Source organism: Helicobacter japonicus (genome assembly GCF_000762845.2).
GTDB lineage: Bacteria > Campylobacterota > Campylobacteria > Campylobacterales > Helicobacteraceae > Helicobacter_C > Helicobacter_C japonicus.
Map to the genome: position 1 here is coordinate 1 of NZ_JRMQ02000001.1, position 115,343 is coordinate 115,343.

Consider the following 115,343-nt stretch of genomic DNA (forward strand, 5'->3'; position numbering starts at 1 on the left):
AATATATGTGATTTGTTGCTTTGTTTTTTCTATTGCTAAATCAATCTTTGTAATTTGTGTATCCAAATAAGAAGCAATGGCTTTCTGCTCTTGTAGGGGCGGCAAAGGGATTTTAATATCTCTTAGATTTGAAGCATAAATATGCACGATAATTTCTCCTTTAGATTCTATCAATTTACAGAATCTAACGCCTTGAGTATTTAGGGCGTATGATAAAAATAGCGCGTCATTTTGGTTTTGCCTAAAAATAATTACATCGCCTCCAGCAAATGCCTTTTCGTCTCCTAAATAAACAATATTTTTTCCAATATCCTCTTTAGTTTCTCCAGACCCTGAAAAAAGAATATCGCCTTTATAGATGGGCGTGGCATTTTTAGCAGTTTCTTGCGATACTTTGGAATGTAGAGTGTGCGTTTTAATTTCGTATTTTGTGTAAATATCTCCATAAATAAGCGTTGAAATTCCCTCATCAAGCAAATCGTTACGCCCTATATTACCGCCTTTAGAAAATTTACCAAAACTTGCAAGGCGTCTAACTTCCCAATGTTTTGGGGTTGTGCCTAGATATTTCACGCCACTCTCTTTTAATTCTGTGTTTTTGTTTAACCCTCTGCAAACCACTGCATTAATCAAAGCTTGTTTTTTTTCAGTCAAAAGCGCAATAAGCTTTTGTTTGGATTCTATAAATTGTGAAATCTTGTCGCATTTTTTATCCAAAAATTCTGCGATTGCTTTTTGCTCTTGTAGGGGTGGAAGCGGGATTTTAAATTCTGCAAGTTCTTTTGAGGTAATACCGCCGATAAGTCCTTTTATACTAGAAAAAAATAAATTTCCAAAAAAGTTACTTTGCAAGATATAAAACAGCATTTTTTTATTAATTGATATTTTATCCGCATTAATACAGCACAATTTATTAACAAAGCAAACTTCTTGATTCAAAAAAGCTAGTTTTTTACCTGCACTTCCACCTTCTACACATAATAAAACTGATGATTTTGGAGCTTTTAGAAAGTTTAAATTATTCTTTTTGATATACATTCCATTTTCATAATCCACTACACAAGAGTCAATCTCTATATCTTTTGTTGCAATATATGGAATAGAGTTTTCCTCCCAAACTTCATATTGTGATTTTTCGCTATCTTTAATGCTGTTGCCTGTGTAAAATTGGGCTAAATATTTTAGTTTTCTAACTTCCCAATGCTCTGGAATCTCGCCGAGCCATTCTATCCCGCTATCTTTGAATCTCATTTCGCAATCTCGTTTAAAAGATTCTGCACTTGCGCTTCTAAACTCTGCAAATCCGCGTTAATACTCTCTAAGCTTCTAGGTGGTGTGTAGGTATAGAAAAATTTATTAAAGAGTATTTCATAGCCTATCTCCTTGCTCTCCCACGCTATCCACGAGTTTGGCACAAAGGGCTTGACTTCTGTGTCATAGTAGGCTTGAATGTCTTGCTTTAGCGGGATTTTCTCTGTGTTATTCGTCCTATCTTTTTCTATGATGATATTTTCCTCACTCTTTTTGAGTTTAACGCTTAAAAACTTTAAAAATTCCTCTTTGTCTTTAAAATCTCTTGGATTGCGCTCTAGCTCTTGCAACTTTGCTAGGATTTTATCCTTGTTTTTTAGCTCTAGGAACTTTTCGTCCTCTTTTAAACTTTCTATGCTTTTGGGTTTTTCTATAAGGATTAGGGTGTAGCCAAAGTCATCATTGTCTAAAATCTTGCAATCTGCATTTTGCTCATAGTTTAAAAATAGATTTGTAATAGTGGCTATATGCTCTTTATTCATTGCATTTTGTTTTTTGCCTAGAGATTTTTTCATTTTGGTGTAATAGCTTTCATTTATCGCGTTAATAAGCTGGACTTTGCCCTTTTTGTGCGGGGGCTTTTTGTTTGTCATAATCCAAATAAAAGTAGGAATCCCTGTGTTATAAAACATATTGGTAGGCAAAGCAACAATGGCTTCTAGGAAGTCGTTTTCTATGATGTGTTTGCGGATTTTTACCATACCACTATCGGAGTTAAAAAGTGAGCTGCCATTATGCACAGAGGCTAGTCTTGAGCCTTTTTCTTCTGCGGGCTTCATTTTGCTAAGCATATTGAGCAAAAACATCATTTGTCCATCGCTTTTGCTTGTGATACCTACTTGGAATCTCAAATCTTTGCAATCACTTTTTGCACCCTTTTTCTCTATGCCCAAAATCTTTTGGTCGTTTTCCCACGACTTGCCATAGGGAGGATTTGTGAGCATAAAGTCAAATTTTAAATCTTGGAGTTTATCTTCGCTTAAAGTTGAGCCATATTTGATATTATCAGAGTCTTCGCCTTTTATCAGCATATCGGCTTTACAAATGGCATAGGTTTCTGGATTTATCTCTTGTCCATAGAGATGAATGCTTGCATTTGACTTTATTACGCCTTGCGGGTCGGTGATGAAATTTTTAGATTCTGTAAGCATACCACCACTTCCACAGGCGTTGTCATAGATGAGATAAGTGCCTTTTTGGATTTCATCTTTCACAGGCAAAAATACAAGATGCGTCATTAGCTGTATGATTTCTCGTGGCGTGAAGTGTTCTCCTGCTTCCTCGTTGTTTTCCTCATTAAAGCGGCGGATAAGCTCCTCAAAGATATAGCCCATAGCTAAATTGCTTAAACCCTCTTGGATAATGTTGCCTTTAGAATCTAAAATGGGATTCATAGAAAAATTGATTTTAGGGGAGCAAAATCTCTCTATCACACCAAAGAGAATGTTTGCTTCCTCTAGGGTATCAAGCTGATTTTTAAATTTGAATTTAGAAATAATATCTTTAATGTTTTCACTAAAACTATCAAGATAGTTTTCAAAATTTATTCTTATGTTTTTAGGGTCATTGAGGAGGCTTTGGAGTGTGAATTTGGAATAGTTATAAAATTTCATATTGCTACCATTTACACCACAAAGCAGACTATCTTTATTTTCTAGTTTGTCTTTGTAGGTTTCATAGGTTTGTATCACACGCTCTTTTGTCGGCTCTAACATCACATCAATGCGCCTTAAAATCGTCATAGGCAAGATGACATCACGATATTTGCCTTTAACATAAATATCGCGCAACAAATCATCTGCCACACTCCAAATGAAATTTACCATAGATTGAAAGTCATTTGCGTTCAAGGGCTCTCCTTTGAGTTAGGCTAAACCTGTTATCATATAAAATTAAGGCTAAAAAACTTATTAGAGAGACTTATCATAGATTTTACATTACTCATTATGTGAGAAAGAAGGGAACAGGAACTTATGGAGCTATTTTGAAAAGATATTCTTTGCATATATGCACAGAAAAAACTTTGGTATTTGTTAAAGAAAGATTCACTTATGCTATAATCGCTACATTATTTTAATTCTATAAATTAAAGCATTAAGGAGCATTTATGAGTAGAGGAAGCATAGACAAGCAAGCAGTGGCTGATTTTTTTACATTTTGTGATGAAAATGAAGTTGAATTTATTGACTTCCGCTTTACAGACATCAAAGGTGTATGGCATCATTTGAGCTTTTCTCGCAGTGCAATTAACGAAGAAAGCTTTGAGGGTATACCCTTTGATGGCAGCTCTATCCCTGCGTGGCAGCCAGTAGATAAATCCGATATGATGCTTATCCCTGAACCTGTGCGATATTTCATTGACCCATTTACTGCTGATACCACTGCGGTAGTCTTTTGCGATATTTGGGATATTTATAAAAATGAGCCTTATGAGAAATGTCCGCGCTCCATTGTCAAACGCGCAATGAAATATCTTAAAGAAAGCGGTATTGGCGATGTTGCCTACTATGGACCAGAGAATGAATTTTTCATTTTTGATTCTATTAAGATTAAAGATTCTGTAAATTGTCAATATTATGAAATAGATTCTGAAGAGGGTGAATGGAATCGTGCGCGCGAATTTGAAGGTGGCGTGAATATGGGACATCGTCCTGGCACAAAAGGCGGATATTTTCCTGTGCCACCTGTGGATTCTATGGTGGATTTACGCGCTGAAATCGTCAAAGTGCTAAACCAAGTAGGATTAGAAACTTTTGTGCTTCACCACGAAGTCGCACAGGGACAAAATGAAATTGGCGTGAAATTTGGCAATATGCTTGAAGCAGCAGATAATGTGCAAAAACTCAAATATGTTGTCAAAATGGTCGCGCATCTCAATGGAAAAACTGCAACCTTTATGCCAAAGCCACTTTATGGAGATAATGGCAGTGGTATGCACGTGCATATCAGCATTTGGAAAGATGGACACAATCTCTTTGCAGGAGAAGCATACCAAGGCTTAAGTGAAATGGCATTACATTTCTTAGGTGGTGTGCTTAAACACGCGCGTGCATTAGCCGCCTTTACAAATCCTAGCACTAATTCCTATAAGCGACTGATTCCAGGATTTGAAGCACCGAGTATCCTTACTTACTCCGCACAAAACAGAAGTGCAAGTATTAGAATCCCATACAACAGCGGTGAAAAAGCAAAACGAATGGAATTTAGATTCCCAGATAGCTCTGCAAATCCTTATCTAGCATTTGCAAGCCTCTTACTTGCAGGAATGGACGGCATAAAAAATAAAATTCACCCGGGTGAGCCTATGGAAATTAATCTTTTTGAGCTTACTTTAGATGAGATTCGTGAAAAAGGCATTAAACAACTGCCACACACTTTGCGGCACGCTATTGAGGAAATGCTTGTTGATAAAGCATATCTTAAAGAAGGCGGCGTATTTAGTGAAGAGTTTATCCAAACCTACAAAGCCTATAAATTTGAAACAGAGATTTGGCCTTGGGAAGCACGCCCTCACCCATTTGAATTCCTCACAACTTATAGCTGTTAGATTCTTTATACAATAAATGCCTTTTGTGAGGCATTTAGTTTTAATTTTTTTATAAACTTATAGAGATTTTTTAAAATCTCTAAAAAAATTTGAATTATTCGGGTAAAGATTCTGTATTTTCTAGTAAATCCAAAGAAGGACCAGCTGGTGCTTGTGTGCTTTCAATCTCTGTATCTTCTTGATTCTCTTCATTACCTTGGTCTAATACTTCTTGTGGTAACGAATCTTCCATAATATCTGTAGTATTTTGTAAAGGTTTAGGCGTAATAATCCCTGCAGATGACTTTTGAGGTTTTTGCATTTTTTGTGCAAATTTATTTGACAAGTAGCAATCAACATAGATTCTGTATAAAAATGGTTCTTTTGCCTTGATATTTGGCACAATCACAGCAAAACTTTTTGTTTCTCCTACGCCAATATCAAGCTCAATATTCGTGCTAGATGAGCTTTTAGGTATAATGCTATTTAGAATCTTAAAGAGCATTATACCATTCTCATCGCGCACTTCATTGACCACAATCGAGCATTCATTGACATCAACTTTTCCATTATGTGTAATATCACCCGCAACAAAAAATCCATTTGTATATTGCATAGCGTGTGCGCTTGTAATATTTACTTCACTTGTATAGAGCACCTTTTGCATTACATAACGCAAAGCAAAAGGTGTGGAGCAAACAACAAGAATTGAAAGAAAAAAGAAAAATCGTGCAATAAATTTTCGCCCTCTAAGCAAAAGTCCGAGCGTAAAAAGCATAATAAATATAAAAAAAATTGCTAAAAGAGTGGCAATTTCATATAAAGAGAGGTAGGAAATAGTTTGCACTAAAAGCGTTTTGACATTCTCAATCATTATCTATTGCTCTCTAAGATGATGGGCGTGAAGCCTTTTCCTCTATACCACTTTGTCCTGTGCGCCTTTGTAATTCTTGCAAAATAAGTTCGGGAGAAATATGCACAGAAGCTAAACCTACAAGAGTGTGATAAAGCAAATCCGCACACTCATAGATAATAGCTTGCTCTTCTTTATCTTTTAATGCAAAACAAAATTCTCCCGCTTCTTCAATAATTTTCTTACCTATACCATTTGCCCCTTTGGCAAGTAACGATGCACTATAACTACATTGTGTATTTTCATTTCTACGCGATTGTATCGTATGATAGAGTTCATCAAGTATATGATATACGCCTTGTAGATGAGGATTCTGTGGTGCTGGATTTTCTACAATATAATTTTCATCAAAAGCAATTCCCTTAAAAAAGCAGCTCTTCTCTCCTGTATGACAAGCCACCCCCACCTGCTGGACAATAAAAATCAAACTATCATTATCACAATCTAAAAGAATCTCTTTAATATGTTGTATATGTCCGCTTTGTTCGCCCTTTTGCCATATTCTTTGTTTAGAGCGTGAAAAATAATGAGCAATTTTATTTTGCACACTCAAAGCCAAAGACTGCTTAGATGAGTAGGCGAGCATAAGCACCTGCTTATCTTCTTGATTTTGCACGATGGTAGGAATTAACTCATACCGCTCCCAATCAATTTGCTCAAGCACATTTTGCATCTATTGCCCTACAACTGCACTTTTTTGCTTACTTTTAGAATCTACCCAAATATTTGGCACTGCACCTCCGGGAGTAAGAAAAATCTGTGCATTATTATTTTCTTTCAATGCCTCGTTAAATTTGCCCTGCGTTTCAATTTGGCGCAATTCAAGTAATCGCTGTGAAAGACTCTCATTTACAAGGCGGTTTGCTTCACTTTGCCCTCTTGCTTCAATTTCTAGTGCGTCAGCCTTACCCTTTGCTCTCTCACGCAAAGCATTTGCTTCTTCTTTAGCTTTTTGTGCATCTCTTTTAGCAAGCTCAACTCCCTCAATGCGCGTTTTTACCTGCTCAGGTAAAACAATCTCACGTAATTGAATCGATACAAGCTTGACAGGTTGATTAGGTGTTGCATCAAGTTTGCTTTTAAATCCTGTATAGATAAGACTGGCTACCTCATCACGTTTTGTAGGAAGTTCCTCCGTAGGGTAATTCCCCACTGCACTACGCACCACATCACGAATCACAGGATTAATAATTTTTTGCTCCCACGCTGTGCCATATTCTGCGATTGTAGCAGGAACTTTCTCACGCTCAAGCTGATACTGCACTGTGAGTTCAATAGAAATGGTCATACCGCTTGTATCCATCACATTAATCGCATCATTGCGCAAAATACTTTGCTCTCGCCCAATATTTCCCATATCTTCAATACGTGAGAAATTAATCGTTCGCACTTTTGTATCCACAATGATAACATTTTGGATAATAGGCACAAAAAAGTGTAAGCCCGGGTCAAGTGGTTTAGGGTCATATTTACCAGTAGTTACTTTAATACCAACTTCGCCTGCATTCACAATCACGAAAGGACGCGCCGCAATGAATATAACAATAAGCAGCACAACAATAATAAGCAATCCTAGAGATTTACCACTCGGCATAGAGGGCATAGGAAAAGATTCTAAATTGAATCCGCCATCACCTCTATTATTGTTTCCATTATTATTGTTTGGGCGATTCCTACCGCCATTATCGCCACCACCCCTTGGTGAATCATTTTTTTGTTCCAATACTTTTTCATCATTTTGGGCACGTTTTTTCTTTAAATGCTCGTTTAAGTCAATAGGCATTCACTCTCCTTTTTTAATCAATATAAGTCAAATAATGTGCATATTTAGGATTTTCACCATTTACGAGTGCGAAAAACACTTCTTGTAATTTCTTTGTCATTTCTCCAGCCTTACCATTACCTATAATACGTGTATCAAGCTCACGCACAGGAGTAATTTCAGCAGCAGTTCCGGTAAAAAATGCTTCATCAGCAATATATACTTCATCACGCGTAATACGACGTTGTTCAACAGGAATCCCCATATCTTTAGCAATTTCTATCGTCGTAGCTTGCGTGATAGATTCTAAAGTATTATCATAAAATGGCGTGATAAGCTTACCATTCCTTACAATAAAAAAGCATTCACCACTACCTTCAGCCACAAAGCCATTATCATCAAGAAGTAATGCCTCATCACAGCCACAAGAAACTGCTTCGTGCTTTGCCATTTGTGAATTGAGATAGTTTGCAGCTGCTTTTGCTTTACCCATAAATGCCTTTACAGGATTACGAACAAATGAGCTAGTTTTTACCTTAATACCATTATTGATGCCATCTTCACCTAGATATGCACCCCATTCCCACGCAGCAATTGCTACATTCACAGGTGCATTCATATGATAAAGCCCCATTACGCCATAGCCTAGATAAATTAAAGGACGAATATAGACATTACCTTTATAATCATTGCGATTTGCTTTTAGGAGCTCAATTTGAGCCTTTTCTAATTCTTCTTGTGTATAAGGAGATTTGATACATACAATTTTTGCAGAATCCAAAAGTCTTTTTGTATGCTCTTTAAGGCGAAAAATTGCTAATCCACGCTTTGTCATATATGCTCTTGTGCCTTCAAAGACAGCATTACCATAGTGTAAAGTATGTGTAAGAACGTGCGTAGTCGCCTCTGCCCAAGGTATTAATTTACCATCTTTCCAAATATATTGTGCTTCATTCATTAAAAATGCCTCCACCAAAAATAATACTTTAAGATTGTAGCAAAAGTTTTGTAATATTTTTATGCTTGGTGGCTTAAAGTCATATTTTTCTCTTCAAGCAAAAGATATTGTGTGATTTTAGATTCAATCTCTTCTTCTACCTTACTTAATTCCTCTGCCAAAGCAACAATACCTTGCCTTTCATATTCTTTTGGATTGCTCAATGCCTCCTGCAAAACTTTTTGCTTTTTTTCAAGCTCTTCAATTTCTCGAGGGAGATTTTGCAAGGCAAGAGTTTGTTTATAACTAAGTTTAGTGGGTTTTTTAGAATCTAGCTTATCTTCTTTTGGAATCTTTAGTGTTGCTTTATCTACAGATTCAAATTTTTCCATACTCGATTCAAAACAAGCAATATCACGCAAATCTTGAGTAATCTCTAAATATTCACTATAAGGCATATGGCTTTGTATCACTTCACCCTCACCCTCAAAAATTAAAAGTTTATGAGCAAGTTTATCGACAAAATATCTATCGTGGCTTACAAAAATAACTGCACAAGAAAGACTCAAAAGATATTCCTCAACGATATTAATTGTTTGTATATCTAAATCATTTGTTGGCTCATCAAGGATAAGCACATCAACTTCTTTTGTAAAAAGTAATGCCAAAGCGACACGATTTTTCTCACCTCCACTCAATGCACCAATTTTTTGAAAAAGTTGTTCTTTAGGAAAAAGAAAGTTTTTTAAATATCCATAAACGTGCATATGCTTACCCCGCACATCAATATGCTCACCTCCATTTGGACAAAAAATACTCAATAAATCTTTATCATCTTCAAGCATACTTGTGTGTTGGTCAAAATATCCTATAGAAATTTCACCAACTTTTATCACACCAGAATCTGGCTTTTGCTCGCCGAGTAGCATTTTGAGTAAGCTTGATTTACCTGAACCATTTTTGCCTACAATGGCAATTTTATCACGTGCTAAGATTCTTAAACTCAAATCTTTCACTAAGCATTTATCCCCTATACTTTTATGCAAGTGTTCAATCTCAAAAAGGCATTTTTGATTATTACCACTTTGTGTAGTGTTAAAAGCTTTTTGCTCCCTTTCAAGCTCAAGACGCATTTTGCGTATCAGTGAGGGGTTTTTCTTTGCCTCTTCTCGCATAGCTAAGATTCTACTCTTGCGTCCCTCATTGCGTTTTGTCCGTGCTTTAACACCGCGTCTTAGCCATTCTTCTTCACTTTTTAGAATCTTGAGTAATTTTTGGTGGGCTTTATCCATATTTTGCAAGAGTTCTGCCTTTTTGGCAAGATAATCCATATATCCACCCTCAAAGCTCCGCACATAACCATTATCAAGCTCAACAATTCGTGTTGCTATCCTATCAATAAAATATCTATCGTGGCTAATAAACACCAAAGTCAAGTGAGATTGTGCAATAAAATTTTCCAAAAATTGCACCATTTGCACATCAAGGTGATTTGTCGGCTCATCAAGGAGCAAAATATCACAAGGCTGAAGAAGCAAACTTGCTAATGCTACGCGTTTTTGCTCACCACCACTGAGTGAATTTGCCAATCTCTCTCCAAATGCCTCAAGCTCAAAATGACTAAGAATTTCCTCTACTAGCCCTTGCAAATCCCAACCTCTATATACACTAAGATATGCACTTAATTGCTCATACTCCTCTAATATTTCTTTACTTGGATTTAAGTTCTCACCCATTATATGATGCAATTCCTCTATACGCTCGTGTGCAGCTTTTATCTCACTCATACTTGCTATAAGCACATCTTTTACGCTTGATTGTGGTGGAAAGATAGGTTTTTGTGCAAGGGAGAGAATCTTAAGATTTTTCACACCAATGCGCTCACCGCTATCTATATCTCTTTGCCCTGCAATAATATCTAAAAGGCTTGATTTACCTGAGCCATTTTTGCCTACAATTGCGATGCGTTCATCTTTTGAGATATGGAAAGAGATACGATTTAAAATAACTTTATGCTCATACTGCTTACTTACATCTTGGAGAGAGAGTAGATTCATTGCGCTTGAAAATCTTTAATTTGCGCCATTGAGAGGATAGCAAAATTCGTCTCTTTATTTCGTTTAGATTCCTTGCCTATTTTGATAATCCCAGCGGGCTTACCAAATCGCAATTCAGCATCTACATAGATAAGCTCAAATTTTTGGCGATTAACTGCACTAAAATATTCAATTTCTTTATGAAAAAGCACAACACTATAAAACTTACTTGCAGACATAATCTTTACTTTAAGATCTAAACAAAAATCTGGATTATCTGAAAAAATCAAATAATTTTTCATATTTTTTTGAATATATTTATTATAGTGTTGATACACGACATATTCATTATCACGCAACTTAGATTTATCAAGCATTTTTACGTGATTACCCAAAAAAGTCATCGCACAAAAAGGGCTATTGATATTGTGTTTAAAAAACACATTTTTAATCGCAAGCGAAGACATTCCAAGCTTCCATAGTTTATTATCAATATGCGTAGCACACACATCCATAGCATCTTTTGTCTTACCCACAAGAACTTCATACATTTTTTTAAACACAGCTTCAAACTTTGTAAGATTATCTTTTTTAAAGCCATCAGCTAATGCTTTTAATCTCTCATATACTTCAGTTAGTGTTTTAATATCGGATTCTGCTTTAGCCACAACTGCCATTGTGCGCTTCTTTTTCTCCTCTAACACTGCTGGGTCGCCCTTTTTCGCATCAATTTTAGATTGAATAGAGCGAAGTTCCATAGAACCTACACGAATTTTATTTTGCATAGAAAGCTTTTGCTCATTAAAGTTTTCGATAGCCCTCAAAACGCCTTTATAGTGATATTGCTGGTCAAGAAAACATTCTTGGTAGATTTTATCAGCAGTGAGATTGACATTGGTTTGAAATTGTCGATAAGAATACTCTAACTTTGTAAGAATCTGCAAATCATCGGCAAAAACATCAATTGTGATATGCCTATCATTAAACACAAGATAATCAATTGCCTTTGTAAGATAGGGTTTTAAGATAAGATAATTAATTCTTTTTTGGTGGCCTTCTTCACTTACCCCATCTTCTTCCATTCCTTGAATAGAATTGAGCGCATTAAATTCCTCACAAAAATACTCTTTAATGGTATTTTGGATAGGCATACTGATTTCAATGCTAGTGAGCTTAAAATAATCTGTTTCCTCAAAAATCTTTTTAGCAATGTTTGCTCGTGCATCAGTTTCTTTACTTTTTAGCTCTTCATCAGTATTTGTGCGCCAAAAATCAATCTCGCGTACAAGCCCATTCTCTGGAAAATCTTGATATTTTGACGCTTTACAACTTGTTATCCTACTCCCACCGCCATTACCTTCTTCATCATCGAGTCGAAATTCTACAAGCATACCTGCACTTGGCATTACACGTTTATCGTGCCAATTTTTCGCACGTAATTCAAAAATTTTTTTTGTAGCATTAATGATAACGCCATTTTTTGTTTGATTTGAATATCTTAATATCTTGCCATGCATTTTGCACTCCTTACCTCAATGTAATTTGCATCTTAAAAAAGACAATCCATCTCATCTATTTATAACAAAGTGTTCATTCTAACTAAACAAAAATAAAAAATTCATTATAAAATCTACAAAATGTTTATGATATAATTCTTGTTTTTATTCTAAAACGCACATTGGGCACAAAACCAAACAAACATTTCAGAATCTAAAAGGATTTTCCATTAAAAAATATAAGTTTAAAAATCAAAAATTGTATCTTTATATTGGACTTAATATTATAGTCATTTTTCTATCTGTAGCAACTATTATCGGTGGCTATGGGCTAGTGGGTGATTTTGGTGTAAGATTTGCACAGATAAACATCAATATTTTTGGCTATATTGCCTATGTATATTTACCATTTTTACTCTATCCTCTCTTTAGATTCTATAAAAATTCTACATTAAACTTTAGACGTCTTGAGCTTATCGCATCATTTTCTCTCTCTTTTGTTGCTCTTCTCATTTTGCAATCCCTTATTTTCCAAAAAGGCTATTTTGGCAATAGTCTTACGCTTTTCTTAAAAGACTACATTGGCTATTTTGGTGTATGGGTGCTTGATATTTTCTTTTTCATATTTTCGTGGCTCATTTCTACACAACGCAATATTGACCTCCTTATGAAACAAGCCAAGCATAAAAGTCTCGTCCTCTTTGATTTAATCAAACATATTTGTATTCTTTCTGCACAACGCATTAAAACGCTATATACTACTCTTAAAACACATCTTTTGCCACATATACAAAAACTCTTTGCCAAACATACCCAAGATGTCCTTGATTTGCAGAGAGCAAAAGAAGAACAAATTACTCAAGCACATTATGACTTTAAAGATGTAATTGTAGAAAAAGGCTTTGATGAAATGCACAAAAGCACACAAACTCTCCAAGATTCTGCACCCAAGCTAGATTCGCAAGAAAACGCACAAATACCAGAATCTATACAATCTACATCTCTACCTCAATCTCTAACATCCAATCCGCAGCAACCTCAAAAGTTACGATTAGAGATTATAGAATCTACCGGACAAGAAATCAATTTGCAAGATTTTTTTAAAAATCAAGTTGCTGAGCATAAAGATATGCTTAAAAAACTCAATAAACATATCGCCTTAACTGAACCTGTGCTTAAAGAGAAGCAACCACATTTATTTATGCAAGATGATTTACAAGAAGAGGAAGCTAAAACACAAATAGATATACAAGAAACTAGCCAAACTTCACATACTAAGCCTATCCCTACACCTCCTCCGCGACCTCTCAATCCAAATGTATTTTTACAAACTACCCCAACCCAAAATGCTCCAATACAGCCTACGCTACCTAAAACAGATTCTACCCCTCACTTAGACTCTAAACCAGAATCTAAAACTTTAGAATCGCAAGAAACTAGCCATTTTACACCTCATACATTAGAAGCAAACTTAACATCTCACGCAACACCTCAAACAGATTTAATACAAACTTTAGATACATCACCATTTACACCTATCATACCACTCTCAAGCACACAAACATTACAACCAAAAGAGCAAGATTTTGTTCCACAAACACCTAGCACAACTTTTAATGATACTAGTAATACACCAAAATCACAGAATCTTGCACCTACACATATTGAAGAAAAAAATGACAAACATACCCAAAATCTTTTTTCTACCCCGACTTTGTCGAGCAAAGAGACGCTCTCATCACAACTTGAGCTTGATATACGAGAAATCGCACCAAAACAAAATAATGCCACACAATGGGTAGATTCTATTGTAAAAGAAATCCCTACGCAAACACCTAATATAAAAGAAAGCACACATTACACACATACACGCATTACAGAGCTTACTGAAAATAAAGACCTCCTTGATAATCTCGAGTATGGGAGAATGGATAAGCCTACAAATTTCAAACTCCCGCTTATAAGCTTTTTAAACCAACCTCTTGATGAACAAATGGAGTTTGATGAAAGCGAAATTGACCGCAAGATTGAAAATCTTTTAGCTAAGCTCAAAATGTTTCGTGTAGAGGGCGATGTGGTGCGCACTTATTCTGGTCCTATCGTTACTACCTTTGAATTTCGTCCTGCCCCAAATGTCAAGGTTAGCAAGATTCTAACCCTTGAAGATGATTTAGCAATGGCATTACGTGCGCGTTCTATCCGCATACAAGCTCCAATTCCGGGTAAAGATGTAGTGGGAATTGAGATTCCAAATAATACAACCCAAACCATTTACTTGCGTGAGATTTTAGAATCTGATTTGTTTAAAACCTCTGCTTCACCACTTACTCTTGCACTCGGCAAAGACATTATCGGCAATCCTTTTATCACAGATTTAAAACGAGCTCCACATTTACTGATTGCTGGAACAACAGGAAGTGGTAAAAGCGTAGGACTTAATGCGATGATTCTCTCTTTGCTTTATAAAAATTCACCTGATAATCTTAAACTTCTAATGATTGACCCAAAAAAGGTGGAATTTAGCATCTATACAGATATTCCTCATCTTATTGCGCCTATTATCAATCAGCCAAAAAAGGCAATTTCAGCTCTCAATAGCGCAGTAAATGAAATGGAGAGACGGCTTGATTTAATGAGTAAGGCACTTGTGAGGGACATTGACACTTATAATCGTAAAATGGCAGATGAAAGAGAAGAAAAATTCCCTTATTTAGTCATCATTATCGATGAATTAGCAGATTTAATGATGACAGGAGGGAAAGAAGTAGAATTTGCCCTTGCGCGTATTGCACAAAAAGGACGTGCTTCGGGGATACATATTATCGTGGCTACGCAGCGACCGAGTGTAGATGTTATCACAGGTTTAATCAAAGCCAATCTTCCCTCTCGCATTAGCTATAAAGTAGGAAGCAAGATAGATTCTAAAGTTATTCTTGATAGCTTTGGGGCGGAATCTTTGCTTGGCAAAGGTGATATGCTTTTCAAACTCTCCGATAATCGTGTCATACGACTTCACGCACCTTGGAGCACAGAAGAAGAAATCGAAAAAATCACAGAATTTATTAAATCCCAGCAAGAGGTTATTTATGATAAGGATTTTATGATTGATGAAAAAGATGAATTAGTCTCTCATAATGATAAAGAAAATATAGAGGGTGGAGATTTACTCACAGAGGCAAAAAATATTATTTTACAGGATAAAAAAACTTCAGCGAGTTATTTACAACGGCGGCTCTCTATTGGTTACAACAAAGCAGCAAATATTATAGAACAACTTGAAAGAGAAGGTTTTCTATCTGCACCAAATACTAAAGGAGTGCGAGAAATCATCGGATAATCACAAATTTACAAAATATAATATTAGCCTTATCTTAATGAAATGTTTATTTTAAATTTATAAAATTTTTCATATCAATTTATATAAGGAGTATTAATGAAATATATAATCTTATATTTATGTCTTTTTACTACTTTTGTTAGCCAAGTTTTAGCGATTGATTTCAAAGAAGCACCAAAGATTCAAAAACGCATTACACCACAATTAGACAATGATACACTCTATTCTTTTAATTCTTCTATTGAACAAGCAAAAAAAGCAGTGGTAAATATCTCTACACAAAAAAATGTAAGCAACCAAATTCCTAATCACCCTATGTTTAATGATCCATTTTTTCAACAATTTTTTGGCGATCTTTATGGAAATATCCCAAAAGACCGCGTAGAACGTAGTCTTGGAAGTGGAGTAATTATCTCAAATAATGGCTATATCATCACAAATAATCACGTTATTGATGAAGCAGATAAAGTGCTTGTATCCTTATCAGATAGCACCAAAGAATATACTGCAAAAGTCATTGGGACAGATGCTCGTAGTGATTTAGCAGTGATAAAAATTGAAGCAAATAATCTCTCTCCTATTAGTTTTGCTGATAGCTCAAATGTGCTTATTGGCGATGTTGTCTTTGCGATTGGGAATCCTTTTGGTGTAGGTGAAAGTATCACACAGGGCATTGTTTCCGCATTAAATAAAAGCGGGATTGGTATCAATGATTACGAAAATTTTATTCAAACTGATGCCTCTATAAATCCGGGAAATTCAGGTGGGGCATTGGTAGATTCTCGTGGGGCACTTATTGGTATCAACACTGCGATACTCTCACGCACAGGTGGTAATCACGGCATAGGTTTTGCTATTCCTTCAGATATGGTAAAAAAAATTGCTAAAGAGCTTATTGAAAAAGGGAGTATTAAACGAGGGTTTTTAGGTGTTGGGATTCAAGATATTAATAAAGACCTCAAAGAAAGCTATGGCGATAATCGTGGTGCAGTTGTCATTAGCATTGAGCCACAATCTCCTGCAGCAAAAGCAGGACTTATGGTATGGGATCTTATCACACACATTAATGGCAAGGCAGTATCAAATGCAGCGGAATTAAAAAATCTCATTGGTATGCTTCCACCAAATGAGCGGATTGTTGTGAAATTTATTCGTGATAAACAAGAACGTGTTGCACAAGTTACGCTTACAGAACTACCTGATAATAAGCCAAATCAAGCTTCATCAACACAAAACGCGCCTTATAGCACAGACCTTGAGGGCTTAAGTGTAGAAGAGCTTACACCAGCTTTAAGGCAACGTTATAGAATCCCAAATGACATTAATGGTGTTGTAGTATCACGTGTGAATCCTAACTCAAAAGCTAAAGAGGCGGGATTTGAGGCTGGTGATATTATCGCGCAAGTAGAAAACACCACTATCAGAAAGCCTGCCGATTTACACAATGCTTTTGCACGATTAAAGGGCAAAAATAAACGAATCTTAGTCTATAATAGCAATGGCACAAAAACTATACTCATTAAATGATAAATAAAATGAATCTAAGGACAATAACCTATGCAAGTAATACAAAAATTAAATGCTTCAAAAAGAAAAATGGGGGGGGGGGAGCAGTGATAAATCTTGATGCTAAACAGCTTACACTTATCAAAGATTATCTCTATAAATATTGTGGTATTTTTTTAAGTGATACCAAAACCACAATGATAAAAAATAGAATCTATATGCTTATGAATGAAACAAAAATACAAAGTATAGATGAGCTACTCACTAGCATTGAACATACCAAAAAAATAAGACAACAATTTATCAATAGCTTCACAACAAACAAAACTGACTTTTTTCGAGAATATCTTCATTTTCAAGATATGATTGACCGCTCACTACCTGTGCTTTTTGGGCTCAATAGACCCATAAAGATTTTCTGTTGCGCAAGCTCCACAGGACAAGAGCCATATTCTATCGCAATGAGCGTTGCTTATGCAAAAAAGATTAATAAAACCAATATACCTGTAAGCATTATCGCTACTGATATTGATACAGAAGTTCTACAGAAAGCACAAGAAGGAATCTACACAATTAACTTTAAACTTGAAAAGTTTCCACAATGGTGTGATATTAATGAATATTTTGACGCACTCGATGATGGTAAAAATGCTTCTATACGTTTATTAAAGGTTAAAGATAACCTCAAATCAATGATTACTTTCAAGCAACTCAATCTCTTTGATAAACGTTATCCTTTTGCACGTGAAGAATTTGACATACTCTTTTGTCGCAATGTGCTTATTTATTTCACACAAGAAGACCAGCCCAAGATTCTCTCACAACTCATTGATACTTTGCGTATTGATGGGACATTTTATTTAGGACATTCTGAAAGCCTCTATCATTTAGCAAGTAAGTTTGAAAAACTTGGTAACAAAACTTTTGTAAAAATAAAGGCTTAATCACTATGATAATGGAAACTATAAAATATCATCCTGATGAGATTCTTAAAAGCAATCCTTGCAAAATTAATCGTGGCAAACTCATTGTTATCGGTGCTTCTACAGGTGGGGTAGATGCTCTCTCTTATATTTTTTCGCGTTTGCCAGAACAGCTCCCTCCCATAGCCGTGGTGCAACATATCCCACAAAGCTTTGGTTCTTCATTTATCAAACGTCTTGATGGAATATCACAACTTACAATTTATGAAGTCGCTTCAAGAGTTACGATGAAAAATAATTGTGTCTATATCGCAGGAGGCGACAAACATATGGTGGTGGATTTTGCACTCGGTGCATATTGTGCTTACCCACTTAATGAAGAAAAACGCATTTCCCGCCATAAACCAAGTGTAGATATTCTTTTTCGTAGTGCTAACAATGCTGCAGGTTCTTCTGCTTTAGGCATAATTTTAACAGGTATGGGTGATGATGGCTGTATCGGACTTAAAGATCTTTATGAAAATGGTGCGCATACCATAGCAGAAAAAGAGGAGGATTGTGTTGTCTTTGGTATGCCAAAAAAAGCAATTGAAATGGGTGCAGTGAGTGAGATTCTAAGCCTTGATATGATTATCTCACGCATTATTAGTTATGCAAAAGCACCAATCAAAACCAAAAATTCAACGACAGAGAGCGAATAAAATATGCCTCAATCCACCCAAAAGGTGGATTATTAAGAGATTTTAGAATGTATGACGGATATAGAAAAATGCGTGAGATCGGTCATCTTTACGATTGTTGGTAAGCACTGCTGAGCTATTTTCTGCTTGAACTACATAAGAACCTCCAAGAGGACTATATCCTGCTTTAGTTGTATCACTAAACCATTCTAATTTTCCACCTATAGCAATATCCTCACGGATTTGATAATTAAGGATAAATGCCACGCTTTGTTCTGCACTTCTTGGGCTATTTGTGCCGCGTCCTAAAATTTTCCAATCAAAATTTCCATAATTTGCACCTAAAAAGCCATAACCTGTAACTGCATTTCTCCCTATAATGTCATTAAGAGCCTGCCCTATATCATACGCACTTCCTGTCCAAATATCAAGTGATAGAGGATTCCCCCAACGCCCTATAAGTTCACTTGCATTACCAAAGTTTTGATAATACCCTGCACCAAAGAAAAACATATTTATTTCAAATTTTTGCTCAATATGAAGTGTATAAGAGTGTTTTTCCACCTCACCCCATCTAGCACCTGCATATCCTATCCTACTTGAATCAGCCACAGGGGCAAGAAATCGAATTTTAGTTAAAGATTTGAATCCCTGTGCTTCTTTGCTTGGATTACTATCAAAAGTGATACTTGCCCCAGGTGCGGTATATACACCCGGAGTATAGTAAGAAAATGCAGAGAGTGTAAGCCCACTACTGCTAAAATCAAGTCCTGCTGCATAAATATTACGCGTAGCCCCACCTGCATATGTGCCAAGCACACGATAGAAATCATTAAACCATTGGTCATATGCAAAGGCACGGCGATTTGATAAAAAGCCCCAAAGTTTTACACCACCTGCTTGAAAATAACCTTCTGCCCCTTGAGTGTAGCCGCTAAACCATTCCCCAACCTTTCCAGATTCATAACGACCTGCTTTAAGATACACATTCTCTCCATAGCTATATTCTAAAAAAGCATTTTGCACCATATAGTTTTGCACCCTCTCTTTATCCCACGCAGTTCCAAAATATGCTGTAACAACAGGCGAACCAATATTAGAGACTAATGGGTCATTGCGAGTAGAATCAAAAGCTAATCCACCAATAGCCCCGCCAAGTCCAGCTTTGAATCCTGCTCCTAAATCTGCATTGAGATTAAGCTGTGCGAATAATGTTGTAAAACTCTCTGTTGGTGCTTGATTGTTTGCTGTATCAAGTCTTTGGTTGTTAAAACCCCACTTTGTGAAACTCTCTGCTGAACCACTTACTTTATAATCAAAAGCATTGAGGCTAGAAGTAAGCAACCCCCCCCCTAAAGCTATATACGCTAAAGTTTTTTTCATTTTTTTCCTTTGTGTTATAGAAATTAAAATATTCTTAAAAAATATTGTAAATCTTTACATATTTTTAAGAATACAATATGTATTTTAACATTTTATACTTAATTTTTACTTAATACATTATAATAAAACAAGAAACAAAAAGGCGAAGATAGGCGACTTAAGCACAAATACAAAACTCTAGCACTGCCATACGCACACATACACCATTGGTTACTTGCTCCAAAACCTTGCAACGAGGATCTTTAAGAACCTCATCATCAATATCAATATTACGATGCACAGGTCCGGGGTGCAAAACAATCACATCTCTATCGCCTAAAATTTCTGGTGTAATGCAATATTGTGAAGCATAGTCTTTGAGTGAGCCATAAATTTGCTTATCGTGCCTTTCAGTTTGCGTGCGTAAGCTCATAAATACATCAACTTCCTTGGCAATTTCACGCAAATATGTTGTTGTGTAGAGATTTGTAGGTGGAAGAAAATGTGGTGGAGCAACCAAAATCACCTCCATACCAAAACGTGTAAGCAATTCTATATTACTATTTGCCACGCGTGAATTTTTAATATCACCCACAATGGCAATTTTTTTGCCTTTAAGATTCTCCACATCATTACCAAAATGCTCCTTTAAAGTAAGTAAATCAAGCAAAGCTTGTGTAGGGTGTGCGTGTGCGCCATCACCACCATTAATAATAGAACAACTCACTTGAGATTTGAGATAATACCCAGCTCCAGCGTTTTTATGCCGAATAATGATTGCATTAGGTTTCATAGCGTTAAGATTAGCTGCAGTATCAGACATACTCTCGCCCTTAGCAGTGGAACTTTTGCTTACATCAAGTCGCACTACATCGGCACTCAAACGTTTAGCAGCAATTTCAAAGCTAGAAAGTGTGCGCGTAGAATTTTCAAAAAAAATCGTGATAATTGTTTTGTTTTTTAGACTCTCTCTATGTTGCATATCTTTATATATTTGAGCTTGTGAGAGAATATCTTGAATCTGCTTCATATTAAGATCACTTGTGCGTAGGAGGTGTCTAGGGGTATGCATAAAAAGTCCTTTGGTAAAATCTTTAGATATTGTAGCAAACTTTATGCTAAAATTGCACGCATTCTCATATATCTGTATCAGAACAGAATCTTAGGCAAATAAAGAGAGGCAAATGCGCTTTTTATATACAATGTTTATGCTCATAGGTGCAAATTTATGCGCCGTAATGTTTCTGGGTTGTAGCGATTTTTATCACAAAGATTTTGTGCATATCCCTTCAGCACACAATGCTCCAAAAAAACAAAAAATTCAAAAAGAAAATGAGATTCAAGCTATGCGTAAAGGGCAAATTTTGAAAAATAATCGCACACAAATTTTAATGATTGTGCGCTATATGAATGACATTAGTGATGAGTTTGTTAAAAATGATAAGGGTGAGGTGTTTTTGGTAGAAATATATAGCAGAGAGGGAAAACTGCCTGCGAATCTCCTCACCTTTAGCTTACAAAATGTTTATAAAAATATCCAATCAAATAAGGTGAGTGCATTAAATAAGCAAGAACTCGGGGATTTTGTGCCTGATATTGCTTATAATGATGTATATAAGGTAAGCTTTGATTCTATGGGTTTTAGAGGAAGGGAGAGCTTAAAATTTATCGCACATATTAAAGACATAGGCGATATAAGCTTTGATTTTGGCTACACACAACCTAAAAGCAATCTCTCACGATAATGCAACGACTTGACCAATACTGCACAACTCTGCTTTCCTCACGCACAAAAGCACAGGAAGCAATTGCTTTAGGCTGTGTAAGTGTAAATGGCAAAATTATCTATAAAAATGCCGCACTTTTAGAATCTAACGACCAAGTGCAAATTGACACACAGGGCTTACTTGTAGGAAGAGCCGGCTATAAGCTAAGAGGTTTTCTTGATATATTAGAAGAAGAAAATATATGGCATCACAATTATCTTGCAAATAAAAGGGTATGTGATATTGGTTCAAGCACAGGTGGATTCGCTCAAGTGCTTTTAGAGCATAAAGTGCGTGAAGTGGTATGTATTGATGTAGGTAAAAATCAACTCCACGCAAATATCCGCAATGATGAACGCGTTAAGGTTTTTGAAGAATGCGATGTGAGGGATTTTAATGATACAATAGGTTTTGATATACTTTTGTGTGATGTGAGTTTTATCTCACTCTATAAACTCATTGAGAGTTTTAAGCGTATAGTCGCCACAGACTATATTTGGCTTTTCAAACCACAATTTGAAGTGGGTAAAGATGCCAAAAGAGATAAAAAAGGTGTGCTAAAAGATAAAAATATAGGTGTGAAAGCATTGGAACGATTCTGTCTTGAAGTGCAAAAAGATTTTCATATCATTTGCACAAAACAAAGCATACTTAAAGGAAAGGAAGGCAATGTCGAGTTTTTTATCTATGCCACAAGATGAAACGCTTCAAGGTTTAGCTTTAGGAAAATTTGATGGTATGCACCTAGCCCATAAGGCATTATTTGCATATTTACCGCCCAAAAGTGCGCTTTTATGTATAGAAAGCAAAGGAGAAGCACTCACTCCATATAAAGAATCTTATAGCCCCTATCCTATCATATCTATCAATTTTGAAGATATTATGCAATGGAATGGTGCATATTTTATGGAGATACTCCAAAGTAAATTTCCTTCATTACAATGTATAGTCGTAGGCTATGACTTTGCCTTTGGTAAAAATAGAGCGTATAGTGCGAATGATTTAACGCATTTTTTTAATGGTAAAGTCGTGGTTGTGCCACAATTTTGTATTAATGGCATAGGTGTGCATTCAAGCGTGATTAAAACATCTATTCGTAATGGCAATATGTTTGAAGCAGCCACTATGCTAGGGCGATACTACCAAGTGAGAGGAAGTATCACTACCGGACAGAATCTTGGCGCAAAATCCCTCTATGCAACTATCAATATACACACACAACATTATATCTTGCCTCAAAATGGTGTATATGCGAGTTTTACACATATAAATGGAGAGCTTATGCCAAGTGTGAATTTTGTAGGTCATCGCCTAAGCACAGATAATGCCTTTAGTATTGAAACACATATCATCGATAAAGAGCTATGGGATATTACAGACAAAGAGGTAGAAATTTATTTTGTGCAAAAAATACGTGATAATCAAAAATTTGCAAACCTAGAATTTCTCAAAAAACAAATAACACAAGATATTAGAGAATCTAAAGCCATTCTCGCCCAAGCAAATATCGCATATCTTAGCTAAGATTCTTAAAGATATTTTTCAAACAAAGATTCTAAAATTTTACATATTTTTCACTCATATTCTTTAAGTTTTTCACACGAATTTTTATCGTTCTTAAAATAACATTTTCGTTGCAAATCTTCATAAATTTGAAGCTCTTTATCTTGAATTTTATTCGATTCTTGCTTATGTTGCTCCTTATATGATTTAAACTCTCTCACTTGTAATTGAGCACCAATATATAAAAAAAAGCAAATAGCCAATATCAACAAAATATCAAATTTTCGTAAATTTTTTATCTTTTCACACAAACCACATTTCATCTCATAACCCCCTCATTTTGCTATATCTCATTTTGCAATTTTTTGCGTAAAAATACCATAATGCACTCCACCACATCGTCCCAATCTTTGCTTGATGAAACTACACTTTCCTTGCCCCCATCTGTATATACAAAAGTAATATTTTGCCCATAATGTAAAATTTGCTTTAGGCGACATTGATTTGCAAGCACTTTAATGCGTATAAGCTCCAAAAATGTTTCACTCGCCTCATCAAGCGTGCCAAATCTATCAAAAATTTCAGATTCTATATCATTAACTGCGCTTATATCTTCACAAAGTGAAAGTCGCCGATAAAGCTCTAAGCGTAATTTATCACTTGCTATAAGTTGTGGATTGAGATAAGCATTGAGATTAAGTTTTATATCACATTGTGTTTGTTCTATTGCGCCCTTACCGCTTAGGGCTTGAATACATTCTTCAAGTAAGCGCAAATATAATCCATAACCAATATTTTTAATATGTCCGCTTTGTGCTTCACCTAACAGATTCCCACCACCACGAATTTCTAAATCATAATACGCAAGATTCTCACCACTACCAAGATAAGAGTTCTTTTCTAATGCCATAAGCCGCTTTTTAGATTCTGGTGTGATAGCCTCCATATCCTCTACAAGAAAATAGCAAAATCCCTCTCTATTGCTCCGCCCTACACGCCCACGCAATTGATGTAAATCTGCGATACCAAATCTATCTGCAGAAGCTACGATAATCGTATTTGCATTAGGTAAATGAATCCCGGATTCTACAATGCTCGTGCAAAGCAAAAGATTGTATTTTTTTTGTGCAAAATCATACATTATCTCCTCACTTTTTGCATTATCAATTTGAGAATGCAAAATAGCAATCGTAAGGTCGGGCAAAAGCACTTGTAATTCTTTTGCTTTTTTCTCAATACTTGCGATATTGTTATGAATATAAAAAACTTGCCCACCTCGGCGCAATTCACGCAAAATTACTTCTTTAAGAAGTGAAGGCTTGCCACTTTTAATAAAAGTGCGCACGGGGATTCTATCCACAGGGGGCGTATGGAGTGAGCTAAGAGATTTAATTTGAGAGAGAGCCATATTGAGTGTGCGCGGAATAGGTGTAGCACTCATACTCAAAAGGTGAGTGTTGGCACAAAGTTCCTTAATACGCTCCTTTTGCTTTACGCCAAATTTATGTTCCTCATCAACAACAATAAGTCCTAAATTACTAAATTCTGTGCCAAAAAGTGCGTGCGTTCCGATAACAACTTGCATATTTCCATTTTTTAACGCACTAAACAAAACTTTTTTTTCATTATTTTTTATGAATCTATCACATCGTCCTATTTTTATCCCAAATGGTTCTAAACGCGCTTTAAGATTCTGATAATGCTGAGCGCAAAGCAAAGTTGTAGGCACAATCATCGCTGCTTGATACCCACTAAGGCATACAGCATAAATTGCATTCATTGCCACCTCTGTCTTACCAAAGCCCACATCACCGCTCAAAAGTCTATCCATTACCCTGCCTGAAGAGAGGTCTGTATAAATTTCATTGATACTTCGGACTTGGTCGCTTGTAAGTGTAAAATCACACGCATTTGCAAAGGCAATGAGCGCAGGATTTTGTGTATCAATTTTTGCACCCTGCAAAAGATTGCGCTTGGCTGCAAGTTCGATGATACCATTTGCAATTTCTAAAAGTTTCACCCTCACCTTTTGTTTAAGCTTTGCGAAACTCCCCTTACCTAGTCTATCAATTATCGGAATCTGCCCAGAATCTGCCACATATCTATCAATCATATTTAGATTTTCAACTGGCAACAAAAGCTTATCTTCCCCCTGATATACAATTTCTATAAAATCCCTTACCACTCCGGCAATATGCGCACTTTTCAATCCAATAAACTGCCCTATACCATATTCACTATGCACAACATATTCACCTTGAGAAATTTCATTAAGCTTTAAGGTGGTCTTTTTGTGCTTGATTTTAGGACTAAAGGTATTAAGAGAGAGAAGCAATTCATCTGGTGTGATAAGATTCACAATCGCATTAGAATGCTTTATCTCCACACCCTCTAAATCTGTCTTATTAAAAGCTTTTAACTTAATATCATTAGAAGTAAGAAGTGTAATATGACGCTTTGAATGAGCCTTTATCATTGAGACAAGGTTTGCAGGATTAAAGGATATATCACTATAACCTTCAACCACATCACAGATAGGAAAAGATTCTATATCTTGCCACGATAGTGCCTCTTGCATTGGGTTTAGACTATAAATTTCTCGTGCTTCATCTAAGGCACAAGGCGTGAGCAATGTTTTATAACATTTAGGGAGAAAATGTGCCTTCTCGCCCAAAAACCAGAATCCAAATGAAGCCACATCTTTATTGAATCCTTCAAAATTGCTTTTACTTACTTGGGATTGTAGCTCTTGATTTTCCTCCGAAGTGAGTGAAAAAAGTGCTGGAAGAATGTCAAGATTTGTAATCTCAACAGGATTGCTCATTTGCGTATATGTATCAAAATATCGTATGCTTTCAACCTCATTATCAAAAAAGACAATGCGATGAGGATTTTCACTTTGAGGGATAAAAATATCAATAATATCTCCTCTAAAGCTTACTTCACCCTCTAATTCCACCACTTCCACACATTCATAGCCATACTCAATAATGCGTTCTTTAATGTGCGTAAAATCATAACTATGATGGAGACTTAAAACAAAGCTTTGCAATATATCTTTTTTGGGAAGTGCGTGAAGCACACTCGCAATTGGTGCAATGAGGATTTTAGAATCTTGCGCGGCATAAAAAGAGCGCAAAATGTGGAGAGTATGCAAAAACTCCTCACGAAATGAACTCAAATCATCACCAAAATGAATAGGTAATTCAGGCAGGACAAAGGGTATTGGTGCTTGAAACAAACTAAAGACCTCATAGGCATCTTGGGCTTGTTTAAAATCTTTAGTAAGCAGTAGCTCATAAGAAAAATTACCTGCTTTGAGAAGTCTATACAGACAAGATTGTACCAAACCTCTCTCCGATGCTATTTTTTGGGAAGTTCAGATGAAATAACTTCTATTTTATTTGTCTTTGGGCTTTTAATTTTACTTTCACCAATAAACATACCCTTGCGTTCAATCACAAATTCAGATGTCGCTGCTGTGCCTTCTACACGCCCTTGTGGTTTAATTTCAAGCACATTTGCAGTTATATTACCGATAAAACGCCCACTTACGATTAAAGAAGCAGATTCTATATCGCCACGCACAATGCCATTTTTACCTACCATTACGGTATCTTTAGAATGAATAGTCCCTTCAAACTCTCCATCAATATGCAATCGACAATCTGCGTTTATTTCTCCCTTGATTCTAGTGCCTTGTGCGATGATAGTCGCTCCACCGCTTGAACTTACTCCATCAGATTGTTTATTGTCGCTAACAAAGATTGCCATGCTACACTCCTTTCTTTTTCAAAAATTGAATCAAAATTGCTCATCTTCCAATCCATAAAATTTGTAGGATTAATCACTTGACCCAAAAATCGTATTTCATAATGAAGATGAGGACCTGTGCTTCGTCCTGTATTTCCACTATAAGCAATAAGTTGCCCACGTTTAACAAACATTCCTTTTCGCACTACCATTTTATTCAAATGAGCATAATAAGTCATAAACCCAAATGAATGATCTATTTTTACAAGGTATCCATAACCACCAGTTGAAAACTGCGCATCATTGACAACACCATCAGCAGTAGCATACACAGGTGTGCCAATAGGCATAGCAAAATCTACACCCGTATGCAAATGCCTTGTAAAAAGCAGTGGGTGAGTTCTATAACCATAAGGTGCGGACATATGGTGATAAGTTTGCATAGGATAACCATTTGGAATAAATTTCATCACAAAAGCTTTTTGTGTGCCAGTGAGTGAGGCTACATCTATACGAGTTTCAAGATTATCATCATTTGTTTCTTGAAGGGTATCAATAGACACGCCAACGATACTTTCTAAATCTCCAATTTTTTCATCGATTTGAGAGGTTTCTTCAATTTTTTGCTCAATTTGAAAATTAAGTGTTTCATTTTTAGCAAGCATTTTTTTATATCGTTGGGTAATAATCTCATTAAACATAGACATTCTGTTAATCTCTCTGCTAAAAGTCTTGATTGATACGATACCAAAAATAATAAGCGTAAGAATAAGAACAATAAAATACAAGCTAAGTTGTTTAAAAATAGAATTTACATTGATATAGCGCGACCCATTTTGGTCGGTAATCATTAATACAAGGCGATTATTTTTAGAATTCATTGTTTGATAAAGTAGAAATCTCGCTATCTTGATAGCTCACACGATAATTTTTTAATTGAACAAGATCATCAAGTGCCCACACCAAACTTTTCCAATCAACAGCACTATTTACACCAATAACTTGAGCAAAATTCTCACTATTCCAATCTGTATAACTTGCCACAGGAAGGGCAGAGTCAATGAAATGCAAATCATAAGATAAATTTGCTTTTACACCACTATATCCTATAACCTGCCCTTTAATAACAAAATCACCCTTTTGCACCACAACCTTACCCAAATGTCCATAGTTTGAAACAAAACCATAAGAATGTTGAATCTGTATTAAATGATTTTCGCTTCCCACTACTCGCACAGAATCTATAATACCATTTGCCGTAGCATACACAGGTGTGCCTTGCTTAAGGGTATAAGTTGAAATATTTTTATGAGGAAAGTTTTTTTCAGCAAAATTATCTACAGGGTCGCCATTTGGTATAATTTTAAGCAAAATATCTTTTTGTAAAGGCGAAAGTTCATCAAGATCAATATCTTGATTATGATATACCTCGTGATTAATTTTAGAAACATTCACAATATTTTCAAGTTCATTGATTTTGTTATACACCTTAAGCAGTTCATTCGTTCTGTAATCAATATTGCGCTCTAACTCACTATTTTTTTCATAAATAGTTTGAAAATTTTCACGTACTTGCGTATTATTTGCCAAAATTACTTCAAGCTCACTCATTAAAAAATGAGCAATAATAAAGTAAGAAATCACCAATACAACAATACCTACACCTAAAAATAGTGCTATCTTTTGTAAAAGGTGATGCACACTAAATTGCCTTGAACCATTATTATCGATAATAGAAATCATTAATTTATCTTGCACTTCATTCCTTTGTATTGTTGTAAAAATTCTTCTATAACACTAAAAGAACCAAAAACGAGATAATCCTCACTCTCTCTCATCTGTCTTATATCAAAATCTTCATGTGAAATTGCTAAGGTTTGCAATATATGAATTAATGTATCTTTTGGACAAATGCGAGTTTTGTCTGTGTAGATTAGTAAAACTTTCCTAACAATAGGTAAAAGCTCACGCAAAATTGCCTCAATATTCTTATCTGCGTAACTATTATACACAAGAAATACTTGCTTTTCTGCAAAATACTCTCTTAAAGCCCTTGCTCCATCAATATTATGCCCTACATCAAGCACAATATTATGTGTGAATCTTTCACATCGACCACGAAGCGAGAGTGGATTCAATGTATTAAAATCAAATTTCATTCCCAAAAAATCAAGCGCACACATAGCCGTATGCAAATTATCGCATAAAAATGGTGGAAGAATATGGGTTTGACAATAGCGCGTGAAATCCTGCACTTCATTCCTAAAACGCTCATCTGTATGTATATCCTGCCATACTTCACATACCAATCCTTTTTGTTCCGCTATTTTTTTCCCAATGCGTATAACTTCCTCATACCTTTGCTTCGCCAAGATTACTTGCCCACTCATTGCCTTAAGCTTTGTGAGTGCAATCTCTTGCACACTTTCACCTAACATCTCCTGATGGTCTAAACTAATAGGTGTAAAAATACTCACATTTGCCTCTATCACAGAAGTAGAATCATATTCTCCACCTACTCCTGCTTCAAGCACCAGATATTCATAATCCTTAGCAAGAAGTAAGGCAAGAAAAGTGGCATATTCAAAATAACTTGCCTCTTGTGCAGATTCTATACTCCAAAGTTTTTGGTGCGCACATTCAAGTTCATTTTCATCAATATTGCCCTGATAATTATCTTTATACACATAAAAACGCTCACGAAAACAAAAAAGATGAGGGGAGCTAAAATGTAACACGCTTTTTTTGTGCTGTGCTAATCCCATAGCAAGAAATCTCCCAGTGCTTCCCTTGCCATTTGTCCCCATAATATGTATGACCTTACACTTTTTGCCAAAAATCCCATTAAATCCACATAGCGGTGCAATTTGCTTGTAAATTCTATGCACACGCTCTACATCAAAAGGTGCATACTCCGCACCCTTGCTTATAAGCACATTTTCAAGGCTTTGTATCACCTAGATTCTCCTTAGTTTTAATACCTACTTTATTGCTTATCATTATAAAATTCCCCATAATAAGCCACTTGAGAGATAAATTTATCAAGTGCCATACTTGCAGCGTTATTAATAGATTCTAAACGATATTGATCAAGTGCAATCGTAGATGTAAAATCTGCACTATAATCATAATATCCAGAATTTTGCACATCAAAACTTGCTCCATTATCATTTTCAAAATGAATATCAAGCACAACATTTGTGCGATAATAGCTCACAAATCCCTGCTGATTATAAGCCACAGGCGTTTGTGTAATACTTTGCACATTAATTTGTAAAAAACTCTTTGCCTCTTGTTTGTTTTTCAATCGAGAAGCAAAACGTTTAATCACTGCGTTATTTACCGCATCTTTAATGCTTGTCCCAGATTCAGGCACGGAAGGATTTATTATAATATCTACATACACACCATCATTAAAAATGCTTTGTGCGTAAGTGCTTACAGGCTTATATCCACAACCAATACAAAACCACAAAAAACCTACACAAACACCAAGTCGCATATACTTGAGCATTTTTAAGCCTTTATTATTTCACCACAAAATTTACAAGCTTATTTGGCACAATAATTTCTTTTAGAATCTGCACATCTATAAGCCATTTTCCTACACTTTGTTTTGCGTGTGCAATAATCTCCTCTTGAGCTAAAGCAAGGGACAACTCAATTTCTGCGCGTTTTTTGCCATTAACCATAACCGCATATATTACTTCTTCTTTGTGCAAAGCATTCTCATCAATATCAATAAATGCAAAATTTGTCAAATTAAAATATCTATCACTTAATTCCCAACAAATGTGCGGGACAATAGGTTCTAAAATATGCAATAAAATAAAATATCCTTCCGTCCAAACCAAAGCATTATTTTGCTCATTTAACGCATTAAAAGCTTCCATACTTGCAGCAATAAGAGTATTAAAAGGGTATCCGACTTGTTTTTTACTAAAAATATCATAGCTTTTCTGTAACGCCTCATATACTTTTTGACGAGCATATTGCTCATTCTTTTGCAATGCTTGATGATTAATATGTGGCTTTTGTGTGCAGGGCTGTATATGTTCTACTCTCTCCCACAATCTTTTTAAGAATCTATACGCACCCTCCACTGCATTATCATTCCATTCCAACTCACGCGTAGGTGGTGCAGCAAAAAGAACAAAAAGCCTTGCAGTATCTGCACCATAATGTGCGATAATATCGTTTGGATTGACGACATTTCCCTTACTTTTTGACATTTTTGCACCATTTTTTAACACCATACCTTGTGTAAGGAGATTAGCAAATGGCTCATCAATCTCTATATATCCCAAATCGCGTAATACTTTTGTAAAAAATCGTGCATAAAGCAGATGCAAAATAGCGTGTTCTATACCACCAATATATTCATCGACATTAAGCCAATATGCTAAATTTTCCTTATCAAAGGGCTTTTGCTCCCACATCGCGGAAGGTGTAGTATAGCGCAAAAAATACCAACTTGACTGCACAAAAGTATCCATTGTATCAGTCTCTCTTTGTGCTTTTTTACCACATTTTGGACATATACATTGCTTCCAAGTAGGATGTTTTGAAAGGGGATTCCCCTCTCCATCAATAGTTACATCAAAAGGCAATGTAATAGGGAGATTTGCAATATTTTCAGGCACAATCCCACACGATTGACAATATACCATAGGAATAGGCGCACCCCAATATCTCTGCCTTGAAACACCCCAATCTCGTAAGCGATAATTTATTACGCCTTTGCCTTTGCCTTGTTTTTCAAAAAAAGCAATGATATTTTCTTTTGCTTGGGCGTTATACATACCACTAAATTCTCCACTATTTATCAAATATCCCTCTTCATACGCTGCACATACCTCTTGTGTAGATTCTTTAGAATCTTTATCTTTGACGAGGACACATTTTAGCGGCAAAGAATAAGTTTTGGCAAATTCAAAATCGCGTTCATCGTGCATTGGCACACTCATCACCGCCCCAGAACCATAATCCATTAACACAAAATTTGCTACCCACACAGGCAACTTCTCTTGTGTGAGAGGATGTATTGCGTATATACCCAAATCAAAGCCGATTTTTTCACTCATTGCGCGTTCTCTGGCAGTGGTGTTTCTAATACTCTCAATGGCTTTTATAACATTTTCTTGAAGATGCTTACCTTCTATAAGAGATTGCACAATAGGGTGTTCTGGTGCGACTGCACAATAAGTTACACCATAAATTGTATCAGGACGCGTAGTAAAAACTTCAAGCTTTGTTATAGCATTGTCTAATTTTTGTATTGAATCTTCACTCAAAGCAAAAGCAAAACTCAAACCCTTTGATTTACCAATCCAATTTCTTTGCATACTTAACACTTGAGGAGGCCAATGCCCTTCAAGACTATCAAGACATTCAAGTAATTCATCAGCATAAGCTGTAATTTTTATATAATATTGAAACATTTGTTTTTGCACCACAGGTGTGTCGCATCGCCAACATTTACCCTCAATGACTTGCTCATTTGCCAAAATTGTTTGATCTTTGGGACACCAATTTAAATATGCTTCTTTACGATAAATTAGCCCCCTCTCCCACATTTTAATAAAAAATTCTTGTTCAAATCGCGTATATATCGTATCACTTGTGGCAAATTCCCTCTCTTGAGAAAAGCTAAGTCCGAGTGTGGCAAGCTCTTTTCTCATTGTGTCAATATTACTATATGTCCAAGTTTTAGGGTGGCTTTTATGCTTAATAGCTGCATTTTCAGCTGGCATACCAAATGCGTCCCAACCCATAGGGTGCAGCACATTAAATCCATTTTGGCGATAATGCCTTGCTAGTGCATCACCAATGCAATAATTTCTCACATGCCCCATATGAATCGCCCCACTTGGATAAGGAAACATACTTAAGATATATTTTTTAGGCTTTTTAGAATCCAACCCCAAAGGCTCAAAACTTTTATGCTTTTGCCAATATTCCTGCCATTTAGATTCTATATTTCTAGGATTGTATTCACTCATTTTTTACTCACTTTTATAAATTTGATAAAGTATTATAAAAAAAAAGCTTAAATCACACAGGGATTTCTCACCCTTAAAACTATTTTTATGTGATAAATTACACTTAAGCACTTTTAAAATATTGAGTAATCTAAGTAATTTAATAATTCCTGCTACAATGCTATTTTTTACTTAATATCTAAAATCACACATAAAAGGTAGCAGGATTGACATTTGATACAACAAAGATTCTAAACCAAGCTCTACCATTTTTTAGAAGTCTCTCGCAAAGTAAAGAGATGATTGTTATTGTCTTTATTGTGCTAATTGTAAGCATTATTATGGTGCCATTGCCAAGTGGTGTGCTTGATTTTTTATTGAGTATTTCTATTGCACTTTCCTTACTGATTATTCTTATCACACTCTATGTAGATAAAGCTACAGAATTTTCTGCTTTCCCCACAATCCTCCTTATTGTTACACTTTATCGCCTAGCACTTAATGTCGCAACTACGCGTATGATTCTTAGCGAAGGACATAAAGGCACAGAGGCTGTAAGCAGTATTGTATCAGCATTTGGGCAATTTGTCGTGGGTGGAAACTATGTCATTGGAATTATTGTCTTTACTATTCTTGTTATTGTAAATCTTATCGTTATTACAAATGGTTCTACTCGCGTAACTGAAGTGCGCGCTAGATTCACACTTGATGCAATGCCCGGTAAGCAAATGGCAATTGATGCAGACCTAAATGCAGGACTTATTGGACAAGAAGAAGCACAAAAAAGACGAGAAGCCCTCTCACAAGAAGCCGATTTTTACGGCACAATGGATGGTGCGAGTAAGTTTGTCAAAGGCGATGCCATAGCTTCCATCATTATTACGATTGTAAATATCATCGGTGGATTCCTTATCGGGGTATTTGAACACGGAATGAGTGTCAAACAAAGTGCAGAAACTTTCACTATTCTCACCATTGGTGATGGGCTTGTAGGACAGATTCCAGCACTTATTATTGCCACTGCCACAGGTATCATTACTACACGTGCAGCAAAAAGCTCACAAACAAACTTTGCAGGAGACATTATTACACAAATTGCAAATAGTGGAAAGATTCTCACTATTGTGGGCTTTATCCTTATTCTTTTTGCACTTGTGCCGGGTTTGCCTATTTCTTTGGGTTTTGTGGGTGCATTTTTCTTTGTCATTGCGTGGCTTACAAGTAGAGAGGATTTAGGCAGTATGTTTGCCTCTGTGGAAAAATGGTTCAATAAAAAAGATTTATTAAAAACTTCTCACCCTAATGAAAGCAAAGAACAAAATATTGATGCATCTCAACATAAGGCACAAAGAGTGCAAAAAAGTGAAGAAGAAATCAGAAAAGAAGAAGAAAATGTCATTAATGAAGCTCTCAAAGTCGAAACTTTAGAGATTTATCTCGGTTATGGGCTTATCCGCTTAGCTGATGTAAAACAACACGGCGATTTACTTGAACGAATCCGCTCTATGCGTAAAAATATCGCTTCAGATTATGGATTTATTGTGCCACAGATTCGGATAAAGGATAATTTAAATCTTCAACCAAATGATTATACCATTCTCCTTAAAGGCGTAAAAATTGGTGGTGGCACCGTGATGCCTGATAAAATTTTAGCAATGGATACAGGTATGGTGGGACAGCCTATTGAGGGAATCCCAACAAAGGAACCAGCCTTCAATCAAGACGCACTATGGATAGACCCTAAAGACAAAGAAGACGCTATTATTCAAGGTTATATTGTGATTGACCCTTCAACAATTATCACTACGCATTTAACTAACCTCATCAAAACCTATGCTGAAGACTTTATCACACGCGATGAAGTAAAAGTTCTAATGGATAGACACGCGCAAAACTTCCCTGTGGTTGTGAGCGAAGCAGCCAAAATTCCTATGAGCACAATACTCTATGTATTGCGTGCATTACTCCACGAAGGCATTCCAATTAAAGATCTTCCTACAATCCTAGAAGGTATTATTGACACCTACCCTGTGCTACAAAATGACACTGAATCTATTGTGGAACAAGTGCGTGCTCGCCTTGCACGCACAATTACAGATGTATTTAGAAGTAAAGATGGAAATCTTAGAATATTCACTCTCTCACTTGCAACTGAACAATACCTTATCGATAGACTTAAAGAGCAACCCAGTGGTAAAAATTTTGTGCTTCATTCAAATGATGTGCAAAAGCTTGTTGATTCTGTAAAAGAAGAGGAAGCGGTGCTTAGGCAAAAAAATATTGACCCTATTTTGTTTGTAGATTACAGAATCCGAAAACCTCTTGCAAAGCTTCTTGAACCATTTGATATAAAAAGCAATATACTTGGTAATGCTGAAATAGACCCTCACGCAAAATTTGAGGTAGTAGGCACAATCAATATAGACTTTAAGGACGCATAATGAAAGTTTTTCATCTCTCACATACCGATTTAGACGGCTATGGTTGTCAATTTATTGCTAAAGAGTTTTTTTCTCATATCACTTTTTATAATGCTAACTATGGCAGAGAAGTGCTTGTGAGGCTTAATAACATACTTGATAGCATTGCGCATTCAAATGTCCAAAACGCACAAGAACTCCTCAATGCAAAATTTGGTAAAACAAGTAAAAATCCACAAAAATCCACAAAAACAGAAGAAAAATATCTCGTGCTTATTACAGATTTAAACCTTACCCTAAGCGAAGCAAATCTCCTCTATCAACGCATAGGAGAACTTAAAATCGCAGGATTTGATGTGGAAATCTTACTTTTAGACCATCATATTAGTGGGCAAGAATGTGCAAATAAATATGATTGGTATCACCTAGATTCTACCCGTTGTGCGTCTAAAATTACTTTTGAAACACTTAAAGAACTCTATACCTTGCTTAATCCTACGCGCTTAGAATGGATTACGCATTTAAGTGAAATGATTAATTCTGTGGATATTTGGCTTGAAGATGGCTACAAATTTGATTTTGGAAAAGTCGCTATGGGCGCGATTAGTGGCAGTTTTGAGCTTAATCGCTTTATGTTTGATGAAGAACATAGAGATTATAAATTTGCCATTATCGAATCAATGAAAGATTTTTTAGAATCTCCTAATGGCGAGGTAGAATTTGACAATAATCTCTATATGATTAAAAAACGCGCACTCGGAGGCGACCCAAAGACACAAACAATGGATACTATCACTTCAAACGCGCAAGTAGAACTTTTAAGTGCAAAAAAACAGCTTTGCACTATTACTTATGATGACAAAAAAGGATTCTTAAGCTATTCTATGGGTGGTATCAGTGTCTTAGCAAATCTTTTTTTAAAATGTAATCCTGAATATGATTTTTACCTTGATGTGAATCCACGAGGCAATATCTCTTTACGCGCCAATGGAAATTGTGATGTAAGCTTGATGAGCAAAGAACTTTTCAATGGTGGAGGGCATAAAAATGCTTCTGGTGGAAAAATAGAGGGATTCAAAGAAAGTTTTGCTTATGGCGACATTAAAACGCAAGTTGAATATATACTCAATCAACACAAGGAGAGTTTATGAGCATTGATGAAAATATAAGTGATGAACTTACATTAGAGATGAGTCTTGAAGAAATGGCATTAGAAGTGGTTGATATGCTTGGTGTTGCACTTATTTTTGCTGGAGCAAAAAAACAAAATGTAGAAAAACTCATTGAGCTTTATTCCTCACAAATGGACAAATTCTATGAGCTTTTGCCCGAAGATGCACCATATGGGAGAGATGAAATGGTAGAGATTATCAAATCTCTCAAAAAAGACTATCCACAATTTTTTAAATAGTGCCTATGCTTACACTTATCCGCTGTGCAATTCTTTTTAGTGGGAATGGAAGCAATATGCAGCATTTAATTGAATCTTTACACCATAAAAGATTCAAATCTACACAAGAAAACACTACGCAAGAATATGAGATTGAAATAACGCTCACTTTGTGCAATAACCCTTCTGCGTATGGTATCACACGCACAAAAAATCTTGGTATTCCTTGCGAGATTCTCTCTCATAAAAATTTTGCCACGCGTGAAGATTTTGATAAAGCAATGATACATATTTTACATATTCATAAAATTAGATATGTCTTTTTGGCAGGATTTATGAGGATTCTCACTCCTTACTTTACACAAAGCTTTTCTATTATCAATATCCACCCTTCATTTTTGCCCGAACATAAAGGCGCACACGCTATAAAAGATAGTTTTTATTCATCTGCTTCTTATGGGGGCGTGAGTGTCCATTGGGTCAATGAAGAACTTGATGGAGGGGAGATTATTTTACAAGAAAAAGTTGCAAAATTACCAAATGAAAGTCTAGAAGATTTTGAATACAGAATCCACGAATGTGAATACAATCTCTATCCTCGAGCGATTTTATCAGCCCTTAATCTTAGGATGCAGACAGAGATAGATTCTACCAAAGGATAGTGATGAATAATGCAATAGAAACTTTAAGCGCATTTAGTATTTTTGCCTTACTTATTCTTTTTGCCTCACCCATTAGCAATCTCACGCGCATTCCTGTTGTCGTTGTAGAGATGATTTTAGGTGCATTAACAGCTCATTTTGTTGGTTTCATTACAGATATTGAAGAAATTAATATTGTTGCAGAAATTGGTTTTTTATTTTTAATGTTTTTATGCGGCTTAGAAGTAGATATTAAATCTTTTACGAAACTTGGTTCATCTTTTCTGCTCCGCACTCTCGCATATTTTTGCACACTTTATGGCTTAAGTTTTATTATTGTATTGAGCTTAGGACTTTCTTATGTCTATATTGCTGCACTTCCTGTTATGAGTCTTGGTATGATTGTAGCACTTATTAAAGATTATGGCAAAGACCAACCTTGGCTTGATTTAGCACTCAAAATTGGAATCTTGGGTGAGCTTGTCAGTATTGCCGCCCTTGTCATTGTAGATGGCTCATCACGACACGGTGTAGGGAGCGACCTTGCACATAAACTCCTTATGCTCGTGCTTTTTATGATTTTTGTGATTTTAGGATTCAAAATGGCAAGAGTGCTTTTTTGGTGGATACCTCAAGTGCGATTTTTATTTTTGCCACGAGATGATAGCAATTCACAAGATTTGCGCTTTGTGTTTTTATTGCTTTTTGGATTTGTGCTACTTATGATGATACTTGATATTAAAGCTGTGCTTGGTGCATTTTTAGCCGGAACAATTCTTAGCACATTTTTTAAGCATAAAGCCGAATTACCCCAAATGCTTCATCACTTTGGATTTGGCTTCTTCGTGCCATTTTTCTTTGTCCATATCGGCTCTACACTCAATCTCCACACACTTTTTACAGATATAAAAATTATCACTTATGCCCTCTATCTCATTATGGGTATGTTAAGTTTGCGTCTCATTAGTGCGAGTATCGTTTTTGGCAAATATTTTAAAAGTGCCAAATCTACACTACTCTTTGCATTAAGTGATTCTATGCCACTTACTTTTCTTATTGCGACTGCTACTTTGGGTAAAAGCATCGGGGAGCTCAACGACACGCTTTATGCGTCATTTGTGCTTGGTGCAATTTTAGAGGGTATTATCTTTAGTATGTTGATTAAAATTGTATATGTCTTTTGGAAAACACCTAAACAAAAGGAAAAGTAATGCAAAACCCCTCTCCTACTCGCCAAACTTGGAGCTCTAGCCTCACTTATATTTTAACAGTTGCAGGAGCAACTATTGGCTTTGGAGCGACTTGGAGATTCCCATATCTAGTAGGTGAAAATGGTGGTGGGGCATATGTGCTTGTCTTTATTTTGGTGATGATTTTTGTTGGAATCCCTGTGATTTTAGTAGAAAATGTCATCGGTAGATACGCACATAAAAATGCAGTTGATGCCTTTAGTGGATTTGCCAATGGTAAGCCTATTCCACATTTTGCAAAGATTATCGGCTATTTTGGTGTGCTAGGAGCATTTGGTATTATGGCATACTATATGGTCATAGGCGGGTGGGTCATTACTTATATCACAAGTATCCTAAGCGGTGAGCTTAATCTCTCCTCACCCATTGATAAAGAACTTGCCCAAAGCTTCTATAATGCAAAAATAGAGCATAATCCCCTGATGATTGGAATCTGGACTACTCTTTTTGTAGCTATAAATTGGGTGATTCTCAAAAAAGGCATCATTAATGGTATTGAAGCAAGTATGAAATATCTTATGCCTTTACTTTTTATATGCTTGCTAATTATCGTCATTCGCAATCTTACACTTCCAGGAGCAATGGAAGGAGTAAAATTTTATCTCTTACCTGATTTTAGCAAAATCACAGCTAAACTTTTCATCGATGTGCTAGGACAAGTCTTTTTTGCACTCTCTTTAGGATTTGGCGTGATGATTACGCTTAGCTCCTATTTACAAAAGAATGAAAATATGATTAAAACTGCCGTTGCCACCGGTGTGCTTAATACGCTTATCGCGCTTTTAGCTGGGTTTATGATTTTTCCCTCACTCTTTAGTTTTGACTTAGAGCCATCTCAAGGACCAAGTCTTGTATTTCAAACGCTCCCTATTGTGTTTTCACATATTTATTTTGGCAATATCCTAGCCCTTATCTTTTTTCTGCTTTTAATCACTGCGGCACTCACCACTTCTTTGCCTATTTATGAAGTGATTATTACAACACTCTATGAAAAATTTAACATCTCACGCACTAACGCAATTAATATCACACTCGGCTTTATTTTTATATGTGGGAATCTCCCTTGTATTCTTAGCTATGGTGTGCTTGATGACATCACTTGGAATGGCAAAAATATCTTTGATAGCTTTGATTTTATCAGTGGCAATATTCTCTTTGTGCTCACTTCTCTTGGCACATTACTTTTTGTAGGGTGGATTCTAAAAGATGAGGCAAAAAAAGAGCTAAGCAATAATAATACTCTCTATCCACGACTTGTGAATCTATGGTATGTGTATATCAAATATTTCTTACCATTTGTTATTGTGCTGATTTTTATCGCTGGTGTATTTCCTGACACACTCAACAAACTCTTACGCCTATTCACGGCACTATTGTAGAAAGACATTTTATGTTAAGAATCTGCTGTGTTTTATGGCTATGCGTATGTGCGATGTATGCAGAAAGCAAAACTTACGCTCTTAGCATTTATGGCACACTCAAATATCCTCAAAATTTCACACATTTTGACTATGCTAATCCTAATGCTCCAAAAGGTGGCACACTCAAAGGCTTTGCTCTTGGCACTTTTGATAGCCTTAATCCCTTTACACAAAAAGGCAATGCGGCTGCGGAGCTTAGCACACTTGTATATAATACACTCACTATTCAAAGCCTAGATGAGCCTTTGAGCGAATATGGGCTGATTGCAGATTCTATGACAAGGGGGAGAGATTACATTATCTTTCATATCAATCCAAAGGCAAAATTTAGCGATGGTGTAAAGGTAAGTGCAAAAGATGTCGCCTTTAGCTTTGATACTTTGCTTGAAAAAGGAAAGATTGAATTTAAACGTTACTATGCTGATGTCAAAAGTGTGAAAGTATTAAATGAGCGCGAAGTAGCCTTTTATTTTAAAAATGATTCCAATAAAGAGCTGCCTTTAATCTTAGGGCAGTTGCCTATCTTACCTGCCCATATTTATCTGCAAAATGGTAAAAACACTTTTGGTGAGAATCCACTTCAAATCCCCATAGGAAGTGGCGTATATAAAGTGAAAAAGTTTGATATAGGACGCAGTATCACTTATGAGCGAAATACTGACTATTGGGCGCAAAATCACCCTACACAAAAGGGAGTGTATAACTTTGATGAAGTGATTATAGAATACTATAAAGACGCTGCTGTGGCGCAAAATGCCTTTATGGCTGGAGAATATGATTACCGCATAGAATCTTCAGCAAAAGTGTGGGCAACAGACTATGAAGGCAAGGCAAAAAAAGAGGGTAAAATCATTCAAAAAACCTTTAGGCATCAGTTACCAAGCACATTTCAGGGCTTTTTTTTCAACACTCGCAATCCTCTTTTTGCCGACATAAGAGTGCGTGAAGCAATATTTTATGCGTTTGATTTTGAATGGAGTAATAAGAACTTGTTTTTCAATCAATATGAGCGCACAAAGCATATTTTCAATAATTCTCCTTTTGCTTCAAGCGGATTACCCACAGGGAGAGAGAAAGAGATTTTGCTTTCTTATAAAGACAAGCTAGATTCTAGAATCTTCACCCAAAGCTACATTATCCCCCGCACAGATGGAGCAAAAGTGCGCGGGGAAAATTTAAGAGAGAATCTCAAATATGCAAGAGATTTGCTTCAAGATGCAGGGTTTTATATCAAAAATGGCACACTTTATACGCCACAAGGCAAACCTTTTACCTTTGAGATTCTTATCTCTTATGAAGCCTTTGAGCGCATTTGCTTACCTTTTGTAAAGAATCTTCAAAAACTTGGCATTACTGCTAGTATTAAAAAAGTTGATGATTCGCAATATATTAATCGTGTGCGGAATTTCAAATATGATATGGTCATTGAGCTACTAGGGCAAAGCCTATTTCCGGGAAATGAGCAAAATTATTATTGGAGCTCTGCTGTGGCAGATACAAGTGGGAGTAAAAATTTTGCAGGCGTAAAAGATGCTGTGGTAGATGATTTGATTCAGAGATTACTCAACGCTAATGATGAAAAAGAACGTATAGCCATTGGCAGAGCAATGGATAGAATCTTACTTTGGGGATTCTATGCTATCCCACATTTTAATCTTCCTGCTTTTCGTGTGGCATATTGGCGCAAAATTGAAATGCCAACCATTACCCCACCTTATGGCATTGACCCATACTTATGGTGGGATAAAACATCTCAAAATTATTCCACTAAGAAGCCAAAAAGTTAGAGATTGCTATAATACTCCTCTAAAATTGGTTATATATTACTTCAAAGGATATTTGTGCCAAAACTTGAAAAACATCATACGCCAAACAATATCACAATATTGCGCTCTCTTACTACTAGACGCGATAAGATTATTTTGGGTTTTTTGTTTCTTGCTACAATTGGGCTTTCAATCATTGAAACGATTGGCATTAGTATCATTATGCCTTTTATTACTTTTGCAAGTAATCCACAAATGATTTTTTCACAGAGTAGCTCGGCTTGGATTTATGAGAAACTCAACCTCACTAGCACTATGCAATTTATGTATATATTTAGCTTTGCACTTATTATATTCTATTTTTTTCGCGCATTTTATAATGCCTTTTATGGCTATGCTTTGGCACGTTTTTCTTATGGTAAATATCATTTTTTTGCCTATCGATTATTTTGTAAAAGTGTAGAATTAAATTATCTTGATTTTACAGCTAAAAATACAGATAAGCTTCGTCAAAGTATTATAAGAGAAGCGTTTAATACTTCAAATTACTTACAAAGTCTTTTGCAAATAAGCGCAGAGTTTTTTACCATTGTCCTTATGTATGCCCTGCTTCTTATTGTAAGTTGGAAAATGACTTTAGTGCTTACTCTTTTGCTTGGTGTGCAAGTGCTTTTTATCCTTAAAATTCTCACAAAAAGGATAAAGCATAAGGGTGAAATTCGTGTAGAAGCAGACAGCAAACTCAATGAAAGCCTTACCAAAACTTTTGGTAACTTTAAGTTTATCAAGCTTAAGGGTAATCAAAAAGAAGTGCTTGAAACTTTTGAACTCCTCTCACGTGAGCGCACACAAGCAGAAATCACTGCTCAATCACTCTTTCCCTTACCGCGTCTTGTTCTTGAAACCATTGGATTTAGTGTGCTTATCGCCTGTGTAGCCTATATTCTTTTTAAATATGAAGATGCAAGTGCTGTGATACCCATTATCTCAATGTATGCCCTAGCCCTTTATAGAATCCTCCCTGCTATTACGCGTATTGTCAGTAATTTTAATTCAATGAGTTACTTTAGCTCAAGTGTAAAAAATGTGTATGAAAATCTTATCTATCACACCGAATATGAAGACAACGAACCTTGTGAATTTAAGGATTCCATCACACTTAAAAATATAGATTTTGCATATGTGAGAGAGAAGCCGATTTTAAAAAATTTCTCACTTACTATTCAAAAAGGTGAAAAAGTCGCTTTCATAGGAGAGAGTGGAACAGGAAAAAGCACTTTGGTGGATATAATTATTGGTATTTATAAACCTCAAAAAGGACAATTACTTGTAGATAATGTGCCGATTAATAATCGTAATCTTCGCTCTTGGCGTAAAAAAATTGGCTATATTCCTCAAAGTATTTATCTTTTTGATGGAAGCGTGGCAGAGAATATTGCCTTTGGTTCTGCATTTGATGAAGAGAAAATTAAACAAGCTTGCAAGAAAGCGCGGATTCTTGATTTTTTAGAGCAACATAATGGTATCTATACTCGCGTAGGTGAAGGTGGAATCTTGCTAAGTGGCGGGCAAAAGCAGCGGATTGGGATTGCTAGAGCAATTTATGATGACCCAGAGATTCTTGTGCTTGATGAAGCTACTTCAGCCCTTGATAACCAAACAGAATCTGATATTATGGAGCAAATTTATGATATTGCGGGTAATAAAACACTTCTTGTTATTGCCCACAGATTAAGCACGATAGAACATTGCTCACGCAAAATTGAGCTTCAAGCAAGTAATGGGGGGGGGGGCAATAATTAAATGAAATATTATCTTGATTTTATTCAAAGCAAAAATTTACAAAATAATGAAATTTTTAGTTTTCTCAAATGTGATGAGAATGAGGGCAAGATTCTACAAGTAATGGCACAATCGCTTATGCAAGGGGAAAATGATTTTGTCGTGCATAGTCTCTTAGCTAAAATTTTTCCTCATAAAAATAAAGCATCAAAAGAACATTATCTTGAGTATTTGCCCCATATTCGTAATCTCATTGAACTTGGCTGGGTAAATCAAAGCACTTTTTTGCAACCTCATCTCACAGATACACCCTTACTTGAACTTTATAATGAAAGTATCTGCCTCTCGCATACTTTTTTAAAACTTCTCGAAGATGGCACTCTCAATGCCGATTTGCCTGAAATCACAGCCTATGAAGACCATTTAGAATATCTCAAAGATCGTTTTACGCATATTGATTTACTTTATAAAATTAGTGCATTGAAATTTTCACAAAAGATTCACTCACCTTCACTTACGCGTGCAAATTACCGCCTCAAACTTTTGGAAGAGAGCATAGAAGCGCGTTTAAAACTCACACACAAAGACATAGGGATTTTAAAACTTATCAAGGAAAATCATTTAGAGCCAAAAGAGCAGATTATCTTTTTTGCCTTACTTAAAGAAGAATACTCAAGCAGTGATGAAAATTTACGCGATATGAATACACTCTTAGAACTTATTAGTCTTGATAAATATGACAAAATCAAAAATCGCTCTTTACTTGATGAAAACTCTACCCTCGTGCAAAAAGGTTTAATTGATTATGATGAACTGCTTAATCCTTTTGGTGGCATATCACGTCATTTTTTTATTCCCGAGCATATTTTGCAGAGCATTATCCACCCAAACAAAAAGAAAAAGCGCACTAAAATAAACCTTGATTCCATTATCAAAGAACAAGAAATCTTTGAACTCTTAGAACCAAAATATGAAATGGAAGATATTGTGCTTGATACTCACGCAAAAGAAGTAGTAAATGACCTTCTCGCACAAATGAACGCAAATGTGGTGCATTTACTTAAGCTTTGGGGCATTAAAGACAAAAAGGGAGGAATTAGCGCGAAGATTCTACTCTATGGCGCACCTGGCACAGGTAAAACTATCACTGCATTAGCCCTTGCCAAAAGCCTAAAAAAGCAGATTCTAAGTTTTGACTGCTCAAAAATCCTCTCAATGTATGTAGGGGAATCTGAAAAAAACGTCCGTAGAATCTTTGATAGCTATAAAGATATTTGTAAAAATATTAAAAATGAACCTATTCTACTCCTTGATGAAGCAGACCAATTCCTTAGTATGCGTGGAAGTAGTGGCAATAGTGCAGACAAAATGCACAATCAAATGCAAAATATTTTTTTAGAACAAATTGAACGATTTGGGGGGATTTTAATTGCTACGACTAATCTTTTAGAAAATGTTGATAGCGCATTTTCACGGCGTTTTGAATACAAAATCCCTTTTAAGCGACCAAACAAGATTCAAAGAGAGGAGCTATGGCTTAAACATCTACCCAAAAATGCGCCTTTTGGCTCTATCACAAAAGAGAATCTTGCTAAGATTTTATGTGAATACGACTTGAGCGGAGGGCAAATCGCACTCATAGTAAAAAATACTGCTTACAAAGTTGCCACAAAAGCTAAACCTATTTTTACAAAAGAAGACTTTGTAAATCAAATCAAGTTAGAATTGCGTGGTAACTTTGATAGTGTCAAAAGTATGGGCTTTGGTCGTTAATACGCAATAAAGTAAGGTATAGAATCTACTTCTTTATTATTGCGTATTTTGTAAAGTTTCTTCTAAAATTGATTGAGCCACTGGCGCATCTTTTGGATCAACAAAGAAAAATATTTCCACACGATTGTTTTTTGCACGATTAATCGGACTATCATTTGGTGCAATCGCTTGATGTTCGCCATAGCCTGAAAAAGAAATGCGTTCAGGTGAAATACCATTTTTAATAAGATTTTTCATCACACTTAAACTCCGAGCTGAAGAAAGTTCATAATTATCCTTATAACGAGAATCTCTCGGTAAAGGTGTATTATCAGTATAACCCCTCACATCAATTTTGACATAATCGGGCAATTTTTTGATAATTGCGCTCATTCTCTGCAAATATAAAAATACATCACTATTATTGATTTCAGCATTTCCCGCATCAAAAAAGATATTAGAAGGTAAGCGTAAAGACATACCCATTTCCATCTGCTCTAAAATACCACCCTCTTCTGCCATTTGTTCAATTTCTGCAGCAGTGACACTTGAAGAATCACCAGCAGCTGAACTTCCATCAACTTCATTATCACTAATATCATCTTCATTAGAGGGCAAAGGTGAGGTAAGTGTAAAATCAAATATTTTGACAAATTCAGTTTTTAACGCCTCTGAATCTGAATCAGCTGTTGATGAAATCGCCCACAAAGCAATAAAAAGTGCTAGGAGAAGCGAAAGGAAGTCCGCATAAGGAACAGCCCATTTTTCTCCTGCTGGACATTCATCACACTTTTTCTTTTTAGCCATTTTGCACGCTCTTATTCAAATTGTGAGATTTTAGGCTCACCTGGTGGGATAAATCCAAGTAATTTTTCTTCAAGGTTGCGAGGATTATCGCCATTAGCAATACCTACAACACCCTCCAAAACAACCATACGCCCTCTTATTATATCCGCACTTTTAGAGTGCATTTTGTGTCCCCAAGGTCCAAAAAGCGCATAAGAACAGAAAATCCCTGTAACGGTCGCAGTAAATGCACCCGCAATACCTGCTGCCATCGCTTTTGGGTCATCAAGTAGCTGGAGAGCAAGCATAAGCCCCATAACCGCTCCAACCAACCCCATTGTAGGACAAGTTTCTGCATAGAGAATCCAAAAATGCGAACAACCCTTATAGTATTCCTCAAGAGATTCTATTTGCACTTCCATATCTTCACGCACTGCGTGAGCATCACGTCCATCAATAATCATTGAAAGAGATTGACGCAAAAAATCATCTTCAATTTGTGCTGCTTTTCCTTCAAGCGCAAGCACACCATCTTTTCTCGCAAGGGTAGCAAGCTCTACAAGTTGTCGTATTGTTTCATTGATATTCACTCCCGTTGAACCAAACACAATTTTAAGCTCCTTAAGCGCACCCTTAACATGTGAAGCGTGTGTAGCACTTGTTGCAGCACAGAGGGCTGTAGGAATAATAATAATCAATGAGCTTATATGGATAAGATGTAGAGGGTTACCCCCTTCCAAAAAGTCCCCAATACAAAGGCTTATAATTGCCCCAATTAGCCCACCAATGGTCGTTAAATCCATAAATACCCCTTTGTTTTATAGTCTATCCTTGATAAAAAGCAAAAAATATTCCTTACCTTAAAAATTATGTTCTAACTGCTTAATCCAAAATACTGCATTGCGTTGTTCATCAATAAGATTAGTTGAAATTCCATGTCCAGGATGAATTGTTTTATTTGGATTTGAAGGTAAAGAATGGAAACGAATTAAAGATTCTCTCATATCTGCCGCACTTGAATAAGGAAAATCACTACGCCCAATGGAGCGATGAAAAATAAAATCTCCACTAAAAATTTCATTTTCAATTTCTACAACAGAGCAGCCGGGTGTATGTCCGGGAAAATGAGAAAATACAACTTTTATACCTTTTAAATCAAGTTCATCTGTGTCTTTTTCACATCGAGTGAGAATATCAGGGTGGCTTGGGCTTACACCTGTGCCAAAACAATCAGATTCCAACATAAAAGCATCAAGTGTAGGGCAAATGAGTGGCACATCAGGAAAATGAGTCTTTAAAATCGCATTGCTCCAAATATGGTCAAAATGCCCGTGTGTATTAAGAAATGCAATAGGAGATTTGCACTGCCCTATTACCCAACTATGCGCACCCATACCTGCATCAATAACAATCTCTCCTTGAGGAAATTTGCAAATATAGCAATTTGTCTGATACTCACCAAAATCATGAGAGAGAATTTCCACTTCAAACCTACCTTGCCTCTTAATTCTTTTATTATATCTAATCTGCCTCGTTTGAATACTATCTCTTTGAGAATTGTGGGCTTCGGCGTGCCTTTCTTTTACCATATTTTTTACGCTCTACCACACGAGAATCTCGTGTTAAAAGCCCTTTTGGTTTTAAAATTGCTCTAAAAGCAATATCATAACCATTGAGTGCCTTTGAGATACCGTGTCGCAAAGCTTCAGCTTGGGCAGAATACCCTCCACCAAGTGTAACTGCGTGAATATCTACTGATTTTTCTTGCTTAGTAAGAATAAGTGGTTGCATTACTTTCATTTTAATAGCCTCATGCCCACCAAGCCAATCATTAAGGCTTTGCCCATTGATAACAAGCTTACCACTTCCTGACTGGAGCCAAACTTTAGCGATTGCTGTTTTTCTTTTTCCTGTTGCATAAATTTTTGCCATAGTATTCCTTATTTTGAACTTTTAGAGACTTGAGCACTATGTGGGTGCTCACTTCCGCGATAGACTTTGAGTTTTTTGAGCATTGCGCGTCCAAGTTTATTTTTAGGGAGCATACCTCGCACTGCAAGATGATAAAGTTTTTCAGGTGTTTTCTCTAACATTTCTTCAAGTGTTTTGCTTTTAGTGCTACCAAAATAACCTGAATGCGTGAAATATTCTTTATCTTTAATCTTCATACCCGTAAATTTTACTTCTGTAGCATTGATAATGACCACAAAGTCGCCACAATCAATATGAGGCGTAAAACAAGGTTTGTGCTTACCTCGTAAAAGTGTAGCTATTTCTGTGATAAGACGACCAAATACTTTATCTTTCGCATCAAGCACAATCCACTGACGATTGATGTCATTTTGTGTTGCTATTTTTGTGATTTCCATCTATTTTCCCTTAAGATTCTAAATAATTTTTGTAGAGCAGATTATAAAATACATAAACTTAATATCACATTAAATTAAGCTTATTTTAATGTAAAATACCAAAATGTTCTAAAAACTCATCATCTATATCATCAATTAAACCTTTTTCTTTGAGTGCATTAATCACAGATTGAGTGCAGTTTGTATCTTGGGGCCATTCACGCATATATCCATCACAAGTTGATTTATCAGTTGCATCAACAAAAACAAGAGAATCAGCAATTAAAATATCCCTCTTTGCGTCAATATTATTAACAATGCGCCAAGTGAGCATATAAGGATTATTAAGATTATTTTTTCCAGAATCTACAAAGATAATAATGCTCAAGTAATCTTGCAAAGATTCAAATACTTGCATTTTCTCTTGCAGTTGGCTAAAAATACGTCCATTTTTTTCTACGCTCACAATACATAGAGGATTACTCGTGTGGGTAAAATACTGCTTTAATGCCTTTGCATTTGGGAATAAATGTGCGCATTTTTGCCATAACTCCTCATCACTTAAAGCTTTAAAATGTGGTTTGCTCACGGGTGTAATCGCCTCTATGCCAAGCTTTCCTCCGTGGGCAAAATGCGGACTTGCGTGGTCAAGTGCATCGCAGATTCCCTCTGTAATCAGTAATTTATCTGGTGCAAATCGCTCTAACACATAAGTGCCAAAGGATTCATAATCTGTTAAATCTGGAGCATTTTCATCAACAAAAATGGCGTGTTTTACAAAACTCATCTGCCCTACACCCCAAAAATTGTGCATAATCTGCTGTGCGTGGCTTGGATATTGAGGCTTGATTTTTGCAAAAATAAGATTATGAAAAACACCATTTTCAGGCATATGGTAATCAATCAAGCCGTGTGCAGTAGTTTGCAATAATGGCAAAAATACGCGCTCTGTCAAATAGCCCATATATTTATCTTCAAGCGGAGGTTTGCCAACGATTGTGGCAGGAAAAATAGGTTTTTTGCGCATTGTGATTGCGCTCACTTCAAGCACAGGATAAGGCTCAATAGGCGTATAGAATCCTGTATGATCGCCAAATGGTCCTTCATCACGCATTTGTGCAGTATCTACCCAACCCTCAATGACAATATCTACATCATTTGGCACAAAAAGTGGATTAGTAATGCAAGGACAAAGCACAGGTTTTTTTGCGCGTATGAAACCATAAAGCATAAGCTCAAAAATACCAATAGGAAGTGGAGCTTGTCCGCACCAAATATATAAAGGGTCTCCGCCAAGTGCAATACTTACAGGCATTTTTTGCCCTGCTTGTTTATATTCGTGGAAAAAATGTTGAGAATCCTTATGAATCTGCCAATGTAACCCCAAATGCTTTTCATCATAGACTTGTAAGCGATACATACCTAGATTTTTCTGCGTGCCTTGAAGATTCTGTGTATAGACTTGCCCCATAGTGATAAATGCTCCACCATCTTTCTCCCAAGTCGTGAGAATAGGTAAATCAAAGAGATTTAGATTCTCCATTTGCACGATTTCTTGACATAAGCCACGCTTTTTGCTGTATTTGGGAAAAGCATAGCGTAAAGCATAAAGTTCTTGTAGTTTTTTTAGAATCGCTCTTGCACCCTTTGGTGGTTTAAGTGCAAGAAGATTCTGTATGTGCTGAGCGATGTCTGCAATGGGTTTATCAAGCAAAAGATTAAGCCTTTTGTGTGAGCCAAAAACATTCATAAGCACAGGTATATCAAAATTTCTTCCGCTTTTACTACAAATAGGATTTGTAAAAAGAAGAGCCTTGCTTGTTGGTTTTTTTACTTCAAGATAAGCAAGTTGAGGAATTTGCAAATAAATATCAAGAGGTTCATCAATAATAATGAGTTCATTATGGGATTGCAAAAAGTCGATAAGTTTATGAGAATCTAAAGCCATATAAAGCTCCCAAGATAAATTACCCTAGCTCCTTGTGTCAAATACCTTTAAGACTTGGCAACAAAAGACATAACACGCAACGCTCTAAGGCAAATAGAAAATAAGATTCTAAAACTTTGCAAAATTTTTAGAATCTTAAAAAATAAATCTTAGAAATGCACACCAATAAGGGCTTGTATGCTTTGCATTTTCACCTCTTGTTTTGTTCTCTCAATCTCTGGCTTTTGATAAGTATAAAGCACACCAAGAGAGATAGGAATCAAATCAAACTTAAGCTTTAAACCTGCATTATAAGCAGTGGTATCTTCATAAATTTTATTAAAGCTTGAATAATTCACCCCTACATAGGGTGTTAATCGTGCAACAAAAAGCCCAATATTATATCCCACAGATACCCCATATTGCAAATTACGATAATCATCATTTGAATTTGAAGCTGAATTAAAATCATATTTTACTTGTGGAGCTACCACAAAATCAAAAGCACCGAGCCAAATACGCCCAAACACACTATAATCTTTAAAGTTTGTATCGACACTAGACAAAGTTTGTTTTGTTTGCCCTGCACCTAAACCAAATTCAGGGCTAATTTCAAATCCCATAATACTCGCAGCTTGCACATTTAAACCGAATCCTGCTACACAAAGCAATGAAAGGAAGTATTTTTTCATTCTTCACTCCTTAAGTTTGTAAAATGAGGGCGCATTATAGTCAAAATATCATTTACTTATCTTAAAATGTATAAGCTTTTTGAAAATTTGAAACGATTTTACCAATCCTTGTGGAATTATGATAAGAATTAAGGAAAGCGACATAACTTTAAAGGCAATTTAGATACAATGGGATTTGCAAACCATACTTGATAAGGGGGAAAGACATATGACAATCAATGATTCCAAAATGTATTTTAATCGTGAGCTTTCGTGGCTAAAGTTCAATACTCGTGTGCTCAATGAAGCTAAAAATACAAATATTCCACTTTTAGAACGACTAAAATTTGTTGCAATCTATGGCACAAATCTTGATGAATTTTATATGATACGAGTGGCAGGGCTTAAGCGACTTTATGCGAGTGGTATTACTGAAGTAGGCGCGGATAAGCTAACACCTTTGCAGCAATTAAAAAGTATAAGAGAATATCTTGTTAAAGAAAAATCCACATTAGAGAATGTTTTTAAAGAGATTCAGAGTGGATTAGCCAAAGAAAATATGCATATTAAACAAGTAAATGAACTCAATAATGACCAAAAGAAGCGATTACACGAATTTTTTATTAACTATCTCTATCCAGTGATTGTGCCTGTGGCAGTAGATGCAACACATCCTTTCCCTCATCTTAATAATCTAAGCTTTGCTATCGCCTTAAAGCTCAAAGACACACAAGATAACAGCACTAAGTTTGCAATGGTGAGAATTTCACGCTTACTTTCTCGTTTTGTTGAAATTGAAAGTGGCATTTTTGTCGCTATTGAAAATATTGTGGGAGAGTTTGCTAGCGAGCTATTTGGGGATTATGAGATTCTAAATTATGTGCCTTTTAGAATCACACGTAATGCAGATATGGAGATTGAAGAAGAAGAGGCAGATGATTTTATTGAGATTATGAGTGAGGGTTTAAAAACGCGTAGAAAAGGTGAGGTAGTGCGCCTAGAAATCGGTGCGGATAAGGATAATAGTCTGCTTGATTTTATCAATTCGCACTTAAAGGTAGATCCTAAAGATGTGTATGTTTATAATATCCCTTTGAATCTTAGTGGATTATGGGAGCTCGTAGGGAGCAAAGCCTATGCGCATCTTACTACGCCACCTTTTAATCCAAAGACTTTGCCACCACTGCACGGAAATGCAGAAATTTTATCCACTATGGAAAGTAACGACATTGTGTTATTTCACCCCTATGAGAGTTTTGACCCGATAGTAAATTTTATTCAAAGTGCTGCAAAAGACCCTGATGTGCTATCCATTCGTATGACACTTTATCGCGTGGGTAAAAATTCACCTATTGTTAAAGCTCTTATTCAGGCTGCAGAAAACAATAAACAGGTAACCGCACTCGTTGAACTTAAAGCCCGATTTGATGAAGAAAATAACTTATATTGGGCACATTCTTTAGAATCTGCTGGTGCGCACGTAATCTATGGAGTTCCGGGTCTCAAGGTGCATGCAAAAATTGCCCTTGTGATTAAAAAAATTGGCAATACACTCAAAGAGTATGTGCATTTAAGCACGGGAAATTATAATCCAAGCACAGCTAAAATCTACACTGATTTATCGCTTCTAACTTGTAATGAACATTTTGCAAAAGATGCGGTAAAACTTTTTCATAGCCTATCAACAGGTTCATCTTATCGCACAAAGCTAGGACACCTATATATTGCTCCCACACAGATTAAAACAAAGATTTTAGAGCTTATTGAGCAAGAAAAGAAAATGGGAACACAAGGGCGGATTATTATGAAAGCAAATGCGTTTGTAGATATTGATGTGATACGCGCACTTTATGGAGCTTCAATAGCTGGAGTAAAGATTGATTTAATCGTGCGTGGTGTATGTGCTTTACGTCCGGGTATAAAAGGTGTGAGTGAAAATATCCGTGTGTTTTCAATTATTGGAAAATACCTTGAACACGCTCGAATCTACCATTTTAAAAATGATAAAGTAGGTGTGTATTTCGCTTCAGCAGATATTATGCCAAGAAATCTTGAGAGACGTGTTGAAATTCTTACTCCAAGTCTTAATGAACAAATGAGTAAGCGATTAATGGAAATCTTGCAAATGCAGCTTAATGATAATGTCCAAATGTATGAACTGCAAAGTAATGGAGAGTATCAAAAAGTAGTAAGCACACAAAAACCATTTAGCTCACAACTTGCTTATGAAGAATATGTGAATGCTATTTATGGGGATTCTGTGAGCAATGATGAAGTGATTAAGGCAAAAAAACTTGCTAAAAGAATGTTAAAAGAAAGTTAAAATACTTTTAACAAAATATAACTAATATCAAAAAATAAACGATATTGCTTAAGGATAAAACAAAGCAAAAAGCTTTAAATAATGCTATGGAGAGAGAATGGGTAGATTGCATTATACAGAAGTTTGGAACTTTGTTACAGGTTGCACCAAAATATCACCAGGGTGCGATAAAGTTGTATTTCACAAAAGCAAATTAGAAGAGATATTAAATACAAATTATATCCAAGCGGTTCTAAAGTTTGCGTTTGTAATATGAGTGATTTATTTCACGAAGATATAGACCCACAAGATTTAGATCTTGTTTTTGAATATATGTTTAAATGCAAGCTTTCCAAAAATTGAAGAGCCTGTAGATTGATTATTTTTGGTGTCCCCGATGCGATTCGAACGCATGACCTCACGATTAGGAATCGTGTGCTCTATCCAGCTGAGCTACGAGGACAAGCTTGAAAACAATAAGCTAAAAACGCGCATTTTACATTTTTATATGATAGAAATCAAGTCAAAAAGTGCTAAATAGGCATTTTTATGCTAGAATATACCCTTTTAGCTAAACCTTAAACATATTTTACTTTATTTCACCAAAGGAGAAGTTATGGCACTTAAACTCGCAATCAATGGCACTGGACGCATAGGACTATGTGCAGCTAGGATTATTGGCACACGCGATGATGTAGAGATTGTAGCAATTAATAGCACTGCTGAATTGGATACGCTCGTGCATTTATTGCGTTATGATTCTGTGCATAGAAGCTATGATGTAGAAAAAATAGATAGCCATACGCTACGCATTGGCAAGAGTAAAAATGTAAAAATCCTAAGTGATAGAGATCCTAAGAATCTTGATTTTGGAGCAGCAATTGGTGTGTTAGAATGCACAGGCAAATTTAATGCTTTGGAAAAATCAAGCACTCATCTTAAGGGTAATGTAAAAAGGGTGATTATATCTGCACCTGCGGACAATACACCGACTTTTGTTTATGGGGTTAATCACACACAATACAATGGTGAAGCAGTCATTTCAAATGCTTCTTGCACTACAAACTGCCTTGCACCTATTGTTAATGTGCTGGATAGCACTTTTGGTATAGAAAATGGCTTGATGACAACTATTCATAGTTACACAAACGACCAGAATCTGCTTGATGTCAAGCATAAAGATTTACGCCGTGCGCGTGCAGCAGCTTTAAATATGATTCCCACAAGCACAGGTGCAGCAAAGGCAATAGGACTTGTGCTTCCACATCTTGCAGGTAAGCTTAATGGTATTGCGGTGCGTGTGCCAACTCCTGATGTAAGCCTTGTAGATTTGAGTGTGAATCTAAAAAATGAAGTCAGTAAAGAGAGCTTAAATGAAGCATTTTACAAAGCACAAAATGGGGAGATTCTCAATGGAGCAATGAAAGGACTTATTATCGTTGATGATGAGCAGAGAGTTTCAAGTGATTTTATCGGCTCAAGTGCAAGTGCTATTGTCGTGCCTGATAAAACCATAGTCGTAAGTCAAAAGAGTGCTAAAGTTCTTGCGTGGTATGATAATGAAATAGGCTATACACACCGCCTTGTAGATATGAGTGTGTATGTATGTAAGAATCTAGGCTAATCTCAAATGAAATGGTAGATTGAAATCTTATGAAAAATGGGCTAGATTCTATGGTGAAATTTTCTCTGCATTTTCCTCATACATATGCTCAAAGCGAATGTGATAAGGTGTTTGAAGGTATCCTTAAAGAGCGCGAAAGCAAGAAAAGTGGCTATTATGATTTGCCTTTTGAAACAAATGCTTTGCAGCAAGCAAAGGCTTACATCAAGGATAATGGGCAGTTTTTAGATTCTCTCTCATATCTTGTGATTATTGGTATTGGTGGAAGTTCTTTAGGATTAAAAGCAATTGATGGTATGCTTGAGCATTTGCCACACAGAAATGCCCTTAAACTTGTATTTTTAGAGCATACAGACCCTTTACATATTACCAAAGCACTGCAAAATGTAGCTTTACATAATGCACTTTTTATTGTAATTTCAAAATCAGGCACGACTATTGAAACTTCTTCATTGCTTAAATATGTGCTCAAACTTTACAATATACTTGAAAGCAGAGAAAGCAAAAAGCATTTGCTTGTAATTACAGATAAGGCTTCACCGCTTGAATCTTGGGCAAAAAGTGTGGAAGTTAAGCATTTTGAGATTATGCCAAATGTGGGTGGGAGATTCTCTATTTTAAGTGCGGTTGGGCTTGTGCCTTTAGCGATTTTGGGATTTGATATAGAGAATTTGTTGCGTGGGGCTGCTCTAATGACACAAAGGTTTTTTGAACGCAAAGAGGAGCATATTTTATACAAAGCATTGACTTATGCGAGACAAAGACAACGCATTCCTATGAATGTCCTATTTTCTTACTCTAGTCTTTTTATGCAGTTTAATGCTTGGTATGTGCAATTATGGGGAGAGAGTTTAGGTAAGCTTAATCCTATGGGGGAAAGGGTGGGACTAACTCCTATCGCACTTATTGGCAGTATTGACCAACATTCATTTTTGCAGCTTATCGTGCAAGGTGTGCGCGATAAAAGCGTAACTTTTTTAAGCCTTAATCCCACTCATAGCGCACAGCCAAGTATTCCAAATGTAAATATTGAATATTTAGAATCTACAAATTTTGTCAATAACCAGAGTTTTGCGACTTTGCTCCACAATCAACGTATTGCTACGATGCAGACAATAGAAAATGAGGGTATTACCACAGATTGCATTGAAATAATGAGTTTGTCTGAAGAGAGTGTGGGGATTCTCATTGCTTATTTTGAACTCCTTACTTCTTGTGTGGGGAATATTTTTGAAATAAATACCTATGACCAGCCCGGTGTAGAATTTGGCAAGGCAAGATTAAAAAAACTCTTTGAAGCATAAAGTGGAATTATGCAAAATTTTGTATAATCTAAGGAATCTTTGATTTAAAACTTCGTTATAAAAGTAATAAATTGAGAGGATATGATAATGAAAAGAAATAAAGGAAAACTGATAGAGAATCTAAAGGAAAAAACACACAGGACTGATGAGGAGTGCAATATTATCTATGAAATATTACAAGAGCAATCAATTATTGGGAGAAAAAATAAAGAAATAATTAAAAGTAAATTTATGGAAAAGTTAAATATAGAAGAAAGTGAAGCTGATGAACTTTATAACATATCAATGGAAACTATTTTAAAAGATTTTTTTAAAATAAAATAACCAAAAAACACCATCAGCAAGGTATAATGAGCTTTGATGATAAAAAGAGTAATACATTAAGGAAGTTATATTATTTTTGCGCTTTAGGGCAAATTAATACCTTGTATTCTTATCTCCACGCCTATGTGGCTTGGCTTTTTGAATCTTTGAATCTTTAAGTTTTTTAGAGCCTTTTTGCCCCTTTGTATTTTGTTTTAATATATCTTGTTTTGTGTGCTCTTGTTCATTTTGTGCTCTATCCTCTTGCTCTATATCATTTTGATTCTTTGCCTTAGCACTCAAAAACAAAGGCACACCGCTAAAATCAAATTCCTTGCGCAATACATTAATCAAATATCGCTTATAGCTAAAATGCAAACTCTTTGGGCGATTGCTTACAAGTGCAATTTGTGGGGGCTTTATGTCATATTGTGTTGCATAATAAATTTTTACTATTTTGCCGTGGTCGCTTGGGATATGATGCGTGCTTACTGCTTGCGCTATCACATCATTGAGCGCACTCGTTGGGATTCTAAAGCAAAATCGCTCATATACTTTTAGAATCTCCGCTTTCAGTTTATCAATATTACGTCCATTAGTCGCACTTAAAGTCATCACCGGTGCAAAAGAGAGAAAAGGGAATCTATGCTTAAATTCTTGGATTATCTCTTTGTATTCTTTATACTTTTTATCCCATTTGTTTAACACAACAATCACACCCAAAGCGTGTTTAGGAATAAGAGAGCTAATTTTTTCATCTAGTTCAACAAAAGGTGCGCTTGCATCAAGCACCAAAATCGCAATATGACTTTGAGAAAGCACTGCATTTGTGCGATTAAGGGCAAACTTTTCAATACCCTCTATTTTCCCTGCTCTTCTAATCCCTGCTGTATCGATAAATTTCACTTTTTTATCCTCTAGCATTATCTCCTCATCGACAGGGTCGATAGTTGTCCCAGCTACCTCACTTACTACACTCCTTTCTGTGCCCAAAAGTGCATTCAAAAGTGAGCTTTTACCGACATTTACGCGCCCAATAATTCCAACCGCTATGCAATCCTCCTCTTGTGGTTTAGAATCTAGAGATTCTAAAAACTCCTCCAAACTCTCATCTATATCCTCAAGTTGCCCTTTTAAATGCTCTCCTAAAGGCTGCTCTTTGGCAAGATGCAATATATCAAAAATGCTCTCAAGCAAAAGACTTATACCACGATTATGTTGCACAGAAATAAAGCACATCTCCTGCGCTCCAAATGCACTAAAATCCCACGCTCTCTGCTTGATTTTGTCATTATCTACTTTATTCACGACAAGCAAAAGTGGTTTTTTTTCTCTCTGTAATGTGCGAAAATAGGCTATATCATCATCTTGTGGGATAATGCTTCCATCGACCATATACAACACCATATCTGCCCCTAATGCAGCTTTTTTAGAATGCTCACTTACTTTAGCAAAAAGTCCTTGTGTCTTTTCAAGCCCACCTGTATCAATAATCTCCACATCAACGCCACTTATATCAAAATACGACTTTTTTACATCACGCGTTGTGCCTCTCACAGGCGAGGTAATAGCCAAATGCTGCCTAATCAGTCGATTAAAAAGGGAACTTTTACCAACATTTGGCTTACCTAAAATCGCTATACTTTTCATTTGTATATCCTTTAATAATATGCTACCATAATTTACTTAGTTTAGAAAAAATGTTTTTATAATGATATGTTAGCTAAAATTGACTTTAGCTTGATAGAAATATAAGGAATCACAATGTATAAGATTCTCATTCCCCTGCTTTTTTGCACAGGAATAATAACAGCAACGCTTAGAGCACAAGCTCCTTTGATACAAGATCATCAAGAAGTCCTCCCACAAGGAGACAAGGGAAAAGAAGTGTATGTTGATGAAGGTGTAGTCTTTATCCTTCAAAAAGATGATGCACATTTTGCAATGTATGGAGATTCTTACGCGCTCGTGCCTACCTCACAAAAACTCAAAAATTTTCTCAATCAACAAAAATCAATGCTTGATGCACGCACATTACGTTCTGCCAAAAGCACTACGCAAATTTATAATCAAGGTAAGGAGATTCTCTTTTATTACTCAAGCATTAAAGGCTCGAATCTTTATAGCGAAATTGCTCCAACAAGCTTTAGACTTACACTTGAAGAATATAATGATGAAAGCAAGAATCCACGCGAAACCCTTACCATTTATAGAATCCACAATTTTGATGAGGCTATTTTACACTCGCCTTGCCATATCGTGCAAAGCAAACATTTTATCCGTGATAGAGCGCAAAGTGAAATGCTTATTGACCTCAACAATGCCATTAACCCACGACTTTTAACACAGGGACAAACTGAACTTTTTTTACAATGCCAATTAAAAGAAATTTAATAAAAATAAACCAAAAATAAAATAAGATAGCTTATAATGTGTCTTTATTTTACCTTTAAAGGCATTCTATGCGTGGATTCAAAATTTTTAGCGGTTCAGCTCATATAACTTTTAGTCAAGATCTTGCAAATTTTCTTGATATTAGTCTCTCAAAAGCAAGTATTAATCGTTTCAGTGATGGCGAAATCAATGTGCAAATTAACGAATCTGTACGTGGAAAAGATGTCTTTATCGTTCAGCCTACTTGCGCTCCTACAAATGACAATCTTATGGAACTTCTTATTATTACTGATGCACTAAGGAGAAGTGGGGCAAACAGCATAAATGCGGTGATTCCATATTTTGGCTATGCAAGACAAGACAGGAAGGCTTCACCTCGCGTGCCAATTAGTGCCAAACTTGTAGCAAATCTTATTGAACAAAGCGGTGTTCATCGCGTTATTACAATGGATTTACACGCAGGGCAGATTCAAGGATTTTTTGATATACCTGTGGATAATCTCTATGGTTCTATTATGTTTGTAGATTATCTCCGTGCTAAATCCTTTAAGAATCCTATCATTGCCTCACCCGATATTGGCGGAGTAGCAAGAGCAAGACATTTTGCTGATAGATTAGGAATGGGCTTAGTGATTGTGGATAAAAAACGTCAAAGAGCAAATGAAAGTGAAGTGATGAATATTATCGGCGATGTAGAGGGCAAAGATGTCATTCTCGTAGATGATATGATTGACACTGCAGGCACAATGTGTAAAGCTGCTAATGTGCTCAAATCTCGTGGGGCAAACAGCATAATGGCTCTAGGCACACACCCCGTGCTAAGTGGTCCGGCTCTTGAACGAATCGCTCAAAGTGCGCTTGATGAAGTGGTTGTTACAAATTCTATCCCTCTCTCCACAACACACCCAAAAATTAAAGTCCTAAACGCCGCACCTCTTTTTGCTGAAGTCATACGCAGAATCTACCATAATGAAAGTGTCAATTCACTCTTTATCTAAGAATCTCTATGGAACATATTGAGCTTATTACTCTAGCAAGTATTGCATTTTTTGCCTCGATAGGACATTGTATCGGTATGTGTGGAGGCATAGTCTTAGCCTATAGTGCCTCTTTACCTACACGCAACTCTTTTGCTTCTCAAGATTCAAAAAATCCAACACCTATGCTAAAAACACAAAAAGAAAACACACATTCTATTTTTTATAACATCATATCATCTTTAGGCTATCAACTTCCCTTTCATCTCCTCTATCATTGTGGCAAAATCACAACCTATTGTGTGCTTGGATTCCTTGTTGGTGCTTTAGGACATATTGCTATGCCAAATGAGAATATAAAGTTTAGTATTTTGCTTGTTATAGGTGTTTTACTTGTAATCTATGGCTTAGTGATAGGACAATTTGTGAATCTACATATTCGTAGCTTAAAGTTTCCATTTTATGCACATATTATTACCTTTATGCGCTCTCTCCTCACACAAGGCACAAAATGGCGACTTTACATACTTGGCTTGTGCAATGGCTTACTCCCTTGTGGCATTGTGTATTACTTCCTCCTCACTGCAGCAATAGCAGGAAATGGTGTAAATGGCGCAATTGTTATGGGAATCTTTGGAATTATGACTATACCTTCACTCTTGCTTTTAGGACTTATAAGCTCAAGCCTGCAAAACAAACGTCTTCTCTTTTTACGCTTAAGTGGTGCAACTATGGTAGGATTTGGATTGTATGAAATGTATAAGGCAAGCAAATCTCTAGGCTTATTGCCATTCTTCTAGGAGGTTCTATGCAAAAATGTGCATTTTTTGATAGAGATGGGGTAATCAATCAAGATAATGGCTATGTATATAAAATTGAAGATTTTATCTTCTGCGATGGGCTTTTTCCTTTACTTAAAACACTCAAAGCTCAAGACTATCTTTTGCTTGTTATCACTAATCAATCTGGTATTGCACGCGGCTATTATAGTGAATCTGATTTAAATGCCCTTCATCAATATATGCAAGATTGCATATATACACAATGCGGATTTACTTTTGATAGAATCTATCATTGTCCGCATTTGCCAAGCCAAAATTGTGATTGTCGCAAACCAAAGACAGGAATGATAGAATCTGCGTGCAAAGACTTTAACATTGATTTGACACAATCTTTTTTTGTAGGTGATAAAATTACAGATATGCAATGTGCGCAAAATGCACACATTAATGGGAGATTTTTACTAGGAGATGCACAAGTAAGCGACAATTCACTAAAAAATGTGCAAAAGATTACAACTTTACACCAACTCCATAGTATAATAAAGAATATCACTTTATAAGGAGCAAGAATGAAATATATTTATGATGACCTTGCAGAAAAAAAAATACTCATCACGGGTGGGGCTGGTTTTATAGGAAGCAATCTTGCTTTTTATTTCCAAAAACATCACCCATTAGCTCAAATTTATATATTTGATAAATTTCGCAATGATGATACCTTCCCAAGTGGTAACCCTACTTCACTTGGACATTTTAAAAATATTATTGGCTTTAAAGGCAAAGTTATCGTAGGTGATATTAACAATAAAGAAGATTTAGAAAAACTCAAAGCCTATGATTTTGATATTATCTTTCATCAAGCAGCAATTTCTGATACTACCGTGCTTAATCAAGAGCTTGTAATGAAAACAAATCACGAAGCTTTTTTACAATTACTTGAAATTGCGAATCAATCTCAAGCAATGCTTATTTATGCTTCATCGGCTGGAACTTATGGCAATTCGCCTGCACCAAATAGTGTAGGAAGTGGCGAAATACCTGAAAATATTTATGGTTATTCTAAACTTTGTATGGACGAGAGTGTAAGAAAAATTCTCGCACAAGACCCAACTTGCCCTATTATCGGACTGCGATATTTTAATGTATATGGAGAAAGAGAATTTTATAAAGGTAAAACTGCATCAATGATTTTGCAACTTGGACTTCAAGCTCTCACGCATAAAAAAGTGCGACTTTTTAAAAATGGGGAGCAAAAACGTGATTTTGTCTATATCAAAGATGTGATTCAAGCTAATGTCAAGGCAATAGAATCCACACAAAGTGGGATTTATAATGTCGGAAGTGGTGAAGCAAGAAGTTTTAATGATATTATCGCTTGTCTCAAAGCTGGGCTTGGTGAGTTTGAAGTAGAATATATTGAAAATCCTTATAGCTTTTTCCAAACACACACAGAAGCAGATATTGCCTCCACAAAAGAAGCACTCTCCTATGTGCCACGATTTAATCTTGAAGAAGGTATAAAGCTATATCTGAATGAAATTCAAGCTATTTTTGAGCACGAAAACAAAAGAAAATAGCAAGGATAAAAATGTTTAATTTAGAATCTAAAAGCCCCAAAATCCTTGTTATCGGGGATTTAATGATTGATCATTATGTATGGGGAAGCTGTGAGCGTATCTCTCCTGAAGCTCCTGTGCAAGTGGTAGATGTCAAAAATGAAAGCAATCGCTTAGGTGGGGCTTGTAATGTCGCACATAACCTTATTGCACTTAATGCTCAAGTCTTTGTATGTGGTGTGGTAGGCAATGATGACACAGGATTATGGCTAGGAGATAAATTAGAATCTATAGGAGTAGATATTTCATATCTTTTTGTGGATACTTCACGTCCTACAACTAAAAAGACACGCGTTATTATCGCAAATCAACAAGTTTTACGCATAGATAGAGAAAGCAAAGCACCCATAGATTCTAGCATTCAAATTGATATTATGCAACGTCTCCACGCCGTGCTTGATGAAGTAGATTGTATAATAATCTCGGATTATGGCAAGGGATTACTCAATGATGAACTCACCCAATTTGTCATCACTTACGCAAAAAAGAAATCTAAATTTGTGCTTTGCGACCCAAAAGGCAAAGATTATAGCAAATATCGTGGTGCAACTCTCCTTACACCAAACAAAAAAGAGGCAGAACTTGCCACAGATATAATAATTTCTAATGAAGAAAGCCTCATTCGTGCGGGAATGACACTAAAAAATAAATGCCAGCTTGATATTTCGCTCATCACACTTAGTGAAGATGGCATAGGTATATTTGCAAATGATGCTATGGAGCGCATTCCTACACGAGCAAAAGAAGTCTATGATGTTACAGGTGCAGGGGATACCGTGATTGCTGCACTTGGTTTTGCACTAAGTAGCGGGTGTGATATTTTACAGGCGTGCGAATTTGCTAATGCTGCTGCTGCTGTTGTTGTAGGCAAAGTCGGAAGTGCAGTCGCCACTCATAATGAGATTTTACAATATGCTCACACACAACCCTCTAACCTCCAGCAGCATATAGAATCTAAAATTATCTCAAAAGAAAATTTACTCAAGATTCTAAAAACTCTCAAACAAAATAAAATTGTATTCACCAATGGTTGTTTTGATATTTTACATATCGGACATTTAAATTACCTCAACCACGCTCGTGATTTAGGAGGACTTCTTATTGTGGGATTAAATGATGATGATTCTATAAAACGACTTAAAGGCAAAGAACGCCCTATTAATCCTCTCAATAATCGCGCCCTTATGCTTGCTGGCTTGGAATGTGTAGATTATGTGGTAAGCTTTAGCGAAGATACGCCACTAGAGCTTATCAAAGCAATTCAACCTGATGTGCTTGTCAAAGGTGGGGATTACCATAATAAAGAAGTTGTGGGAAGTGAATATGCTAAAGAAGTTATATTGATAGATTTTGTAGAGGGTTATTCTACTTCAAACATTATAGATAGTATTCAAAGGAGCAAAAAATGAAAACATTTATAGAATCTGAATTTAATGCTCACTTACAAAGTGCGCAAAAAATTTTTTCACTCACAGAGCAGATACAAAAAGCTGCTTCTTTACTCACACAATCTCTCGCACAAGGTAGGAAGATTCTTATCTGTGGCAATGGCGGTAGTGCTGCTGATGCCCAACATTTTGCCGCTGAACTTACTGGCAGATACAAAAGAGAGCGCAAAGGCTTGGCAGGCATTGCTTTAAGTGTAGATACTTCCGCACTCACAGCTATTGGGAATGACTATGGATTTGAATTTGTGTTTTCGCGTCAAGTAGAAGCACTTGCACAAAAAGGTGATGTATTTTTTGGTATTTCTACAAGTGGAAACTCTGCAAATGTGCTTCAAGCCGCAAAAGTCGCACGTAATATAGGTTGTAGCATCATCGGATTAAGTGGGCGTGATGGAGGCAAACTCAATGAAATATGCGATATAAATCTTATTATGCCAGATAATGACACACCTAGAATCCAAGAGTTACATATCCTAGTCATTCATATTTTGTGTGATATTATTGAGAAAGCAAGTATAGATAAAGGAGCATAATGCTTCTTCTAAAAACATTACAATCCCTACAAAACACACAAAAAGATGTAATTCACGATACACTACAAGATGCACTTTACACTGATGGTGTGAATGTCGCACTTTTGGATATTGTATTTGGGCATTATTTTATTTATGTGCTCTTAAGTGATGGGTTACTTATACCTGTATTTTTGCACGAAAATCGTATGACCTACAAACAATCTCAACTCTATGGTTTGCCCAAACTACATTTTTGTGTATGTAACGAAATTGCAAAGGATTTTAGTCTTGCAAATAAACCGCGCACACTTGATACACGACACTATATTGCTAAAAGAACCACAAAAAATGCTTTCAATGTAAGTATCAAACAAGGCTTAAGCGAAATAGGATTATACAATGACTATCCGCTTGAATTATGTGCGATGTGTAGTGATATTTTAAGTCAAATACGTGAAAGTGAAGTCATTAATAGCACTTTGAGCGTATATGTTTTTTCCTACCAATGGCTCAAACTTTTAGAATCTCGCCCTGATATAAGACAAAAAGAAATGATTGCCCTACAAAATGCGCACCTTTCTTGTTTTAAATGCAAAAAGTTAATCACTTTAGATTCAAATGTATGGATACACATAGTAGGAGATACCTTACATATTTGTTGTTGTTAATCTTATGTTAAAATATTGTTTTAATTTTTGACTTGGGAGTTTTATTTTATGAGTCTTACTTTAGGGATTGATATTGGGAGTACAACAGCAAAGGTTGTCCTTATGGACGGAGATGAAATCATTTTCAAAGTCTATGAGCGGCATTATTCAAAAGTGCGTGAAAAAACCATAGAGATTGTGCAAAGAATCACAGATATTGTCGGTGATAAGGAGCTTAAAGTGGCAATCTCTGGCTCTGCTGGATTTGGTATCTGCAAAGCTACAGGTATTGACTTTGTGCAAGAAGTATTTGCTACAGCTGGTGCGGTTAGACATCTTGTTCCTGATGCTGACGCAGTGATTGAGCTAGGTGGAGAAGATGCAAAAATCATATTTTTAACCGGTGGAACAGAAGAGAGAATGAATGGTTCTTGTGCTGGTGGCACAGGTGCATTTATCGACCAAATGGTAACTCTCCTTGCTATTACTCCTGAGGAATTTGATAAAATCTCACTCAAATGTCAAAAAATCTACCCTATTGCCTCACGTTGTGGTGTGTTTGCCAAAACCGATGTTCAGCCACTTCTCAATCAAGGTGTCAATAAAGAAGATATTACTGCTAGTATTTTTCAAGCTGTCGTAGATCAAACTATCACAGGTTTAGCTCAAGGACGCAAAATTGAAGGCAAGATTCTTTTCCTTGGGGGACCACTTTTTTATTATAAAGGCTTGCAAGAACGATTTGCTAAAACTTTAAAGCTTGATGAAGAACACGCTATTTTTCCAGATTTTGCACAATACGCGGTGGCAATTGGTGTCGCACTTCAAGCACGTGAGCTTGAAAAAACTTATACTTGTCAATCACTGATTCATACACTCGAAGAAAGCAAAAACACTGCTTCAACCAACAAATACCTTGAACCACTTTTTGTTTCACAAGCCGACTATGATGCGTTTATAGCGCGACACGAAAGCGCAAGTGTAGAAGAAATAGATATTCAAAAAGCCTATGAATCTCATAATTACCAAAAAATTGATGTCTATATCGGTATAGATTGTGGAAGCACGACAACAAAACTTGTTATGCTTGATAGCAACAATGCCATTGTATATCAATATTACAACTCCAATCAAGGCAACCCGGTTGCTGTCATTAGCTCTCAACTTGCCTATATTTATGAGCATTTTGGTGATAAAATAAATATCAAAGGAAGTGCAGTTACAGGCTATGGTGAGGAGCTTATAAAGGCTGCATTTAATCTTGATTCTGGGCTTGTGGAAACAATGGCTCATCTTAAAGCTGCTAAATATTTTAATCCTCAAGTAGATTTTATTATTGATATTGGCGGACAAGATATGAAATGTTTTTATATCAAAAATCAAACCATAGATTCTATAATGCTTAATGAAGCGTGTAGTTCAGGTTGTGGAAGCTTTATTGAAACATTTGCAAAATCTATGGGCTATGATATACAAACTTTTTCAAAACTTGGTTTAGAATCGAAACACCCTGTTGAACTTGGAAGCCGCTGCACCGTGTTTATGAACAGCTCTGTTAAAGAAGCGCAAAAAGAGGGGGCAAGTATTGAGGATATTAGTGCTGGACTTTCTATGAGTGTCGTTAAAAATGCAATTTACAAAGTCATACGCGCACGCGATGCAGACGATTTAGGAAAACAAATTGTTGTGCAAGGTGGGACGTTCCTTAATAATGCTGTGCTAAGGAGCTTTGAAAAAGAAATCGGCAGAGAAGTCGTGCGTCCCAAAATAAGTGGTCTTATGGGAGCTTTTGGTGCAGCACTATATGCAAAAGATTTGAATCTAGAGCATTCAAGCACGATGAAACAAGAAGAATTAGCCACATTTAAACATACTGCAACTGCAAGTGTATGTAAAATCTGTGGAAATAATTGCCACCTCACAATTAACCGCTTTGGTGAAGGTAAAAAATTCATATCAGGTAATCGTTGTGATAAGCCCTTGGGATTCAAAAAGCTTCTTTTCTTACCAAATCTATATGATTATAAACTCAATAAAATCAAATCTCTTTGTGCCTATGAAAATATGGATAAATCTCGCCTTACAAAAGGAAAAATCGGCATTCCTCTGGGTTTAAATATGTATGAAAACTTGCCATTTTGGCACACACTACTTAGTGAATTAGGCTATGAAGTGGTAGTTTCTGATATGACTACACGCAAAACCTTTGCACTTGGACAATATAGCATTCCTAGCGATACAGTGTGCTACCCTGCCAAGCTTTTGCACGGACATATCGAGAATCTCCTCAAAAAGGGGGTTGATAAAATATTCTATCCTTGTATGAGTTATAGTTTTGCAGGTGATGAAAAACATAAAGATTCAAGCACAAATAACTATAACTGCCCTGTTGTAGCGTATTATCCCGAGTTATTAAATGCTAATGTTGATAAGTTGCGTGAAGTAAAATTTTTCTATCCTTATTTTGGCTTGCATAAAAAAGATGATTTTAGAAAAAAAGGATTTGAATTTTTCAAAAAAGAGCTTGGTGCAGATAAAAAGGCATTCCTACAAGCTGTAGATAAAGCTTATGAAGTGCGTGATGAATGGCTTAGTGATATTAAAGAACAAGGAGAAAAAGCTCTGCATTTTGCACGAGCTAATAAGCTTAAAGCTATCGTGCTATGTGGGCGTCCTTATCATATTGACCCAGAAATTAATCACGGCATTGATAAGCTTATCAATTCACTTGGACTTGTTGTGCTAAGTGAAGATAGTATAGAGCATTTAGCAGATGCGGGTGAGCTTCATATTCTCAACCAATGGAGTTACCATTCACGACTTTATAATGCAGCAGCATTTGTAAGCAATGATGAAAATCTTGAGCTTGTGCAACTTGTAAGTTTTGGCTGTGGAATAGATTCTATCACGACTGATGAAGTGCGCGAGATTTTAGAATCTCACGGCAGATTCTACACTCAACTCAAAATTGATGAAATCAGTAATTTGGGTGCAGTCAAAATCAGAATCCGCAGTCTCATTGGAGCGATGGAAGAAAAACAAGCTCAAAAAAAGGCAAAAATTTTGCTACAATCAACTCAAATACTTGAGAATGCTTAAATTTATTCATAAAGGAATCCTATGACACAAAAAATGACCCCTCATATCAATTCTTGGCAAATGCCAGATTCTCAATCGCTTATTATTAAAGCAGAAAATAAGCGCGAACTCAAACGTGTTCCATTTACTGCAGAGATGAAACAAACACATACCATTCTCGTGCCAATGATGTTACCTGTGCATTTTGAATTGCTTGTGAAAATCTTACACTTGCACGGCTATAATGCAGAGCTTTTACATAATGATGGCAAAGGTGTAGTAGATGAAGGTTTGCGCAATGTGCATAATGACACTTGTTACCCTGCATTGCTTGTGATTGGACAAATGATTGATGCGCTTAAAAGCGGTAAATGGGATTTAGACAAGGTCGCATTACTCATTACACAAACAGGTGGAGGTTGTCGGGCAAGCAATTATATTTATCTTTTACGAAAAGCCCTTAACAAAGCAGGATTTGGGAATATTCCTGTTATCTCTCTTAATTTTAGCGGATTAGAATCTGACCAAGGCTTTAGCGTTACTCGCCCAATGTTACAGAATCTACTCAATGCTATTGTTTATGGGGATTTGATTATGCATATTGCTAATCAATGTCGCCCTTATGAAAAAAATAAGGGTGATACCGATGCAATGGTAGATAAATGGGTGCGCCGCATTACAAGTGAGGGCACAAATGAAGGCTTAAGAAAATACAGCGTGCTCAAAAAAGATATGAAACTTATCCTTGACGATTTTGCTTCTATTCCACGAGATTCTAAGCAAAAAGTGCGTGTAGGCATTGTAGGTGAGATTTATATCAAATTCTCTCCACTTGGTAATAATAATCTTGAAGATTTTCTTTTGAGTGAGGATTGCGAGGTTGTGATTCCGGGCTTTATGGATTTTTGCCTCTACTGCATTAACGATACAATCGTAGATGGTAAAATGTATGGTGGCACATTTATGCAATCCCTCATTTATCGTGTGGTGTATTGGTATTTTGCTAACAAACAGCTTGATACAATTAAAGCGATTAAAAAACACGGAGTATTTAGAGCACCTACTGCATTTAAATATACAAAAAAAGCAGTGCAAGGCTATGTATCACAAGGTATGAATATGGGAGAAGGGTGGCTACTCACTGCTGAAATGCTTGAGCTCATCGAACAAGGTGTAGAAAATATCGTCTGCACCCAACCTTTTGGCTGTCTGCCTAATCATATTGTAGGACGTGGTATGATGAAGACAATCAAAGAACGCAACCCACAAAGTAATATTGTATCGATTGATTATGACCCGGGTGCGACAAAAGTCAATCAAGAAAATCGCATTAAGCTTATGCTAAGTAATGCCAAAAAAGCTCACGCCCAAAAAGCATAATCTACCCTAAAGATTTTTATATGAGCAGATAGAATCAATTTGCGCTTATTGTTTCTGTCTGCTTCACTACTTTATAATCTTTATCTTTACACCAAAAACTTAATTAATATTCTATGCCCACTTCTTTTAATCTATCACGAATGTAGCGCATTTGAATATTTTTATCAAAACACCATTTAGGTGCAAGGAGAGTTTCATCGTGCGCTCCAGCACTAATTCTTTGCACAACAACATCAGGCGGGATTTTTTGCAGGGATTTTACAATGAGGTTACTAAAAGTTTCTATACTGATAGGCTCATATTGCCCATCTTTATAAAGTTTGGCTAATCTCGTGCCATTGACAACATATAGTGGGTGAATCTTAATACCATTTATCCCCCATTCTAACACCGAATCAAGAGAGTGTAGCATCATCTCTTCTGTCTCATCTGGTAGCCCGTAGATAAGATGCGCACATACTTTTATACCTTTTTCACGCGTTTTTTCAAACATCTCTTTTGCTCCAGCAATGCTATGAGCGCGATTTGTAATTTCAAGCGTTCTATCATACACAGATTGAATCCCATACTCTAGCCAAATCTCCTTGCCTTTTTTAACATAATCGCCCAAAAGTTCAAGCACCTCATCTTTTACACAATCAATGCGTGTGCCTATACTTAGCCCAACGACATTAGGGAAACTTAGAGCCTTATCATAGAGAGCTTTTAGTGTGTCAAATGGTGCATAAGTATTTGTGTAAGACTGAAAATACACCATATATTTACTCACACCAAATTTGCTTTGATGAAATTCACTATGCCAATAAAATTGCTCTTCAAGCTGTTTGAGCTGCTTAGGAAGAAGTGGATTTGTGCTAAGGGAAAAATTCATCTTTACTTGTGAGATTTTATCAAGCTTTATAAGGCTAGGTGAGAAGCTTTCATTATCACAATAAATACAACCGCCTTTAGCTAAACTCCCATCAATATTTGGACAAGTGAATCCTTGCAAAGATATGGGGATTTTTCGCACTCTCGTGCCAAATCGTTTTTTAAAATATCGCCCTACGCTTAACACGAGTCGCATTGCTTATCCTTAGTGTAATCATCAATATATTCTTCATCAAAACACGCCTTGCACCAACCTTTAGATTCTCCATTTATACTTTTTGTTAAACCTTGAATTGAGAGAAATCCTAAAGAATCCGCCCCAATATATTTTCGCACTTCTTCAATACTTTTATTAGCGCAAATAAGTTGCTCTTTGTGCGGTGTATCCACACCATAATAACAAGGTGAAATAGTCGGTGGAGACGAGATAAGAAGATGTATTTTTCTCGCTCCTGCTTGACGTAATATCTTTATAATTTGTCGGCTTGTCGTGCCACGCACCACAGAATCATCAATCACAATAATATCTTTTCCCGCAATAAGTTCTTTAATAGGATTAAGCTTTAAGCGCACCTTAAGTTCTCGCTCCTGCTGTGTAGGCTCAATAAAAGTGCGCCCTACATAGTGATTACGGATAATGCCAAGCTCAAAGTCAATACCACTTTGCTTGCTATACCCAAGTGCTGCTGCTACACCAGAATCTGGCACAGGAATCACCATATCTGCCTCAATTCTATACTCTTTTGCAAGTTCTACGCCCATTTGCTTACGCGCCCTATACACATTGCAGCCAAAAATTGTGCTATCAGGACGTGCAAAATAAATGTGTTCAAACACACAGGAGTGAGGATTTGGCTCAAAAACTTGAATACTTGTAGGTTGCGTATCTGTGAGGGAATATGCACCATCAAAAATAAGCAACTCTCCTGGATTCACTTCACGCACAAATTCTGCACCAATAAGGTCAAATGCACAACTCTCACTTGCCACAACATAGCCCATACTGCCATCTTGATTTTGAATCTTACCTAGGCTCAATGGGCGCAAACCATAGCGGTCGCGTATGGCAAACATTTTACTCCGAGAGAGAAAGACAAAAGAATACGCACCATCAACACAACCTAATGCATCAATGATTCTATCCTTAAGTGATTGTTTTTTACTTTGAGCAATTAAATGAATAAGATTTTCAGTATCAAGGTGGCTTTGGAAAATCGCACCATTTTGGATAAGCTTTTTACGCATATCTTTGGCGTTAGTAAGATTTCCATTGTGTGCTATGGCAATTTCTCCTAACTCATATCGGGCAAAAATAGGTTGTGTGTCATTTATAGAATCTTCACCTGCAGTCGAATAGCGATTGTGCCCAATACTTGAGCGACCCTGAAGTTTATCTAAACGTTTCTGGGTAAAAATTTTTGTTACAAGTCCTGTGCTTTTAATTGTGGTAATTTTTGTGCCATTGCTTGCAGAGATTCCGCTTGCTTCCTGCCCTCTGTGTTGCATTGCAAAAAGTGAATAATAACTTAACACACTTGCATTATCAACATTATACACGCCTACAACTGCACATTCTTCATTCCAGCTTTTCATACTCTAGCCACCTTATTTTGTCTTGGCGTGATTGTATAGCAACAAAACTAACAAGCAAACCCTTAGGATTAGAGTGCTAGAGCATCTTGTATGCTGTATAAGCCATTTTTTTGTTTTGTAATCCAATGTGCCATATCAAGCGCACCTTTAGCAAAAGTAAGTCGTGAAGTTGCATTATGAGTGAGTTCTAAATATTCACCATCAAGATAGAATCCTACGCTATGGCGTCCGCACACATCACCCCCACGTAAGCTCATCACAGCAATTTCACTCTCGCTTCGCTCTCCAATCATACCATTGCGCCCGCTGATGCGCACTTTATCTAGGTTTAGTCCTCTCGCATTTGCACAAGTTTGTGCCAAAGTCAATGCTGTGCCTGATGGAGCATCTTTTTTATGTCGGTGGTGAATCTCACAAATTTCTATATTACTCTCTTTTAAAGTCTGTGCTACAAGTGAAACAATTTTGTTAAGCACAGCTATACCTTTACTCATATTTGTAGCGTATAAAATAGGCATCGTATGTGAAGATTCTTCAATAAGATGATGAATGTCGTTATCAAGCCCGGTCGTGCCTATAACAAGTGGTGTAGGAGAAGTGATTGCTGCTTCAAGCAAAGCCTTTGTTGCTTCTGGTGAAGAAAAGTCAATAATCACATCACTTGATTCCAAAAAGATATGAAAATCACGTGTTACCATCGTGCTAGAAGGCAATGAATATTGCAATTCATTACGAACATATACGCTTGAAAGTGTGAATTGAGAATGATTTAAAATTTCTTCAATAAGGAGTCGCCCTACTCGCCCTGTCGCTCCAAAAATTCCTACTTTTAGCATATATCCTCCCTTAATTGAAGTCTTATATTTTACGCCAAGGATTCTATAAAAGAATCCTTAATAAAGCATATATAAGAACTCTCCTTATATAATTATTTATGCTCCAAATACGCAATGGCTTGTAATGCGGCAGTAGCACCATCTCCAGCAGCGCATACAACTTGCTTAGAAGCTTGTGTGCGCACATCACCAGCGGCAAAGAGACCGGGAATGTTTGTTTTCATTGATAAATCTACTTTGATACTTCCCCATTCATCACATTCACAAAGCATTGAACCATTTTCTTGCTTTAAAGTCGCAGTATTGACATCATAGCCTACAAAGATAAAAATACCCATTACAGGAATATCTTCAAGCGTATTAGAATCTATGTGTTTGATAAGCACACTCGTTACACCTGAGGCATCGCCTTTGATTTCCTCAACGACTGCAGGTGTGATAATGTGAATCTTATCATTTTTCTTTACATGCTCGATTGTAGAGGGTGCAGCGCGGAATTCATTTCTTCTATGCACCAAATGCACCTTAGAACAAATACGGCTTAAATACACTGCCTCTTCAAGTGCAGTATCACCTCCACCTAGCACAACAACCTCTTGGTCTTTGTAAAAAAAGCCATCACAAGTGGCACAAGTGCTAATGCCTCTTCCCCAAAATTCGCTTTCACCCTTAAGGTTTGCTTTCTTTGGACTACCTCCAGCACAAAAAATAACTGCTTTTGCTTCTTCACTTTTGCCACCAGCAAGAGAAATAATAAATATATCTCCTTTTTTACTTACACGCGTTACTTCACTCATCTCGTGGCGCAAACCAAAACGGAAACATTGCTCTTGCCAAGGTTGCATAAACTCCATACCACTTACAATATCTTTCACACCCGGATAATTTTCTATTTCACTACTTCCTGTAATTTGTCCGCCAGGCATTCCTTTTTCAAAAAGCACTACATTTTTAATACCACCTCTTGTAGCATATAGCCCTGCTGTAAGTCCAGCAGGACCACCACCGATTATTGCTAAATCAATCATTGTAACTCCTTTTCTAAATTATAAAAATTATCCATTATTAAAAACTATTAATTTAACAAAAGAGTAAATATAAGAATCTTTACTTCATTTTAATAAAATTTGTTAAAAGCTTTAATCCAACCTCGTGGCTTTTTTCGGGGTGAGCTTGAATTCCAAATAAATTATCTTTACTCACAATAGCACCAAAAGGATACCCATATTCACAATAGGCGAGTATCAACTCTTCTTTTGCCTTTATGTGAAAACTATGCACAAAATAAAAAAAGCTTTTGTCATTAATACCAACAAAAAGTGGTGAATGTGCAGCATTGTGTGTAAAAATACAACTATTCCAACCAATATGTGGCACTTTAAGAGGTGCAATTTTTGAAAATTCAACAACTTCACCCTCCACAAGCTTAAGCCCGCTATGCTCACCAAATTCAAAGCTTTTTTCAAAAAGTAGTTGCATACCAAGGCAGATTCCAAGCAAATATTTGCCACTTTGAGCAAATTCAATCACTGCCTCATCTAAGCCTGTGCGTTGCAAATGCTCCATTGCATTGCCAAATGCCCCCACACCAGGAAGCAAGAGCTTATCATAATCTTTAAGATTATCAGGTGAAGATTCTATATGCACTTCAAAATCATTTACAGAATCCACATTGTGAGTGCGGATAAAATTAAAGGCATTTTGCACACTCCCTAAATTGCCCACACCATAATCAATAATACCTACTTTAATCACTTGAAAGTCCTTTTAACCAATCTGCATTACGCGCAATAACATTATCACATTTTTGCAATAAGCTATCGCGTATAGATTCCAAATCCTCACAACTTAGCACATTCATCACCGCAAAAGAAAGATGAGTGTGTGAAGAAGCTGGGATAGTATTGAGTAAAGATTCAATCTCTGCAATAAGTGCATCTTTTGAAGTAATCTCGCCATTTTTGCTCACATAAGAATCCATATCTTTCCTTTTTGTTTATATATCTTTAGGCATATCGCAAGTTTTCATATATGCACTGATATGTCGTTGTAATGCAGTGGTAAAAATATGAGAATAAGGCTTATCAGCAGGCAGTTTTTCACAAAAAGTTTGCAATCTCTCATAATAATCTGCCTCTGTGATATGTCCTTTTAATAACTCATACTTAAGGTAAAGCCAATAGGTATTAAGCACATCACTATGGCAGTAATGATTGATACACATTAAGGCTTTGATTTTAGATTCTCTCATCGCATTAGAATCTGCAGAATCTTTTTCTTGCCCTATCTCTTCTTTAAAAATCTCATCACTACATAGATAAGTTTCAAACACCTGCTCACCATTCATATCATATTTACCCACCAAATCAAGCATTTGGCAGAGATTATTCAAAGTGAGTGTGCGCACCGCTCCAAACTGCCCTAAACTATCAAGCAAATCAATATGAAAGCTCTCACTATATCTCTGGCGATAATTCTCCCATTTGGTTTTATTATGTGCGGGATTATCTTGCTCATAATATGCCCACGCACTTATGTCATAGCGCATAGCACGCAAAAGTAAAGTAGGTATATCAAAACATCTCCCATTGAAGCTTATAAGTTTTGGGTTATTTTTATTAAAAAAATGCCAAAATTCACTTAAAAGTGTTTTTTCTAAAGTATCTAAAAAATCTTGTCCTAAAAAATCATTTGGCACATTATCGCCTGTAAGGGAATCTTGCCCCTCATCTTTTATATCCTTAGAGAGAGTATTAAAAAAATGTGTGCCAAAGTGTCCTACTTTGACGAATCGTCCAAATTCATCACATATCACGCTAGAAATACTTATCACACGATGAAAACAAGGTGAGAGAAATTCGCTACCACTTTTCTCATATTGTGCAGCAAATGCTGCCTGTGTAATCTCTAAAGGCGAACCATCATAGCCAAAAGTGCGCTTGAGGAGATGAAAATCAGGAATTGTTTCAATATCAAAGACACATATCATTTCATTGCCTTCTTACAAAATCTAGCTACAATATTACCAAAATTTACTAACAAGGACAGAGTATGTATGCGTTATTAAGCGTAAGTGATAAAGAAGGTATTGTCGAGTTTGCAAAGGATTTGGTGGCTTTGGATTATAAGATTCTAAGCACAGGTGGGACATTAAGCCTTTTGCAAAAGGCACAAATAAAGGCTATTGATGTGAGTGATTTTACACAAAGTCCAGAGATGTTTGATGGGCGTGTAAAAACCTTGCACCCTAAAATTCACGGAGGGATTTTGTATCGAAGAGATAATGCACAAGATATAGCCACAGCTCAAGCAAATCATATAGAATCTATTGATATAGTATGTGTCAATCTTTATCCTTTTAAACAAACTATTGAACGCACTGATGATTTTAACGAGATTATTGAAAATATTGATATTGGCGGTCCAACTCTCGTGCGTGCTGCGGCAAAAAACTATGCAAATGTGCTTATTGTTACTGATAAAAATGACTACAAACCCATTATAGAATCTTTACGCAATGGGCAAAATACGCTGGAGCTACGCAAAGAAATGATGATAAAGGCTTACTCACATACCGCAAGCTATGATGCAATGATTGCAAATTATATGAATAAGCGATTTAAGCAGGGCTTTGGGGAACATTTCTTTATTCAAGGACAAAAGATTATGCAAACGCGCTATGGTGAGAATCCCCACCAAAAAGGCGCACTCTATGGATTTGGCACATTTTGGCAAGAACAATTTATTATCAAAAAGGGTGAAGCAAGTTTTAATAATCTCAATGATATGAATGCGGCGATTAAAATCGCTACAAGCTTTGGTAAAGAAGCAAATGCAGTATGTATCGTAAAACACGCCAATCCTTGCGGCTTTGCACTTAAAGATTCACTTTTATGCTCTTACAAAGCAGCTCTTGCTTGTGATAGCATAAGTGCTTATGGTGGTGTAGTGGCAGTAAATGGCATAGTGGATAAACCCTTAGCAGAAGAGATAAATAAGATTTTTGTAGAAGTGCTTATTGCTGGAGACATTACAGATGAGGCACTCAAGATTTTTGAAAGCAAAAAGCGTATGAAAATCTTTACACAAAATGATAAGGCTTTAAGTCTGCCTTGTGATATGTATGATTTTAAGCACATACAGGGAGGATTCTTGCTTCAAGAGAGTGATAGAGTAAATGAAAGTGAGATAGAAAACGCCACACTTGTAAGCCAAAAGACACCGAGTGAAACGCAAAAAAATGACCTCAAAATAGCTTATATAATTGCGGCACTTACAAAGTCAAATTGCGTAGCTTATGTTAAAGATGGCGCACTTGTAGGTATCGGTATGGGAATGACAAGTCGCGTTGATGCAACAAGGGCAGCAATGGCAAAAGCAAAAGATATGAATCTTGACTTGCAAGGCTGTGTATGCGCTTCTGAAGCATTTTTTCCATTCCGTGATAGTATAGATATAGCTCATCAATATGGCGTGAGTGCGATTATACAGCCTGGAGGAAGTATCCGCGATGATGAAGTGATAGCAGCGTGTAATGAATATAATATGGCGATGTATTTCACACACACAAGGCATTTTTTGCACTAAAATTTTTATTTTTTATTGCTGTTACTTTTTGTAAAATATTAGAAATAATATCTTTAAAATTTAAAAAATATTTTTCTTTGGTATATAGAAAATCTCAAGCACCACTCTTATTTTAGATGTGGTGCAATTACAACAAAGCAAAATTGAATTTGGTTAAAGAAGTTAAGAATCCTACTAAACCTCAAGCCTCCTTAATTTAGGAGGGATAGAGACTTGAGATGATTTAAAATGAGGATTAAAGCTTATCAGCGTTTTTAGCAAGATAATCTGCTACACCTTTTGCATCAGGCTTCATACCTGCATCACCTTTATTCCAACCTGCTGGGCATACTTCACCGTGTTCTTCAACAAATAGCATTGCATCTACCATACGAATCATTTCATCAACATTACGTCCAAGTGGTAAATCATTAATCACCGCGTGGCGCACTACTTTGTTCTTATCAATCAAAAAGCTACCGCGAAGTGCTACTGCGCCATTGAAAAGCACATCATAATCACGAGAAATTTGTTTTGTAATATCAGATACCATAGGAAATTCTACTGCGCCAATCCCACCTTCATTCACAGGGACATTTCTCCACGCAAAATGCACTTCTTTAGAATCTATTGATACACCTATTACATTTACGCCACGCTCTTTAAAATCTTTTACACGTTTGCTGAATGCAATAATTTCGCTTGGGCATACAAAAGTAAAATCTTTAGGCCAAAAGAAAACTACTGCACCATTTTTGCCAAGATTTTGATAAAGGCTAAAGCTATTTTCAAAAGTGCCATCTGCCTTTACTGCCTCTGCTGTAAAATCTGGTGCTGGTTTTGTAACTAACATATTAACTCCTTAATAAAAAAAATTATTAATAACAAATTGTTATTATAATGCTATTTTAATATGCAGAAGTAACTCAATAGTAACAAAAAATTATTTTACTAAAAATACACTCTTATTTTTGCCCATACACTGCGTCCGGGTTCATAGATTCTCGTTGTAGGTGGAATGTCTAATGCTCCATTTTTAGAGAGATGATACGCATAAAGTGTATTGGTGAGATTATCTACTCCCGCAAGAAACATAAAATATTTATGCTTATAGCCTCCATAGAGATTAAGTGTTACAAATCCTTTAGAATTTCCATAGTCTCTACCTATGACATTACCATAATTAAGTGCATATCTATGTTGGGCTGCATTAGCAAACATATCAAGCCTTAAAAGCCAATTACCATAATTGTAAAAACTTGAGAGTTGTGCCTGAAGTGGAGCAATCTGTGGAAGTGCCGACTTAGCCTTATATTCCCCTATACTAAGGAGATTCTGTGCATAAGTATAGGCAAGTGAGCCATAAAAGTGCAAACTATCCCACATAATATATTCTGCCTCTACTTCTCCACCTGTAAGAAAAGCATCGGTATTAAAAGCACGTGCTGTTGTTGGAATATAGTTAATTAAAATATAATTTGCCATATGTGAAGCATACGCAGAAACTTTGGCATTAAAAGATGTGTTTTTTACCACAAGTCCCACATCAAACTGGGTATTTGTCTCTGGTGAAAGATTCATACCATTATCTTTACTTCGTTCCCAAAAATCCGCTCCTCTTTGTGCTACACCTAATCCCGCATATAATGTAGATTTGTCTAAATAATGCTCATATCGCACAAAGCCACTTGCAAGGTTATTTTTATCCTCTGCTGCACTTCGTGCTGCTAGCTGTTTTTGTTCTGTTATAAGATAATCATATCTTGCCCCAAAGGCTATACCAAAATTTGATTGTGAATGATATTGCCCTTGTGTAAAAAAACCTAGATTTTTGAAAGTAAAATTTGGGTTATATTTTTGATTAAGTATAGCATTTGCTGCAGATTCTGAATTTTGCGCTCCACTTGTGCGAATCTCGTGTGAATCGTGGTTATAATTACTCCCCACATAGAGTTCTACTCTCTCTCCAAAATAAAATCTCCCCTCTATCTTACCACCTGTATTTGTGCGTTTTGGATTACTCAACATAAAGTTAGCACTAACAGGGCGATGTGAAAAATTATCCATAATATGGTCTATGGCATTGTGCCAAACTCGCATATCAAGCCTATCAAAAGTATCATTAATATGCTGCTGCAAAGCAAAATTGTATGATGTCCTATCAAATGTTCGAGCGTCCATTGTCCTATCCGCATAGGAGGCATTTCCGCGTCCCAAATCTACATCAAACTCGATAGCCGTGCTTGAGGTAGGTGTAAGTGTGCCTATAAGGCTTACAGATTCTCTTTTATAAGCTGAATGCACGATTGCATCATCTCCAGTTTTATAATCATCACTCCTATAACTTGAAGCAACAACCTGCAATGAGCCATATTTTCCTCCAGCTAAAGCACTTGCATTCATATCTAATCGCCCAAAACTCCCATATAAAGCACTTGCATCAGCATTAAAACTGCCTTTTTGAAGGCGTGTTATATCTCGCTCAAATAATACTCCGCCTCCAATAAGCGCACCATAACGCACATCTTGAGGACCCTTTAATATACTGATACGATTATAATTTTCGGGAAAAACATAAGTGATTGTTGTATCCATACGCCCACCACAAGCACCATTAAGATTCCCACCACTTATAAAAATTGGTAGTCTTGAAGCACCCTGTGAGCGATAAAATATTTCACTCCCTCCGCCACCTTTACGCGTCATTGAGAATCCCGGAAACAAAAGCATAGACTTAGCTACATCGCCTGAATGTAATGGTGTATCTTTACCATACATATCCACATTTAAAGGAGATTCTAAGATGTCTTTAGCATATGTGGCTGTTACAACTGATGTGGGGAGAACACGTCTTTTTGTCTGTTCCCTATTTTCTTCCTCTGCATACAAAGTGCTTTGTGCTAGAAATATCCCACATACACACAACCACTTATATTTTAACAAATCCATAAAAACCCTCCTCAAAAATTAATGTTTATCTTATAATATAATATATTTTAAGAATTGTCTTGGGATTGTTTTTTTTTTTTTTGAAATAAGAAATTGTGTAAAAAATAAACAAAAATGCAAAATACATATTGTAATATTAAATATTTGTGCTAAAATCTCACATAAATTTTAAATTACAAGGTGAGTTTATGAAAAAATCATTTCTTTTTACTTCAGAATCTGTAACCGAAGGACACCCAGACAAAATGGCTGACCAAATCAGTGATGCAGTGCTTGATTATATCATTGAACGTGATAAAAAAGCACGTGTAGCGTGTGAAACATTAGTAAGCAATGGTTTTTGCGTAATTGCAGGGGAACTTAAAACTCATATCTACGCACCTATGCAAGAAATTGCACGAAAAGTTGTGCAAGAAATTGGCTATACTGACGCCCTTTATGGCTTTGATTATCGCTCTGCAGCTGTTCTTAATGGTATTGGTGAGCAAAGCCCAGATATTAATCAAGGCGTAGATAGAGACGATGGCGAGATTGGCGCAGGCGACCAAGGGCTAATGTTTGGCTATGCGTGTAGAGAAACACCTTCTCTTATGCCTCTGCCTATTTGGCTCTCTCATCGTCTTACAGAGGGTTTAGCAGCAAAACGCAAGGACGGCACTCTGCCATTTTTACGCCCCGATGGCAAAAGCCAAGTTACCGTGCGCTATGAAAATGGCAAACCTGTAAGCATCGATACGATTGTTATTTCTACACAACATAGTCCAGAAACACAACAAACTCATTTAAAAGATGCAGTCATTGAAGAGATTGTGCAAAAAGTGCTTCCAAAGGAATATCTAAATGACAATATCCGCTACTTTGTGAATCCCACAGGCAAATTTGTTATTGGAGGACCACAAGGTGATGCAGGTTTAACAGGACGCAAAATTATTGTAGATACTTATGGTGGGAGCTGTCCGCACGGTGGTGGTGCATTTAGTGGTAAAGACCCAAGCAAAGTGGATAGAAGTGCAGCTTATGCAGCGCGTTATGTCGCTAAGAATCTTGTAGCAAGCGGCGTTTGTGATAAAGCCACCGTGCAAGTAGCCTATGCTATTGGGGTGGTAGAGCCTGTTTCAATTTTAGTAGATTCACACGGCACAGGAAAAGTTGAAGATTCTAAACTTACTGAATGCGTGAAAAATGTATTCCGCCTCACGCCAAAAGGCATTATAGAATCTTTAGATTTATTGCGCCCTATCTATCGTCAAACCGCAGCCTATGGACATTTTGGAAGAGAATTGCCAGACTTTACTTGGGAAAAAACTGATAAGGTAGAGGCGATTAAGGATTTTTGCGGATTATAGAATCTTGCTTGATTCTATAAAGCTAGGTTATTTAGAATAATCACTAACTAAAAATCAAAGCGGATTTCTGCCCTTGTCTTCCCATAAGTAACATCACCTAAATATTGCGCATAGAAGAAGTTAGCCTTAAGTTTATTATTAAACGCATAGCTTAAAGATGGGGCTAATTCAAAGAATTTAATACCCTTAGCATTTGTAGCCAAATCAGGGATTTTTGCTACATCAAGATAGGCATAATTGTTATCCCCAGCTACATAACTTAAATCAAACCCTATTTTTAGAGGCTCTGTAATCTTCAATTCTGCGGCTACATAGCCAACCATAATACTCGTCCCCTCTCTTCCACCAGAGCCTAGAATACTAAAACCTTCGCTTGAAGAATTAAGATTATTATTCCAAGTTTTACCTGCGATATTAAGCCCTGCCTTAGAGGCTAAAAGCACCCCATAGCCATCGCCAAAACTTCCTAAATAGCCTAGTTTTGCACTAAAGCCTCCAAACTTTGCACCTAGCTGAATATTATATATCCCTCGATTTTTTGCAAAATTATTATTATCAAATCCGCCATAGACAGGAAATGTATTCGTATTCTCCCAAGCATTTATAGTGCTGCTAGTAGCATTACCTGTCGCGCTTATTTGCCAATAAGGCGTAGAGTTAAGCTTCGCTCCTGCCCCTTGTGCTAAAATATACACAGATTTTCCCAAATCAAGCCTTAATTCCCCAAAGGCTAACACATCAAAAAGTCCTATGGCATTCCCTACACTCACATCTACGCTAAACAAATCAGCAATCTTATTGTTTTTTGGAGTTTTGAGATGAACAAGTGTAAGATTATTCCCCATTCCCCAAGATGTATTCGCAGGAGCAGAACCAGCTAAAGGCTTATTATTCATCGCATTAAATGCGTAAGCAAAGTTATTTGTAGCCCAACTATCATAAAAAGCAATGCCAAATTCTACTGAAGAAAATTTCAAGCTTCCCCTTGCTCCTAAACCCACATCAGTATCCTTTTCAGTAAATAATGTAATAAGATTCATTCTTCCCACATCTGCAGAAAACTTTACAGAATCTGTGATGATATTTTTACTCGCATAAAGTTGTGCAACTGCGAATCTATCGGGGAATTGATTATGTGCAGCAATGGCTTGACTCCCTTGTATATCTCCATTTGTTATAGAACTACTCTTTGGCGTGCTTGAACCTTGATTTAAGTATAGCCCAGTAGTTAGGGAATATCCATTAATTTCCTCGCTTTTGGCATCAATTTTAAAACGATAATGCCATCTATCGCCATAGCCATTTACCCCATTTGCACCAGAATATCTTGCAAAAGCAAAGCCTTTAAATTCTAATCCCTCAAGCCAGCTTTTTACCTCATCAGCAGCAAAAACACTCGTTGCAAGTATCAAAATACAACCTAATTGTTTTTTCATTTTTTCTCCTTAAGAACATTTTGTCATTTATGGGCATATTTAATGTTATATATTATCATATATAACTAAATCTACCCATAAATATAATAAACTACTCCCGAGCTCAAGTGCAAAATTAATAAATGTCATCTCCTCTCACGACGTAGAAATATAGAATCTAAAATTCCATTCTCATTAATATGTTAATATAACATATGCAGGAAATATCTAAAATCTATCTTGATAATGTAGCGGGGATTTTACCCCGCCGATATGGGCTAAAAGTAGGCAAGACTTTTTTATATGGCGCACCAAGCACAGGAAAGAGTGCAATAGCACTGCTGCACGCTAGTGCATACAAAAAATGTCTTTATATTAATTGCGCGGATTGTCGCACAGATATAGAATCTGCCAATGCACTCATTCTTAAAACCCATCTTGAGCGCACAATTGAACTTTTGATTGTGGATAATTACACACCACTTATCTCTTTACCTAACCTCCCACATATTATTCTTATTGCCCCCTCACCTCTACATTGCCCAAATGGTTTTAGTTTAAAGCATATACGCGCATTAAGTTTTGAAGAATATGTGGGTTTTGATAATAAAAATCTCTCTATTCATCACCTTTTTAATGCCTTCCTTAAAGAGGGAAACCTTGCTCACACGCTGCTCCTCCCGCCACATCTTAGAATCCCAAATAAACAAGAGATTCTAAAACTTGCATTATGGAATGATTTTGAGCTATTTTGTGCATTGCTCCCACTCCAAGCACAAAAGCTAAGCACATATCATATTTATAACATTCTCAAGAAATCACATAAAATTTCAAAAGACAGAATCTACCCGCTTTTACATACACTTGAAGAGAGGGGTATTATTTATTTTATCCCTCACATTTCACATAAACACAAAAAGCTTTATTTTTATGACTTTACTTTGCCTCTATGTGTGAGTAATGACAAAAATCTACAAGCTATGCTAGAAAATATGCTCCTTTTGGAGATTTTTAATTTCTGTGAGCGTTATAATGTAAGGGGACAGGTAAGCTATGGTGATATGGGAGAGTTTATATGTGATCTTGGTATATTTCTATTTCTGCCTTTTGCCACGCGTGAAAGCATAGAATCTAAACTTGCAAAATTCAAAACACCCTATCAACGCCTTTATATTATTACTTTTGATTATGAAGGCACAGGTTATACCTCACTTCAAGGGCAAACCATAGAATGGATAGCAATGAGTTTTATTAACTTTGCTCTTGAATTTACCCCCTAGCGCAATTATTCCTCATCATATTCTTCAGACATAGAATCAAGTGGGCGATGAAGCACGGATTCTAAAAATGTAGTCGCATAGCTCCCCTTTGGCAAACTAAAATGAAGCTCAAAATGTGCCTTTTGGTTTATATACTCTCCCTCTATATCCTCTGCCCACACCCACGCATATCGCCTTGTGCCACTTGTTTTTATTTGTTTATCAATAAATGGGGATTCACACAAGAGGGCATCTGTTTGCGCATAGATAAGCTTTTGCCCACAAAGTGCTCCCATTGGAGCTACATCTTTTTGCATAAAACGCATTGCTTCAATATTTGGCTCATCACAAATAAAAGTCTTGCCAAAAGGATAATGGCACATTACATCGCCCTTTAGAATCACAAAAGGTTGTTTTTGCGCTTGGAGTGCTTTAAGTGCTTGTATTTTCCACTCCTGTCCCAAAGCTTGAAGTGCAGGGTTTGATGAGTATCGCAAGGCTTTAAGTGCATCATTTGGGCTAAAGTTATGCACAATTTGTGAAAGTTCAACCCTCGCATTAAGCCACTCATTAAATAAATAGCTTTGATAGCTTGAGATAAGAAAATTACTCATTTTCTTATTTTTCATTTGCACTTGCTTATGCGCTAATGCTTTGCCACTTGTGAAATTATCACCATCTTTGCCAAAACGTTGCCCTCCAAAATAATTTGGGAATCCACTTTGACCAAGAGCAGCAAGAATAGAGTGAATCTTACTTGCACAAAGCGGAGTGCATTTTTTAAGGCGCACAAAAAAGCGATTACCTTTAAGATGCCCGATTTTAAGCTTATTGTGATGAGGCGTGATATGCAAAATCTTCACTTGTTTTTCTGCTAAGGCTTCAAAGGCGGATTCTAATCTAGGGAGCAAAGAGCGATGAATACTCAAATACTGATAAGTTGTCGCGGCTTTATCTTTTAATCCTGCATAGCCAATATCTCGCACCTTACAACCCAAAGTGCGAGAGAGTAGATTCAAAAGTTCAAAGGTGCTCAAAGCCTTTTTGCGCACATACACGAGACAATGCTCTCCACTCCCACTTGGCTCGTAAAGAGGAATTTCCTCAACGACAAAATCACGCACAGATGGCTTAAAATAACAATCACAAGGACTATGACTAAAGGGGTAGAGATTAAAAGGCATAGTTAAATAATCGTGCGTTTAATACTTGGAGACAAATGTGTAAGAATCTCATAGCTGATTGTCCCGAAAGCCTTAGCAATATCGCTTACATCATCAAAAACACAAATGCGTGGCTCATCACACAAGCACGAAAAACAATCCATTGAGGAGCGAGGTAGAATCTGATAGCCTTTAGCTGTATAAACCTTATGACGCTCACTCACACGAAAAAAACCATCGCCATAGCCAATATCATAGGTGCTAATGCGACTTGGATATTCTAAAGTCGTGCAGCCACTATATCCTATGCGCGCACCAGCATCTAAAGTGCGAGTTGATACTCTATCTGCATAGAGTGCAGCTACCTTGCGTAAATGTGGGCTTATAGGATTGCTAAAAGCCACATCTAAATACCCATACAAGGCAATACCTATACGCACCAAATCATCGCTAATTCCACGCTCACTTGCCATACGAATTGCTCCTGAAGAGCTAAGAGAATGGAATCGTGGCAAGGCAAAACCATATTTAATAGCTAATACTTTTACGCACTCTTTTATATCGGCAAACCTCTCTTGTGTGTGCGTAAATGCCTCATCAATATCATCGCCATAGCCATTATGAGAAAATACACCCACAAGCTCCAACCCACGCGCCAAAAGAGAAGTGATAAAATCCTCAATCTCACCAAGTTCTATGCCATTGCGATTCATACCAGCATTGACTTTAAGTTCTACCTTTGTGCCTTTGGGCAAAAGATTGATATGTTCTTTTTGATTAATTACAAAGGCAATATGTTGTGGAAAATCACCCTCTGGCATTCCATAAAGTGCTGTAATATGAGGGAAATATTCACTCACACGTAATGCTTCATTATAATTTTTAACAAACACACTTTTAATCCCACATTCACGTGCGAGTATGCTCATTTGTTCCAAGCCGTGTCCATAGGCATTATCTTTTAAAACTGCAGCAATTTCTACATCAGTGCCAATATGCGAAGATATGAGATGAAAATTATGTTTATAAGATTCAGAAGAAAGAGTGATTTCAGCCATTATTTAGAGAAGAAGATACAGGGGTAAATCCCCTGCACTATGGATTTATTTAGGAAGTTTAGAAATATAATCTGCTAATACCTCAATATCAGCATCACTTACGTTTGCCATTTGTCCATACATAATAGCCTTAGCACCGCCATTATCTTCAGTTTTTGCTTTGTAACCTTTAAGCTTTCTAAGCAAATCTTCTTTTGCCATACCAGCAATTGTTACATCACCTTTACTACCTGGAGCAATTTTTTTAGCATCAGGTCCGTGGCAAGCAATACATTTCTTAAACGCTGCAGGAGCGTCAGCAAACGCAAAACTAGCAAAGCCTAAAAGTCCAAGAATAAGCAACTTTTTCATATGTCATCCTTTTGTTGCGTAAGATTAAAAAGCAACTCTAAGATTCTATAACCTAAAACTTAAAGATTTTCTTAAATGGCTAAATTTTTACACGCGCACTTATTGCACGCGAAAGGGAGAGCTGGTCAATAGAATCTAACCCTATGCCTGTTGGCACTCCTTGAGCAATTTTACTAAAATGCACAGGAGAATGAATCTTGTCCTCAACATAAAGCATTATTGCCTCATTAGCTAAACTTGGCGAAAGCGCAAAAATCACCTCACGTATAGATTCGCTCTGAATTCTTTTATTAAGCAATGTAAAATCAATATGCTCTAGCTCCCCGCTTAAGACAAAATAACGTCCGTTAAATTCTCCCATTTCCTCAATTGTCAGCACATCTTGCGGACTTGCAACAATACACAACTCACCATTTTCCCGCTCACTTGTCGCACAAATCTCACATATTTCATTCTCACTTATGCAAAAGCATTTTTGACATCTCTGCACCACAAGTGCCGCATTTTCAATCGCGTGAGCTATGTTTAAGCCTAAAAATTTATTTTCCATACACAAAGCATACGCCATTTTATGCGCACTTTTTTTGCCAATAGTAGGGAGTTTTTCAAGTGCGGAAATAAGCTCATAAAATGCCTTAAGGCTGCTTTTGTAATGATTCATAACATAAAGCCTTTGTAGATTCTATTTAAGAATACAATCATAGCGCAAAAATTTAACTTCGCCTTATAAATTTTAGATACAATCCTACATTAATTTTGCACAATATCAATATTATAAAGAGGAGTATTCTTGGATACATTTGATTATTATGAAATTTTAGAAATCACGCGCACGAGTGATAAAGAGACAATAAAAAAAGCGTATCGCAAAATGGCACTCAAATATCACCCCGATAGGAATCCAGATGATAAAACAGCTGAAGAGCAATTTAAGAGGATAAATGAAGCCTATGAAGTGCTAAGTGATGATTCTAAACGACAAATTTATGACCAATATGGCAAAGAAGGCTTACAAAATTCTGGCTTTAGTGGATTTAGTGGCAGAGACTTTAGCGATATTTTTGGTGATTTGGGTTCAATTTTTGAATCTGCCTTTGGTGCAAATTTTGGCTTTAGTGGAAAAAGACAGAGCGGAGGCAAATACAATCTCGATGAGATTATAAGCCTTGAACTAAGCTTTAAAGAAGCTATTTTTGGTTGCAAAAAAGAAATACACAATAGCTTCAAAGTCGCGTGTAAAGATTGTGGGGGAAATGGCGCAAAAGATGGCAAAGTGCAGCAATGTAAAGATTGTGGGGGAAAAGGACAAGTCTATATACGACAAGGCTTTATGACCTTTGCCCAAACTTGCCCTACTTGCAAAGGTGAAGGAGTTAAAATTAGCGAAAAATGCCCTAAATGTAAAGGCAAAGGCTATGAAATGAGTGAGGAAAGCTTTGAAGTAAGTATCCCCGAAGGTATCGATGATGGAAACAGAATCCGCGTAAGTGGAAGAGGAAATGCTGAAAAAAGCGGTAAAAGGGGGGATTTGTATATTGCTGTGAGCGTGAGTGAAGATGAAAATTATGTCCGTGATGGCACAAATGTATATATCGAAGTGCCTGTATTTTTTACTTCTATCGTGCTAGGCACTACACTTAAGATTCCCTCTTTACGTGGGGAGCTAGAGCTTAAAATCCCTCCAAATACACGCGACAAAGAGCAGTTTATCTTTGATAATGAGGGGATAAAAGATGTGAATAGTGCGTATAGGGGTAAATTTGTAGCACAAATTAAAATTACTTATCCACCAAAACTTAATGCCGAACAAAAAGCCCTTGTAGAACAACTTGAAAAAAGCTTTGGTGTAGAGAGTGAGCCATATAAAAATCTTTTTGAGGAATGTTTTAATAAAATCAAGCAATGGATTCATCATCATAAAACACATAAATCAAATGAGTAAGAGTTTTTATTTCGTATTAAAAAAATGGGATAAATTCTCTTTAAGCTCATCTATTGCTTGTGTAGCAGGCTTATAGAGAATCTTATCAAATACAGATTCTGCAATACTTTTAGAATATTCAAGATTATTTAAAATTTTTAAGCCAATTTTGCGTTTATATTCGCAACGTGCAAGAATAGAACTAATATCTACAACATTTCCACTTGTGCCAATAACTAACACACAATCCCTAAAATTTAAAGATTCAAAAATATCATACATTGTCGCATATTGCGGTGCTTTCTCATAAAAAAATACAATAAAAGGCTTCAAATATCTATAATCACATTTAGGGCAATGATGTGGAGTAAAGGCAGTGTAACCTATATCAGTAATTTGGGCACATTTAGGGCAAATAATCTTAGTCAGCTCTCCGTGAAGATGTATTACATTTCTTGCTCCGGCGCGTTCTAGCAAATCATCAACATTTTGTGTAATGTGAATGACTTCTATATCTTGCTTGAGCTGGAGAATATCAGGGAGAGCGGCTAAAAAATTATGCATAGCATTGGGTTGCACCTTGCCTAGCTCTTCGCGTCTAAGATTATAGAATCTATGCACAAGCTCAAAATTTTCTAGCCAATTTTCATAATTACACACTTCCATAGGGTCATATTGCGCCCATAAACCGCCATTATCCCTAAAAGTTTCTAGTCCAGATTCTGCACTTAGTCCTGCTCCACTAAATACGACAAGCTTTGGCATTGCTATTCCTTAAGATTAATTTAATACTATGGTAACTTATTGTGTAGAAAATAAAGGAGGCGGGAATCCTCCGAAAAAGTTTTAGGAGTTAGCTTTTTCAGTGAAGGAGTCCTATGAGCAAATTTTGCTTCAAGTTTTATCTCTAGCTTTGAGATTCCCCGTGGAATCTCGGCTGACATCATACTGCTATTTCTAACAAAAGTCAAGCATTATAAACATAATAAATTTTACTAAAATGTATATCGTCCCTCGATAAATGCACTGCGTCCTTGCCCGATTAAGAATCCATATCCCGCAATACTATCTCTTGCATCGCCATTATAGTAGCTATAATAGAATGTATCAAAGACATTTCGCACACCCCCGCTTAAAGATAAATCCCCAAATTTCGCACTTAAGCCTATATCTGTAAGGGAATAAGCCTTAATCGTATCCCCACTTATATCTTTTTGACTACCACAGAATGTATTTTGATTCCATAGATTCCAATGTTTGCCAAGTGCAACATTAAAGCCAAATGTGCCTTTATAGTTACTCACATATGGAATCCTATCTTTCACGCTCACGCCATTATTTTTAAGAATCCGAGCATCGATATAAGTAAAACTCTCGCTTAAAGATAATCTCCCACCAAAGAGATATTGCTCCGAAAATAATTCTATACCTGCTCTTTGTGTCCTATCATAATTACCATACTGCACACCCGAAACGCTATGAGCATTACCAATGGTATAAAATTCATTCTGTGTCAATGTATAATACGCACTTGCACTCACCATTGCTACATCACCTAAAAAGTCTTTGAATCCTAGCTCAAAGGTATCATAAGTTTCTTTTTTCAAATCAGTGGGAAGATAAGTCCTACTTTGTCTCCTAAGAAGTGAATTTGGACTTGGTGAGAAGTATCCTCTCTCATATTTTGCATAAATATTGCCAGATTCTCTATAATGATAATTTGGTGTAATCTCTAAGGCAAAGTTATGCTGTGTATTTGAAAGCTTACCTTTTGCTCCATTTGCACTACTAATGGTGGTAATTGAAGATACATTACCCAGATTAACCACATTTCCAGTATTTGCATCATATAATCCACCTTGTGTATTATAAACAACATCAGCTTTATATGTGGCTGCTTCATATCGCACCCCACCTGTGAGTGAAAAATCTTTTGTAAAATCATATTTTTCTAACACATAAAGTGCATTGCTCCATTTGCTCCCCTCAAATGGAATATTCATCGCGTGTCTATAAGTCATTGGATTACCACTATTCATTTGGCTCACAACTCCGTCAGTAGCCCATATATATTGATTCATTACGCGTTTGCCATAGTTATACATAGATTCTAATCCCAAATAAAAATGTCCATTGCTATGCTTTGCATCATATTTTGCTATAAGTCCAGCCTTTTGATCATCAAATAAAGAACCACTTTGATCGGCATAAGTCCCATTCCAAGAAGTGCCATAGGCTATATATTGACTTAGTCGTGTTATAGAATCCACATAGCTAATTCTATTGAGGTGATAAAAGGCTTTGAGATCAAAATTTGCATTTTCACTCACATTGGCTTTATAGCCTATACTCACATCAAGCCGTTGTTGTTTGTTATGTAAATCCCCATTTCCTGCGCTCTTTCTATCGCTTTTGCTTGGATTTTGTATGTCCATAAAGGAGTTATTAGGCGTGGTGTCGATTAACCCATAAAAATAATCTATATCAAAGCTTATAGAAGCCCCCCCCCCCCGCAAAATCTTTGATAATACCCATATTGACTTGCGCCCCACTTGTTTTATCATTTATCCTAGGACCACCGCGATTGATATATGCCGCCCCAAGCGATATATAAGTATCCTCACCTATTTTTGTGCCAAACTTCATATCGGCATTGTAATTATTACCTGTGGAAACAATGATATTACTATAACTAAGCCCTGCACTAAAAAATGGTTGCTCATATCGCCTTTGTGTGATGATATTTACCACGCCGCCTCTTGTGCCATTCCCATACATCACAGCTCCTCCGCCGGGCAAAATCTCAATAGATTCAATACTCGCGGGTGAAAGGGTATTAAGCGGGGTAACGCCGTGGGAGCTATCTAGCATATTAGAATATATACCATTTATCAGCACCTGCACAGAAGTGTTTGCGCGATTGCCTTGCCCCCTTAAATCAAGATTGCTCCCTAAACCAACATTTGCTAATCCTACAAAAGGTGTATAGCGAAAAATATCTTCGGTAGAACGATAACCTTTATCAATAATACTATCGCGGTCGATTTCATAAACATTACGATTAATCTCATCAAGCCTCGTGCTCATCATAGAAGCATATACAATAGATTTGCTAAGATTCACAGATTTAGAATCTGCAATCATCTCATTACCTAGGACTATTTGAGCTATCACACCTAACAAAGTGAAAGATGATAAACCCTTTTTCATTATTTCTCCTTTATAAGCATTTTTAAAATTGCAAATATATAACAATATAAATAAAATCAATCTTAATAATTGTTATTAATTATAAAAGTGGATTAAATACTACAACATTCAAATAAATTTTCCATAAGAAAAAACAAGATATTAGGAAGATAATGACAAAAACATATTTTGAGCCTCCCCTAAAGAAGGCTATGTAGCTATTTTCTAAAAAGTGCGACCCATTAAAGCTTAAAATTGGAGTGAGTCTAAAAGTTGTTGCTCACGCATTGCTTGAGCAATCTCTTCATATCCTTTCAATGCGTTTTCATCACACAAAACCCATTCATTTAGCCCCTCTAAACTCATCATATGCGCAATTTTTGGGTCATTTTTGAGGGCATTTTGTGATTGCATCATCTCTACAAAGCTTTTTTTGAGATAAGAATCAAAACCTTTTAAAATTGTAAAGTTACAATGGCAATAACCCGGACTTGTATAGAAATTCACTATTTGAGGATAATTTCCCTCTTGCATAACCCTCACCCAAGTCGTAGAGCCAATCGCTCCCGCATCAAGCTCCCCACTTTTTATTTTATCTAGCACATCAAATTCACTTCGCCCTGTATCGCCGTGTTTGCCCACATCGCTATTGAAGCGGAAGATTCTAAGCATATCATCTGTGCCTTTTTGATTGAGTGAATCAAGTGGCATTTCTCTAAGATTCAATGCACTTTGCTGTAAGTAAAACAAAGGCATAATCGCTGCTTGCGCAGAATCTAAGCTACCTAAACCAAAAGCTTTACCCTTTAAATCTTCTAAGCTTTTAATCGTGTCTCTTTTAGCCACAAACACGCTTTTAAAGTCAATATCTGTATCGCGCATTAAAATCGCCTCTGCACCACCCTTTGTGCTATGGAGTGAGCGGATATAAGCTACATTTGTATTCCACGCAATATCAATTTTCCCTTCTTTGAGCCACTGCACTTGTCGCTCATAGTTGCTAAACAACACATAATCTAATCGTATATCCTTAAAATAATCATTAGCATATTCTCTAATCGTATCCCAAATAGGAACAATTTGCGGTGCATAAGCCACCGCACCTACTAAAATAGATTTCATTTTTACTCCTTTGGCAAAAGTGCATCTGAAAGCCACACTTGCAAAACATCAAGGCTTGGTGCCATTACTTGAGAAGCAAATGCGTCTCGCAAATATCGCTCTAGCGGTATAAGTTTGCTATAAGCCTTTCCCCCACCAAGTCGCATTGCAAGAGCGCAAATATCCATAACAAGCTGTGTGGCGTTAATCCTACACGCAAAGATTTTACAAGGAGCTTCAGAATCTTTCTCATCAAAAGCCCTTGCAGCCTCTTTTGTTAATGCGATTTGGCTTTGTGTTTTGGTATAGAGTTCAGCAATATGGATTCTCACTAACTCTTTATCTGCTAACGAGGAACCATCGGTATATTTTCTACTCTTACAATGATTAAGTGCGCATTCATAAGAAGCCCTCCCCACGCCACTATACACTGCTCCAAGTCCCACAACAAAATACATTGCTACAACTCCAGCTTGTGCTTCGCCCTCTCCGTCCTTTCCAAGCAAATATTGTTTTGTATGCAGCTTCACATCATTATATTGCACAGGTTTTGAGACATTTCCACGCATACCTAAGCCATTCCACACGCCCTCTTCGTGATAAATACCCTCCGCATTATTGGGTGTAATCCAATTATTTTTGCCACCCTTTACCTTGCAAGAATTTGTATAGGTAAGATAGTAGTTTGCTTGTTGGGCAGAAGTTACAAAGCTTTTGCGCCCTTTTAAGATTCTATACTCTCCTGCTTCTGTCTCTGTTATATCAGGCAATCCAAAATGCGTCCCCGAACCACTCTCGCTATAAGCAAGGGCAAAAGAAATCTCCCCTTTTGCTATTTTTGGCAAAAACTCCTCTTTTTGCTCCTTTGTCCCAAAAGTTGCAATACACGCTGTTGCAACATTGTGCATCATATAGCAAAGTGCAGTAGAGGCGTCAAATTGCGCTAAAGTATAACAAACTAAAGCGTGATGAAGACAACTCCCACCACTTCCACCATATTCTTTAGGCACGAGCAATCCCATAAAGCCTTGCTTTTTAAGCTCATCATAAGCTTCTTTTGGGAATCTTGCTTCTTTGTCAATAGATTCTGTATAAGGGGCGACAAATGTCTTACCAAACTCTGCTACTTTTTGTTCCAAATTTTTTTCTAGGTCTTCCAAACTTAACATATTTTCTCCTTACATAAAATTAGGTGTGTGAGCCCTGCTTAAATCAAGGGCAAGTTCCTCATCAATGCCACATTCCACAAGCCGCTTTGTGCGGTTTTTTTCCATTTTTTTCTTTAATTCCTGCACCTCCTCAAAACCATTTGAAATGAGCACACTCTCCTCCCCGCCACCACGCAAAATCGCCATAGATTCTAAAAGCAAAGAGGATTCACCACTTTGTGCGTCTAAATAGTTTTTCCGCGCAAAAACGACTTCTTTTAAAGCAGCGATTTTGGCAGGGTTTTGGGAGATACTATGTTTGACATTATTCATTCCATAGGCTACATGGCGACTTTCATCTTTCCTAGCTAGTGCAAGTAAATACGCACTCGCCTCATCTCCTAAAGCCCTAAAACTCTCCTCTAAAAATTTAAGCAAATCAATAAAAGTCCCCTCACCCATAATATGCAGCAAAAAACTTGATGTAAAATAATCCTTTTCTTTCCATAGGCTAAAAAGGCTTTGTTGCGTTGTAAGTGTGGAGTATTGCACACCAAGTCCGGTAATGTTTGCTCTTTTGATAAAAGATTCAATATGGCGCGCCTCATCACCAATGATAGAGGAAAGCAAAAGCGGCACAGGCGTAAAAAAGGGTGAAATCTGCCCCAAAAATCGGGCAGGAATATATAGGGCTGAAAATTCATTTTCTGTTAAATAAGTCATAATCTGTGCGATTGCAAACTGCAAAGATGGGCTAAACTTCGGTATTTGCTCCCATTTTATATCTGTGGTGGCATTCCATTGCGACTTTTTAGAATCCTCATAAATCTGCTCTACATTGCTACTCCAAATATCATTATTAGATTCTATACTAAAATGATAATTTGGACTTGCTAACTCTACTTGCACACCATTTGGGGCTAAACCTTGCATAGGCGGACTGGTGTGAGAGAGAGTGTCAAACTTATGGAATCTTGTGGGTGATTTTTTGCATAATACATAAATAAAGTTACTTTTAGAATCTGCATTTTGACTTATTACACGCTTTTCTTTAAATGCCTCACCCTTAAAAGCACACCACATCATCAAATCATTTTCTAAATTATCCCAATCACTCACGACTTCTATCAATGCACCAATTTGCGTCAATAAAAAAGCATTTTCAAGCCGCATAAAAAAGAGTGTGCCAAGAGGCAGTGCGCCCATAAAGACACAGGATTTTGAATCTTGCATAAAATGACTTTATTGAAATTTATGAGCCTATAAGAAGACTTGTTATCTTTCACCCTGAAAGCTGTTAAGTGTATTAATATTATACAGAATTGACTTAAAATTATATAAATTTTTACATTCTAGCACTTCATTATAAAATGTATTATGTCGCCTAGCACTTGCTCTTTATTGATTTCATTTAGAATCTCGTGTCTTGCACCCTCATAAAGTATCAACTCCACATTAAAGCCACATTGTTCATATTGATATGCAATTTTTTCCACACCCTTGCCAAAATCTCCACAACTATCGCTTCTACCACTTATTATTAAAAGTGGCAAACCCTCACCTTTTAAACCTCGCATATCATTAACATATTTCATACCCTTAAAAAGCCCTATAAAACTTTGTAAGCTAAAAACAAAACTACACGCTTTATCTGCCTTATATGCCTCAACCACCGCTTTATCACGACAAAGCCACGCAAAACCACCTTTTGTATTATCCTCACTCTCATTACCTAAAAATGGCTTATTGAAACTCCCAAAAGACAAAGTATTAACAAAATGTTTGCCCCATTCCTCAAATTTCATATAATGCAATATTTGCGCTATTATCTCGCCCACACCTACAAGTGGATTATACGCCGGTGAACCCGAAAGAATAAGTGCATTTATTTCATATTGATAGCTTTTAATGTAAGAGCGAGAAAGAAGTGAGCCCATAGAATGCCCAAGTAAAATATATTTTTGTGGATTAAAACGCATTTTAATCCTTGTAGTTAGCTCGTGCATATCCATAACTGCACGCTCAAAGCCACTTAGCTTATTTAATGCGTTTTTATCTTTTTTCCCCACACCTTTCATCTCTCCCCATTGATGTAAATTATCAATACTCTTGCCGTGTCCTCTATGGTCGTTTATCACCACGATAAAGCCAGATTGTGCTAACTTTATGCCTACCCATTCGTATCTTCCCTTATGTTCTACCATTCCGTGCGCAATTTGCACCACTACAATAGAATCTAGCTGCTTTGGTATATAAACATCATATACTATACGCAAATTATCTACACGAGATTCAAAAGATAAATCTTGCTCTTTTATTATCTCTGCTTTATCTTGCATTCCCTGCACCCTTATTTATTTTTACACTTTTTAGCCACTCTTTTAATGCTTCTTCATCACCATTAAATACATTTAAATCAATATATTTTTCAGAACCCTTATAGCCCTTTAATACACCTTTTGGATTATATTGCCAAAATCGCCAATCTTGAAAATATAAATTAAACCACCGCGCGATAAAAGAGTGTGGAGGAAAAAACACAGAACGAATCCACAGCGGATACTCTCCATAACGCTCACGCAAATACATATCATAAAAGCTGGGGGTGGTATAGATGATAGGCTTTATTCTATAATGTTTTTCCAAAAGCGCAAGCAAAGTATCAAGCTCACTATAAACAGATTCAGCATTTGGAGGATTGCTTGCTTTTGTGCCATAAAATTCTATATCAACAACTGGAGGCAACATCTTTGTATAAGGAGAGTAAGGCACATTCTCAATAAAATTTGCCGCCTGTGTGTGCCCTGCAGAATCAAAACTAAAAAAATGATAAGCCCCTACATAAATGCCTACTTCCTGTGCAGAAGCAAAATTATAAACAAATTGCTTATCTACCCAACTGCTACCCTCTGTGGCTTTAATAAACGCAAATCTCACGTTTTGTTCCTTTAAAATATGCCATTGTATATGCCCTTGATGTGCGGAGACATCTACACCTTTTAAGGGATATACCTTATCACTTGGCATATTAAACCATACTATACCATTATGTTGAAGGATAAAAAATACACCACCAATCACGCAAACTACACATATATCTATAATAAAACGTCCGAATCTCCTCACACTTTGAGCCTTGCGTGATATTTTTCAAGTAAAAATGCAGGTTGATAGGAGAGTTTTGCCTTACGCAATCCCTCAATACCCAAATCTTCCTCACGATTTGCATATTGTGTCGCAGCAAAAATATTTTTAAGCAAAGATTGATTAATTGCTTGATAGGCACCATTAAAGATAGTATTAGCCTTTTCAATATGTATAAGCGCACAATCCTCATCAAGATTCTCTCCAAAACTAAATGCAGCAACCTCACCATCAATACGCAAAAGCCCACCCCGCAAACCTAAGGTATCAAAATGCTTCAATGCGTCATTTATACCAAGATTCTCAAAATACAATCCCTTATCATCTTTGTTTGCATTTCCATACCAAAGATTATTGATAGCTATTACCTCATCAATATTAGCAAGGCTTAAAGATTCAAATTGCGTTTGTGGATATTGCAAATAAAATCTATTTAAATGATTTTTTTTCTTATGAAACTTTCTTCCAGCAAGCTCTATAAGCTCTTGCGTATGATATATATAATCAAATCTATCTCTTACCTGCTCAAAAACAAAAGATGTAGGAAAATCTAATACCAACTCATCACATTCACTTTGCTGCAAAGAGTGGATTTCTAAGGGGAGATTCAATGCTTGATAATGCTTTAATAATGCCTCAATAATAGGCTTTTTATTGCCTTGCCCAAGTGGATAAAAGATAAAAGGATTTTCGTTAGGATAGCGTGTCTGAATAACACACTGCCCCTCAATGATTGCATAGCTTATCTCACGCGAATATCGCCACATAAACATATTTGTGAAATTTGTATCTGAAATCCACCGCCCACGCACACTTACGAAGGGTTGCAGAATCTCTCTATCACTTAACTCTAACACTTTAAAATCTATCATTTATTTCTCTACTCCCGCATATCAGTAAAAATATAGCTACCTAACCATTTAATCTCATCGGCTCTTTTCTCTAATAGTCTCTGCAATGGCGGGTCTTTATAATGTCCTTCACAATCGATAAAAAATCCCATTCTAAATTCATTATTTTCACGCACAGGACGAGAATCTATACGAGTAAGATTAATGCCCTCTTTTTCAAAATCTCCAAGCAATCTAAACAAATCACCCACTTGGTCTTTTTCTTTGAGATTCACAAAAAGTGAGGTTTTATCCTTTTTGCTCGGCGGATTCTCAAAATCACTGACAATTACAAAACGCGTTTTATTGTTTTGAGAATCTTCAATATGTTCAAACATTAGTGGTAAATTATAAAGCTTTCCTGCAATTTTTGAGCCAATAGCAGCACTTTGTGGATTATTTGCTGCAAGCTGCACAGCCCTTGCGGTAGAATCTGTGGGGATTTGCTCGATATGGTGCAAATTATGTGCATTGAGAAAATGCTGACATTGCCCAAAGGCTATATCTTTAGAATAAATCGTTTTAATATCGCCCAAATGCTCACAATTGCTCAAAAAACTATGATGAATAGGCAAAATCATATCCGCTATAATTTTAAAATCAAAACGCGCAAGCAAGTCAATACTCTCCCCCACCATACCATTTGTATTATTTTCAAGTGGCACAACTCCATACTTCACACGTTTAGCACATAATGCCTCAAAAACTGCACTAATAGTATTAAGTGGTATATACTCACTCATAGCTCCAAATCGCTCTTCGGCTGCTTGATGTGTGTAACTGCCAATAGGACCTAAAAAGGCGACTTTTTGAGGGAGTTCAAGATTGCGCGAAATTGCAAAAATCTCTTGATAAATAGCTTCAATCGCGTGTAAATTCATAAATTTACTGCCTCTTTGATTAAGCCTTTCTACAATTTGTCTTTCCCGCTCTGGGCGATAAATTGCGCTTCCATACTTATGCTTATGCTCACCTACCTTTGCTACAAGTGCCATTCTTTGCTCTAGGGCATCAAAAATAATATCATCGATTTTATCAATTTGTGTGCGTAGCTCTTGTAATACATTTTCTTGCATTTTATTGCTCTCCCTTAATCGCACTTAGAATCTTCATAATTTTGTAACAACTCTGCCTCATCTCTCATCATATCATCAAGAGATTCTCTATGCTTAATGACACGCACATCTTCTCCCATAAATGCTACTTCAGCAGGGCGCGGGCGAGTATTATAGTTACTCGCCATACTATAACCATACGCTCCGGCATTTTTAAGCACAAGCACATCACCTGCTTGAAGCGATGGAAGTTTAATATTTTTAGCCAAATAATCACTGCTCTCACAAATTGGTCCTACAACATCACAAAGATTGTCTGTCAAAGTATGAGATTCTCTATTGCCTTTTAAAATATATTCAACTTCGTGTGTAGCTTGGTAAAGTGCTGGACGTATAAGGTCATTCATCGCTGCATCGACAATCACAAATCGTTTCTTGCCATTATATTTCTCATAAAGCACACTTGTAAGTAACACACCACTCTCTCCTACAAGAAAGCGTCCGGGCTCACAAATAATTGTCAAGTCAAGTCCATACAACGCACCTAAAATCGCTTGAGCGTAATCATAAGGATTAATAAGTGTTTCATCTGTATAACAAATCCCTATACCACCACCAATATCAAAAAATTTCAAATCAATTTTGAGAGCAAGAAGACTATGGGCAAGCTCTGCAATCTTTTGTGCAGATTGCTTGATTGGCTCTAACTCTGTAAGTTGTGAGCCAATATGAAAATGAATCCCAATAGGCTCAAGGTTTGGTGCATTTTTAGCAAAAATATACATAGATTTTGCTTGCTCTATATCTACACCAAATTTATTTTCACTCAATCCTGTTGAAATATAAGGGTGAGTTTTAGCGTCAATATTTGGATTGACGCGCACAGAGATACGAGCGACTTTATCAAGTTTTTTAGCAATAGATTCAATACGAAATAACTCTTCCTCACTCTCTACATTTAAAAATAAAATATCACTTTGAAGTGCTTCTTCAATCTCAATATCCTGCTTTCCTACACCACTAAAAATAATTTTATATTTTGGAATCCCTGCTTTTAATGCTCTTTTCACTTCACCAATAGATACACAATCCGCTCCACTCCCAAGCTTTGCTAAATGATGAATAATAGAAAGGTTAGAATTTGCTTTAAGCGCATAACAAACAAGTGATTTACGTGCTTTAAAAGCGTCTTTCATCTCAGAAAAAGCATCTGTAATTTTTGCCAAATCATACACATAAAGGGGTGTTTTGTAAGTTTTTGCAAGTTGTAAATAATCCATATCTATTCCTCATATCTTATAATGAAGCAAGATTTTAAAAATTGACTAAAGACAATGTTTTATCGCATAATTTTAGCCACAATAGCATAATATTATGTTAAACTAATAGTTTTCTTTCATTAAATTTTACAAGGATTGCTATGACTTTATCACCAAATAGTGTATTTATGCTTGTGAGTATATTTTGTGTGGCTATTTTCGTACTCGTAACTTTACTGTGGCTTTTTGGTCCAGCACCAAAAAATGCAGAATATAACAAAGCTGATGAAAGTAAAACTATGAGTATTGAAGAAATTATGAAAATCTTAGATAATCCAAAAACGCCCCTTGCTAGACTTACCGAAGCAGTGGATAATTTCTTTCAGTATTATGACAATCTGGAATTAAGTGATTATCGTAAAAAAAGCTTTTTTTTTGCTGTTATTGTCCATCCTCACACTTCAACAGATCTTATTATCGAAACCGAAAAACATTTAAAAGAGCTAAATCCTGACTTGGCAAGCGAGCTAAGCAAAACACTTAATCGTGGTCTTAATGCAAGAGATTTAAAATAAAATTCAAACAAGCGAGAAACATTAGCAAGTGAGCAGGATTATTCTTGCCAGCATTTAGAATTAATATACGAGCCCCATTGGGCTCTCCCAAAAGAGGGTGTGCGCCCACCAATCAAGTTATTCCAACAACCCAATTAATGCTTATGCTGTGTAGGCTGAATATCTTTATTGTCAGCGAGATTTTGAGATTCTACTCTATCTAAAAACTCTACTAACCTTGCACCTGCTTGCATATATGCCTTTGCACTTTGAGAATCTGGCTCAAAAAATGCAATAGGCTTACCATTATCGCCACCCTCGCGCACCTTTGGTTCAAGTGGCACTTGAGCTAATACCATAGTGTTATATGATGTGGCAAGTTCTTCACTTGTGCCTTTACCAAAAATATCATACTCCTTGCCGCAATTTGGGCAAATAAATCCGCTCATATTTTCAATAACGCCTGCTATTGGCACTTTAAGCTTATCAAACATATCTAAACTTCTCGCACTATCATCAAGACTTACTTTTTGTGGGGTTGTTACAATAACACCTGCACTCACAGGCACGCTTTGAGCAAGTGTGAGTTGTGCGTCCCCTGTGCCTGGTGGCATATCAATCACAAGCACATCAAGTTTGCTCCAAATCACATCTGTAAGCATTTGTTCTATTGCACGCATAATCATAGGACCTCGCCAAATAAGGCTTTGTCCCTCATCATAAAGCACACCCATACTCATCATTTCTACACCAAAAGCTTTAAGTGGAATAAGCTTTTTTTGACTTTCATCTACTTGTGCCTTATTTGCATTAAGTCCAAGCATTCGCGGAATATTAGGACCATAAATATCTGCATCAAGTAATCCTACCTTTTTGCCTTGCTGTGCTAGAGCAATAGCAAGATTCACACTTGTAGTAGATTTTCCCACACCACCTTTACCAGAGCTTACCATCACAAAATGTTTAATATGTGGAGCGAGATTCTTTGTTTTTGGTTGGGGTTGTGGTGCAGGTTTAGGAGAATTAATTTCAAGCTGTAAGGTTGCTCCTTGCAATACACTTTCAAGTTTTTGACTTATTTCTTGCCTTAATTTTTCAATAACCTCTTGTGCGCTTGAAGGTATATCTACGCGGATTTTCACATCTTTATTACTCACTTCCACTTCTTTGACAAAACCAAAAGTAACAATATCTTTTTGAAAATTTGGGTAAATCACTTTACGCAAAATATCAGTAATTTCTTGCTGTGTTGCCATCTTTTATCCTTATATTTTAAATTTTAATTGTATTATGAATATCTTACAAATATATCATAATACTAAATAAAGCGGGATTATATCAAGTAAAATTTAACTTATATCTCTGGTTATATTTATCCATACCTAGCCCTATCAGTTAATAAATATTTAAAGAAGTGTATTAGAATCAGCCTCTCTTTAAGCTCGCTTGGAGGATTTATGCTTCTTGCTATTTATAGTGTATGTGTTTTTATCTTTATCGGCTACATTGCAAAACTTCTACGCCTTGTAGGTGATAAACAAAGTGGTATCTTGCTTGGATTTTTACTTAATTTTGCTCTTCCTGCGCAAATCTTTAATGGCACATATCATGCTCATATTGATATAGCATTTTTGTATGTATGCCTCATTAGCCTTTTTTGTTCTCTAAGCGGTGGGGTTGTCCTTTTTGGTATTGGCAAGATTCTAAAACTTCACCCTCACTCTATCCTTACCCTAAGTTTTATGGGGGCATTTGGCAATACACTTTTTTTAGGATTACCTATTGTTAATGGCGCACTTGGTGAAGACTACGCAAACAAAGTGATTATTTATGACCAAATCGTTACCGGCATTCCTATTGCCTTCCTTGCACCCTTAATCTTAAGTCTCGGGGGAAAAGGTGTTTTTAGTGCAAAAGCCATTGGGTTGCGTCTCTTTCGCAGTCCGCTTTTTCTCGCCCTCATCTCTGGCTTAATACTTAAACTCATACCCTTAGAAATCCCTGATGATTTATTTATCCCACTAAAAAGCCTAGCCCTTACTGCTACACCTGTGGCACTTTTTGCCATTGGGGTGCAAATGAGCCTCAAAGGTATTAAAGAAGAATGGAAACTCACTTCACTCTTGCTTTTTGGCAAAATGCTCATCGCACCTCTTGTTCTCTTTCTTATTGTGCTTTGTGGTTTTGGTGGATTCAATGACTTATGGCGTATGGCACTTATTGAAGTGGCAATGCCACCTGTTGTGAGTGCTGGTGCGATTGTGATTAAAGCAGGATTAAATGCAAAACTTGCTGTAAGTGCTATTGCCTTTGGAATCTTACTTAGTTTTGCAAGTGTGCCTTTGTGGTTAGCCATTACATAACCAAGAGTAGATTCTGTGCGTGTAAAGTATGAGTAAAATATGCTTTAGCGTATGGAGTTACTTTTAAATAGGCTAATGAGAATCCTCTTGTAATTGTGGATTAAAAATCCTCCACGCAATAGAATATTGTATATTTGATAGGCATAGAGTGTAGGAAATATATCTTTATGTGAGCCTACACGAGTTGAGTCATAATGTATATGATGAGCATAATCTTGTGGCACATAGAGATAAAGTGGAACAGCGTGATTGAGGGCTTTATCTATGCTTGGATTAGATTCAAAATCCCTTACGCGATGGTCTCCACTTGCAGCGATAATTGTTTTACTTCCTAAATGTGAATCTTTTATTTTGTATAAATTCTAAAAAATAATTTAATACAACAAATCCAAGCATAGCAATACCAATGCTACGCATATCAAGCTTAAATCCCATAAACCACATTGCCCAAAAATCACTTAAATGCTCCTGCCATAGGCTTTGGGGTAAAAAATGTGCCACCATAATACCACGATCTAGAGTGCAAAGGAGCAAAAGTGCAAATATCAAAAAACAAACCCGAGTAATTAAAAGCAAAGTATGAGTGTGTGCTTGAAATTTAAATGAAAAATGAGCCATTTTAGATTGAATCCTTATATTCTGATGTCTTGAAATACTACATCATTTCTGTTGAAATTACAAATTTTAACGGGGAATTGTTAATCTTAACATTAAAATTATTCTTGACTTTTGTTTTTTTTTTTTTTGTATAATCAAATTCTAGCATCAAGGAGTTAATCCAAATGCATACATTTTTCTCTAAGGAGTTTATATGAAAAAGCTAATTTTAGCTCTAGGTTTTGGTGGTGCAGTAGCACTCTTTAGTGGTTGTGCAATGGGTAGCACAGCAGGGCTTGCTTCAGGTGTGTTGTATTCTAATATGACAGGTCCTGTGGCAGCCACTTCAACAGGTGGAGATTCTAAACAAGGACAAGCAAAATGCTCAAATATTCTTGGTTTAGTTACTCTTGGTGATTGTTCTATTGATGCAGCAGCAAAAGCTGGTAATATCTCACAAATCAAAAGTGTAGATTCTAAAATATGGAGCATTCTTGGACTTTACACAACTTCAACAACAATCGTAAAAGGTAACTAATTATTGCCTTTAGCCTTTTCCCTTATCCAAGGGAGAGGCTTTACTTTTTATTCTTCAAGCTTTCCAAAGTGAAATCCTTTCTCTAAAAGCATAGGCACGACTTCTTGAATCCCTGCGAATGTGTCGCTTTGAGGTTTATTGAAATGATAAATAAGAATTGAACCATTACGCGCTTTTTGCGCTTGTTTGATAATCTTTTGCTTAGAAAAAGTTGCTCCACCATCGCCTAATACATCAAATCCACCAATGTTATAACCCAAATCTTTAGCAATACTTACTGCTACTTCATCATAATATGCTGTGCCAGAACGAAAATAATGTGGCTTTTTGCCTGTGAGTTTAAAAATAAGCTCATCATTATCCATAATCTCTTTATATACTCCACGCACTGAATCTGTGCCTTTGATGTGATAAATTGATTTGCCATTTACACTAAGAGGGAGGTGCTTTGTGCCGTGATTTTGGATAGAAAAAAGCGGATTTTGAGCGAGTTTTATAAAATCATCTGTGTGTTTATGAATCCAACGCGCATTAATAAACAAAGTAGCTTGAATATTGTGAGCAATTAAATAATCAATCAATGCCTTATCATACGCTCCACCACAAGCATCAAATGTGAGATATACAACAGGCTTACTTTTATCAGGCAAAATCGTAGTAACACCCTCAAGATTCTCACTCCATTGCGTTGGCGCAATATTCGCATACTTATGCTCTATCTCCTCTAAAGTATAAATATGGGCTGTTGGGCGAATCTTTTCCACATAAATCTTATAACCAAATGCTACGATAAGACAAAGAATACCTATAAGAAAAAAACTTATAAAAAAATTTTTTTTATTTCTCATTAATATACTAATTGCCTATTGATTTTGCACATTTGTTACCACTTCCTCTTCTTCATCTAAGCGCGCTTTTTGCATTCGTATAATCGCATTCACAAGTTCTTTAGCAATATTATTACTAAAGCCCACAGCATTCAGCAAAGAGGTGCTATTTTGTATGCTTAAGTCCTTTTTATTTAAAAGAGATTCTATATACATAACAGAATCTTTATCCATCTTCTTAAATACCTTCTTCTGTGCCTTAAGCTTAATGATTGCTTCTTGCGGATGAATATTCTCAAAAAGGAGAATTTCATTTATGTTTCGTAAAAGCATTGCGAGATGAACTCTTAGCGCGTTATATTCACTTGAGAGAATTAAATCCTTAGAGAGACTATTTTTCTTTAAATTTGGCTGCAAAAGCTCCACATTTTTAATCGCCTCGACAATATTACGCGATGCTGAAGTAAGGAGCGCAAATTTACGCACATATACTTTATCTTGCGTATATGCTTGTGCTTGTGTAGAAAAATCAAGTATGGCATTAAAAAGCACTTTGATTTTTTTGATATAAAAAATTTCCACATCAATATCTTCTTTTGCCCATATATTTGCCTTAAGAACTTCTTTCATATCTTTATCGCTCTTAATATCTGCACGAGAAAAACCAAGTGTATGCGCAATAAGCTCAAAGGCATTTTCATAAAGGTGCTCAACTTCGTGATACATAGCAAGATATGCTGTATCTTGATATTGCACAATCGCATTATTGACATATAAAGGTTTGTCAATTTGTGTATCCTTATCTTGTAAGACTTTTTCTAGTAAGGTAGAAATTTTTGGGATAAAAGGAAGCAAAATCACCACTGCCACGAGATTAAAAAGTGTGTGAAATACTGCGATTCTTAGCACACTATCCTCTGTTAAACCTATAATTGATGAAATAGCGGTATTAAGCCATACAAAGTAATCAAAAGTAGCAATGACAAGAATAGCAATAGCAAAATTAAAGATACAATTTGCTGCTGCCAAACGTTTTCCATCTATGTTTGTGCTAAAAGAAACAATAACCGCGGTCATCACACCACCTATACTTGTGCCGAGTGTCGCTGCTAGAGCGTTTTCATAAGTCATACTTCCTGTGGCAAGAGCGGAGATGATAATCGTCAAAGTCGCGTGGGAGCTTTGCACAATAGCTGTCATTAATGCACCAAGTCCAACAAAAAGAAGTACACCGCGCAATCCGTCCATAGAATATTGCGAGAAATCAACGATTGCTTTATATTCCTCAAAACCATCTTTAATATAACCCACACCCAAAAAGAAAAAACCAATCCCTATGAAAATCTGCCCTACACCTTTGGCTGTCTTGGTGCTTTGAAAATTAAATAATACCCCACCTACAATAAGAGGTAAGGCAAGAGCTGAAATCTTCATACCACTCACTCCAGCAATCAGCCAAGAACCCGCACTATTCCCGAGATTTGCACCAAACATCACACCAATACCTTGCGATAGACTAAGTAAAGAAGCCGATACAAACGAAATTGAAAGCACAGAAACCAAAGAAGAGCTTTGCATAAGCGCAGTAGCTACCGCCCCAAAACTCACACTTTTAAGAGCAGTATTTGTCGAAGTGGTGAGAAGATTCTCTAAGAATCCCCCATTAAATGTGCGAAATCCATTCCCAAGACTAAGCATACCAAAAAGTAAAATAGCTAGTCCCGCACTCACGCTCATAAGCGCATCACTCGTAGAAACAAAATATACAATAGCTAAAATACATATAGGTATAAGATACTTTTGAAACATAAGTTCCCCCTTATTGCAATAGCTCATCATTGTAGCTTTTTCACATTGATACAGCACTTAAAAAATAAAATTTATAGAGCCATTTTACTATGAATGATACATAATTCTCATATTTTGGAATCTTTGTGTCTTTTAGCAATAAATGAAATTACTTTATAGTTTGCACATAACCCCAATAATACATTGAGGTTATGGTGCCAAAGCAGAATGAAGTTTAATAAAGTGCAACCCCTTGTAGAATCCTGTTTAATGTGCTACTGCCTCACTCGCGCCTATTCCACTCTCCGCACGAAAATCTTGTGCGCTAAATCCAGCTCTATCTTTTTCTGCCCTTTTTGAATTATCAAGCTTAGAGATAAGATATATAGCTATAAAACTTATAGGCATAGTAAAAATTGCAGGGTGGTCATAGGGAAAAATTGCCACATCAAAACCAAAGCTCTTTACCCAAATGCTAGGACTTAAAATCACTAATGCAAGCACTACAATAAGCCCAATTAGTCCTCCCCAAAATGCGCCTTTTGTGGTGAGATTTTTCCAATAGATACATAGGAGCAAGATAGGAAAATTCACGCTCGCAGCAATAGCAAAAGCAAGTCCTACCGTGAAAGCTACATTTTGATTTTCAAAAACGATTCCTAAGATAATGGCAAATATTCCAATGCAGAGCGTTGCGATTTTTGTTACTTTCATCTCAAGCTGTGCATCACATTTACCATCTTTGCAGACATTCACAAATAAATCGTGGCTTATCGCACCAGCCCCAGCAATAGCCAAGCCTGATACAACAGCTAAAATTGTAGCAAAAGCAACCGCAGAGATAAAGCCCAAGAATAAATCACCACCAATAACAGAGGCAAGATTCACAGCGACCATATTTGTAATGCCATTATATGAACCATCTGCATTTGTAAAATGCTCATTACCAAGCAAAAGCACAATCGCTCCAAAACCAATGATAAAGGTAAGGATATAGAAATATCCAATCAAGCCTGTAGCATAAAATACCGATTTACGCGCTTCTTTGGCGTCTTTCACTGTGAAAAACCTCATCAAAATATGTGGCAAACCAGCCGTGCCAAACATAAGCGCAAGTCCAAGAGAGACTGCGGAAATGGGGTCAGTTAAGAATCCTCCCGGCGACATAATGGCTTCACCTTTTGGGTGATGTGAAATAGCTTGAGAGAAATAATAACTCAAATCAAATTTTGTCAAATACAAAATCATAATTGCCATAAAAGTTGCCCCAGCCAAAAGTAATATTGCCTTAATGATTTGCACCCAAGTAGTGGCGTGCATACCACCAAAAAGCACATAGCAAATCATTAAAATACCTACTATCACCACTGCCAAAGTATAAGGCAACCCAAAAAGCACTTGAATAAGCTGTCCTGCACCCACCATTTGTGCGATTAAGTAAAAAACAATTACACTTAATGCAGAAATTGCAGAAATTACACGAATGGGCTTCGCATCAAGGCGATAAGCAGTAATATCGGCAAAGGTAAATTTGCCAAGATTCCTAAATTTTTCCGCAATAAGAAACAAAATAATAGGCCACCCAGCCAAAAACCCAATGGAGTAAATAAGTCCATCAAAACCATTTGTAAAAACAAGTGCAGTGATACCTAAAAAACTCGCTGCACTCATAAAATCTCCAGCGATAGCTATACCATTTTGCATACCGCTAATATTTCCACCTGCTGTGTAGAATCCACTTGCTGACTGACTTTTCTTATTTGAAAGATAAGTAATAAACAAAGTTGCTAGCACAAAGGCTAAAAACATACCAATAGCTGTAGGGTTAAGATCTGACACTGCCCCACCAAAGTCGATAGATGCACTATATAATGGATTTACAAGTGCGAACACTACAAGCACAATGCCCCATTTCATACATACTTTCATTTTGTTTCCTCCTGCGTATGGCTTATGGGATAATCTTTATAACAAATCTCCCCCTTTTCTAGTGATTCTATAACTTTGCTCTCACGCAACGAATCCAAAATCTCCTCTTGATCCTTATCAAAATAAGTATTTGCCAAAAATGTATAAAGTCCTGTGGCGACAATACATAACGCGATAAGAAAGATACCTACAATAATACCAAGCGTAATGGAACTAGGTCCCAAACGATACCCTAACACTTCTGGGAATAATCCCACACCAAGCACAAATATATAATAAGCACAAAGAATGACAACCGACATAACAAGTGCAATTTTATTTCTAAATGATACAAATTGCCTAAAAGCTGAAAGGGCTTTTTCTTGTTGTTGAGAGAGTTTCATCACAATACCTCCTTTATTTGAACTATATTGCTATTTTAAAGCAATATGATACTTAAGGTATCAATAAAAATTTTATATTCAAAGAATATGTAACAAAATCATCATATAACTTTTTAAATATAGTAAAAATGTAACACTTAAAAATATATGGAAGATAAGAGACATTTAGATTCTGAACCCAAATATAAAAAATGAGTTAAATAAGCTACACACAAATGACAGCAGCAATAGCAAATCCACCATCGTGGCTAATACTTAAAGCAAGAGAGTTAAAGCCAAAATATGCCTTTTTTTTGTCGCTAATGAAAATATAAGGGGCATTTTTGCTATTCTTATTGATACATATATCCAAAAATCCTAACTCTCGCCCGATACCTACACCCAATGCTTTTGCGCAAGCTTCTTTCGCTGCCCAAAAACCAGCTATACGGGCAATATTAATAGATTGCATATCAATAGAAGTGTGATGGTAAGGAAGAACAGATTCTAAACAAATTTTAGAATCTGGTATGTCATTATCAATCTTTACTTGAGATTGTCCAGATTGCTTAAGGCAAAGTGCAATTTCATCATTTGATAGAAAACGTCTTAATGCCTTAATCCCAAATTTTTCTACAAAAGTGCGCATACGCGCAATACTTACAATATCAATACCTATCAATCTAACTCACTACAAATTCAACAAAAAACACATCACTCACTTGCCCATCAATCAAAAATTCATTAATACGCTTAACTATTTCATCTTTTACGCGGTTTTTACCTTTTGTAGCCGCCACATCTTCTAAGGATTTAGAAGAAAGAATCTCAATAATTGTATCCTTCACCATAGGTAGTTTTTTATCAAGCTCCATTTTTGTGGCATTTGCTTTTATTTCATCTTTATCAAGCTCAAACTGCATACTTGTTTTGAGATACCTTTTACCTGTTTGTGTCATAAGATTCACAGTAAAATTAATAGGACCTTCCGCAGGATAAATTAAACCAGGTGCAAATTTATCAGTGCTTCGCACAGAAACGGTATTACCTACGATAATTTTTGTTGCTTGCTGTTGTGAAACAGGTTGCATTTGCACTTGTTGTGGTGCTTCTTCTTTATGCTCCTCTTCATCGTGCCCACCTGTCATTAGTAATGCCAATACAATGCCCACCAAAAGAACCAACACTACTACAATGCCGATAATCACAAATAAAATTGCTTTACTTTTTTTCTCTCCACCGCTATCTGCTGCTTTTTCTTCTTCTGCCATTTCAATCCTTTACTACATAATAAGTCAGCGTAGTTTTGCCAAACTGACGCATTTTGAGTTTCTTATATCTCCCAATGATGTGAGGCATATTATACCCACTCCAATGTTCAAAAACAATTAAACTTATGCTACTTTTACCTGTTTTATCCAAATTGCATATTTTTGTAATCAATCGCTCATAAATATTAGCCTTACCTGCTCGTATGCAAAAAGGTGGGTCGAGATATAAAACTACTTGAGATTCACTTCTCATATACTCCTCTAAAGGCTGTATAAAAAAATCGGTATTAAAACTACGAAATTGTAAAGTTTTTACTCTTTTTTGCGCAAGACAAAGATTACGCGATAAAATCTCATAAGCTTTTTTGTCTATCTCATAAAAAATTGCTTCACGCGCTCCACGAGAGAGTGCTTCAATCCCCATCGAACCGCAGCCACCAAAAGCTTCTATAAACACACTTCCTATAATATCTGCACCCAAAGTATCAAAAAATGACCCACGCACAATTGATTTTGTAGGACGCGTATTTTCTTCGGGATTAAAAATAAGTTGGAGATGCTTAAGCGTCCCAGCCTGTATAGAAAAATGCACCATTATAAAATCCCCTGAATGCTCATTCTACCTTATTAAGATTCTAAATTTGCCTTTATTTTATCAAGTTTTGCTCTTTTAATAAGGCAAAAATCTTATTACTAAGCTCCTTTGCGTGTTCATCACATACTGCCCTTATGAGTGATTGTATATCTTGCGCATTGCTATGGGCATAAACTGGTGGCTCAACGGAGGGGACAAAAGATTCATAAGGTGTTTCATTTGTGGTAGATTCTATTTTTTTACTACTATAACGAATCTTCTCATCAAAAGCTTGCAAATCATCATTCAAACTCTGTGCGCTAAAAGGCTTACGAATATGAGAGTATGGCTCATCAAGCACTAAACACAAAGGTTTAGCACTCTGTCTTTTTTCATCATCACTAATCACAAAATCGCATTCTTCCTCGCTAACTAGCATATCTTTTAAAAAATGTTCCAAGCTACTTTGCACCAATGGTGATACACAAGATATAGCAATTTTCATCTTTACATTCCTTTTTTATCTTATTATAGCTTATAAAGTTCCTATATTATACTTAGAGGGTCAATATCAATATCAAATGTGCCACGCAACTTTTCATTATGTGCTAAAGTATGAAGTAACTCTAAAAGTGCGCGAGTAGAGTGCGAACGAAGCAAGAGCATAAAACGATATTTATTGTGCAGTCGCCCTAATAATGCTCTACTCTCACCCACAATCTCTACTTCTTTATGCTGATTTTTTTCCAAAAATGTCCGCACTTGGCAAAGATACAAAAGAGCTTTTTGCTCACTCTTATGTGCAAAATGTAACACAACAAGTCTCTGATAGGGTGGATAAATATGCGGTCTATTGGATAATTCATAGATTAAAAAATCTTCATAATTATTTAAAAACTGCTCCAAAAATACACCATTAGCACTCTGAACATACACTTCACCATCGTATTTACGCCCACTACGCCCTGCAATTTGGTGCAATAAACTCACTGCACGCTCATTACAACGATAATCACTGCTTTTTAAAATATAATCAATCCCTAACACTATGGCAAGATTCACACGATGATAATCGTGCCCTTTACTTAACATTTGTGTGCCTACAAGCACATCAATTTCTCCTGCATTAAAAGATTGTAATATATTTTTAAGTTTTTTATGCGTGGTGATATTATCTCTATCAAAAAGTGCAATTTTTGCTTTTGGCAGAGATTCTTCCAACTCTTTTGCAACTTGAGCCGTGCCTATGCGATGAGAACGCAAAGAATCTTTATGACATTGCGGACAAAGTGTAGGAATAGGCTTAGAAAAATGGCAATAATGGCAAACAAGTGCATTTTTATCAAGGTGTAAAGACATATTTACCGAGCAAAAATCGCATTCACAACCACTACCACACGCACTACACACAAGCATTTTATAATGTGCGCGAGTGGGAAGAAAAACAATAACTTGCTGTTTTTTATTGAGATTCTCACGAATCTTCTCTAAAATATCAAGAGACAATGAGGCAGATTCCTTACAATCTACGCTATTATCTCCATTCTCCATTGTAGGCATAATTTTTATATGTTTTTTTGAGCCAAAATACCGCCCCTTAAGACGATAGAGACTATTATGCTTTGTCGCATAATAATAACTTATCACGCTTGGTGTCGCCGAGCCTAAAATAACTTTAATCTGTGTTTTGTTCCCCAAATAAAGTGCCAAATCTCTAGCATTATAATGCGGCACACTTTGTGATTTATACGCATCATCGTGCTCTTCATCGATAATGATAAGCCCAAGAGAGCGCATCGGCAAAAATAATGCACTCCTTGCCCCAGCTACCACACGAATACGCCCATCATATATATCATTTAAAATCTGCTTTTTTGATTTTGTGCTTATTTTAGAATGCCAAATCCCCACCATATCACCAAAAACCGCTTTAAGACGCAATTCAATCTGTGGAGTAAGTGCAATTTCAGGCATTAAAAAAAGCGCGTTTTGCCCTAAGGAGAGAATCTGTGTGATAAGATGTATATATACTTCTGTTTTTCCACTGCCTGTATCACCAAAAAGCAAAGGATTCTTATGAGTAGCGCAAAAATTAAGAGCCATAGTTTGTTCCCTATTTAATGTATGGAGGGGTTCTATATGAATGCGCTCTAAAGGTAAAGATTCTCCACTTTGTGGGAGAAAAAGCCCATAAGACTCACCTAATCCCACACAATAATATTGCGCAATAAATGAAGCTAAAATATGTTGATAAGGCAAGAAAAAATCACTGCTCAAAGTAGCATTTTTGCATTCAAAGGAGGGTTTTTCCAAAGCGCGCAATACAACGCCCTTATATACTCTATTCCTTAAAGGAATATTACAAATATCACCCACATCACATTTTTGTTCACATTCATAAGTAAGAGATGGGCTTTTTAAACCAAGTGGGGCGATAAGATAATACAAGCAAAAAACTCATCTCTTAAAGTGGCTGAATCTGCACATCTGTTTGAGTAACAGGTGTATCAATGTTTTCAAGGCTTTTGTAGAGATTTTCAAGTGATTGACAAGTGAGAGCATATTCTTGAGCTTTTGTAATATAGAGCTTAAGAAGCGCAATAGGTTCAACCTCTTGTGCAAAAACTGCCCTAAGCTCATCTTTCACATCATTATGTAAGGGTGTCAATGAAATAGAATAATACTTTCCATTTAAAGCAATCTCTAAATTTTCATCTCCCATTATTTCAAGCCCTCATCAATTCTGGCAAAGAGATTTTCAAAACCTCTATCTTTTGAAGCAATTTCTTCATACAAATTAGAAATTTGGCTATCTTTTGCCTCATTTTGCGCTTTAAGTGATGAAATTTCAAGTTGCAAAGATTCTATCTCATCTTTTTGATGTGCGATTTTTGCAATCATTTCTTCGATTTTTTCAGAAAGCCGCTCCATTACATTATTCATCTTGCAATCCTTTGGTGAAAATAAAGTATAATTTTAACACAAATAACACAAATAGTAAAAAGGAGTAGGTGCAAAATGTCGCATTTTATTTTAGATTCTCAATATGCCCCAGCAGGAGACCAACCTCAAGCTATTGAGCAAATCACACAATTTATTCGCAATGGCGCAAAATACAGCACACTTGTTGGCGTTACAGGTAGCGGCAAAACCTATACAATGGCAAACATTATCGCCAATCTTAATATTCCCACACTTATTATGACACATAACAAAACCCTTGCAGCCCAGCTTTATAGTGAGTTTAAAGGATTTTTTCCTAAGAATCACGTAGAATATTTCATCTCACACTTTGATTATTATCAGCCAGAAGCTTACATTCCCCGCCGAGATTTGTTTATAGAAAAAGATTCAAGTATTAATGAAGACTTGGAACGATTAAGATTATCCGCTACCACTTCACTCTTAGCCTATGATGATGTGATTGTTGTAGCAAGTGTTTCGGCAAATTATGGTTTAGGGAATCCTGCAGAATATCTCACAATGATAGAAAAACTAGAAATTGGTGCGCAATATCAACAAAAGGCTCTACTTGTTAAGCTTATTGATATGGGCTACACGCGTAATGACACGATTTTTGAACGCGGGAATTTCCGAGTAAATGGTGAGGTGATTGATATTTTTCCCGCATATAATGAAAATGAATTTATCCGCATTGAATTTTTTGGTGATGAAATTGAACGTATTGGAGTATTTGACGCATTAGAGCGCATCTCTCTTACACAATTAGAATCTTTTGTCCTCTATGCAGCAAATCAATTTATCGTAAGTGCGCAAAGACTACAAGAAGCCCTTTATAACATAGAATCCGAATTGCAAATGCGCTTAAGTGAGTTTGAAAATGCAGACAAACAAATTGAATATCAACGCTTAAAGGGGCGCACAGAATTTGATTTAGAAATGATAAGAGAATCTGGTATTTGTAAAGGTATTGAAAACTATGCGCGCCATTTGACAGGTAAAAAAGCGGGTGAGACACCTTACTCACTTTTAGATTACTTTGAGCAAAAGAAAAAACCTTATTTAATTATTGTCGATGAATCCCACGTGAGTTTGCCACAATTTGGTGGTATGTATGCAGGAGATAGGAGTCGTAAAGAAGTGCTTGTGG

Annotated in this window: 103 protein-coding genes and 1 tRNA gene (1 of these 104 running past the window's edge); 39 read left to right on the plus strand and 65 right to left on the minus strand. The window is 36.4% G+C overall.

The features are described 5' to 3' along the window. Both LS65_RS00005 and LS65_RS00010 read right to left on the minus strand, forming a co-directional pair. Nucleotides 1–1,251: restriction endonuclease subunit S (locus LS65_RS00005; protein WP_138129717.1), on the minus strand; the 1,251-nt coding region annotated here is incomplete at its 3' end. Continuing rightward, nucleotides 1,248–3,137, minus strand: a complete 1,890-nt coding sequence (locus LS65_RS00010; protein ID WP_034363417.1) for a type I restriction-modification system subunit M — start codon at nt 3,135–3,137, stop codon at nt 1,248–1,250. The genes LS65_RS00005 and LS65_RS00010, both read right to left, overlap by 4 nt. A 281-nt stretch (nt 3,138–3,418) precedes the next feature. Here LS65_RS00010 and glnA point away from each other — a divergent pair, with 281 nt between their 5' ends. Beyond that, on the plus strand, nt 3,419–4,858 hold the full coding sequence (gene glnA / locus LS65_RS00015) for a type I glutamate--ammonia ligase (RefSeq protein ID WP_034362836.1): 1,440 nt from the start codon (nt 3,419–3,421) through the stop codon (nt 4,856–4,858). Between the two features lie 94 nt (nt 4,859–4,952). Here glnA and LS65_RS00020 read toward each other — a convergent pair whose 3' ends face one another. From LS65_RS00020 to LS65_RS00045, 6 genes are read right to left on the minus strand one after another with little or no spacing between them, the layout of a single operon-like run. After that, entirely contained in the window at nt 4,953–5,711 is a 759-nt protein-coding gene (locus LS65_RS00020) for a DUF2393 domain-containing protein (protein WP_084707953.1), read from the minus strand. A gap of 13 nt (nt 5,712–5,724) precedes the next feature. Continuing rightward, entirely contained in the window at nt 5,725–6,423 is a 699-nt protein-coding gene (gene hisIE / locus LS65_RS00025) for a bifunctional phosphoribosyl-AMP cyclohydrolase/phosphoribosyl-ATP diphosphatase HisIE (RefSeq protein WP_034362834.1), read from the minus strand. Next, nucleotides 6,424–7,533 (minus strand): prohibitin family protein, encoded by a 1,110-nt coding sequence (locus LS65_RS00030; protein WP_034362832.1) that lies wholly within the window; start codon nt 7,531–7,533, stop codon nt 6,424–6,426. Nucleotides 7,534–7,546: 13 nt separating this feature from the next. Further along, a complete protein-coding gene (locus LS65_RS00035) occupies nt 7,547–8,470 on the minus strand; it encodes a branched-chain amino acid transaminase (protein ID WP_034362830.1) in 924 nt (307 codons plus the stop codon). Nucleotides 8,471–8,529: 59 nt separating this feature from the next. Beyond that, entirely contained in the window at nt 8,530–10,506 is a 1,977-nt protein-coding gene (abc-f, locus tag LS65_RS00040; RefSeq protein ID WP_034362829.1) for a ribosomal protection-like ABC-F family protein, read from the minus strand. Beyond that, nucleotides 10,503–12,002 (minus strand): hypothetical protein, encoded by a 1,500-nt coding sequence (locus LS65_RS00045; RefSeq protein WP_138129718.1) that lies wholly within the window; start codon nt 12,000–12,002, stop codon nt 10,503–10,505. Before LS65_RS00045 ends, abc-f begins: the two co-directional genes overlap by 4 nt. A gap of 238 nt (nt 12,003–12,240) precedes the next feature. Here LS65_RS00045 and LS65_RS00050 point away from each other — a divergent pair, with 238 nt between their 5' ends. The 4 genes from LS65_RS00050 (at nt 12,241) to LS65_RS00065 (ending at nt 18,448) form a co-directional block, all read left to right on the plus strand. Beyond that, a complete protein-coding gene (locus LS65_RS00050) occupies nt 12,241–15,318 on the plus strand; it encodes a DNA translocase FtsK (RefSeq protein ID WP_236096568.1) in 3,078 nt (1,025 codons plus the stop codon). 96 nt (nt 15,319–15,414) lie between these two features. Continuing rightward, entirely contained in the window at nt 15,415–16,845 is a 1,431-nt protein-coding gene (locus LS65_RS00055) for a Do family serine endopeptidase (protein WP_034362827.1), read from the plus strand. A gap of 8 nt (nt 16,846–16,853) precedes the next feature. Next, nucleotides 16,854–17,768, plus strand: a complete 915-nt coding sequence (locus LS65_RS00060) for a CheR family methyltransferase (RefSeq protein ID WP_236096569.1) — start codon at nt 16,854–16,856, stop codon at nt 17,766–17,768. A gap of 5 nt (nt 17,769–17,773) precedes the next feature. Continuing rightward, entirely contained in the window at nt 17,774–18,448 is a 675-nt protein-coding gene (locus tag LS65_RS00065) for a CheB methylesterase domain-containing protein (protein WP_034362826.1), read from the plus strand. A 42-nt stretch (nt 18,449–18,490) separates the two neighbouring features. Here the strand turns inward: LS65_RS00065 and LS65_RS00070 are convergent, their stop codons facing one another. After that, nucleotides 18,491–19,810: an outer membrane family protein gene (locus LS65_RS00070; protein WP_138129719.1), complete on the minus strand. Its 1,320-nt coding sequence runs from the start codon at nt 19,808–19,810 to the stop codon at nt 18,491–18,493. Between the two features lie 157 nt (nt 19,811–19,967). After that, nucleotides 19,968–20,861 carry an aspartate carbamoyltransferase catalytic subunit gene (locus LS65_RS00075; RefSeq protein WP_034362825.1) on the minus strand — a complete coding sequence of 298 codons (894 nt, stop codon included), beginning with the start codon at nt 20,859–20,861 and terminating at the stop codon, nt 19,968–19,970. Between the two features lie 112 nt (nt 20,862–20,973). On the opposite strand from LS65_RS00075, the gene LS65_RS00080 reads away from it, so the two are divergent. The 3 genes from LS65_RS00080 to LS65_RS00090 are packed head-to-tail and all read left to right on the plus strand — an operon-like array spanning nt 20,974 to nt 23,079. Next, entirely contained in the window at nt 20,974–21,534 is a 561-nt protein-coding gene (locus LS65_RS00080) for a hypothetical protein (protein ID WP_236096570.1), read from the plus strand. Then, a complete protein-coding gene (gene tlyA, locus LS65_RS00085; RefSeq protein WP_034362824.1) occupies nt 21,534–22,256 on the plus strand; it encodes a 23S rRNA (cytidine-2'-O)-methyltransferase TlyA in 723 nt (240 codons plus the stop codon). The genes LS65_RS00080 and tlyA overlap by 1 nt, the downstream gene beginning before the upstream one ends. Then, the gene (locus LS65_RS00090) at nt 22,225–23,079 is read left to right on the plus strand and encodes a bifunctional riboflavin kinase/FAD synthetase (RefSeq protein ID WP_034362823.1); all 855 of its coding nucleotides are present in this window, start codon (nt 22,225–22,227) and stop codon (nt 23,077–23,079) included. Before tlyA ends, LS65_RS00090 begins: the two co-directional genes overlap by 32 nt. Before the next feature lie 50 nt (nt 23,080–23,129). Here LS65_RS00090 and LS65_RS00095 read toward each other — a convergent pair whose 3' ends face one another. From LS65_RS00095 to leuS, 8 genes are read right to left on the minus strand one after another with little or no spacing between them, the layout of a single operon-like run. After that, nucleotides 23,130–23,381: a hypothetical protein gene (locus LS65_RS00095; protein ID WP_034362822.1), complete on the minus strand. Its 252-nt coding sequence runs from the start codon at nt 23,379–23,381 to the stop codon at nt 23,130–23,132. Between the two features lie 20 nt (nt 23,382–23,401). After that, on the minus strand, nt 23,402–26,407 hold the full coding sequence (gene mfd / locus LS65_RS00100) for a transcription-repair coupling factor (RefSeq protein WP_034362821.1): 3,006 nt from the start codon (nt 26,405–26,407) through the stop codon (nt 23,402–23,404). Between the two features lie 14 nt (nt 26,408–26,421). Continuing rightward, entirely contained in the window at nt 26,422–26,832 is a 411-nt protein-coding gene (locus LS65_RS00105; protein ID WP_034362820.1) for a bactofilin family protein, read from the minus strand. After that, nucleotides 26,790–27,692, minus strand: a complete 903-nt coding sequence (locus LS65_RS00110; RefSeq protein WP_034362818.1) for a M23 family metallopeptidase — start codon at nt 27,690–27,692, stop codon at nt 26,790–26,792. The genes LS65_RS00105 and LS65_RS00110 overlap by 43 nt, the downstream gene beginning before the upstream one ends. Continuing rightward, on the minus strand, nt 27,682–28,569 hold the full coding sequence (locus tag LS65_RS00115) for a M23 family metallopeptidase (protein ID WP_034362816.1): 888 nt from the start codon (nt 28,567–28,569) through the stop codon (nt 27,682–27,684). The genes LS65_RS00110 and LS65_RS00115 overlap by 11 nt, the downstream gene beginning before the upstream one ends. Next, a complete protein-coding gene (locus tag LS65_RS00120; protein ID WP_236096571.1) occupies nt 28,554–29,768 on the minus strand; it encodes a folylpolyglutamate synthase/dihydrofolate synthase family protein in 1,215 nt (404 codons plus the stop codon). The genes LS65_RS00115 and LS65_RS00120 overlap by 16 nt, the downstream gene beginning before the upstream one ends. Before the next feature lie 29 nt (nt 29,769–29,797). Next, on the minus strand, nt 29,798–30,325 hold the full coding sequence (lptE, locus tag LS65_RS00125) for an LPS assembly lipoprotein LptE (RefSeq protein WP_034362814.1): 528 nt from the start codon (nt 30,323–30,325) through the stop codon (nt 29,798–29,800). A gap of 13 nt (nt 30,326–30,338) precedes the next feature. Then, nucleotides 30,339–32,813, minus strand: coding sequence for a leucine--tRNA ligase (leuS, locus tag LS65_RS00130; RefSeq protein ID WP_034362812.1), 2,475 nt, complete (start codon nt 32,811–32,813; stop codon nt 30,339–30,341). 206 nt (nt 32,814–33,019) lie between these two features. On the opposite strand from leuS, the gene flhA reads away from it, so the two are divergent. Genes flhA through LS65_RS00175 form a run of 9 tightly spaced genes read left to right on the plus strand, consistent with a single transcriptional unit; the run spans nt 33,020 to nt 45,235 of the window. Then, nucleotides 33,020–35,233 (plus strand): flagellar biosynthesis protein FlhA, encoded by a 2,214-nt coding sequence (gene flhA / locus LS65_RS00135; protein ID WP_034362810.1) that lies wholly within the window; start codon nt 33,020–33,022, stop codon nt 35,231–35,233. Next, nucleotides 35,233–36,363, plus strand: a complete 1,131-nt coding sequence (locus LS65_RS00140; RefSeq protein ID WP_034362808.1) for a DHH family phosphoesterase — start codon at nt 35,233–35,235, stop codon at nt 36,361–36,363. The genes flhA and LS65_RS00140 overlap by 1 nt, the downstream gene beginning before the upstream one ends. Continuing rightward, entirely contained in the window at nt 36,360–36,623 is a 264-nt protein-coding gene (locus tag LS65_RS00145) for a hypothetical protein (protein ID WP_034362806.1), read from the plus strand. The genes LS65_RS00140 and LS65_RS00145 overlap by 4 nt, the downstream gene beginning before the upstream one ends. Nucleotides 36,624–36,628: 5 nt before the next feature. Continuing rightward, nucleotides 36,629–37,264, plus strand: a complete 636-nt coding sequence (purN, locus tag LS65_RS00150; protein ID WP_084707952.1) for a phosphoribosylglycinamide formyltransferase — start codon at nt 36,629–36,631, stop codon at nt 37,262–37,264. A gap of 2 nt (nt 37,265–37,266) precedes the next feature. Beyond that, complete coding sequence (locus LS65_RS00155; protein WP_034362803.1) at nt 37,267–38,454, plus strand: cation:proton antiporter; 1,188 nt, start codon at nt 37,267–37,269, stop codon at nt 38,452–38,454. Then, nucleotides 38,454–39,872, plus strand: coding sequence for a sodium-dependent transporter (locus LS65_RS00160; protein WP_034362801.1), 1,419 nt, complete (start codon nt 38,454–38,456; stop codon nt 39,870–39,872). The genes LS65_RS00155 and LS65_RS00160 overlap by 1 nt, the downstream gene beginning before the upstream one ends. Before the next feature lie 11 nt (nt 39,873–39,883). Next, on the plus strand, nt 39,884–41,701 hold the full coding sequence (locus tag LS65_RS00165; RefSeq protein ID WP_034362799.1) for an extracellular solute-binding protein: 1,818 nt from the start codon (nt 39,884–39,886) through the stop codon (nt 41,699–41,701). 54 nt (nt 41,702–41,755) lie between these two features. Further along, complete coding sequence (locus LS65_RS00170; protein WP_236096572.1) at nt 41,756–43,483, plus strand: ABC transporter ATP-binding protein/permease; 1,728 nt, start codon at nt 41,756–41,758, stop codon at nt 43,481–43,483. Next, complete coding sequence (locus tag LS65_RS00175; protein ID WP_034362798.1) at nt 43,484–45,235, plus strand: ATP-binding protein; 1,752 nt, start codon at nt 43,484–43,486, stop codon at nt 45,233–45,235. A 36-nt stretch (nt 45,236–45,271) separates the two neighbouring features. Here LS65_RS00175 and motB read toward each other — a convergent pair whose 3' ends face one another. The 7 genes from motB to LS65_RS00210 all read right to left on the minus strand — a co-directional run bounded on the left by motB (nt 45,272) and on the right by LS65_RS00210 (nt 50,967). Further along, the gene (gene motB / locus LS65_RS00180; protein ID WP_034362796.1) at nt 45,272–46,021 is read right to left on the minus strand and encodes a flagellar motor protein MotB; all 750 of its coding nucleotides are present in this window, start codon (nt 46,019–46,021) and stop codon (nt 45,272–45,274) included. Nucleotides 46,022–46,032: 11 nt separating this feature from the next. After that, nucleotides 46,033–46,803 (minus strand): flagellar motor stator protein MotA, encoded by a 771-nt coding sequence (gene motA, locus LS65_RS00185; RefSeq protein WP_034362794.1) that lies wholly within the window; start codon nt 46,801–46,803, stop codon nt 46,033–46,035. A 57-nt stretch (nt 46,804–46,860) separates the two neighbouring features. Next, complete coding sequence (locus LS65_RS00190) at nt 46,861–47,484, minus strand: MBL fold metallo-hydrolase (RefSeq protein WP_034362792.1); 624 nt, start codon at nt 47,482–47,484, stop codon at nt 46,861–46,863. A gap of 58 nt (nt 47,485–47,542) precedes the next feature. After that, the gene (gene rpsI / locus LS65_RS00195) at nt 47,543–47,932 is read right to left on the minus strand and encodes a 30S ribosomal protein S9 (RefSeq protein WP_034362790.1); all 390 of its coding nucleotides are present in this window, start codon (nt 47,930–47,932) and stop codon (nt 47,543–47,545) included. 8 nt (nt 47,933–47,940) lie between these two features. Next, nucleotides 47,941–48,369, minus strand: coding sequence for a 50S ribosomal protein L13 (gene rplM, locus LS65_RS00200; RefSeq protein WP_034362788.1), 429 nt, complete (start codon nt 48,367–48,369; stop codon nt 47,941–47,943). 85 nt (nt 48,370–48,454) lie between these two features. Beyond that, complete coding sequence (locus LS65_RS00205; RefSeq protein WP_034362787.1) at nt 48,455–50,296, minus strand: menaquinone biosynthesis decarboxylase; 1,842 nt, start codon at nt 50,294–50,296, stop codon at nt 48,455–48,457. A 149-nt stretch (nt 50,297–50,445) separates the two neighbouring features. Next, complete coding sequence (locus LS65_RS00210) at nt 50,446–50,967, minus strand: hypothetical protein (protein ID WP_034362786.1); 522 nt, start codon at nt 50,965–50,967, stop codon at nt 50,446–50,448. A gap of 208 nt (nt 50,968–51,175) precedes the next feature. Between LS65_RS00210 and LS65_RS00215 the strand changes: the two genes are divergently transcribed. Then, nucleotides 51,176–53,269, plus strand: coding sequence for an RNA degradosome polyphosphate kinase (locus LS65_RS00215; RefSeq protein ID WP_034362784.1), 2,094 nt, complete (start codon nt 51,176–51,178; stop codon nt 53,267–53,269). A gap of 365 nt (nt 53,270–53,634) precedes the next feature. Here LS65_RS00215 and LS65_RS00220 read toward each other — a convergent pair. Continuing rightward, nucleotides 53,635–53,711, minus strand: a tRNA-Arg gene (locus tag LS65_RS00220). Between the two features lie 153 nt (nt 53,712–53,864). Between LS65_RS00220 and gap the strand changes: the two genes are divergently transcribed. The 3 genes from gap (at nt 53,865) to LS65_RS00235 (ending at nt 56,500) form a co-directional block, all read left to right on the plus strand. Continuing rightward, nucleotides 53,865–54,872, plus strand: coding sequence for a type I glyceraldehyde-3-phosphate dehydrogenase (gene gap / locus LS65_RS00225; protein ID WP_034362783.1), 1,008 nt, complete (start codon nt 53,865–53,867; stop codon nt 54,870–54,872). Nucleotides 54,873–54,901: 29 nt separating this feature from the next. Next, nucleotides 54,902–56,176: a glucose-6-phosphate isomerase gene (locus tag LS65_RS00230; protein ID WP_034362782.1), complete on the plus strand. Its 1,275-nt coding sequence runs from the start codon at nt 54,902–54,904 to the stop codon at nt 56,174–56,176. Nucleotides 56,177–56,263: 87 nt separating this feature from the next. Further along, entirely contained in the window at nt 56,264–56,500 is a 237-nt protein-coding gene (locus LS65_RS00235) for a hypothetical protein (RefSeq protein ID WP_034362781.1), read from the plus strand. 93 nt (nt 56,501–56,593) lie between these two features. On the opposite strand, the gene der is transcribed toward LS65_RS00235, so the two are convergent. Continuing rightward, nucleotides 56,594–58,129, minus strand: a complete 1,536-nt coding sequence (der, locus tag LS65_RS00240) for a ribosome biogenesis GTPase Der (protein ID WP_034362780.1) — start codon at nt 58,127–58,129, stop codon at nt 56,594–56,596. A 114-nt stretch (nt 58,130–58,243) separates the two neighbouring features. Between der and LS65_RS00245 the strand changes: the two genes are divergently transcribed. The 10 genes from LS65_RS00245 to LS65_RS00290 all read left to right on the plus strand — a co-directional run bounded on the left by LS65_RS00245 (nt 58,244) and on the right by LS65_RS00290 (nt 69,316). After that, entirely contained in the window at nt 58,244–58,873 is a 630-nt protein-coding gene (locus LS65_RS00245) for a hypothetical protein (RefSeq protein ID WP_052061128.1), read from the plus strand. 68 nt (nt 58,874–58,941) lie between these two features. Next, the gene (locus LS65_RS00250; protein WP_034362778.1) at nt 58,942–59,871 is read left to right on the plus strand and encodes a ribose-phosphate pyrophosphokinase; all 930 of its coding nucleotides are present in this window, start codon (nt 58,942–58,944) and stop codon (nt 59,869–59,871) included. Nucleotides 59,872–59,879: 8 nt separating this feature from the next. Beyond that, complete coding sequence (locus LS65_RS00255; protein ID WP_034362777.1) at nt 59,880–60,650, plus strand: sulfite exporter TauE/SafE family protein; 771 nt, start codon at nt 59,880–59,882, stop codon at nt 60,648–60,650. 8 nt (nt 60,651–60,658) lie between these two features. Next, nucleotides 60,659–61,192 carry a D-glycero-alpha-D-manno-heptose-1,7-bisphosphate 7-phosphatase gene (locus LS65_RS00260; protein WP_034362775.1) on the plus strand — a complete coding sequence of 178 codons (534 nt, stop codon included), beginning with the start codon at nt 60,659–60,661 and terminating at the stop codon, nt 61,190–61,192. A gap of 9 nt (nt 61,193–61,201) precedes the next feature. Further along, nucleotides 61,202–62,209, plus strand: coding sequence for an ADP-glyceromanno-heptose 6-epimerase (gene rfaD / locus LS65_RS00265; protein WP_034362773.1), 1,008 nt, complete (start codon nt 61,202–61,204; stop codon nt 62,207–62,209). A gap of 11 nt (nt 62,210–62,220) precedes the next feature. Beyond that, on the plus strand, nt 62,221–63,657 hold the full coding sequence (gene rfaE1 / locus LS65_RS00270; RefSeq protein ID WP_034362772.1) for a D-glycero-beta-D-manno-heptose-7-phosphate kinase: 1,437 nt from the start codon (nt 62,221–62,223) through the stop codon (nt 63,655–63,657). Further along, complete coding sequence (gmhA, locus tag LS65_RS00275) at nt 63,654–64,229, plus strand: D-sedoheptulose 7-phosphate isomerase (RefSeq protein WP_034362770.1); 576 nt, start codon at nt 63,654–63,656, stop codon at nt 64,227–64,229. Before rfaE1 ends, gmhA begins: the two co-directional genes overlap by 4 nt. Continuing rightward, the gene (locus LS65_RS00280) at nt 64,229–64,879 is read left to right on the plus strand and encodes a hypothetical protein (protein ID WP_034362768.1); all 651 of its coding nucleotides are present in this window, start codon (nt 64,229–64,231) and stop codon (nt 64,877–64,879) included. The genes gmhA and LS65_RS00280 overlap by 1 nt, the downstream gene beginning before the upstream one ends. A 48-nt stretch (nt 64,880–64,927) precedes the next feature. Next, entirely contained in the window at nt 64,928–67,957 is a 3,030-nt protein-coding gene (locus LS65_RS00285) for an acyl-CoA dehydratase activase (protein ID WP_034362767.1), read from the plus strand. 21 nt (nt 67,958–67,978) lie between these two features. Then, a complete protein-coding gene (locus LS65_RS00290) occupies nt 67,979–69,316 on the plus strand; it encodes a 2-hydroxyacyl-CoA dehydratase (protein ID WP_236096573.1) in 1,338 nt (445 codons plus the stop codon). A 103-nt stretch (nt 69,317–69,419) separates the two neighbouring features. Here LS65_RS00290 and mnmL read toward each other — a convergent pair whose 3' ends face one another. The 7 genes from mnmL to LS65_RS00325 form a co-directional block, all read right to left on the minus strand. Beyond that, on the minus strand, nt 69,420–70,382 hold the full coding sequence (gene mnmL, locus LS65_RS00295; protein ID WP_034362766.1) for a tRNA modification radical SAM protein MnmL/YtqA: 963 nt from the start codon (nt 70,380–70,382) through the stop codon (nt 69,420–69,422). Beyond that, nucleotides 70,367–71,779, minus strand: coding sequence for an amidophosphoribosyltransferase (gene purF, locus LS65_RS00300; protein WP_034362765.1), 1,413 nt, complete (start codon nt 71,777–71,779; stop codon nt 70,367–70,369). Before purF ends, mnmL begins: the two co-directional genes overlap by 16 nt. Nucleotides 71,780–71,847: 68 nt before the next feature. Beyond that, nucleotides 71,848–72,615, minus strand: coding sequence for a 4-hydroxy-tetrahydrodipicolinate reductase (dapB, locus tag LS65_RS00305; protein WP_034362764.1), 768 nt, complete (start codon nt 72,613–72,615; stop codon nt 71,848–71,850). Nucleotides 72,616–72,707: 92 nt separating this feature from the next. Continuing rightward, entirely contained in the window at nt 72,708–73,643 is a 936-nt protein-coding gene (trxB, locus tag LS65_RS00310; protein WP_034362763.1) for a thioredoxin-disulfide reductase, read from the minus strand. A gap of 79 nt (nt 73,644–73,722) precedes the next feature. After that, nucleotides 73,723–74,370: an imidazole glycerol phosphate synthase subunit HisH gene (hisH, locus tag LS65_RS00315; protein WP_034362762.1), complete on the minus strand. Its 648-nt coding sequence runs from the start codon at nt 74,368–74,370 to the stop codon at nt 73,723–73,725. Beyond that, entirely contained in the window at nt 74,363–74,596 is a 234-nt protein-coding gene (locus LS65_RS00320) for a hypothetical protein (protein ID WP_034362760.1), read from the minus strand. Before LS65_RS00320 ends, hisH begins: the two co-directional genes overlap by 8 nt. Before the next feature lie 15 nt (nt 74,597–74,611). Then, nucleotides 74,612–75,604, minus strand: a complete 993-nt coding sequence (locus tag LS65_RS00325) for a 3'-5' exonuclease (RefSeq protein ID WP_034362758.1) — start codon at nt 75,602–75,604, stop codon at nt 74,612–74,614. A gap of 62 nt (nt 75,605–75,666) precedes the next feature. Between LS65_RS00325 and purH the strand changes: the two genes are divergently transcribed. Further along, nucleotides 75,667–77,202 carry a bifunctional phosphoribosylaminoimidazolecarboxamide formyltransferase/IMP cyclohydrolase gene (purH, locus tag LS65_RS00330; RefSeq protein ID WP_034362756.1) on the plus strand — a complete coding sequence of 512 codons (1,536 nt, stop codon included), beginning with the start codon at nt 75,667–75,669 and terminating at the stop codon, nt 77,200–77,202. Between the two features lie 235 nt (nt 77,203–77,437). Here the strand turns inward: purH and LS65_RS00335 are convergent, their stop codons facing one another. Beyond that, on the minus strand, nt 77,438–78,034 hold the full coding sequence (locus LS65_RS00335) for a peroxiredoxin (protein ID WP_034362754.1): 597 nt from the start codon (nt 78,032–78,034) through the stop codon (nt 77,438–77,440). Nucleotides 78,035–78,132: 98 nt separating this feature from the next. Beyond that, the gene (locus tag LS65_RS00340; protein ID WP_201274294.1) at nt 78,133–80,130 is read right to left on the minus strand and encodes a TonB-dependent receptor domain-containing protein; all 1,998 of its coding nucleotides are present in this window, start codon (nt 80,128–80,130) and stop codon (nt 78,133–78,135) included. Nucleotides 80,131–80,318: 188 nt separating this feature from the next. On the opposite strand from LS65_RS00340, the gene metK reads away from it, so the two are divergent. Beyond that, complete coding sequence (gene metK, locus LS65_RS00345; protein ID WP_034362751.1) at nt 80,319–81,476, plus strand: methionine adenosyltransferase; 1,158 nt, start codon at nt 80,319–80,321, stop codon at nt 81,474–81,476. A 47-nt stretch (nt 81,477–81,523) separates the two neighbouring features. On the opposite strand, the gene LS65_RS00350 is transcribed toward metK, so the two are convergent. Beyond that, nucleotides 81,524–82,912, minus strand: a complete 1,389-nt coding sequence (locus tag LS65_RS00350) for a hypothetical protein (RefSeq protein ID WP_034362749.1) — start codon at nt 82,910–82,912, stop codon at nt 81,524–81,526. Between the two features lie 194 nt (nt 82,913–83,106). Between LS65_RS00350 and LS65_RS00355 the strand changes: the two genes are divergently transcribed. Further along, a complete protein-coding gene (locus tag LS65_RS00355; RefSeq protein WP_034362743.1) occupies nt 83,107–84,171 on the plus strand; it encodes an ATP-binding protein in 1,065 nt (354 codons plus the stop codon). 5 nt (nt 84,172–84,176) lie between these two features. Here the strand turns inward: LS65_RS00355 and truD are convergent, their stop codons facing one another. The 4 genes from truD to recR all read right to left on the minus strand — a co-directional run bounded on the left by truD (nt 84,177) and on the right by recR (nt 87,383). Beyond that, a complete protein-coding gene (truD, locus tag LS65_RS00360; protein WP_084707951.1) occupies nt 84,177–85,334 on the minus strand; it encodes a tRNA pseudouridine(13) synthase TruD in 1,158 nt (385 codons plus the stop codon). A gap of 2 nt (nt 85,335–85,336) precedes the next feature. Further along, nucleotides 85,337–86,371 carry an alanine racemase gene (locus LS65_RS00365; protein WP_034362739.1) on the minus strand — a complete coding sequence of 345 codons (1,035 nt, stop codon included), beginning with the start codon at nt 86,369–86,371 and terminating at the stop codon, nt 85,337–85,339. 45 nt (nt 86,372–86,416) lie between these two features. Continuing rightward, nucleotides 86,417–86,722: a c-type cytochrome gene (locus tag LS65_RS00370; protein WP_034362736.1), complete on the minus strand. Its 306-nt coding sequence runs from the start codon at nt 86,720–86,722 to the stop codon at nt 86,417–86,419. Between the two features lie 79 nt (nt 86,723–86,801). Beyond that, nucleotides 86,802–87,383, minus strand: a complete 582-nt coding sequence (gene recR, locus LS65_RS00375; protein ID WP_034362734.1) for a recombination mediator RecR — start codon at nt 87,381–87,383, stop codon at nt 86,802–86,804. Nucleotides 87,384–87,512: 129 nt separating this feature from the next. Between recR and dnaJ the strand changes: the two genes are divergently transcribed. After that, nucleotides 87,513–88,664 (plus strand): molecular chaperone DnaJ, encoded by a 1,152-nt coding sequence (gene dnaJ / locus LS65_RS00380; protein WP_034362732.1) that lies wholly within the window; start codon nt 87,513–87,515, stop codon nt 88,662–88,664. Nucleotides 88,665–88,670: 6 nt separating this feature from the next. Here the strand turns inward: dnaJ and LS65_RS00385 are convergent, their stop codons facing one another. From LS65_RS00385 to lysA, 11 genes are all read right to left on the minus strand, one after another. Further along, nucleotides 88,671–89,408, minus strand: a complete 738-nt coding sequence (locus tag LS65_RS00385; protein ID WP_138129720.1) for an SIR2 family NAD-dependent protein deacylase — start codon at nt 89,406–89,408, stop codon at nt 88,671–88,673. 230 nt (nt 89,409–89,638) lie between these two features. Then, nucleotides 89,639–91,207 (minus strand): porin family protein, encoded by a 1,569-nt coding sequence (locus LS65_RS00390; protein ID WP_236096574.1) that lies wholly within the window; start codon nt 91,205–91,207, stop codon nt 89,639–89,641. After that, on the minus strand, nt 91,128–91,853 hold the full coding sequence (locus LS65_RS00395) for a TonB-dependent receptor plug domain-containing protein (protein WP_138129721.1): 726 nt from the start codon (nt 91,851–91,853) through the stop codon (nt 91,128–91,130). Before LS65_RS00395 ends, LS65_RS00390 begins: the two co-directional genes overlap by 80 nt. A 228-nt stretch (nt 91,854–92,081) precedes the next feature. Continuing rightward, on the minus strand, nt 92,082–92,954 hold the full coding sequence (locus LS65_RS00400; protein ID WP_034363113.1) for a phosphate/phosphite/phosphonate ABC transporter substrate-binding protein: 873 nt from the start codon (nt 92,952–92,954) through the stop codon (nt 92,082–92,084). Between the two features lie 2 nt (nt 92,955–92,956). Beyond that, nucleotides 92,957–94,102, minus strand: coding sequence for an acyl-CoA dehydrogenase family protein (locus LS65_RS00405; protein ID WP_034363111.1), 1,146 nt, complete (start codon nt 94,100–94,102; stop codon nt 92,957–92,959). 9 nt (nt 94,103–94,111) lie between these two features. Beyond that, a complete protein-coding gene (locus LS65_RS00410) occupies nt 94,112–95,314 on the minus strand; it encodes a ferritin-like domain-containing protein (protein WP_034363107.1) in 1,203 nt (400 codons plus the stop codon). A 119-nt stretch (nt 95,315–95,433) separates the two neighbouring features. After that, nucleotides 95,434–96,420, minus strand: a complete 987-nt coding sequence (locus LS65_RS00415) for an alpha/beta fold hydrolase (protein WP_034363104.1) — start codon at nt 96,418–96,420, stop codon at nt 95,434–95,436. Next, the gene (locus LS65_RS00420; protein ID WP_236096575.1) at nt 96,410–97,207 is read right to left on the minus strand and encodes a GH25 family lysozyme; all 798 of its coding nucleotides are present in this window, start codon (nt 97,205–97,207) and stop codon (nt 96,410–96,412) included. The genes LS65_RS00415 and LS65_RS00420 overlap by 11 nt, the downstream gene beginning before the upstream one ends. Further along, nucleotides 97,204–98,097: a DUF2156 domain-containing protein gene (locus LS65_RS00425; RefSeq protein ID WP_034363097.1), complete on the minus strand. Its 894-nt coding sequence runs from the start codon at nt 98,095–98,097 to the stop codon at nt 97,204–97,206. Before LS65_RS00425 ends, LS65_RS00420 begins: the two co-directional genes overlap by 4 nt. 8 nt (nt 98,098–98,105) lie before the next feature. Continuing rightward, nucleotides 98,106–99,191 carry a prephenate dehydratase gene (gene pheA, locus LS65_RS00430; RefSeq protein ID WP_034363094.1) on the minus strand — a complete coding sequence of 362 codons (1,086 nt, stop codon included), beginning with the start codon at nt 99,189–99,191 and terminating at the stop codon, nt 98,106–98,108. Nucleotides 99,192–99,205: 14 nt separating this feature from the next. Then, a complete protein-coding gene (lysA, locus tag LS65_RS00435; RefSeq protein WP_034363091.1) occupies nt 99,206–100,450 on the minus strand; it encodes a diaminopimelate decarboxylase in 1,245 nt (414 codons plus the stop codon). A gap of 140 nt (nt 100,451–100,590) precedes the next feature. On the opposite strand from lysA, the gene LS65_RS00440 reads away from it, so the two are divergent. Then, a complete protein-coding gene (locus LS65_RS00440; RefSeq protein ID WP_034363089.1) occupies nt 100,591–101,004 on the plus strand; it encodes a hypothetical protein in 414 nt (137 codons plus the stop codon). Nucleotides 101,005–101,138: 134 nt separating this feature from the next. On the opposite strand, the gene LS65_RS00445 is transcribed toward LS65_RS00440, so the two are convergent. Next, entirely contained in the window at nt 101,139–102,239 is a 1,101-nt protein-coding gene (locus tag LS65_RS00445; RefSeq protein WP_034363087.1) for an Mrp/NBP35 family ATP-binding protein, read from the minus strand. A 201-nt stretch (nt 102,240–102,440) separates the two neighbouring features. Between LS65_RS00445 and LS65_RS00450 the strand changes: the two genes are divergently transcribed. Then, entirely contained in the window at nt 102,441–103,346 is a 906-nt protein-coding gene (locus LS65_RS00450; protein ID WP_034363085.1) for an AEC family transporter, read from the plus strand. 324 nt (nt 103,347–103,670) lie between these two features. Here the strand turns inward: LS65_RS00450 and LS65_RS00455 are convergent, their stop codons facing one another. Further along, nucleotides 103,671–103,964, minus strand: a complete 294-nt coding sequence (locus LS65_RS00455; RefSeq protein ID WP_236096576.1) for a hypothetical protein — start codon at nt 103,962–103,964, stop codon at nt 103,671–103,673. A 193-nt stretch (nt 103,965–104,157) separates the two neighbouring features. Between LS65_RS00455 and LS65_RS00460 the strand changes: the two genes are divergently transcribed. Next, complete coding sequence (locus tag LS65_RS00460; protein WP_034363083.1) at nt 104,158–104,481, plus strand: TRL-like family protein; 324 nt, start codon at nt 104,158–104,160, stop codon at nt 104,479–104,481. A 47-nt stretch (nt 104,482–104,528) separates the two neighbouring features. On the opposite strand, the gene LS65_RS00465 is transcribed toward LS65_RS00460, so the two are convergent. From LS65_RS00465 to LS65_RS00515, 11 genes are all read right to left on the minus strand, one after another. Continuing rightward, the gene (locus LS65_RS00465) at nt 104,529–105,329 is read right to left on the minus strand and encodes a polysaccharide deacetylase family protein (protein ID WP_034363081.1); all 801 of its coding nucleotides are present in this window, start codon (nt 105,327–105,329) and stop codon (nt 104,529–104,531) included. A 15-nt stretch (nt 105,330–105,344) separates the two neighbouring features. Beyond that, nucleotides 105,345–107,117 (minus strand): Na/Pi cotransporter family protein, encoded by a 1,773-nt coding sequence (locus LS65_RS00470; protein WP_034363078.1) that lies wholly within the window; start codon nt 107,115–107,117, stop codon nt 105,345–105,347. Between the two features lie 246 nt (nt 107,118–107,363). Continuing rightward, nucleotides 107,364–109,013: a cation acetate symporter gene (locus tag LS65_RS00475; protein ID WP_034363488.1), complete on the minus strand. Its 1,650-nt coding sequence runs from the start codon at nt 109,011–109,013 to the stop codon at nt 107,364–107,366. Between the two features lie 8 nt (nt 109,014–109,021). Next, a complete protein-coding gene (locus LS65_RS00480) occupies nt 109,022–109,408 on the minus strand; it encodes a DUF485 domain-containing protein (RefSeq protein WP_034363076.1) in 387 nt (128 codons plus the stop codon). A 205-nt stretch (nt 109,409–109,613) separates the two neighbouring features. Beyond that, nucleotides 109,614–110,069, minus strand: a complete 456-nt coding sequence (gene acpS / locus LS65_RS00485; protein ID WP_034363073.1) for a holo-ACP synthase — start codon at nt 110,067–110,069, stop codon at nt 109,614–109,616. A 1-nt stretch (nt 110,070) separates the two neighbouring features. Further along, a complete protein-coding gene (gene fliL, locus LS65_RS00490) occupies nt 110,071–110,658 on the minus strand; it encodes a flagellar basal body-associated protein FliL (protein ID WP_034363070.1) in 588 nt (195 codons plus the stop codon). Nucleotide 110,659: 1 nt separating this feature from the next. Next, nucleotides 110,660–111,253, minus strand: coding sequence for a 16S rRNA (guanine(966)-N(2))-methyltransferase RsmD (rsmD, locus tag LS65_RS00495; protein ID WP_034363068.1), 594 nt, complete (start codon nt 111,251–111,253; stop codon nt 110,660–110,662). A gap of 52 nt (nt 111,254–111,305) precedes the next feature. Continuing rightward, nucleotides 111,306–111,737: a hypothetical protein gene (locus LS65_RS09990; RefSeq protein WP_052061144.1), complete on the minus strand. Its 432-nt coding sequence runs from the start codon at nt 111,735–111,737 to the stop codon at nt 111,306–111,308. 41 nt (nt 111,738–111,778) lie between these two features. Then, nucleotides 111,779–113,680 (minus strand): primosomal protein N', encoded by a 1,902-nt coding sequence (locus LS65_RS00505; RefSeq protein ID WP_034363065.1) that lies wholly within the window; start codon nt 113,678–113,680, stop codon nt 111,779–111,781. A gap of 16 nt (nt 113,681–113,696) precedes the next feature. Beyond that, entirely contained in the window at nt 113,697–113,954 is a 258-nt protein-coding gene (locus LS65_RS00510; RefSeq protein ID WP_034363062.1) for a hypothetical protein, read from the minus strand. Further along, nucleotides 113,954–114,175 (minus strand): hypothetical protein, encoded by a 222-nt coding sequence (locus LS65_RS00515; protein WP_034363059.1) that lies wholly within the window; start codon nt 114,173–114,175, stop codon nt 113,954–113,956. Before LS65_RS00515 ends, LS65_RS00510 begins: the two co-directional genes overlap by 1 nt. Before the next feature lie 75 nt (nt 114,176–114,250). Here LS65_RS00515 and uvrB point away from each other — a divergent pair, with 75 nt between their 5' ends. Then, nucleotides 114,251–115,343 carry the 5' portion of an excinuclease ABC subunit UvrB gene (gene uvrB, locus LS65_RS00520; protein WP_034363056.1) on the plus strand. It continues 884 nt past the right edge of the window, so only the first 1,093 of its 1,977 coding nucleotides appear in the window; the start codon lies at nt 114,251–114,253; its stop codon lies beyond the right edge, outside the window.

Excerpts from the sequence above, each read along its gene's own strand:
- LS65_RS00010 (WP_034363417.1), bottom strand. The coding sequence starts at position 3,137 with ATGGTAAATTTCATTTGGAGTGTGGCAGATGATTTGTTGCGCGATATT.
- glnA (WP_034362836.1), top strand. The coding sequence starts at position 3,419 with ATGAGTAGAGGAAGCATAGACAAGCAAGCAGTGGCTGATTTTTTTACA.
- LS65_RS00020 (WP_084707953.1), bottom strand. The coding sequence starts at position 5,711 with ATGATTGAGAATGTCAAAACGCTTTTAGTGCAAACTATTTCCTACCTC.
- hisIE (WP_034362834.1), bottom strand. The coding sequence starts at position 6,423 with ATGCAAAATGTGCTTGAGCAAATTGATTGGGAGCGGTATGAGTTAATT.
- LS65_RS00030 (WP_034362832.1), bottom strand. The coding sequence starts at position 7,533 with ATGCCTATTGACTTAAACGAGCATTTAAAGAAAAAACGTGCCCAAAAT.
- LS65_RS00035 (WP_034362830.1), bottom strand. The coding sequence starts at position 8,470 with ATGAATGAAGCACAATATATTTGGAAAGATGGTAAATTAATACCTTGG.
- abc-f (WP_034362829.1), bottom strand. The coding sequence starts at position 10,506 with ATGAATCTACTCTCTCTCCAAGATGTAAGTAAGCAGTATGAGCATAAA.
- LS65_RS00045 (WP_138129718.1), bottom strand. The coding sequence starts at position 12,002 with ATGCATGGCAAGATATTAAGATATTCAAATCAAACAAAAAATGGCGTT.
- LS65_RS00055 (WP_034362827.1), top strand. The coding sequence starts at position 15,415 with ATGAAATATATAATCTTATATTTATGTCTTTTTACTACTTTTGTTAGC.
- LS65_RS00060 (WP_236096569.1), top strand. The coding sequence starts at position 16,854 with ATGAATCTAAGGACAATAACCTATGCAAGTAATACAAAAATTAAATGC.
- LS65_RS00065 (WP_034362826.1), top strand. The coding sequence starts at position 17,774 with ATGATAATGGAAACTATAAAATATCATCCTGATGAGATTCTTAAAAGC.
- LS65_RS00070 (WP_138129719.1), bottom strand. The coding sequence starts at position 19,810 with ATGAAAAAAACTTTAGCGTATATAGCTTTAGGGGGGGGGTTGCTTACT.
- LS65_RS00075 (WP_034362825.1), bottom strand. The coding sequence starts at position 20,861 with ATGCATACCCCTAGACACCTCCTACGCACAAGTGATCTTAATATGAAG.
- LS65_RS00080 (WP_236096570.1), top strand. The coding sequence starts at position 20,974 with ATGCGCTTTTTATATACAATGTTTATGCTCATAGGTGCAAATTTATGC.
- tlyA (WP_034362824.1), top strand. The coding sequence starts at position 21,534 with ATGCAACGACTTGACCAATACTGCACAACTCTGCTTTCCTCACGCACA.
- LS65_RS00090 (WP_034362823.1), top strand. The coding sequence starts at position 22,225 with ATGTCGAGTTTTTTATCTATGCCACAAGATGAAACGCTTCAAGGTTTA.
- LS65_RS00095 (WP_034362822.1), bottom strand. The coding sequence starts at position 23,381 with ATGAAATGTGGTTTGTGTGAAAAGATAAAAAATTTACGAAAATTTGAT.
- LS65_RS00105 (WP_034362820.1), bottom strand. The coding sequence starts at position 26,832 with ATGGCAATCTTTGTTAGCGACAATAAACAATCTGATGGAGTAAGTTCA.
- LS65_RS00110 (WP_034362818.1), bottom strand. The coding sequence starts at position 27,692 with ATGAATTCTAAAAATAATCGCCTTGTATTAATGATTACCGACCAAAAT.
- lptE (WP_034362814.1), bottom strand. The coding sequence starts at position 30,325 with ATGCTCAAGTATATGCGACTTGGTGTTTGTGTAGGTTTTTTGTGGTTT.
- leuS (WP_034362812.1), bottom strand. The coding sequence starts at position 32,813 with ATGAGTGAATACAATCCTAGAAATATAGAATCTAAATGGCAGGAATAT.
- LS65_RS00140 (WP_034362808.1), top strand. The coding sequence starts at position 35,233 with ATGAAAGTTTTTCATCTCTCACATACCGATTTAGACGGCTATGGTTGT.
- LS65_RS00145 (WP_034362806.1), top strand. The coding sequence starts at position 36,360 with ATGAGCATTGATGAAAATATAAGTGATGAACTTACATTAGAGATGAGT.
- purN (WP_084707952.1), top strand. The coding sequence starts at position 36,629 with ATGCTTACACTTATCCGCTGTGCAATTCTTTTTAGTGGGAATGGAAGC.
- LS65_RS00155 (WP_034362803.1), top strand. The coding sequence starts at position 37,267 with ATGAATAATGCAATAGAAACTTTAAGCGCATTTAGTATTTTTGCCTTA.
- LS65_RS00160 (WP_034362801.1), top strand. The coding sequence starts at position 38,454 with ATGCAAAACCCCTCTCCTACTCGCCAAACTTGGAGCTCTAGCCTCACT.
- LS65_RS00165 (WP_034362799.1), top strand. The coding sequence starts at position 39,884 with ATGTTAAGAATCTGCTGTGTTTTATGGCTATGCGTATGTGCGATGTAT.
- LS65_RS00175 (WP_034362798.1), top strand. The coding sequence starts at position 43,484 with ATGAAATATTATCTTGATTTTATTCAAAGCAAAAATTTACAAAATAAT.
- motB (WP_034362796.1), bottom strand. The coding sequence starts at position 46,021 with ATGGCTAAAAAGAAAAAGTGTGATGAATGTCCAGCAGGAGAAAAATGG.
- motA (WP_034362794.1), bottom strand. The coding sequence starts at position 46,803 with ATGGATTTAACGACCATTGGTGGGCTAATTGGGGCAATTATAAGCCTT.
- rpsI (WP_034362790.1), bottom strand. The coding sequence starts at position 47,932 with ATGGCAAAAATTTATGCAACAGGAAAAAGAAAAACAGCAATCGCTAAA.
- rplM (WP_034362788.1), bottom strand. The coding sequence starts at position 48,369 with ATGGAAATCACAAAAATAGCAACACAAAATGACATCAATCGTCAGTGG.
- LS65_RS00205 (WP_034362787.1), bottom strand. The coding sequence starts at position 50,296 with ATGGCTTTAGATTCTCATAAACTTATCGACTTTTTGCAATCCCATAAT.
- LS65_RS00210 (WP_034362786.1), bottom strand. The coding sequence starts at position 50,967 with ATGAAAAAATACTTCCTTTCATTGCTTTGTGTAGCAGGATTCGGTTTA.
- LS65_RS00215 (WP_034362784.1), top strand. The coding sequence starts at position 51,176 with ATGACAATCAATGATTCCAAAATGTATTTTAATCGTGAGCTTTCGTGG.
- gap (WP_034362783.1), top strand. The coding sequence starts at position 53,865 with ATGGCACTTAAACTCGCAATCAATGGCACTGGACGCATAGGACTATGT.
- LS65_RS00230 (WP_034362782.1), top strand. The coding sequence starts at position 54,902 with ATGAAAAATGGGCTAGATTCTATGGTGAAATTTTCTCTGCATTTTCCT.
- LS65_RS00235 (WP_034362781.1), top strand. The coding sequence starts at position 56,264 with ATGAAAAGAAATAAAGGAAAACTGATAGAGAATCTAAAGGAAAAAACA.
- der (WP_034362780.1), bottom strand. The coding sequence starts at position 58,129 with ATGAAAAGTATAGCGATTTTAGGTAAGCCAAATGTTGGTAAAAGTTCC.
- LS65_RS00245 (WP_052061128.1), top strand. The coding sequence starts at position 58,244 with ATGTATAAGATTCTCATTCCCCTGCTTTTTTGCACAGGAATAATAACA.
- LS65_RS00250 (WP_034362778.1), top strand. The coding sequence starts at position 58,942 with ATGCGTGGATTCAAAATTTTTAGCGGTTCAGCTCATATAACTTTTAGT.
- LS65_RS00255 (WP_034362777.1), top strand. The coding sequence starts at position 59,880 with ATGGAACATATTGAGCTTATTACTCTAGCAAGTATTGCATTTTTTGCC.
- LS65_RS00260 (WP_034362775.1), top strand. The coding sequence starts at position 60,659 with ATGCAAAAATGTGCATTTTTTGATAGAGATGGGGTAATCAATCAAGAT.
- rfaD (WP_034362773.1), top strand. The coding sequence starts at position 61,202 with ATGAAATATATTTATGATGACCTTGCAGAAAAAAAAATACTCATCACG.
- rfaE1 (WP_034362772.1), top strand. The coding sequence starts at position 62,221 with ATGTTTAATTTAGAATCTAAAAGCCCCAAAATCCTTGTTATCGGGGAT.
- gmhA (WP_034362770.1), top strand. The coding sequence starts at position 63,654 with ATGAAAACATTTATAGAATCTGAATTTAATGCTCACTTACAAAGTGCG.
- LS65_RS00280 (WP_034362768.1), top strand. The coding sequence starts at position 64,229 with ATGCTTCTTCTAAAAACATTACAATCCCTACAAAACACACAAAAAGAT.
- LS65_RS00285 (WP_034362767.1), top strand. The coding sequence starts at position 64,928 with ATGAGTCTTACTTTAGGGATTGATATTGGGAGTACAACAGCAAAGGTT.
- LS65_RS00290 (WP_236096573.1), top strand. The coding sequence starts at position 67,979 with ATGACACAAAAAATGACCCCTCATATCAATTCTTGGCAAATGCCAGAT.
- mnmL (WP_034362766.1), bottom strand. The coding sequence starts at position 70,382 with ATGCGACTCGTGTTAAGCGTAGGGCGATATTTTAAAAAACGATTTGGC.
- purF (WP_034362765.1), bottom strand. The coding sequence starts at position 71,779 with ATGAAAAGCTGGAATGAAGAATGTGCAGTTGTAGGCGTGTATAATGTT.
- dapB (WP_034362764.1), bottom strand. The coding sequence starts at position 72,615 with ATGCTAAAAGTAGGAATTTTTGGAGCGACAGGGCGAGTAGGGCGACTC.
- trxB (WP_034362763.1), bottom strand. The coding sequence starts at position 73,643 with ATGATTGATTTAGCAATAATCGGTGGTGGTCCTGCTGGACTTACAGCA.
- LS65_RS00320 (WP_034362760.1), bottom strand. The coding sequence starts at position 74,596 with ATGGATTCTTATGTGAGCAAAAATGGCGAGATTACTTCAAAAGATGCA.
- LS65_RS00325 (WP_034362758.1), bottom strand. The coding sequence starts at position 75,604 with ATGATATGTGTCTTTGATATTGAAACAATTCCTGATTTTCATCTCCTC.
- purH (WP_034362756.1), top strand. The coding sequence starts at position 75,667 with ATGTATGCGTTATTAAGCGTAAGTGATAAAGAAGGTATTGTCGAGTTT.
- LS65_RS00335 (WP_034362754.1), bottom strand. The coding sequence starts at position 78,034 with ATGTTAGTTACAAAACCAGCACCAGATTTTACAGCAGAGGCAGTAAAG.
- LS65_RS00340 (WP_201274294.1), bottom strand. The coding sequence starts at position 80,130 with ATGGATTTGTTAAAATATAAGTGGTTGTGTGTATGTGGGATATTTCTA.
- metK (WP_034362751.1), top strand. The coding sequence starts at position 80,319 with ATGAAAAAATCATTTCTTTTTACTTCAGAATCTGTAACCGAAGGACAC.
- LS65_RS00350 (WP_034362749.1), bottom strand. The coding sequence starts at position 82,912 with ATGAAAAAACAATTAGGTTGTATTTTGATACTTGCAACGAGTGTTTTT.
- LS65_RS00355 (WP_034362743.1), top strand. The coding sequence starts at position 83,107 with ATGCAGGAAATATCTAAAATCTATCTTGATAATGTAGCGGGGATTTTA.
- truD (WP_084707951.1), bottom strand. The coding sequence starts at position 85,334 with ATGCCTTTTAATCTCTACCCCTTTAGTCATAGTCCTTGTGATTGTTAT.
- LS65_RS00365 (WP_034362739.1), bottom strand. The coding sequence starts at position 86,371 with ATGGCTGAAATCACTCTTTCTTCTGAATCTTATAAACATAATTTTCAT.
- LS65_RS00370 (WP_034362736.1), bottom strand. The coding sequence starts at position 86,722 with ATGAAAAAGTTGCTTATTCTTGGACTTTTAGGCTTTGCTAGTTTTGCG.
- recR (WP_034362734.1), bottom strand. The coding sequence starts at position 87,383 with ATGAATCATTACAAAAGCAGCCTTAAGGCATTTTATGAGCTTATTTCC.
- LS65_RS00385 (WP_138129720.1), bottom strand. The coding sequence starts at position 89,408 with ATGCCAAAGCTTGTCGTATTTAGTGGAGCAGGACTAAGTGCAGAATCT.
- LS65_RS00390 (WP_236096574.1), bottom strand. The coding sequence starts at position 91,207 with ATGATAAAACAAGTGGGGCGCAAGTCAATATGGGTATTATCAAAGATT.
- LS65_RS00395 (WP_138129721.1), bottom strand. The coding sequence starts at position 91,853 with ATGAAAAAGGGTTTATCATCTTTCACTTTGTTAGGTGTGATAGCTCAA.
- LS65_RS00400 (WP_034363113.1), bottom strand. The coding sequence starts at position 92,954 with ATGAAATCTATTTTAGTAGGTGCGGTGGCTTATGCACCGCAAATTGTT.
- LS65_RS00405 (WP_034363111.1), bottom strand. The coding sequence starts at position 94,102 with ATGTTAAGTTTGGAAGACCTAGAAAAAAATTTGGAACAAAAAGTAGCA.
- LS65_RS00410 (WP_034363107.1), bottom strand. The coding sequence starts at position 95,314 with ATGCAAGATTCAAAATCCTGTGTCTTTATGGGCGCACTGCCTCTTGGC.
- LS65_RS00415 (WP_034363104.1), bottom strand. The coding sequence starts at position 96,420 with ATGCAAGATAAAGCAGAGATAATAAAAGAGCAAGATTTATCTTTTGAA.
- LS65_RS00425 (WP_034363097.1), bottom strand. The coding sequence starts at position 98,097 with ATGATAGATTTTAAAGTGTTAGAGTTAAGTGATAGAGAGATTCTGCAA.
- pheA (WP_034363094.1), bottom strand. The coding sequence starts at position 99,191 with ATGCAAGAAAATGTATTACAAGAGCTACGCACACAAATTGATAAAATC.
- lysA (WP_034363091.1), bottom strand. The coding sequence starts at position 100,450 with ATGGATTATTTACAACTTGCAAAAACTTACAAAACACCCCTTTATGTG.
- LS65_RS00440 (WP_034363089.1), top strand. The coding sequence starts at position 100,591 with ATGACTTTATCACCAAATAGTGTATTTATGCTTGTGAGTATATTTTGT.
- LS65_RS00445 (WP_034363087.1), bottom strand. The coding sequence starts at position 102,239 with ATGGCAACACAGCAAGAAATTACTGATATTTTGCGTAAAGTGATTTAC.
- LS65_RS00450 (WP_034363085.1), top strand. The coding sequence starts at position 102,441 with ATGCTTCTTGCTATTTATAGTGTATGTGTTTTTATCTTTATCGGCTAC.
- LS65_RS00455 (WP_236096576.1), bottom strand. The coding sequence starts at position 103,964 with ATGGCTCATTTTTCATTTAAATTTCAAGCACACACTCATACTTTGCTT.
- LS65_RS00460 (WP_034363083.1), top strand. The coding sequence starts at position 104,158 with ATGAAAAAGCTAATTTTAGCTCTAGGTTTTGGTGGTGCAGTAGCACTC.
- LS65_RS00465 (WP_034363081.1), bottom strand. The coding sequence starts at position 105,329 with ATGAGAAATAAAAAAAATTTTTTTATAAGTTTTTTTCTTATAGGTATT.
- LS65_RS00470 (WP_034363078.1), bottom strand. The coding sequence starts at position 107,117 with ATGTTTCAAAAGTATCTTATACCTATATGTATTTTAGCTATTGTATAT.
- LS65_RS00475 (WP_034363488.1), bottom strand. The coding sequence starts at position 109,013 with ATGAAATGGGGCATTGTGCTTGTAGTGTTCGCACTTGTAAATCCATTA.
- LS65_RS00480 (WP_034363076.1), bottom strand. The coding sequence starts at position 109,408 with ATGAAACTCTCTCAACAACAAGAAAAAGCCCTTTCAGCTTTTAGGCAA.
- fliL (WP_034363070.1), bottom strand. The coding sequence starts at position 110,658 with ATGGCAGAAGAAGAAAAAGCAGCAGATAGCGGTGGAGAGAAAAAAAGT.
- rsmD (WP_034363068.1), bottom strand. The coding sequence starts at position 111,253 with ATGGTGCATTTTTCTATACAGGCTGGGACGCTTAAGCATCTCCAACTT.
- LS65_RS09990 (WP_052061144.1), bottom strand. The coding sequence starts at position 111,737 with ATGAAAATTGCTATATCTTGTGTATCACCATTGGTGCAAAGTAGCTTG.
- LS65_RS00510 (WP_034363062.1), bottom strand. The coding sequence starts at position 113,954 with ATGGGAGATGAAAATTTAGAGATTGCTTTAAATGGAAAGTATTATTCT.
- LS65_RS00515 (WP_034363059.1), bottom strand. The coding sequence starts at position 114,175 with ATGAATAATGTAATGGAGCGGCTTTCTGAAAAAATCGAAGAAATGATT.